This window comes from Arenibacter nanhaiticus, from assembly GCF_900141935.1.
GTDB lineage: Bacteria > Bacteroidota > Bacteroidia > Flavobacteriales > Flavobacteriaceae > Arenibacter > Arenibacter nanhaiticus.
The window spans coordinates 1-115343 of sequence record NZ_FQYX01000006.1; the positions used below are offsets into that span (position 1 = coordinate 1).

Consider the following 115343-nt stretch of genomic DNA (forward strand, 5'->3'; position numbering starts at 1 on the left):
AATTCTGGCCGGATCTATATCACATATAGCGGTAATTAGTACATCGTCCCTTTTTAAAAGGTTGTTTAGGTGGTTGGTTCCTCTAAGTCCAATCCCTAAAACAGCAACTTTTAATTTCTCTGTATTTCTTTTAAACGATTTTCCTAAAGATATGTTCGGAAGAATAGCAATACCAGCTGATGTTATAGCGGTCTTTTTGATAAAATTTCTCCTGTGGTTCATTGGTTCTTTTTTGTGTTAAATAAAGGCCAACAAATATTAATATTATGTAAAAAAATAAGGTGTAAATTATTTACATTTTAGGGGGAGAAAATCGGATATGCCCCGAAAATAGGCGGATTTTACACCTTTTTAATCAAAATGACCGCATTAGGTTATTGATATTATTGAATATATTTGTTACATCTATGTTTAGTTAGGGTTAATAAAATTATATGTTTACAAAAAGGAAGTTAATTAGGGAACCAATGCTAGGGGTAATGTTATGGCTTTGGTTCTTAGGGAGTACCGCTGTGTATTGCCAAAAATCTTCTAATTTTATTAAACTTCCTTTTACACTCGATAATCAAAAAATAAGAGTATATCAGACCGTACAAGATAGCTTGGGCTTTGTATGGTTGGCCCATGGAAATGGATTGTCTAAATATGATGGGCATAGATTTACCTTTATTTCTTCTGATAAAATATTTAAAGAGGATCTAAATCAAAACGAGGTAAAAAAAATTCTAAAGGATAGCTATAGCCGTATTTGGGTCTTGTCTACCAGTGGTGAATTGCGCTATCTGGCCGCTAATGATACCTTTCTCCCAATTGGTGAAGAAGCAAATTCCATCTTAAAAAACCATAAACTAACCATGTTTATGGAAGAAAAGGGCATCTTGTGGTTGGGGACGTCAAATGGTGGGATTTTTACCTATGATGTTTTAACTGGAAAATTGAATGGTATTACTACCATACCTAATGTTACGGAAGGAAGTACAGAATTGACATCGATGGTTGTCCGAAATTCAGAACAATTGATCGTTAGTACTTATATGGGGCCCGTATATATTTATTCCTTGGTAACCGGAGAATTAAAGGAATTTAATGTGCCTTATGAAACGAGAATTCCAGATAATGTGTTTTTGCTTCTAGATAATAAAGATCGACTTTGGCTTGGGTCTTCTTATGTTAATCATGGGTTGCTAATTTACGATTTTGATACAAAAAACTTTGTGCAGGATGCCATTTTTGACAAGGAAAGGAAGAATCTCCTTAAGGACCCATTTACTTTTATGTACAAAGATTCTAAAGGGATTTTTTGGATCGGCACGGATGGTAACGGGCTCTTTAAAATTAATTTGGATACAGATGAGTTTCAAAACTACAAGCACAACGACCTTAATGAATTTTCTCTGAGCAGTAATACTATTTTAGATATATATGAGGATATGAACCATAATTTATGGGTCATCAGCAATTATGGGGATATAAAAATCCTCCCCAATCCAGATGGTCAGTTTAAGTATCATTCCGGATCCTTAAATAACAAAACGGCGCGGGTATTATCAACATATAGGGCACAAAACAATGCCTTATGGATAGGGACAGATGGACAGGGATTAATGAAGTTTTCGGAAGAAAGCAAACTAGAAAAACAATTTTTTGCTTCTTCAAAAAAGCAGAAGGCCTTTTATATACACACTATCAATGAAGATAGGAACAATGATATTTGGGTAGGAACTTATAAGAACGGACTATGGGTGTACGATAAAGAAATCAAAGAGTTTTCCAAGATACCCCTTGTGGGCGGCAAGGGCTTAGAGGCATCCGATGTAAGAACAAGTTTTCGGGATGCTAAGGACAGAATATGGGTGGCTACCGATATAGGGGTTTATGTATTTGCAGACAAAAATCGTTTGTTGGCAAGTTTTCCAAATAATAGTGCTGGGCTGTCCGGGATAATAACCCAAAGCATTGTTCAGGACCATAAAGGGGGCTTATGGTTGGGAAGTGATGGTGGAGGGTTATTTGAGTTTAAAGAAGATTTTTCAGATTTTTCTAAATCTACATTTAAACAGTACCCTTATGTAGACGAAAAAGGTCAAACGAAGAAGAGTTTTAGAATTCAATCCATGGCAGCAGTTTCCAATGGGGATATATGGGTTGTGACTACTTTGGGGAGCCTGTTAAAATTCGATCCGAAGACAGGGGAGTTTAAGTCCATGGAGATTAACGATCCTTCAAAAAAGGTGGTCTTTAGATCGGTGGTGTCGGATTCTCAGGAAAAATTGTGGTTAGGGTCTAGCCATGGGCTGTGGAATTATAACCCCAAAGATTCCTTGCTTAAAATATTTTACGATAAGGACGGATTGCAGGATAACTATTTCATGCCCCGCAGCGCTCATAGGGGAGCGGACGGGTATTTGTATTTTGGAAGTTTAAACGGAGTCAATTATTTTAAACCCAATAACCTGAAAAAGAAAGAATACGTCCCTAACTTACTTTTAGAGGAGATCAAAATTTTAAACCAACCGGCTATTTCCGTGATTCCCGAACAGTTAAAAAACGGGGTCGAAAAAATAACGCACCTTTCTTTAGAACACGATCAATCATCATTTTCTTTTCGGTTTTTGGCGTTGGACAATGTTCTTTTTCCGCATTATAGTTATGCTTATCGGTTAAAAGGATTTAATGAAGATTGGGTTATTTCCGAAAATGAACGATTGGCGAGCTACACCAATATTCCGCCGGGAAATTATGTTTTTGAGGTAAAGGCAGGAACTGATAAAGACTTGTGGAATATTGCTCCCATTGCAATTAATATTCATATTGCTCAGCCATTTTGGAATACACCTTGGGCACATATAATATATGTATTGTTGGCCCTAGCTTTAATTTATAGCATATTCGTATGGCTACAATTAAGGAATAAACTTGCTTCAGAAGAATTGCAAAATCGACATGAAAGGGAATTATATGCTTTAAAAATGAACTTTTTTGCCAAAATGTCACACGAAATACAAACCCCCTTGACCTTAATCCTTATTCCGTTGGAGAATATGATAGATAGAGCCGTAAAAAGCGGGAATGTTGTTTTGGAAAAAAGGCTGCGCTTAATAGAAAATAATGCCCGTAGATTATCCAGAATTGTCTTTGAACTTACTTCTCTTCGAGATAAGGAATTAGAAAAACTGGTTCTTAGGGCTTCCCCTGGCGATATTATTGAGGATTTAAAACTGATTGTGGCTTCCTTTGAAGAGCAGGCCGATTTTAAAGGGATAAGATTTAGGTTTAATTATCCCTCGAACGGACTGACCATTTCGTACGATAAGGAGAAAATAGAGCATGTTTTTTATAACCTCTTGTCGAATGCCTTTAAATTCACACCCAAAGGAGGTACTATATGTTTAGACATATTAGTGGAGGAATGGGACAAAAAAGTAAAAATTTCCATTACCGATTCGGGGCCTGGAATACCTAAAGAAGAGCTTGATAGTATTTTTAAATTGTTTTACCAAACGGGTGCTGGCAAAGAGAAAATAGGAACTGGAATTGGGTTAGCACTAACCAAGGAGTTGGTAGACTTACACAATGGATCCATAGACGTAAAATCGGATCCAGAAAAAGGAAGTTGTTTTATTGTAACTCTTCCTATAATCAGGGATTTAGATACTGTGTCTGAAGAAAATAAGAGTGCCAATAGTTTAGATGAAGGGCTAAAAGAAAATACCTTGGAGGTTCTTCCATCAAAGGATTTGTCAACCAAGGAGCAAAGTAAAACTATATTAATTGTCGAAGACAATTATGAACTGCAAATTTCTTTAAAGGATATTTTTAGGGATTCTTACCAGATCATATTGGCCGATGATGGAAAAGAAGGATATGACTTGGCGTTGCAACATCTTCCGGATTTAATTATTAGCGATGTTATGATGCCAAAAATAGACGGCATTCAGATGAGTGAAATGCTGTTGAAAAATACAAACACTGCCCATATCCCCATTATCTTGTTAACAGCAAAGAAGGAATCGCAAAGTAAAATATTGGGCTTACGCGCTGGGGCCGTAGAATATATTAATAAACCGTTTAATATTAATGAGCTCATCCTAAAAGTTAATAATATTCTTACTAGACGAGATCGGTTGCTTTTTAAGTTTAAAAATGACCTGATCAGTACGCCCACAAAAGGAAACTTGAAATCACAAGACGAAATATTTCTTGATAAAATTGTCGCTCTCATCGAAAATAACATGGGGAATCCCGATTTTAAATTGGAGGATTTGGCAGTTGAATTTAATATGAGTTATTCGGCCATATATCGAAAGTTTCAAGCCTTGACCGGAAAAAAAATAGTCGATTTCGTAAGAACTATGCGCCTTAAAAAAGCAGCGGTCCTAATTGGAGAGTGTAATTACTCCATTTCCGAAGCAGCCTTTATGGTTGGATTTAATGATCCGAAATACTTTTCTAAGTGCTTTAAAAAAGAATTTGGGAAAAGTCCAGGAAAATTAAAAGGTAAAAATAGAACGAACAGTAGTCCCGAGGCCTAGGTATACAACCATTGACCGATAAGATTGGCTGTTGGTTAATTACGTATTTTAAAAGAAGAGAAGTAACAAATTCCATTGGGGGAAATAATCAATTAGTAAAAATGACAAAAACAGTTTTGAATGATCAGCAACGACAAGCATGGGCTTTGTCTATCAATGGATTTAGCTTGCTAAAGCTTTTTCTTATTACAATTTTAGCGTCTTCCTGTAATACGCTGTCAAAACAAGATATTCATGGACAAATGAGTCCGGAGAAATTAGAATTCTCGGCCACAATTAACCCTAGGGGTAACACTTGGGTAGTTAATAATCTAGCCGAAAATCAGACCATGATTACTAAAGAAGGTGTTCAAAACTGGAAAAATATAGATAATGAGTTACGCACTTACTTTAAGACAAATGCCATTGGGAATTTACATCTAGGGCTTCATATAAAAGTACCTGAAGGAATTTCTAAAATAAAGGTGAGCGTAGGTGACCAATCCAAGGAAATAACAGTCTCTAACAGAGGTTTTGAAAATATACCAGTCGGAGTGTTTACCATTGGCAAAACGGGGTATCATTATATCCAATTAGAGGGTATAGAAAAAACCGGTGCCACAGTAGCCGATATAAAGGAGGTCTTGGTAGGAGGTCCAGCGGTTAATGGAGCAATTACCCATGTGAAGGAGGATTTTTATTGGGGTAGGAGAGGACCATCGGTACATTTAAGTTATATCACTCCTGAGGATACCGATATTTTATGGTTTTATAACGAAATTACCGTTCCCGAAAATGAAGATGTAATAGGTTCTTATTATATGGCCAATGGCTTTGGGCAAGGGTATTTTGGAATGCAGGTAAACACTGAGACCGAAAGACGGGTCCTATTCTCGGTTTGGAGTCCATTTGAAACCCAGGATCCAAATGAAATTCCAGATGACCAAAAAATTATACTGTTGGGAAAGGGGAAGGGAGTAACCACTGGCGAATTTGGTAATGAAGGTTCTGGTGGACAGAGCTATAAAGTGTTTGATTGGAAGGCAGGAAACACCTATAAATTTTTATTAAAAGGGGAGCCTTCAGAAAACAATTCGACTGATTTTACGGCGTATTTTTATGATCCTGAGATTAAGGAGTGGAATTTAATAGCTAGCTTTAGAAGGCCTCATACGAGTACCTACCTCACAAGGCCCCATTCTTTTCTAGAGAATTTCGAAACTGAAATGGGGTTTGTTTCTAGACAAGCAGAATATACCAATCAGTGGGTTTTTGATACGAAGGGCAATTGGCATGAACTTACCCAAGCTAAATTTACTGCCGACGCAACGGCCCGAAAGGGATCAAGGGAAGATTATGCCGGCGGTGCATACGGGAATACATTTTATATGAGAAATTGTGGTTTTTTTAGCGATAAGACCGATATGGACACTTTTCATAGAAGGAAGAGTAATGGAGTAGCACCAAATATAGACTTTTCGGCTTTAGAAGTGCCCAATAAGAATACTGTTAAATAATAGAAGTGAACGCCCCTAGTGATGGAGCAGGGTTTGTTAAAACCTTAAAAGGCAAAATTCCTTAGGTAGGGACTGGAGCTTAAATAATTGATGTTTTTACCAAAAATAGTTATGAATAAATTTGTATTATCGGTGTTCTGCACTGTGATTTTTACCCATTTTGGGAATGCTCAAAAGGGCATTAGTGATATCTATAAATATATTGAAGACCCTAAGGTTATATCCGAAAACAAGGAAAGCCCTAGAGCTGGATTTTATTCCTATAAATCAGAAGAAGAAGCTGTAGAAAACAACTATAAGTCTTCTGGGAATTACCTTTCATTAGACGGACAATGGAAGTTTAAATGGGTAAGAAGTCCAGAAGAGCGACCTTTAGACTTCATCCAGCCCAATGTTGATGTAGAGGCATGGGATAATATAAAGGTTCCTGCAAACTGGGAGGTCGAAGGGTTTGGAATCCCTATTTATGTCAACCATCAATATGAGTTTGCCGATTATAAGGCTCCCGTTTCTTCTGAAATGGAGCTGGTAGATCGCATTTATCCAAAGAATCCAGGAAAGGTTCCCCATGATTACAACCCTGTAGGATCTTATAAACGCGACTTTCACCTAGACGCTTTATGGACGGTCGAAAAAGAGGTGTTTTTACATATAGGAGCTATGAAATCTGGTGGGTTTGTTTGGATTAATGGCCACTATGTGGGGTATTCCCAAGGAAGTAAATTGCCTGCCGAATTTAAGATCTCAAAGTATCTTCAGCCCGGGAAAAATACTATTTCCTTACAGATTTATAGATGGACCGATGGTTCTTATCTAGAAGCTCAAGATTTTTGGAGAATAAGTGGAATTGAACGTGGTGTTTATTTATATGCACAGCCAAAAATTAGAATAAAAGACTTTGAAGTAACTTCATTATTAGATGGTAGCTATACCGATGGTGTGCTGAATCTAAGTCTAGAGGTGGAAAACAATAGCGGAAAAACACAAAATACTCAAATTTCTTATGCTGTTTTGGACAGTGAAAAGAAAGTGGTAATTTCTGATCGCAAAGCACTTCGTTTGGAGACCGAAAAAACAAATGTTATTTCATTTTCTAACACCATTAGAAAGGTAAAGGCATGGTCGGCAGAAACGCCGAACCTTTATACTTTAGTGATAACAACCGAAGATAAAAAAGGAAGAATCATTGAGGCTACTTCCAATAACATTGGTTTTAGGACCTCTGAAATTAAAAACGGGCTGCTTTTGGTAAACGGACAACGCATTACTCTAAAAGGAGTAAACGCTCAGGAAACCGATCCGGAAACGGGCCATATTATGAGTGAGGAATTAATTCTGAAAGATATCCAACTTTGGAAAGAAAATAACATCAATGCAGTTCGTTTAAGTCATTACCCGCGGGGCAATAATTTTTATGAATTATGCGATAAATATGGGATTTATGTGGTAGATGAAGCAAATATTGAATCGCACGGTATGTATTATGGTAAGCATTCTTTGGCCAAGAAACCAGAATGGGAACTTGCCCATACCGATAGAATGGTGCGTATGGTAGAGCACCATAAAAACCATCCTTCTATCATTATTTGGTCTATGGGGAACGAAGCCGGAAACGGGACCAATTTCTATGCAGGATATAAGGCTATCAAAGAACACGATGCTTCTAAAAGGCCGGTACAATACGAACGTACCTATAAAGATGAGGATGGTAGTTTATTCGATATGGATGTAAATACCGATATCATCGTGCCACAATACCCTTCTCCGGCTACTTTTGAAGCCATTGGTAGCAGTAAAACAGATCGTCCGTTTATTCCTAGTGAATATGCCCATGCCATGGGAAATAGTACTGGGAACTTTCAGGACTATTGGGATATCATTGAAAAATACGACAACCTGCAAGGGGGCTTTATATGGGATTGGGTAGATCAGTCTATTTGGAAAACTAATGAAAAGGGAGAACGCTATTATGCCTATGGGGGCGACTACGGAGAGAATATGCCGTCGGACAATAGCTTCTTGAATAACGGCATTGTGTTCCCGGACAGAACGCCACAACCTGGCTTGTACGAAGTTAAAAAAGCACATGAGTTTATAAACTTTAAAAGCAAGGGATATACCGCAAAGAACGAATTAAGGGTACTGGTAGAAAATCTTTACGATTTTGTAAACTTGGATATGTTTACTATTACAGCTCAAATAAAAGCCGATGGAAAGGTTTTAAAAACGCAAGATTTTGGCGGAGTTGCTGTAGAACCACATACAGGTAAGATTATCCGGGTTTCCTTAGATGGTGTAGAAATGACACCTAATACGGAGTATTTTGTAATTGTTTCTGCAACTCTAAAGGAAGATTGGTCCTTACTTAACAAAGGATTTGAAGTGGCCCATGAGCAAATTCCTTTGAAACAACCTATTTGGGAAAAGACCAAGTTGGTAAATGAAGGAAAATCCTTATCACTAAAACAAGACAAGCTATATGCTACGGTAAGTAATGGAGATTTTAGTGTAAAATTTGATAAAACTGAGGGGAACATTATTTCGTATGCGTATATGGGTACGGAATTGATCAAGGATGGTAACGGACCAAGACCAAATTTTTGGAGAGCAGTAACAGATAATGACTTCGGAAACGGTATGCCATATAAAAATATTGAATGGAAAAAAGCATCTTTATTTGCCAAGGTATCCTCTTGTGAGGTGCGTCAATCAGCTAGCAATCAGGTAGATTTTGTCGTAATGTATCAACTTCCTGGAGTAGATACCAGATTTACGTCTGTGTATACTGTCCTAGGTACGGGGGTGCTAAAAGTACACAATAGCTTAGAACCATCAACTTATAAAGGCGATATACCAAGAGTAGGTATGAAAATGCAATTGCCAAAAGATTTTAACCAAATGACCTATCTAGGTCGTGGCCCTTGGGAGAATTATCAGGACAGAAAAGCTTCGGCCTTTGTAGATCTGTATACGTCTAATGTGGCCGACCAGTATGTTCCTTATATAAGACCTCAGGAGAATGGATATAAGACAGAAGTTCGATGGGCAGCATTTGAAAATACGGATCGTACTGGTTTAATGGTGGTATCTGCCATTGATAACAAAAAGAACTTAGGCCTGAGCGCATTGCATATGCTTAACGAAGATTTTGATGCAACACCAGGATTAGACTATGGTAAAGGTAATGTAGAAGAAGCCTATAGAATAGACGGGATGCCGGCCGTAAACAGTAGCAAACACACCATAGATATCAAGGAAAGGGATTTGGTGCAATTAAATATAGATATGGAACAGCGTGGTGTTGGTGGTGACGATAGTTGGTATGCCAGACCGCAGCAAGAATATCAAATAAATGGCGATGAGAAGCATACGTATAGTTTTTATTTGATTCCTTTCCAAAAAGGCAATACCGATAGCTTTATAAATAACTTTAAAAAATATTATCCTTTGGAAAAGTAAGATATAGGACTGTTTTTTCTAAGTATTAGTAGTATTTTTGAGCCGCTGTTTGGAGTTTTATAAGTTATTATATAAAACTTCAAACAGTTTTTTTTAAGGCGTAATTCCAATTATTTATTCAAGAAGTAACTAAAAAATGAAAAGTTTAAAAATTTATTTGACGGCAGTTTTAGGGAGCATGGTTTTGCTCTCTGCCAATGCACAGCAAGACATTACAACTGCAGAATTAAAAGAGCATATCGAGTTTTTGACATCAGAAAATAAGGTGGGCCGTTATCCGGGAGGGAAAATAAACAGGAAGATTGTAAAATACATCATCAATGATTTTAAAGAAGCTGGGATACCGCCTTTTTCAAAATCGTATACCCAAAAGTTTAAGGCCCAATTACGCTTTAAAGAGGGGGATGCCCCTAAAGGAAAGGCCAAGACATGGAACGTAATCGGTTTTATAGAAGGTAATGATGATAAATTAAAGCACGAATATGTGGTTCTTGGAGCGCATTATGACCATTTGGGTATGGGTGGAGGCCCTTCTACCAAATCAGATAAAATTGCCATTCATTACGGTGCCGACGACAACGCTAGTGGAACTTCGGCCCTGATGGAAATTGGAGAAAAATTAAAAGCACACCAATCAGAATTAAAAAGGAGTATTATTTTAGTAGCTTTTGGCGCTGAGGAACAGGGATTATTAGGTAGTAAATTCTTCGTTGATAATCCTATTGTACCGATTTCACAGATTAAATTGATGGTGAATATGGATATGATAGGAAGGTTGAATTCTGAGAACCATATTTATATGGGTGGAGCAGGAACATTTCCTGGCGGTGTAGAATTAATGAAAGAGTTAGGGCCTCCGTTAGGACTTACTCCTTTGGTGCATGCAGGATCCGTCGGTGGGTCGGACCATGTTTCGTTTTTCAAAAAAAACATTTCGGTTCTTGGCCTTCATACCGGTGGTCACCCACAATATCATACTCCGGAAGATACTATAGAATTTATCAATTTTGAAGGGCAAAAAAGAGTCAGTGAGTATATATTCCAAGCTATTATGAAAGTAGCAAGTACCGATTATAAAATGGAATTTATTTATCAGGAATAAAGAAAATCCTGAGTACGCTTAGATTATTAATATTTGATATCCCCGAAGTTTTGCTTCGGGGATATTTGGTTTTAAGAAGTATTTTATTGGTAACTTTACCCTTCATAATTTCTGAAAATTAATTTATAGAATGAGGAGTCTTAACATATTTGGTGCGTCGCTGTTGGTTTTGCTAACGGTGCAATGTAAAGAAAATAAAAAAACAGGAGAGAAAAGTGATCCACAAAAATCGACCTTGAATGAATCAATTTCGGCAGAGGTTCTCAGCACCCTTATTTATGAAAAGCCATCAAATATAGAGACGCCTAAAGGAATGGTATGGATTCCTGGAGGCGAATTTATACAGGGAGCGGTTCCACAAGATAAGATGGCCATGTCTCATGAAAAGCCAGCCCATAGAGTTGCTGTTGATGGGTTTTTCATGGATGTTACCGAAGTTACCAATGCCCAGTTTTCTAAATTCGTAAATGAAACCGGGTATATAACAGTGGCAGAAAGGGCCATAGACTGGGAAGAAATGAAATCTCAAGTACCCGAGGGAACTCCAAAGCCACACGATTCTATTTTACAGCCGGGGTCATTGACCTTTAAAAAAACAAAAAACTCGGTCCCTAATCTATTTGATTTTTCCCAATGGTGGAATTGGACCGTCGGTGCTAATTGGAAACAGCCGAATGGTCCGGGAAGTAGTATTCAAGGAAAAGATAACGAACCGGTAGTGCAAGTGGCATACGAAGATGCGTTGGCCTATTGTAAATGGGCCAATAGACGTTTACCAACCGAGGCCGAATGGGAAAGGGCTGCAAGAGGAAAAAAAGAATCCAGTATTTATTTCTGGGGCGATGAGGAGAAGGTTTTGTCCCAAATGGCGAATACTTGGGAAGGCGAATTTCCTGTAAATAATATTAAATCCGACGGATTCGAAGCTCGTGCAAAAGTGGGATCATACCCTCCAAATGAATTTGGGTTGTATGATATGGCCGGAAATGTTTGGGAATGGACCAGTGATTGGTATAATGTAAATTATTATAAAGAGCTTCAAACATCACAGCAACCAATAGTGAATCCTAAAGGAGCAACAACGGCTTATAACCCCAACTCCCCATACGCCAAAGAAAAGGTCATGAAAGGAGGTTCGTTTTTATGCAATGCTTCCTACTGTGCTAGCTATAGAATTTCTGCTAGGATGGCAAGTAGCTTAGATTCTTCTTTGGAACACTTAGGATTTAGGACTGTAGCTACCGTAGAAATGTTGTCTGCCAACTAAGGTAGGCAACAGTCCATAGGTCATTATTAATTTAATGAGAGCCTTTTATCGATTTATAAATGTATTTAATACGTTTATAAAATAATATTTCTATTTTTGAGTATAGCAATTCACAAACTAATATAAATGCAGTTTCTAGAAAACTTTACGCCTCAGCTGATTGTCGATTCTCCTGGGAGAATTAATATTATTGGAGAACATACGGATTACAACCTTGGGTATATATTGCCAACGGCCATTGACAAAACGATTAAATTCAGTTTTCAAAAAAACGGATCGGAAAATACTTGTCAGATATACAGTCTAGGGTACGACACCGGATTTGAAGCTGATTTGGGCAGTATAGCAAAAAGCGAGGTGCAATGGGAAAATTATGTTCTTGGTGTACTGCACCAAATAGCTCTTAGGACCGATAAGTTAAGGGGGTTTGACTGTATAATAGAAAGTAAATTACCAATAGGATCTGGGGTAAGTTCTTCTGCTGCATTGGAATGTGGATTGGCCTATGGTCTGAACGAACTTTTTGATTTGGGCTTGTCTAAAATAGATATAGTAGAACTATCTAGGGCCGCAGAGCATAACTACGTGGGGACCAAATGCGGAATTATGGATCAGTACGCTTCAGTAATGAGCAAGGAAGGCCATGTAATTCTTTTAGATTGTGAATCTTTGGAAGCTACTTATATTCCAATAGAAATAGCGCCTTACAGAATTTTGTTGTTAAACACGAATGTTTCGCATAGTTTGGCAACAGGAGAGTACAATACAAGACGTAGCGAATGCGAATCTGGAGTAGCTATGATCCAAGCACAAAATACTGAAGTAAAGGCCTTAAGACATGTTGATCTCCAAACATTGGCGACCTATAAAGATACCATGGACCCTATCGTGTATAAACGCTGTAGTTATGTGATCGAGGAAAACCAAAGGGTTCTTGACGCAGTGAAGGCCTTAAAAGAAAACGATTTAAAAACCCTGGGGACTTTAATGTACGAAACACATCAGGGCTTAAGTGAACAGTATGAGGTTAGTTGCCCGGAACTAGATTTCTTGGTAGATTTCTCCAAGGGAAGGGATGGAGTCTTAGGAGCAAGAATGATGGGTGGCGGTTTTGGTGGCTGTACCATTAATTTGGTCCACGAAGATGCCATGGAAGCTTTTATTGAGGCCGCATCCAAAGCTTATGCAGAAAAGTTTAATATAGCGTTGACGGCTTTTGAAGCCCAACCAAGAGAAGGAACCTCCATCGTAAAATAAATACTATGTCTAAAGAGTTTAACAACAATCCACATAGAAGACTTAATATATTGACCGGAGAATGGATTCTAGTATCTCCGCATAGAAATAAGAGGCCATGGCAAGGGAAAACAGAAAAACAAGCTGTAACAGATCGCCCGCAATACGATCTGGCCTGTTATTTGTGTCCTACCAATGAAAGAATGGGAGGTGAAAACAATCCCGATTATAAAAAACCGTATTCTTTTGTCAATGACTTTTCGGCTTTGTTGAACGATGTCAAGGATGAAAAATACGAAAATGGACTCTTGTATGCCGAGTCTGAATCTGGCATTTGCAAGGTCGTTTGTTTTTCACCTGACCATTCGGTAACCTTGCCACTAATGTCTATTTCGGCCATTACAGATGTTATTTCTCTTTGGCAAAAGGAATATAAAGAACTGGGGAGTATGAAAGGTATTAACCACGTTCAGATTTTTGAAAACAAAGGAGACGTCATGGGGTGTAGTAATCCGCATCCTCATGGACAGGTATGGGCTCAAAAGAATATACCTTTAGAAGTGGCGAAAAAAATAGACAGACTGAAGGATTATTGGGAGAAAAACCAAAAAAGTATTTTGGAAGATTATGTGCAACAAGAGTTAAAATTGGATGAACGTATTATTCTAGAAAACGAACATTTTGTGGCTCTTGTGCCTTATTGGGCTGTATGGCCTTATGAAACTATGATACTTCCCAAACGAAAAATAGCCCATATTGGCTTGCTTACAGAGAAGGAAAAAGTTTCCTATGCAGAAATCCTAAAAGGCATGACGATTAAATACGATAATTTATTTAAGACTTCTTTTCCCTATTCTGCAGGGATACATCAAGCACCAACAGACGGTGAGGAACACCCCGAATGGCATTTTCATATGTCATTTTACCCGCCATTATTACGTTCGGCTACCGTTAAGAAATTTATGGTAGGATATGAAATGTTTGCGAACCCACAACGTGATATCACAGCTGAACAGGCGGCCGAAACCTTGGCATCCTTACCGAGCATTCACTACAGTAAAACATAGTACTAATAAGATTTCCGAAGTATGTCCTAAACAAAGGCCATGCATCGGAAAATCTTATAATTTCCTAGTGGGGATTGACATGTTAAAAGTGACCTTTGTTCTTCAAAGCGACAAACTATCAATAGAGGAGCATTGAATTCCAATCTAAAACAAACAATAAGTTGTGTCAGGGGCTTCTTTCTTATTGGATTTACTCATCTAACAAGATTTTTAATTTTGTCAAAATAATAACTTCCGCTTTATTTTTATTGGCAAATGCAGCTGCGATTTTATTGGAGGTATCCCAAATTAGTTTTTTAATAGGAATGGTGAATTTTGATTTATGCTCCCTATAAAAATCACTGAACTCCTTAAAATATATAGAACCCTCATGTTCTTCATTCTGTAACCAATCAAAAACAATTTCGATTTGGTATGCGGTGTCAGTACCAAATTGATCTTTAAAATCCTCAAGGGAAACCCAATTTTCACGTACCGCAGCATGTAGTTTTTCAACCTCACTAGACCTAACTTTATTATCGGCCATAGCAACGGCATAGAATAATTTTCCTAGATTTTGGTAGAGCTCATCGCTTATTTTATTGGATTGTTCCATGTCTTATTGTTTAAGATTAGCAGTAAATTAAAACCATTCACCTCAAAAGAACCAAAAGGCAAGGAATACTTATTGCGCTTTAGTTAACAGCTGACTTCTATACCTTAAAAGGACACCTCAGATTCTTTATAGTCCGTTAATGCATGAAGGGTATGTTTAATTCTCATCAATTCTTTTTTAACCTTTTCTAAGGTAAAAGGATGGTTATAGCGTATGGATATAGTTTTATTTTCCACACTGATATCGAGAATTCGTAAATCTAAAATTCTACTTAGATTTCTAACTATAATACGTTTGCATTGCTCCGAATTAAGATCCGGTACTTGAATTAATGTTTTCATTACAGTAAGATTTTGGGTTTAATTCTTAAAAATAACCACTCAATTGTAGATAGTAAATGATATATATCATAACAAAGGGGGCGAAATTTACGTTGCTTTGTAATAACGCATTCATTTATGAAGGATATCATAGTTGTTTTATTCCCAAAGCGATGAAAAAAATAGTATTGGCCATAGATATTGGAGGTACTAATACCAAAATAGGGTTGGTAACCAAGGAAGGTAGGATTCTAGGGGTAAAGGTGTTCGAGACCCGAGCAAAATTGCCCTATAAAAACTTTATGCAAAAGCTCGAAGAAAAAGTGAATATGTTGCTCAATGAGCACAATGCTTTTTTTAGGATAGAGGCGATTGGGGTAGGAGCACCTAATGTTAATATCCTTACCGGAAACATGGAAAACCCACCTAATTTAAATTGGGGAACTTCGGTTCCTTTGACGAAATCAATAGAAGAAATATGGAAATTCCCCACCATAGTGGCTAATGATGCCAATGCCGCCGCGATAGGAGAAATGACCTTTGGAATGGCCCAAGGAATGAAAAACTTCGTGATGTTGACCCTTGGGACCGGATTGGGGAGCGGTATAGTGATCAATGGACAATTATTGACAGGGGAACACGGTCTGGCTGGAGAATTGGGACATACCAAAGTAGATCCCTATGGCCGACAATGTAATTGCGGCTTAAGAGGATGCTTGGAAAATTATGTTTCCGTAACAGGGATTAAGCGGACCGTTTTTGAACTTATTTCTGAAATGACGGAAGACTCCCCTCTAAAAAAATTAAGCTTTGATGACCTAAAAGGAGAAATGATTGCCGAGGCAGCCTTAAATGGAGATCCTATTGCCATAAAAGCTTTTGAACTGACCGGTGAAATTTTGGGAAGTAAATTGGCCGATTCCGTCGCACATCTAGATCCAGAGGCTATTATCTTGGCAGGTGGATTGGGAAACGCCGGAGATATTCTTTTAAATCCGACGGTGGCAAGTATGGAAAAAAACCTGTTTACGGCTTACAAAGGAAAAATAAAAGTCCTTATTTCTAAGGAGCCAAGTGCCAATTCCATTTTGGGGCCAGCAGCACTAGCCATTAATAATCTCACCTACTCTTCATAGAGATCTAATTTGTTTTTTAGGAAAGTAATCTCATCTTGCATTTTTTCGATACGATCTAACAAATGATTGATTACTGCTATCCCCTCTAAATTGATCTCTAAATCCGAATATAACCTAAGAATCTTTTCGGTCCTTGGTAATTGCTGAAGTGGTATGTATCTTGTTTTTTCCCTAGAAACCAACTCTATCAGTCCATAATCATGTAGTTCCAATATAAATTTTGAAGAAATATTATGGCTTATACAGAAATCGGTAATCGCTATATAGTGTTCGTTTCCCATGATTAGGTTTGTTTTTTAAGGGTTGCCAATTCTTTAAACAGCTCTTTCTCCTTTGGGCTTAGGTTTGTTGGAACTATAATATTATAGGTAATATATAAATCCCCGAACTGCCCTTCTTTTTTGTACACAGGAAAGCCTTTGCCCTTAAGTTTTACTTTAGTTCCGTTCTGAGTCTCTGGTTTTACTTTTAGTTTAACTTGACCTTCAAAGGAGTCTACAGTAATATCTCCTCCTAAAACGGCCTTGTAAAGATCTAAATTTACCGTGGTATACAGATTGTTGCCGTCTCTTTTAAACGGCGTATCGTTTATGATAGTGAAACTAATGTAAAGATCCCCATTGGGTCCGCCTTGTTGTCCTGGCCCTCCATGGCCACTTATCTTAATAGTCTGCCCATTTTCTATTCCTGCCGGTATGTTGAGCCGGATTTTTTTATCGTTGATGGTCAAAGTTCGCTTATGGGACGTATAGACATCCCTAATATGCAATTGTAAGGAGGCATTTAGGTCTTGCCCTCTAAATTTTACTCTTCCCCTGCCACCAAAATTTTGGGAACCCCCAAACATAGATTCGAAAAAATCCGAAAAATCCTGTGCACTATAACCTTGTGATGATCCAGAACTCTGCGGACCATAACTGTATTGTCTGGATTTTTTGGCTTTTTCAAACTCTTCGGCATGTTGCCAGTCCTTACCGTATTGGTCGTATTTTTTACGGTTTTCAGGATTGCTCAACACCATATGAGCTTCATTGATTTCTTTAAACTTTTTCTCGGCTTCCTTATTGTTGGGGTTTATATCGGGATGATATTTTCGGGCCAATTTTCTGTAAGCTTTTTTAATATCGCTTTGGCTGGCACCTTTATCTAAATCAAGAACCTTGTAATAGTCTATAAATTCCACCTTGTTGATATTTATAATTCAATAATAGATTGAGTGTATTGTTAAGCTACTATTTCTTCTGCGGTTTAAACAATATTGAAATTCTGTAATGGGTAAATAGGCTTCAGAGGATACGATCTTATGTTGTTTTAAAATTTAAAAGGGTAGGGGCGGTAATTTTGAAGATGTCCTTTTTTGCTAGTTTGAAAGCCTCCGTAATATCATACATCGTTTTTTTTAACTTTAATTGTTTTTTGATTATTTCCAATGCCGTTTCTTTTGGAGCAAAATAGGGGATGCAGGCGAGCTCAAATTTTCGATACTCAATCTTTTGGATGAGCTTGTCACATTTAATTCTTAGGGACTCAAAGCGGATTAAAACTTGCCTGACATCGTCCAAATTTTCATTTTCTGAACTATTGGAAAAATACCGGTCCAATAAAAGTTGTAAAACAATAAGTTCTTCCTTGTGTTGGGTTAAATCGGACATCCAATCATCTAAAGTGGTGTAAATTAAGGATATATTTAAGGGTTGTTTGTTGGTTGCTTGAAATGAATCCATAATGATGTTGTTTATTTTTATAAATTTAAGGAGCCCTTTTTGGTCGCGACATGATTTAAATCATTTCGACTTATAGGAAACAGCTTTTTAACGGCAGAAAATCGATATTTCATCAGCTCCTATTTTAAAGAACACGAAAATGAAACCTTAAGGGCGTTAATATTAAAGCAGCTCGGATAATGAAGACTTTTGAAGAGAACAAGTCGTTTTTTCTACTGCTTACCCAAGCAGTATCTCAAGGAATTGTAATAATAAATAAAGAAGGTATTATTATAGCTGCTAGCGAACGGACCCATGCCATGTTTGGATATTCGGAAGATGAGGTAATAGGAATGCCGATAGAAGGGTTAATAGTTGACCGGGATAAACAATCTTGTAGTATTGCGGTAAAAGCCGTGTTTAATAAAATAGAGAACATCAACATTATTTCTAGTACGTCATTAATAGGACAACGGAAAAATAAAGCGCAACTGCCTTTAGAAATAGTTTTCTTTAGGTTCCAAGATCAAGGACTAAAATACGTTTTAGCCCTGTTTAAGGACATGACGGTTCTAAAAAACAAAGATGTTGAAATACATGAACTGCACAGTCAATTAGAATTAAAAATAAAGGAACGCACAAGGGAGCTTCGCGACACTGTGGCTATTCTTAAAAAAGAAATGAAGCGAAGGGAGAAGGCCGAAGCCCAGTTGGCCTTAACACTTCAGAAGGAAAGGGAATTAAATGAGTTAAAGACAAAATTCCTTTCCTTGGTTTCCCATGAGTTTAAAACCCCATTAGGAGGTATTCTTACCTCTGCGACCTTGGTAGGGAAGTATAAAACAACCTTAGACCAAGAGATTAGGGATAAGCATCTATTTAAAATTATTGGTGCGGTACGGCACCTTAATTCTATTTTAGACGATTTCCTCTCTGTAGAACGACTGGAAAAAGGGAAAGAGGTTTACCGTAAAACAAATTTTTCCCTAAGCAAAATTGTCAATGATGTCATTTATAATGCGAATATGCTTTTAAAGAGTGGGCAACGCATTAATTATCCGGCAAATATAGATGAAGTTATCATTCGGCAGGATGAGAAAATTGTATCTTTAGCATTAACCAACTTGTTGCACAATGCTATTAAATATTCTCCCGAAGATATGGAGATAGATGTACAAGTAGTATTGTGCAAAGAAAAAGTCATTTTTCACATAATTGATAGGGGGATAGGAATTCCTTTAAAGGATCAAAAACATATTTTCGAAAGATATTTTAGAGCAGAGAATGTTTTGTTAACCCAAGGTACTGGTATTGGCCTAAACATCGTAAAAACGCATATAGAAAACTTAGGTGGTAAAATATATTTTAGTAGTGAACCTGAAAAAGGAAGTACCTTTTCCTTAGAGTTCCCCCTCATAGCGCAAATACCTAAAAATTGAAATGAAAGTGGGAAAAGGTACTTTTTAAATCTTTCAAAAAAATCAGTATATGAGCAAAATATTAATTATTGAAGATGATCCGTTATTACGCGAAAACACTGCAGAATTATTAGGGTTGTCTGGTTATGAGGTGCTTACGGCCGAAAATGGTCAAAAGGGGGTGAAGACTGCAAAAGAACTGTTGCCAGATTTGATAATTTGTGATATTATGATGCCGGTATTGGATGGTTATGGGGTTTTAAAGGCACTTTCTAAGGAAGAAACCACCAGATTAATCCCTTTTGTTTTTATGTCGGCAAAAACAGAAAATAAGGATGTCAGAAAAGGGATGGCCTTGGGCGCCGATGATTATTTGACCAAACCTTTTGAGGAAGCAGACCTCCTTGGGGCCATTGAGAGCAGGTTGGCAAAAATAGCTATCTTAAAAGAAAGAAATGCCTTGTCCTTGACAGTAGGGGACGTTTTTCAAATTGCGACGATCGATGATTTAAAATGTCATATTAAAAACAAAGGAAAATCTTATGATTTTAAAATAGGAGAGTACGTATATAAGGAAGGTGATCATGTAAATATGGTGTTTATTATAATAAGGGGTGTCGTTAAAACCCATAGATTAGATGAACAAGGAAAGGAATTGATTACCGGGGTGTATAAGGAGGGCGACTTTTTTGGGTTTGGTTCCTTTGGCAATACACCCTTTTACGCAGAATCAGCAGCCCCCTTAGAGCATACAACCTTGGTGGGATTAAGGAATGAAGAATTTCGGAATATATTACAACAAAACAGTCTTCTTTCTTATGAATTAATGAAGCTTTTGGCGGTAAACCTTTCAGAAACCAAAACGCAACTCTTGGAAATGGCATATGGATCGGTTCGTAAAAAAACGGCCAGGACCATTCTAAAATTTGCCGAAAAACTAGAGACCGATGCGGAAGGGTGTATTCATATCTTACGAACTGATCTGGCAAGTGTGGCTGGAATGGCCACGGAAACATTGATAAGAACCCTCTCGAGCTTTAAAAAAGAAGGTCTAATAGAAATAAAAGATAGAAATATTAAGGTAATCGATATTGAAAAGTTGAAAAAAATTCAATAATTTGGGTGTTTGGGTTTGCTTAAGATAGTATGACAATAATCATTTACTAAGCGCGGATTCTCAAGTATTTTTAGGGAAATAAGTTGTAATCCTTTATGATATGAGGCAAATCTTAATTCCAACCGATTTTTCCAACAACTCTTGGAATGCCATTACTTATGGACTACAATTTTTCAAGAAATCTAGATGTACTTTTTACCTATTGCACATCATTCCCATATTCTCTTTTTCAGAATCCTTAAATGAATCAGCGAATTCGTCGGCCGATCTACAGGAACAATTGTTGATTGAAAAACAGGCAGAACTACAAAAAGTGATTGATAAGATTGAAAAAAAATTCCTGAATCCAAAGCACCGTTTTATAGGTGTTGCAGTATATGATTTTTTTATAGATGCTATCCGGAAACAAGTACTGGATAAACAAATAGATATGATCATCATGGGAACCAAAGGAGCTTCCGGATTAAAAAAAGTAGCTATAGGGAGTAACACCGGAGATGTCATTACGAAAGTAAAATGTCCCTTATTGGCCATACCTGAAAACTCCCAGTATATAAGACCAAAGGAAATAGCGTTCCCTACAGATTTTCAAATGGGGTTCGATTTAAAAGTATTGTATACACTTTTAGAAATAGCCGGTAGATACAAGGCTATTATCAGAGTATTGTACATTTCTAAAAAGAAAGAAAGCCTAAGTTTGGAACAAACTAAAAACAAAGATTTTCTGCATGATTACTTTTCAGATCTGGAACATACTTTTCATTTTGTTACCGGAAATAAAATGGAAACCGCTATACAGAGTTTTACAGAGCGCAATGAGATCGATATGATTGCCATGGTTGCGAAAAATTTAAATTATTTTCAACGTATTTTATTCAAACCGGAAGTAGAAGAAATAAGTTACCATACAAAAATCCCGTTTTTAGTTTTACACGAGTAATTAACACCTTTTGCCTTCATTATAAAAACCATCTTTTTGATGTTATCCTCTGGATTGTATCGTACTAATTAAGGCCGCTTTTTGTACTATTCCAGATTCTCGCCACACCTGTTGTCCATTTTTAAATAAAATCATCGTGGGTACTCCACGCACGTTATATTTACTGGCTAATTCCTGGTTTTTATCTACATCTATTTTAATGATTTTTACGCCATCGCCAAGTTCTTCTTTTACTTGTTTAAGGATGGGAGCCAAAGATTTACACGGTCCGCACCACTCTGCAAAAAAATCTATTAAAACAGGACTGTCCGAGTTTAAAAGTTCATTAAAGCTAGTTTTCATGTTTTGTAAGATTTATTATGGTTACACCTACTTATAGTACGTTTCTAAAAGGAGTATAGCTTATATGGTCCTTTTAATTGTTGGAAATTTTTTGAAACAGCCCAAAAGCATATTTCTTTAAACCTTATAAGTATTCAAATATACCATTTTTTAACCTGATTGATATCATGTTTATTTACATTATGGAAGCTTAAATTTGAACGTATAAGCTAGTAAAAATTAACCATGAGAAAAGTTTTGATTCCAACAGATTTTTCCGACAATGCTTTTAACGCATTAAAATACGCCTGTCAAATTTTTAAATACGAAACCAGTGAATTTTATATTATGCATGCTTATGCGGACGAAGTGTATAATCAGAACATTGACACGGATCGCAGTTTGTTGGAGGTGAAAAAAGAAGAGTGCTTTCAGGAATCTGAGATAAAACTTAAAAATATTCTGGTTGAGATTAAAAAATACTCCCCAAATCCAAATCACACTTATTTTACGCTTTCCAAATTTGGTTCGTTGATAGATGAAACAAACGACTTGGTGAACGAGCACAATATGGATATTGTCGTCATGGGAACCAAAGGAAAAACCAATGACCGGCATCTTACCTTTGGTAGCCATACCCTGCAGGTATTGAAGTACATACAGAGTCCTGTTTTGGCCATTCCCGAAAATTACGAATACAAAGCACCTAAAGAAATACTTTTTCCTACCAATTATTTAGTGCCAAACAAACGTAGGGAGCTTAAATTATTATGTGAGATAACGGCCTCCTTCAGGTCATCGATACATGTATTGTATATAGATCCCATAAAAAAATTGACACTGCGGCAGGAAGACAATTTAGAGTTTATTAAAAACTCTCTAAAAAAGGCAAAAATTATCACGGCCACTAGCCCAGAGAAAGACAAGGCCAAAGCCATTACCAATTTTATATCCGCACATCAGATAGATATGTTGGTGATGGTAAATACAAGACATTCCTACTTAGAAGATATGTTGTACCAATCTACCATAGATAAAATTGGTCTGTATATAAAGATCCCTTTTCTGATTTTTCAAAACCTTGCTCGTTAAAAAAATAAATACGATCCCTTATGAAGCGCATTCTGATACCTACCGATTTTTCTGAAAATAGTTATAAGGCAATAGCGTATGCTTTACAGTTGTTAAAATCTAAAAGCTGCACCTTTCACTTGTTAAATACTTATACCCCTGCAATATATCAGGCCGAGTATTTATTGCACAGTCCGGCGCAAATAGGATTGGGCGATATTTACCAGACAAATTCGGAGACCCAATTGAAGGAGCTAAAAATTAAGCTCACTACCGAATTTAAGAATCCACTGCATGAGTTTGTGACCCATACCGCCTTTAATGTATTAGTGGACGCAATAGATGAATTGGTGAGTAATGAAAGTATAGACCTTGTTGTGATGGGGACACAGGGTGCAACAGGTGCCAAGGAAATATTCCTGGGAAGCAATACCGTACACCTGCTTAAACGCGCTAAATATCCTGTTTTGGCCGTTCCTAACAACTACGAGTTTAGGGTTCCAAAAAAGATTTTATTTCCCACAGATTATGAGATAAATTATAATACAGCCCTCTTAAAAGAGGTGCTCTATTTGGCAGATATTCATAAGGCAAAGATAAAGGTGATGCATATATCACAAAATTACGAGCTCAGTACGGAACAACAAAAAAACAAAAGTAAATTAACCGAACTTCTTTCGGGGGTTGTACATCAATTTCACGACCTGCCAGATCAAGGAATAATTGAAGGTATCAATAGCTTTCAGCAAACTCATGAAACAGATGTTTTGGTCATGGTTAAAAACAAACATAGTTTTTTAGAAAATCTTTTTCTTAAACCCGTCATCAACCAAATAGGGTTTCATACTAACATCCCCTTCTTGGTGTTGCCATATAACTTGCTTCAGGAAGCTAAATGATCTTGGTAGAAACTAAATCCTGTGAATATGAAATGTTTTAGAGGTTGTTGTGATAGGTATTGGTGTTTACTCCAGTACACGATGGTTTCTGCCCATTGTAAAAAGATTATGGCATGGTTTTACAGAGTCATGGAATTTACATTTATCAGAGAAGTTAAAGGATTGAAATATGGATAAAAGAATTTTATTGCCGACAGATTTTTCAAGGAATTCTTTGAATGCCATTATATATGCATTGGAATTTTTTCAGGATCAAAAATGTCATTTTTATATTTTGAACGCCTATTTGGTAAACGGATATTCCATAGACGACTTTAGGGTGCCCGTTCCCGGAAACAAGGCCCATCAAGCAGCCCATACTGCCTCTCAAGAGAACCTTCAAAAGGTTCTGGAAAAACTAAAACTCCACCAAAACGTACGCAATCATACCTTTCATACTATTTCAACGAACAATTCCCTGTGCTATGGTATTAAAAATATAATCACTAAAAAAAATATCGATTTGGTGATCATGGGTACCAAAGGGGCAACAGGGGCAAAAACTGTAATATACGGCACCAATACGGTGGCAATTATGGAAGAGATCACTGAATGTCCGGTAATGTCGGTTCCAGAAGAATTCAAATTTTCTCCGCCCAAGGAAATTGTTTTTACCACTAATTACAAAGCGAATTTTAAACGAAGAGAATTACTCCGCTTAATAGAGATCGCAAAAATACATCACACTCCAATAAGGGCGTTACATATAAGGGAGGGCCTCGAGCTTAGTTCCTTGCAGCAAAATAACAAGGAATTACTCGAAGGTGTTTTAGAGTCTTTAGAGCATAGTTTTCATCATCTTTCGCCAATGAACCTCCATAAGGGAATAGGGGCTTTTATTGAAAGTAGGGGGAGCGATATAGTAGCCTTTCTAAATAAAAAGCATCATTATTTCAAAAGTATTTTTACCAACCCCTTGGTAAAGGAAATAGGTTACCATGCGGTCATTCCGGTCCTAGTGCTGAACGATTATACCTAAGAGTATACAGGGCGCTGTTCTAATATCTAGAACGATAAAGCCGCAGAAATTCCCTTAAATACGAGGCTTTTAATTAAAAAGGAACAGCATTATAACAATTTTAAAACGATCAAAGTGTACCATTAAACTGGTGGTTTCCTATATTAAGTATTCAAAAACGTATTATAATTAATCATAATAAGTACCTTTGCATCCTATATGTTGACGGTCCAAGACTGTCTTAGTTGTCTGCACCGGATAATTAGTCCATATAAATACATATTGAAGAGGCTTACTGTTTACGGACCTAGAGAAAGCAAAAATTTCAGGGCCAGTAGCATAATATGCAGTCCACCTTATGTTTCTTTCAGTAGCAATAAAATTATTGGCCAACGCGAGAGGAAGACTGAATAGTTTTTTTGGCAGCAACCGAAAGAATATAGTAAAGAGGGTTATTTTTTGTTATAGGAACAGTTTTTAGGGTTGATAAAGTCTCTTTCTCGAACTTAAGGTTCTACCCTAATGATGCGGATATTCACCCGTATATTATACTTTTTTTAATTAGTTAGGGCCCTAAAATATTTTATAAATATCTGAAATTTTTGCTTCCATAACAATTATTAGTTTATACAATTTTTAAAATCACTTAATGATAGAGAAAAACACTCATTTACCATTCCCAAAACCTTTTTGCCTTGCATTCCTTGTCTTGTTAATGGTGCTTCCTGTTTTTGCCCAGGAGACACCAGAACTAAAAATTGGCGGAGCCTTGCGGTTCAATTATAATTTATCCTCCTGGAAAGAAGGTCAGAAAAAGCGTGGCGGAGATTTTGGATACGATATGTTTAGAATAAATGCCGAAGCTGCCTATAAAGGGATATTTCTGAATGCCGAATACAGATTGTATTCTGAAGGTTTTGGAGGTGGATTCTTAAAGCAGGGGTGGGTAGGGTATAATTTTAACGAACAAGATAAAATTCATATTGGATTGACCCAGGTTCCTTTTGGAATTCAACAATACAACTCTCACAATTGGTTTTTTAATTTGTCATATTACGTAGGGATGGAAGATGACCATGATATGGGGGTGAAATACTTGCATTCAGGAGAAAAAATTGAATATCAATTGGCCTTTTTTAAAAATGCGGAGGAATTGAGATTTGGAAACAATACCGAAACCTCTCCGAACAGATATTCTTATGACATCACTGGTCGAAACAAAGAAGTAAATCAAATCAACGGAAAAATTGTTTATAAATTTGGAAAGGAAGCTGCCCATAGGTTGGGGGTTTCCCTAGAATATGGGGGTCTTTATAATCTTGACACCGAAGAAATGGGCGATCACGCTGCATTTGCCGCCCATTACGAAATAACCAAAGGGAAATGGAACGGAAAAGCACAATTTATAACAGCCTCTCATAACCCGGAGAATGCGCAGGGGGAATCCCGGGATGTAGTGGCGATGGCTGCCTATGGAGCGCCTTATGAGGTTGCTTCCGATTTTAAAATGTATTCTTTGGGAATCTCCCGAAATGTTCCGGTAACATGGGGACCTGTTTCCAATGTGCAATTTTATAATGATTTTGGTTATATGCAAAAAGAAGCCCTCGGGTTTACTGATTCTTACATGAATGTAACCGGAGTATTGGTCTCTGCTGGAAGTGTGTATATGTATATTGATTATGCTGCGGGATACAATCATTCTTGGTTAGGTGGGAATTTTGTAGACGATTTCTCCAAAGGGAATCCGGATGCCAAATGGGAAGCACGGTTTAACATCAACATTGGCTACTATTTTTAACATTTTCACAAAGTACAGAGGGAGGAAAACTCTTATAGAAATATAATTACATTACAAAACAAAATAATTTATGGCTAAGAAGATTATAAGAAGTGATGAGAGAAAACCAATTTTCGGACTGGAGGTGAATGGCCCTGTGTTCTTTACATCGGCTATTACCATTATCATCATCATAACATTAACCCTGATGTTTAAAGAAAGGGCAGAACAATATTTTACCGCAATCCAGGGTTTTGTCTCTAAGAATGCCGGTTGGTTTTTTATATTGAGTATAAATATTTTTCTAATATTTATGATTTATCTGGCCTTCAGTAAATTTGGACAGTTAAGGATTGGAGGACAAAGTGTGAAACCCGAATTTAAAACTATTTCCTGGTTCGCAATGCTATTTAGTGCGGGGATGGGAATTGGACTGTTGTTTTGGAGTATTTCAGAACCAATTTATCATTTTTTGAGTCCACCAATGGCAGAAGGCGGAACCGCCGAAGCAGCCAAGGAAGCCATGAAATTTACCTTTTTACACTGGGGGTTTCACGCCTGGGCAGTGTATGCATTGGTCGGATTGTCCCTAGCGTATTTCACGTATTCTCGTGGACTCCCCCTTACCATTAGATCGGTCTTTTATCCTTTTTTAGGAGATAAAATTTACGGAAAAATTGGAGATGCCATAGACATTTTTGCAGTGCTCGCCACTCTATTTGGCCTTGCCACTTCTTTAGGAATGGGGGTTCAACAAATTGCGGCCGGATTAAATCACCTCTTTGGAGTGGATAGCGGTGTACAAACTCAAATTATGCTAATTGCGGGAATTACCTTAGTTGCTACCATCTCGGTTGTTTTGGGAGTAGATAAAGGTGTGAGGATATTGAGTGAATGGAATATGAGAATAGCAGTGTTATTTCTTTTGATAGTATTAATATTGGGGCCAACGATCTTTATATTTAAATCCTTTGTACAAAATACAGGGAATTATTTAGCTGGTTTTCTGGAAGTTGCAACCTGGACAGAAAGTTTCACAGGGTCCAATTGGCAAAATACATGGACTCTTTTTTACTGGGGATGGTGGATTGCCTGGTCTCCTTTTGTAGGAATGTTTATTGCCCGTATTTCTAAAGGACGTACTGTGCGTGAGTTTATTTTGGGAGTTTTAATAGTGCCTGCAATTGTAACCTTTTTTTGGATCTCAGCTTTTGGAAGCACAGCGATACATCAGGCACTTCTTGGAGATGATACTATTATAAATGCCGTAAACGATAATGTTGCCACCGCTCTGTTTGTGTTTTTGGAAGATTATCCTTTTGCCTTTATTCTAAATATTATTGCCGTAATTTTAATTGCAGGATTCTTTATTACCTCTTCGGATTCCGGATCTTTGGTGGTAGATAATTTAACCTCAGGAGGTAAAATAGATGCGCCGGTAGGACAAAGGATTTTTTGGGCCATTGCGGAAGGTAGTATTGCTGCGGTTCTTTTGATTGGAGGTGGATTGCAAGCACTGCAAACTGCCACTATAGTAACAGGACTGCCCTTTGCGGTGATATTATTAATTATGTGTTTTTCATTATTTAAGGGATTAAGCGAAGACCTGAAAAAATTGAAAAAGCGGGAATCCCAAAAAGAACTTGAAAATTATGAGGAAATCGTTTCTGCCATCGTAAAAAAACGAAATATTAATCAGCAAAACAATATTAAATAATTCTACTAATGACTGATATAAAAAACATCCTGGTCGCCTTAGACCTCTCAGATATTGATACGACTTTAATTGAGTATGCATCATTCATTGCCGATGCCTTGAAGGTTGAGAAAGTGTACTTTGTTCATAATATCAAAAAATATGAGATTTCAGAATTATTTGATGAACAGTTAAAGGATATTAATCTTGACGAAATAATAGGGGATGAGTTGAATGAAAAGGTAGAAGAAAAATTTACGTCTTCGGCAGAATGGGAAGTCCTTATTTCAGAAGATCCTTATTCCGAATCTCTTATCAATTATATTGTCAATAAATATCAGGTACAGCTTGCTATCATCGGAAATAAAAACAGGTCAAAAGGTACTGGAGTGGTTAGTGGAAAATTACTGCGACTTTTAAAGTGCAATATTCTGTCTGTCCCTAAAAATGCGGAAGCTGTTATTACCAATATTTGGGCAGGAACAGATTTTTCAAGTGCTTCCAGAAAGGTTTTTGGAGTGGCTGAAAGTTTACAGAGAGCCACAGCGGCAAAAGTAAAGGCCGTGCACGTATTCAATGTGCCCGTTCAATTTTCTCCTTACATTCCAAAAGAACATCTCGATCTGAAAATAGAAGATCATTTAAAGGGGAAATATGAGAAATTCATCAAAAAAATCGGATATGAAGGCGACTTAACTTCAGAGATTATTCCAGGAAGAGATAGCGGAGTTGCAGAAAAACTGCGTATCAAAGCTCAAACTTCCAGGGTAGATCTTATTATTGTTGGCGACAAAGGAAGAAACACCTTCTCTTCCTTACTTGTAGGAAGTGTGACCGAGGAGCTTTTTAATCAGGACTTGGATGTTCCTTTATGGATCGTAAAGTAGAACATTAAATCTTGAGAAAAACAATAGGAATCCGTTTTTGATCGGACGGTGGCACTTCCGAAAGGTTGTATGGTCCATATTTTTACGGACCAATAAATCACATTATAGCCGCGAAAAAACTAAATTAGGGGCTTAAGGAATATTTACAAAAAGGTGAATGTTTTTTAAGTTCCTTAATTATAGTAATTTATCTTCTTTTTCTTACCTTTAATTACACGGGTCCTGTCCCCTTACCCAGTTTAGCGATTATTCCTATTACGAATTAAAATATTCTGATATGCAAACTGTAAAACTTCATTTCTTAGGTGCCTCGGGCACTGTAACAGGATCTAAATACTACCTAGAAACATCTGAATGTAATATCATGATCGATTGTGGGATGTTTCAAGGATTAAAGGAATTGCGTGAACTGAATTGGAAGCCGCTGCCTATAGATGCTTCAAACATAGATATAGTGCTGCTAACCCATGGGCATTTTGATCATATCGGGTATTTGCCAAGATTGTTAAAAGAGGGGTATAATGGTAAAATAATAGGAACCGAACCTACCTTGGCCATTACAGAAATTGTATTATTGGATAGTGCTAAGATTCAGGAAGAAGCAGCAGAAAGGGATAACGAGGATGCCTTAAGTGTACATCAACCCGCACTGCCTTTTTATAGCATAGAAGAGGCCGCGGTGACGTGTAAAAAATTTCAGGCTGAAAAAAGGGATATTTGGCATTCCCTATCTACAAATATAAAGTTCAGGTATCGTTATAACGCTCATATATTGGGGGCCACCTTTATTGAAATGGAGGTCTTTGGGAAACAGTTTGTGTTTTCCGGAGATATCGGACGGCCGCTAGATTATTTATTAGATGCTCCAGAGCGCCCCCGTTGGGCAGATTATATATTGTTGGAAAGTACCTATGGCAACAAATTACATCCCAAAGAAAATGTAGAGGAAGCCTTAACAGCACTGGTCAATAAAACTATTCTGGAAAAAGGAACTTTAATAATACCCTCCTTTGCCGTAGAACGCCTTCAATCTTTAATGTATATTTTTTGGAAACTTTACAAAAAAAACAAAATTGCCGATATCCCTATATTTATAGATAGTCCAATGGGAAACAATGTACTGTCGGTTTTCGAGGCTTTTCCGAAATGGCACAAACTAAGCCATGTAGAATACCTTGCCATGAGAGATCATTTTAATATTGTAACTTCCTATCGAGAGACCTGGGAGACCATTGACGATCCTAGGCCAAAAGTGGTAATAGCAGGTAGCGGGATGGTTACCGGAGGAAGGGTGTTAGCCTATCTCCAACAACTTGTAGATCTAACGACAACCACGGTATTATTGGTAGGGTACCAGGCCGAAGGTACAAGAGGAAGACAACTACTAGAAGGTGCCCATGAACTAAAGCTCTTTGGGAAGTACTATCCGGTTAAAGCTAAGATCGAACATTTTGAAAGCCTCTCTGCTCATGCCGATCAGGAAGAATTGCTACATTGGCTAAAGGATATTAAAAATATTCCGGAAATGGTTTTTTTGGTTCATGGAGAACCCTTGGCATTAGATGCGTTTAGGGTGAAAATAAAAGATAGTTTGGGATGGCTGGTCAAGGTGCCAAAACTTTATGAAACGGTTGAAATATTAATTGACGCAAAAACTGATTAATATCATAGCATTGGGGCATTCTGTACGATAGATTTGTGGTCAATTAAGGGATCAAAGATGAAAAAGAGCTTTAATATAACAGATCAGAATAAAAAACTGGAGGTATTATACCGCGACACCCAAAAATGGAAATCAAATCTGAAATTTTTGGAAGATGAGGCGCAGTTTATTACCCAACTATTAAATTCTTATGTGTTTGAGCCCAATACACCCAACCTGTTTGAACGATTGCAGGGCTATGGGAGTCGAATGACAACTGTGTCCCAACAAAAGAATGTTCTAAACGAACAGATAGCGAACCATGAAAAAAGCTTGGGAGGCATGTTGGAATGTAAGGACGAAACCTGTGATTTTACCTATTATAATAAACATGAAGAACTGCAAAAAGAGGTAGACCGTTGTTTAAATGGTTTTAAGGAAGTTAAAGCCGAAATTTTTAATTACGCAGGGGGAATTTTAAAGAACCGAAAAGAAAATTGAGACCTTTTAAGAGGGACGTGGAACCTACATTATACCAGCAACGAGTGTAGCATTACATAATGACGTCCTTGGGCTGATGCTATTGCCCCGTAACACTTCAAGGATAATTCCTTTATAGGAATTCTGAACAATCTCCAAGATTTATGCCTATTATAAAAAGCTATTGCCTTTATTAAAAAAAGGAGGTAACTTTCGAAATTAATTTAAGGAGGAATGCTTTCCCTAAAATAGCATAAATATGGTCCTTTAGATAATAAAAAGATGGTACCTAGACTCCTATATAGATTGGATTATAGAAAAATAGTAAGATTGGATTTTGATGTTCCCTATGCTATTATAATAACTTTTTATAACTTTTGAACTAAGATTTTTATGGAAACACCTACTTTTGCCATATAACATGTATTGAAGATTTTGATTATGACAGAAAAAATAGAACGTTTAAAAACGCTGATTATAGGTTCGGGACCTGCAGGTTATACTGCGGCAATATATGCAGCAAGGGCAGATTTAAAACCTGTTCTATATACCGGAATGGAACCTGGTGGACAATTGACGACAACTACGGAGGTAGATAATTTTCCAGGATACCCAGAAGGAATAGACGGACCAACGATGATGGTGCAATTACAGCAACAGGCAGAAAGATTTGGTACCGAAGTTCGAATTGGAATGGCTACAGCTGTCGAATTTAGTGATGAGGTTGGAGGCATTCATAAAATAACTATCGACGACAGCAAGGTTATAGAAGCAGAAACGGTGATCATTTCAACCGGAGCTACTGCAAAATATTTAGGGATTCCTAGTGAACAAAAACTAAGAGGAGGCGGTGTATCTGCATGTGCCGTATGTGATGGATTCTTTTACAAAGGACAAGACGTAGCTATTGTAGGTGCCGGTGATACCGCAGCCGAAGAAGCTTCTTATTTGGCAAATATTTGTAAGAAAGTAACCATGTTGGTGAGAAAGGATCATATGCGAGCCTCAAAAGCGATGCAGCATAGGGTTGAAAGTCTCGATAATATTGAAATCCGTTACAACACTGAAGTAGACACCGTATTAGGAGATCAAGTGGTAGAAGGCTTAAGAATGGTCAATAATGTTACCGGAGAAAAAGAAGATATTTCTATTACCGGATTATTTATCGCTATTGGACATAAACCCAATACCGATATCTTTAAAGGGCAATTGGAAATGGACGAAACCGGGTATATTGTTACTAAAGGGAAATCGACCAAAACAAGTAAACCTGGTGTTTTTGCTAGTGGAGATGTTCAGGATAAAGAATACAGACAGGCTATTACGGCTGCCGGAACAGGATGTATGGCGGCATTGGATGCTGAACGTTATTTAGCTACTGTAGAGTCTGCAGAAGAAGTTTCTTAAAGCATAAATGATACCATATAAAAAACAAAAACCGCTCCTAAAGTTGAGCGGTTTTTGTTTTTTATAAAGAAGTTATATCTCTTATTTGATTCGAACATAATTCTCAGAGAAGGTTCTGTTTCCTTCCTCATCGACCGTAATTTGACTGTAGTTGTCCTTGTTCAGTACTAGTTCAAACTTAAATTCCCTTAAATCCCCTGCAATTTTCACCATGGTGGCAGACATGTATTCAATATTTTCGGTTAGGGAGTTTTCTGTGGTCGAATAGCTACCATAACCAAACCATTCCGAAGAATCTTTAGGGACATATCGGGTCCACATAACTTTTCCGTTATAATACATTTTGATTTGCCGATAACCATCCGTAGTAGGAATGGTTTTAACAATTTCGTTACCATCGTAATTGTTAAAGCTAACAAGTTCCCAAGTACCTTCTAAGGAGTGTTCGTTTTGTAGTTTTGGAGATGTAAAATTAGTTGCTGAAACTAAAAATAACACCATAAAAACCAATCCAAGTAGTTTTTTCATGGGGTAAGGTTTTAGTGATATATAATATCATGATTACCACAAAAAGTTACAAAATAAATTAGACAAAACCCATAAAAATGAAAAAAATATATTATTAATATTGATTCTTAAGAATAATTTAATTTATCGAGAAAAAAAAGTTTGAAGTAACTGTGAAAGTCTTTCAATATCCTTTTTAGTGTGTTGGGCGTTGATAACAATTCTGCTCTTCATCTCGGCCGACGCATCGGGGTAGTGAAAATTGGTTACCAACACCTTGTTCTTTTCCAGATATTCGGATAGGGAAGGGTTTTTAAAACTAAATGCCGGATGATATGGCATACTGGTAAAATGGACGTTTTTACCTAATTTTAGCTTAAACAATGCAATATTCTTTTGTAGTGCGGTCCTTTTTTTATGGCATATCGCAGTGCTTTTCATTAGGGTAGCCATAGCTGCCGGGGCAGGCGGACTGGCACCTCCAAAAAAAGGGGTGTTTGTAAACTGGTCGATTCTTGTTTTTGTGCCAAAAATGGCACCGGCCTGTATACCTAAACTTTTTCCTAAAGAACAACATACGATAAGTTCCTTTGGTGCTAGGCTCAATAAGTAGCGATACATAGAACCTCCTTGAGTGCCCAAAATTCCAATTCCATGTGAGTCGTCGGCAATGAGGATGACCTTGTCTAAGGGAAGCGATTTTAAGCCTTCAAAAGCGGGGTAATGAGTACCCGAAAATTCTACGGTATCCAATAAAACTAAAGGAATGATATGTGGCTTATGGGCCAAATGTTCCCTTAAGGCAATATCAAGGCTTGCAAAGGTAGTATAGGAGCAGACATTGCTTTTAGACAGAGAAGCATGGGTATTTGGGGCATAAAAGAATTCATACGAGGGCTTGTCAAAATACTGAACCACCATTTGTCCGCTTAAGTAGCCCGAAGAAAGCGTGGTACAGGCCTCGCTCCCCACTAGGTCGCACAGAAAGTTTTCTGCTTGTTCATATACCGAAAATCGGATGTTCGAATTCCTCGAAGCTCCATAATGCGTACCGTATTTTTTTATATTGGCTATATGCAGGTCTTGAAATTCATCATCGCCCTGAAGGCCTAGATAGGAAGTGCCTCCAAAATATAAAAACTCCTGTTGCCCCAGTACAATGGTTCTGCCCGGAAACTCGTCAATATAATATGCCATTATCGCATCTTTATTCCGCTTCCCCCCAGGGTCGGAAATACAATATTTCCGTTTTGTTCTATAATAACCCCGTGGGCTATATCTTCCTTAAGAAGCATGGCACCATCCATATCAACGTAATCTAATTGCGGAATAAGCTGGGCAATGGCAGAGATGCCAACGCTAGATTCCGTCATACAGCCTACCATAACTTTAATGCCCATGGCTTTGGCCTCGGCGATCATGCGTCGGGCAGGAGTGAGTCCACCACATTTGGTCAATTTTATATTGATCCCGTTAAAATGAAGTCCACATTGCGGTACATCGGATTCAACAATACAACTTTCATCGGCTATAACAGGGAGTACACAATGTTGCTGTACTTTTTTCATGCCTTCCCAATCATCGGCCTTTAAAGGTTGCTCAATAAATTCGACCCCTAGCTTTTGTAAGATCGGAGCATTGGCAATTGTTTCTTCAGCAGTCCATGCACAATTGGCATCGACTCGAAAAATAGCATTGGTATGCTTGCGCAATTCTCTTACAATTTCGACATCATCCTTAGTGCCCAATTTTATTTTGTAGATAGGCCAAGGAGTTTCCTTCATTTTCTCGACCATTTTAGGTATAGAGTCTATGCCTATTGTATAATTAGTAATGGGGTAGGTGCTGTTGTCTGTTTGCCAAATGTCATACAAAGGTTTGTTCAATAGTTTTCCGTATAAATCATTGGCCGCAAGGTCTAAGGCACAAATAGCAAAATTGCTTAAGTTTTTAGACACCAAAAAGGCATGAAAAGTTTCGGGAAGGGTAAAATTGAAATTTTCAATTTCGTTTCTGACGGCCTCTATCTCGGCTTTCATATTGTCGAAAGTCATCTTGTAATAAGGATTTGCCGTGGCTTCGCCATAGCCGGTTTCCCCATCGCGAGAAAGGCCAACGATCATGGAGTCTTGAAAATCGTGGGATTCACGAGAAATACTAAAAGTGTGCTTTAAAGGAAGCACATACTTGGTGATACTTATTTTCATATGGATGGTTAAAGGACTAAGATAAACAAACAACAGCGCTTATAAAATGAAAACCCATTGAATTTTCAATGGGTTTTTTATATATTTTACTAGTTCCTTTTAGGCTCGTTAAGATACGGGATTTTAAAAATGGGATACACTGCCCGAACTCGTTTTGCGTTGTGTTAGTTGTGCCTTGCCGGTATAGGAAATATGGCCTCCGCTGCTGGCATCGGCTTCCAAGGAACTAGAAACGTTTATTTGTATGTTGGCACCGCTGCTAGCTTCGGCTTGACATATGTTGGACAGTAGGTTTTTGGCGTCTATAGAAGCGCCGCTGCTAGCTTTGGTATATAGGTTATTTACCTCGCCGCCCAAGGTTATGGAAGCGCCACTGCTAGTGCCTGCCTTTATGTCATCTGCCATTAGCTGCTCTATTTGAAGCCTGGAGCCACTACTGGCACTGAGTTTTACATTTTTGGCGGTAATGGTGTTTTTAGTGCGCATATTGGCGCCACTGGAGGTTTCCAAGGCAGTAATTTTCGGTAACATTACAAATACTTTTTTGGTAGCCTTTCCTATATTTTCCTGGGCGTGGATCCGTAGGGTCCCATTTTTAATGTCTGTACCAATAAGGTCTAACACGTTTTCATCGGCTTCTACTAAAATCTCGAAATCACTCCCTTGGGTGATAAAAACGTTTAATCCTTCTGAAGCCGTGACGGTTGTAAAGTTCTCCTGGACGGGGCGTCGCTCTTCGGTAATAATACCGTTCCCCTTTTTGCCTGCTCCAAAATTAAGATCAAAGCCGCAGGAGGAAATTAAAATAGCGATGATTAGGCTGATTAAAATTCGTGCTAATGTTGTCATGATGGTCGATTTTTGATTGATAAATGTAAACTCTATTTCTAAGAAAAATTAAATATCGATGATGGAATGTAGTATGTTGGGGACGAATAGTATGCCTTGTACCTAGTTCCCTGTCTTTATTTTTACACCGTTCTCGTCAATTTTCATTTTAAAAGAATCACCATTGTCCTTGATGTCAATGTCGATGCCTTCCTTGTTTATTAATATTTTATTGTTTTCCTTTTCATCGAGGTCCTTTTTTAGGGGACAGTTTACACATTCCAGGGATCCATTAGCTCCCATTTGCCACAGGTAATCCTCCATATTTAAAAAATCCATTTCACGATCTGTTTTTGTCCGATAACCCAATTTGTTTTTAGCCGATTTATCTAATCGTATTACGGTTTTCTTTGGAAGGTACAGAGTAACCCTTACGTCCTGTGACCTGATCTTATTTGCGGCGGCAGTAATAAAAAACCTATCCAAGATTAGTTTGTTGCCTTTTAGCTCATAATTATAGGCGATTTTGCTGGCTCTATCTTTGGCATCGTTAAAAGAGTGTCCGCTGGCGTCCTTGGTGATTTTGATATGTGCTTGTCCGTCTTCGGAAATCTTCAGGTTAAATCTTACTTCATCGTTAAACAACACCTTTTCCCCCTTATCGTTGTAAGCGACCCTCATTCCGTCAAAATCGTAATCTTCCTGATATTCATATAGGTCACTGCTTTTCATGGTAATTTGTAGAGTGTCCAAGGCAATATTGTAAGGTAGTATTTCCTTTGTGGTAGTACTTCCGGTATAGGCATGGGCGGTTGCTTGCTGTACACCAAGGACAACCAAAGTTACAATCGATAGGAACCATAGCCCTACTAAGGAGTACTTAGCGAGGCTTCCGATAGATTTAAGATTGTTGATCAAAACTTTCAACCCTAAATAAAGAAGGAAGAAAAACGGAATCCCGATCGCAAAAAAAGATAATAAGGATACCAGCCATATAGGGGTTCCGGTAGAATTTATCATATCGTAAAAGTCAATTCCCGGGATATGAATGACCTCTAGAACCCCCACGGTAAAAAGACCAATAAACAAACCCACTAATCCGGCTGCCCCAAGGATTATAAGAAAAATGCCAAAAACTTTTCCGATGATTTTAAATAGAAAGGTGATAATCTCTGTTAGGGCGTCAAAAAAATTTTTACTGCCTTTTTTAACTTTATTCCCTACTTGTTCATAATCTACATTTTTCACCTTTTCCGCAACATCGTCAAAGCCTTCCTTAACTTTTTTTTCAATAGTACTGATGTTAACGGTTTCACCGGTCATATCCAATTTTTGAGCCGTGGTAACCGCTTCAGGGACAAGGATCCATAATAAGGCATAGATAAATACAAATCCACCCCAACTAAAAATGGTCAATAGAATCCAGATAAGCCGTATCCAAAGGGCATCGATTCCAAAATAATGTCCTAAGCCTGCCGAAACACCCCCAATATACTTGGACTCTATGTCACGGTATAATTTTTTGATCTTAATGGGATTGGAAGTACTTTTGGGAAGATCTTCAAAGATATCTTCGTCTACCATATAATCTTCTGGTTGGCCCATAATATTGATGACTTCATCGACCTCTTTTAAGGTGATTACCTGTCTTTCATTTTCCATTTTCTCATGGAACAACTCTGCAATCCGAGCCTCTATATCAGCAATAATTTCATCGCTACCGCTAGTATTGGCAAAAGACCTTTTTATGGCCTCCAAATACCGCTGCAATTTGCTATAGGCTACTTCATCTATGTGAAAGAATAAATTGGCCAGATTTATATTTATTGTCTTGTTCATTTTTGGCTATTTTTTGTATTTGTAATTAGGTTCGTTGCATTTCTTAATTCGTCCCAGGTAGTGTCTAGTTCCTTTAGGAACATTTTTCCCGTTTCTGTGAGGGTATAGTATTTACGAGGTGGTCCCGAAGTGGATTCCTCCCAGCGATAATTAAGAAGTCCTGCATTTTTTAACCTTGTGAGCAAAGGGTATATAGTACCCTCGACAACAAGCATTTTAGCGTCTTTAAGAGTTTCTAGGACCTCAGAGGTATATTTGTCCTCTCCGTCTAAAATAGAGAGAATGCAATACTCCAAAACCCCTTTTCGCATTTGCGCCTTTGTGTTTTCAATGTTCATAGTGGCATGATTATAATAATTTAACTGTTCGTTTTTTTGAGCCTAACCCATTCAGTGGTGAAGCTCTAATTGATGATGGGCAATGGTTCCAACTTCAGGGAACGCATTAATTGATTTGATGAATAAACACTGGTTTTAAGTGTGATGAGCACTTTTATAAGTTGACTATTTTATAAAATTGATGGTTAAAGGGTATTTGAAATTTTCACCTTCGTTACTCCTGATAGTCGCTAAAATGGTATAAACAATATTTACTATTGACAGCATTATCTGCCCCAAAACAAGTATCGCAACGGGCCATATAAAAGTTGGGACATGAAAATTTTGACTATCCAGATGTATAGAGAAGTCCTCAAAATTCATTGGAGCAATAAAGTTGAAGTTTTCCCAAAGGAGGACTTCTGATAATATGCCGATAAAAAATGGTATCGTTAACATAGCTAAGACCAGGGAATATACCAAAAGACTAATTTGGAAATTTATGGCCTGTTTGCCCTGTTCGGCAACAAACTCATATGTCTTCTTGTTGGCAACCCAAAGTATCAATGGAACAATAATATTTCCAAACGGAAATAAATACTTTGAAAAAGTGGAGGCATGTATGATGGAGGCCAAATTTCTTTCGTGTTTATTTACTGTTGTTACCATGACATAATAGTTTCTTATGCAAATATATGTCTAAAAGAAGGTACTATGCAAAACAAAGTACTGTAAATTAACATAAAATTAACTTTTAGTCCTTCGGTTTTTTTCAATACTTTTAGAAAAAAATATCTGTTAATATGGCGGCAAACGCAAGTAAATTCAACACCTTTACCTTTTTTAAGCTTCCATCGGCATGGTGGTGTGGCGTACGGCTAAGGCATTTAGATGAACAGAAGGCAGTGGTAACGGTACGGCATAGATGGATTAATCAAAATCCGTTTAAATCTATGTTTTGGGCCGTTCAGGGGATGGCTGCAGAACTATCGACCGGAGCCTTGGTAATCAGTAGAATAAAAAGCAGCGGTAAAAATATATCTATGTTAGTAGCCAATAACAAGGCTTCTTTTACTAAAAAAGCTACCGGAAAAATTACATTTAGTTGTGAAGATGGACATCTTGTTCAAGAAATTGTAGAAAAGGCGGCAAAGACCGGTGAAGGGCAGACCTTGTGGATGACATCTGTGGGTAAAAATGAAGAGGGAGTTGTGGTTTCTACCTTTAATTTTGAATGGACCCTTAAAGTGAAGGAGTAAGATGAATTGTTAACTGCACAATACCATTTTGGAGAAAGTTGCTGCTGTGTTTAGGACAAAAGGGGGGGCTTGTAATTTGTAAAAGGGCTATTCCTAAAATGTATGATACGCAAATAAGTAGCATAGTTATTTGGTCTAGGAGCTGCGAATAAAGCCTGTATACCTGCAGAAATAAAAGATAAATAAATAGCTGAAAAATTATAGAAATTGCTTATTGCTTGTAACAAATTGTATTTTAGTTTTACTTATAGAGCGATTTTAGTTTAAAACGGACAGCGAACAGATTATTTCGTTTTACCGATTTTATAGTTTAACAAAATAACTTTAAGAAAATGAACGCACATGAAATAGATTACCGTATATACGGGGAAGAAATGCAATATGTAGAAATAGAACTGGACCCTCAAGAAGCGGTAGTCGCCGAGGCAGGTAGTTTTATGATGATGGATGCGGATATAAGAATGGAGACCATTTTCGGAGATGGATCGAATCAGGATAGTGGGGTCCTTGGAAAATTATTTTCTGCAGGGAAACGATTGCTTACCGGGGAAAGCTTATTTATGACGGCCTTTTTAAATGTTGGACATGGGAAAAAGCAGGTGAGCTTTGCCTCGCCTTATCCGGGGAAAATTATTCCCATAGACCTTGCGGAAAAACAAGGAAAATTTATTTGTCAAAAGGATGCCTTTTTATGTGCCGCGAAAGGAGTTTCCGTAGGTATAGAGTTTTCCCGTAAACTGGGGCGTGGACTTTTTGGGGGAGAAGGGTTTATTATGCAAAAGTTGGAAGGCGACGGAATGGCCTTTGTACATGCTGGAGGTACTATGGCTAAAAAGGTCTTGGGACCAGGCGAAGTATTAAAAGTGGATACGGGCTGTATTATAGGTTTTTCGCAGGAGGTAGACTATGATATCGAATTTGTAGGAGGTATTAAAAACACGGTTTTCGGTGGTGAAGGTTTGTTTTTTGCAACCCTGAGAGGGCCTGGAACAGTCTATATTCAATCCTTGCCATTTAGTAGGTTGGCTGGCAGGATAGTTGCTTCTATTCCAGGAGGAAAAAGCAAGGGTGAAGGAAGTGTATTAGGGGGATTGGGAAATCTTCTAGATGGGGATAACCGCTTTTAATAGAACAACTTATAACTTCTCCTCCCAGAAGGCGAGGGGAAGTTTTACACTAAAAGAACTTAATAGCAAAATGAACTTTAAAAATGTATTCGAATTTCTGGAGCAGTTAAATCAGAACAACTCCAAGGAATGGATGGATCAAAACCGAAAATGGTACCATGAGGTTCGCGATAGTTATATTTCTTGGCTCAATGGTTTGGATCTTAGTTTAGCGGCGATTGACGATGAATACTATCCCACTCCGGGAAAAAGAGGCATTAATAGAATTAACAATAACCTCATGTTCCATCCCAATAAACCCATTTATAAGGATCATTTTGGGGCCGGATTGGATAAGGAACCCAATAAGGGCGATTTTTACATAGAAATAGGACTAAAGCATTGTATGCTGGCAGGTGGCCTCTGGCGGCCAGATCCTAAGACATTAAAAAGTATTCGTGACGGCATAGATTATGATGGAGAAGAATTGATAAAGATCCTGAACAAACCAACTTTTAAGGCGGCCTTTGGTGGCTTGGTAGAAGACGAAAAATTAAAAAAGGCGCCCAAGGGTTTTAGCAATGGTCATCCACATATCGAATTGTTGCGGAATAAAACCTTTGCGGTAATGCACCCACTTGCCAAAAAAGAAGTGCTACAGGATGATTTTAATGATAGAATCATCGAAATATATAAAGAAATGCTCCCTTTTCGCCGCTACTTAAATAGGGCGGTGACGGTGTAATTGCAATGAAAACAGGTGTTTTCAGCACTTAGGTATCCTATAAAACAGCAATGATTTGAAATGGGCATGACCGAAAACTGGTCGCAAATACGAAATCAGCTATGCGTATTGCATCTGTCCGTTAAAAGCCAATAAACGTTTGCAATGAAAAACAACAAGGTAAGAAATATAAAAAAGGAACTCTTGTCCGACAATTGGTATACCTTGGAAAAGGTGACTTTTGAATATGAAAAGGAAGAAGGGGTATGGGAAGCTCAATCCCGTGAAGCCTATGATAGGGGCAATGGAGCCGCTATTCTTCTGTATAATCAAAACAAGGGAACCGTAATATTAACCAAGCAATTTAGGATGCCTACGTATTTAAACGGCAATGATTCTGGAATGATGATAGAGGTTTGTGCTGGCTTGTTAGATGGTGACCATCCGGAAGATTGTATCATAAAGGAGGTAGAAGAGGAAACCGGGTATAAAATAGAGACCGTAAAGAAAGTTTTCGAAGCTTATATGTCTCCTGGTGCTGTCACAGAAATGCTGTATTTTTTTATTGCTGGCTATGAAGATACGATGAGAGTAAGTGATGGTGGCGGAGCAGCGGACGAAACCGAAAATATAGAGGTGATAGAATGCTCCTTTGAAAGTGCATTGGAAATGGTAGCCTCGGGAGAAATTAAAGATGCCAAAACCATTATGTTATTGCAGTACGCAAAATTAAATAGGTTATGTTCCCTTGTTTGATACGACTAAACTTTTATGGGTACGATTTCTAAAATAGCATTTGGGGGAGGTTGTCATTGGTGTACAGAGGCAATATTTATGTCCGTCAATGGGGTAGTAGGAGTAGACCAGGGTTTTATATCTATCGATACCGGGGAAGATTCTTTTTCTGAAGCGGTGATTGTATATTACCAAGCCGATAAAATTGGGCTGCACGTTTTAATCTCCATTCACTTATATACCCATCGCAGTACTTCTGTACACAGTATGAGAAAAAAGTATCGCTCGGCCATTTATACTTTTAATGAAGCTGATAGAAAAAGTGCGGAAACCTCCTTGGAAATATTGCAGCAACAATTTAGTACTCCTCTAATTACACAGGTATATCCGTTTAAGGCTTTTAGGTTTTCCGATGAAATGTTTCACAATTATTATTATACCGATCCTAACAAACCTTTTTGCACTAGCTATATAGTACCAAAACTAAAGGTGCTTTTCAGAGAATTTGGCCTTTACGCAAACAAGGAAAGGATAGGTGGTTAATAGTTATCCCGGAGCCATTCAAAAATTTCTTGCATTTGCTCTTTTACTTCTTTGCTACTCTTTTTAAAATGATTGTTCATAAAGCTAAATATGAGGGTTTTTCCAGAATTAGTGAGCAGATAGCCGCTCAGGCAATAATTATTCCCCAAGGAACCCGACTTAGCGTATATATAGGGGCTGTTTTTTCCGGGATAAGAATCTTTTAGGGTTCCAGAAATACCGCCTATGGGAAAATATCCCAATAACCGTTCTTGTGGGATTTCTTGATACATTTTGTTTAAAACAAAGACTATAGACTCTGGGCTAAACAAATTATATCTAGAAAGTCCGGAACCGTCTACCCAGCGTGGCGATTGTGGCATTTCTTTTAGGTAGGTGTCCAAGACATGGTTTCGTGCTTTAGCACTGCTTAAAGTGTCCGAAAGGGTAGAGGAAGCCAAGATTAACAACTGTTCGGCTATAAAATTATCACTTTCGTACATCATTCTTGTATAGAGCGAATCTGAAGGTATGCTGTATATGGTCCTTTTTTCTGAAGCCGGCATTTTTGGTACAAGGCTCAGTTTTTTATGTAGTGCTTTTTCCAATAAATTTTGTATGACCAGGCTGTCTACCAAAAAAGGAATCTCTAGGGTGTCCTTTCGGTTAGGTGCTACATAAAAAAGGTTTTCGGTTAGCGCTCTTCGCGTAGCCTGCTTTTGCGATATGATTTTCGGGCTAAAAAAACTGGGGCTCGCTACTATTGTGTCTGTTTGGTAAACAGACAGGGTATTTCCATAAAGGGGAAGACCACTTCTTTCGGGGCTATAGTTTCTGTCATAGTCATCCCAAGCCCATCCGGGTCCAAATTTGGTTTCCTGGAAATTGTTTAAATGTAGGGCGATATTTGGATAACCAGCGGCAAATTTCAGGGCCGTACTGTCGTTATAATAATGGTGTAACAAGGTAGGGTCGCCTGTGCCTTCCATGTAAAGGGTATCGCCCAGAACAACATATTTTAAGGCAGGAATGTTGTTTGGCAGGGTTTTAAGTGAGGCAAAGAGCGTGAAAATCTTGGTGTTACTGGCAGGGGTGAAATATTTTTGACTGTTATGTTGGTATAGGGTGTCCTTTTTTTGTGGATCGTAGATAAACACTCCTTGGAAGTAATTATTGTTGCCTTCGGAAGCCAAGGCTTGGTCTATCGTAAGGTGTAGTTTTTTATGTGGTAGTGATTTACATCCATATAATGAATGAAGAAGCAGTATAAGGGCTGACAGTAATTGAAGGTATTTTCTTGTAGGTGAAATAAGGGCCATAAATCGGGGTTTGGTCGAAAAAAAAAACATTTTATCTATTAATTAACAATAGTATTGTAATATAATATATCTTTTATTAGTTATATTAGTCAAACCAATCAAAAAAATGAATTTGAGATATGGCAAGAGCTATGTTAGAGTACACCAAGACTGTACTCCAAAAGGTTAGTTTTGATACCAAACTGTTTTGTAAAGAATTAGAAAAAGCAATCACACGACTATTGCCTTTTGAATTAGAAGAATTAAAAGTCTGGTTACAGAGATTTATATTTGATAAGCCAGAATTGCGACCAAGTTTACTTTGTTTAAAAACATAAATAAAAAACCACTTTTTTAAAGTGGTTTTTTATTTATTCGGACTTTCTCTAATCGGAAGTCCAAAAAAGCTAGGAGTGGCATTTGTATACTCAATACGATTGTTGTTATTAATATCGATGGATTGGTATGCCCATTTTCTTTATTTATTAAGGGGACTTACAATATTTACATCCTGAAAGGTGATAGCTCCTCTTATTACACCGGCGATGATATCGTAAAGAGCCTCGGTGATCTGTATTTTAAGTTCACTTTTATGATAAATGAGACTTACTTCTCTAGCAGGGGAAGGGGCTTTAAAAAATTTGAGGTTTTTCCTTTTTTTATCGTCCAGCTCCAATGTGTTTAAGTAGGGTAAAAGCGTCATTCCCAAGCCTTCGTTGGCAAGGTTGATCAGTGTTTCAAAACTTCCGCTTTGGAGTTGAAACTGTTCTTTTAAATTACTTTTGGAGGCATTACATAAGTTGATGACTCCGTCTCTAAAACAGTGTCCATCCCTTAACAGAAGCACATCGTTAATGTCCAGGTCACCAGGGGACAGTTCGGTAACTTTTTCCAATCGGTGCAGCTGAGGGACATAGCCAACAAAGGGTTCGTAATACAAAGGCCTTTCCTTGATAAACTCAATTTCTAACGGAGTGGCGGCGATGGCCGCATCTAAATGTCCATCCTGTAAATTACGGATAAGGTTTTCGGTACTCTGTTCCTTAATAATTAAATTTACTTTCGGATATTTTTTTATAAAAGTCTTTAAGAACATTGGCAATAAAGTGGGCATTATCGTAGGGATAATACCTAATATAAATTCCCCACCTATAAATCCTTTTTCCTGGTCTACAATATCCTTAATTCGGTTGGCCTCATTCACAATGTTTTTGGCCTGATTTACTATTTTCTGACCTACCTCTGTAATCGTTATAGGTTTTTTTCCTCTGTCGAAAATGATAATATCCAATTCCTCTTCAAGCTTTTGCACCTGCATGCTTAAAGTAGGCTGGGTTACAAAACTTTTTTCTGCGGCCAAAGTGAAATTTTGATATTCGGCAACGGCCAATACATATTGTAATTGTGTTATGGTCATTCAGTATAATTTAAAACAATAAAAATATGAAAACTATCAGTAAAAACTATGCTGATTTGGGTTTACTCCGATATTTTAGGCCGATTCTATTTAGAAGCCCTAGTTCTGTAGGGGTATGAATAGATTTTTAGCGGTTTCTTTTTGTTGGTATAAGAAAATACTATTTCAAGATCAGTTCCATAGATGACGATTGGGAATAAGTCTAATTTCTTTTAAGTAATTTGCAGGTAACTTAAAAAAATAACAATATGAAATTAAATAGTATAGGACTCAGTGCTAGCAAGTCGAAATTAATAAGCGATGATTTAAATACGTTATTGGCAAATTTTCAACGCTATTATCAGAATCTTCGGGGAATTCATTGGAATATAAGAGGAAAAAGGTTTTTTGATCTACATGTTAAATTTGAGGAACTGTATACAGATGCCAATTTAAAAGTAGATGAGATCGCCGAGCGTATCCTTACTTTGGGTGGGGTTCCTTATCACACTTTTGAAGATTATATTAGCAATGCAAAGGTTCGGGCAGGAAAAAATATTTCTAAGGACGAGGAGGCTATTCGGCTAATAGTCGACTCTCTACAAGAACTTTTGATCATTGAAAGAGCCATATTAGAGACCTCGGCAGAAGCTTCCGATGAGGGGACCAATGCTATGATGAGCGATTTTATTACCGAACAGGAAAAAACCGTATGGATGATGAAAGCTTGGTTGGCAGAAGAAATCTAAGCTGCCCCAAATGGCGAAAACAATACGGATAAGCAAGTTGCATTAGAGTGCGCTTCCAAAGGAAAACGACCAATGCAGACCAATACAATTGATGGTCTACATAGATAGCTGCGAATAACCTAAGGGTGGTATTCTCGTTTTTTATTTTTCCAATGGGCAGATGGGGCAATGGTTATATTTTACCAATATCCCGCGTTAGGGACCGCGGCGGCATCCCCGCAGCAACGCAAGGGATATAGCCAAGGGCCCGCCCGACTTAGGAGGGAACGCCCAAATTAATAGAGCAACCCTAGTACAAAAGAAATTATAATTGAAAGGATTTCATTTTCGACAGATAGTGGCTTTTACTCTTTAAAATGTGGCTAATTTTAAACATACTTCCCCGACCAGACGTCAAAAGACTAGTAGTTAGGGAAAAAATATAAATAATGCGACCATAGGAATAGGTGTAAACGCCTACTTCTATTGTTGCATTTTTAAGTAGTAATCTGCAGAATGTTTTCCCGATCCGTAAAATAGAAAGAAAACACATACCAAAAAGGTGATACTGGCCAACAATAGGTTGTTAACATTCATTTCTCCGAAGAAATTCACCAATATGGCTCCTACTAAGATTGGCAATTGCGCTAATACAGTTAGACGGGTAAGCAAACCGATGACCAGTAAAAAGCCGCCTATAAAATGTGCAGGTGCTACATAGTGCATTATCCAAATACCCATAGGCATGTTTTGGAATGGTCTGAATATTTCGGCCATTTCTACGGGATTGGACATAAATTGGATTCCTTTTATAAAGAGAAATACACCCAGAGCTACTCGTAACAGGTCCAATGGATAATAAGTATGCGCATTGGCCCATTTGTTTAAAGACTTAATTGTATCCATGATGTACTAATTTAAGTGGGTTATACTCTAATGTACTTATTTTTAGTAAAATATGAAAGTTAAAAGAGCTCTAATAATGAGCGGATGCACTATTTTAGAAGCGTTTTTAGCAGGGTTTCGGGCGTCATTAGCCTTGGTATTGCTCTATTGATACGAAGGCCATAAATGGGTTTGTTAGCGTCATTTCCCCATGGGTACCATAAAAACAGTCGAGGTGGTACTTTTGAGTACGGCCCCACATAAGCATAGTACTCCATTGCTTTATTGCCTTGATGCTGCCAAAACTTTTCCGCCAAGACCGCTAAGTGCCTCTTTGTAAATCCACAATTCTTCAGATTCACCGTTGGTCGTATCTTCAATCTCTTTTAAAAAGTTCTTAAAACTTCCAGAACCATATACTTCTTCATAATGTAAGGGAAAGGAATCCCTGTTTCCCATCCAAGCAGATTTTTCAAAGAAATCTACCCATGCAAAATCCATTCCTTCCATATTGGCCATGTCATTTATGTAGATGCCGTAGGGGTGATCGGGCATTTTTTCCAAATATACCTTTTGTACTTTTTTTACGGCTTCCATGAATTCCATATGTTTAAACCGCTTTACATCGACCACAAATATCAAAAGGTTTTTTATAGTGAAATCCTTGCTAAAGTTCGATAATTCAGGATGAAACCTCCAATAATGCTGCTCGGTTTCTGGGAGCATATATGGAAGTACATTGGTATTCCAGTCCATGTCATGTCCTTCTTGTGCTGGCCTGGTATCCATGGCGCTCCAAGGTAATGGGCCCATCACCCAAACATACTTGCCGGCGTTTTTTCCGTTGGCAATCCAATATACCCTAGCCCCATAGATACCTTGGGCATGGTACTTTTTGTTGTGTGCTGCCATCCCGCTTTCAAATTCCTGTATTTTTTCTGGATTTGCGGTGAGCATGGCATTTTCAATGACGTTGTACTCCTTGGGAGCCTGTGATATTACCATGAAGGGAATGAGTAATACGAGATACATTATTGTTTTCATAGGATCTATTATTTAAAGGTTCATATTCTAGTGTGTCTTGAAGGGGGAATTGTTACGCTCGGTTTCTCGCCCAACATCACCGTAACTTTGAACGGCTTTTCTGTGCCAATCACTATGTTGGGAAGTCATTTTATATGGTCTATATTCTATTATAACAAAGGTTGTTTCGATATTCTTAACAAATCCGATTAAATGCAGTTTTTTAGGGACTAAACTGAATAGATTAGTTTTTTACAGTTGCTTTTTTGCCCGGTTTTTGATTTTCCAATTTCTCGATGGCTGCCAGATATTTGGATAAATCATAATATCCCTGCTCTAATACAATTTTACCGTTTACAAATTGAAGGGTAAGATGTATCGGAATGACGAGTTCTTCGCCGGTAGCTGCCATGGTACCTTCCCAGGTTCCCCAGAAATTTACCCATTTTTGGCCTTTATCGTCTATTATCATTTCACAAAACATAGCTTCATCCGAAAAACCGTACTTGGACAAAGGCTGCAAATTATTTTGTAGCCCTTGTTGAATTTCTAAAGGGGTAGAGGGGGCTATGGTATTGTGGCGTACTATGGCCGTATCTGCATAATGACTCAACCATGATTCCCAGTTTCCTTCATTGTAATCCTTTACCAGTTCCTGAACTTTATTAACCTCTGGAGAGCTATTCGTATATCGAGTTATTTCTTTAGGTTGGCAACTTGTAAAAAAAAAGACGATTAAGCCGTATAAAATAATGATTTTCATTAGGTTACTTGTTTTAATGGTTATTCCCTATGTCTCTCTGATCGGAGTACTATTGGTGGCTCAAAAAGTAACTTCCAATGCTTGCGCCAATTTCTGGTCTTTAGGCTTTAGTTCGTCAGAATAGTTCTTAATTCTAACCATGTCATGGTCGTTTGTTTTTTCTGGTATTGGCTACCGACTGCCCTTCCTAAAAAAGGTATTGCTTATATTGTTATCGGTAAAAGGGATCCTGGTTTTGATGTTTGAGCCTTGGTCTAGTTTGGCGCGTATTTCAAATCAGGTCTAATTTCTCCCTGTTTTTGTTTGTATTTTAATAAGCTGCTCAACAAGTCGCTCATAACGGATTGTCCCACATCTCCCAGTAATTCATCGTTTTCTAAACTTCGGCTGGCATAATGCAGGGCATCCTTTGCCGCTATAGCCACTAAATAATGTTCGCCGTCGGCCCCAAAACCACTGCGATATACCCTATAGTGTACAGGCGATCCTTTTCTGGTAAACAGGTCTTTAACAGCTATCATATGTTCTTTAACAACAGCCCGGTTGCCAGGTGATACGTACAGCCAATGCATGGTCCGGAAATTTTCCCCTTCTGGGGTTAGGGTAATTCCATTGGGCATGTAGGTGAGCTCCTTGTCTAAGTGAATGACATAGTCGAGTTCGGTATCATAGCATTTGTCCATTCTCTTAAAAATCTCGCTTACCGTCTCTTTGCCAGCTTTTTCCGATAGCTCGATAAAAACTTGGTGATTGATGTCTGCCATACTTTTAATGGGAGACACAAAACTATAACTGGCGTCATAAGTATTTAGGGCAATCCATCCCGTAATCTGTATCTCATGTGTTTTTAATAGGTTTAGAAGCTCTTTGACCGTTTTTTCATATTCGGATACCATCGATGGCTTTACTAGGTCTTCGTGTACCCAATATGCTTGTGAGACCTCCTCTTCTTGTCCCTGTACGGATCCAAAAGGCAGGAATAACAGTAATGCTCCGATGAATTTTATCAGTTGTCTTCCCATAGTACGCTGTATTGGTAGTTGTTTAATTTGTCTGCGAAATTGTTTTTTTTATAAAGAGGACATTTTCTAAGGATATCCTATTAGAGGTAAGGGATTCTAAGAGCCTTACCTAGGTCTGAAAATAAGGTGCTGCCAAGGAAAATGAGTCCGTTCCGAAGCACTATCATTCTTATCCGGTATGAGGGCCGTAAATTTTCCTCTCCCGTACTTTTATCCCATTAGCAAGGGTAGCCCATGGGGTTTACGATCTTTTACAAATAAGAAATTGAAATACCCATATTTATTATAGCAATAGCCTTTATAGGATTGAAAAAGCGAATTAAGAATTTGGAGTATTCTAAGTAATACATTTTATTTATTATAACTAACCGGTTAAGGACGAAGGCATAGCTTTTTTGTCCAAAGCAAGGATTTTATTTACCAAGTGGAATTTGGAAATAATATTCGTATATTTATTATCCCCGGATTTTTTAATTATATATGATTAAGAAATGGGAAAACTCGTCTGTATAATCCTTTTAAGTTATTTGATCTTTTCGGTAATTTCCTATAGTTGTATTACAGACTTAAAGGATCATAAAGTATATACGGATCAATTTGCAACATTTCAAGATATTGGAACATCCTATAAGGGGAATTATAACGATGGGCACCTTTGTCCTTCTTTATCGGACCAAAGGGATTCTAAAAAAGAAATTTTCACCACAACCATTAGCAGTGGAGTAGTACAGGTACCATCAGCAATAGGACTATTTGAAAAAGAAGAAAGTTGTTCCTTGCAAGACAATCATGTTCGGAAACAATTTGCTGGCCTGGTCCTAACCCCAAGGCTATTGGGCTTGTTATTATTTTTATTGCTGATCGGTTTTGTGATAATAATACAAAATAGAAGGAAAAATCATTTCCTGCTTTTACAGATCCAAAAAAAAGAATTGATAATTCAAGAGATCCACCACAGGGTTAAGAATAATTTTGAAGTAGTATGCAGTCTGCTTGCCCTGCAAGCTGCCCATGTCAAGGATCAGAAGCTAAAAGACAGTCTTCACCACTTTCAGACCCGCATTCAGAGTATGAATATGATCCATCAGAATTTGTGTCAGGGATACCATGGCGAAGCCATTGAAATGTCTGGTTATTTTAAAAGTTTGGGGGCCTATATGCTCCACACCTACGGGGCAGCGGATAAGGTTCTAATAAAATATGAATTGGAAAAGACGACCCTGCCTATAGACTTGGCAATGTCCTTGGGATTACTAGTGAATGAATTGCTCACGAATTGCCTAAAACATGCCTTTCCAAACGGCTTAAGGGGCACTATAAACATTGGGCTTAAAAAGACACCCCTTCATTTAGAGCTATGGGTCAGCGATGATGGGGTGGGCATGGGCGATTTGCCGGGGATAACAGACTGCGGTTTTGGCACGCAATTGATACATCTTTTGGCAAAACAATTGGATGGGAAAATGAGACTGAAAAAAAGCGTAGGTACCTCGGTGACTTTTGAATTTCAACAACCAAAGGCAGTCTTATGATACACGAAAAAACCCGAATTTTGGTTGTAGAGGACGATATGATCGTCGCAGCGAATATTTCCCTGCAATTAACAGCCTTGGGATATGAAGTTACTGGCATAGAATCGAGGGGAGAAGAAGCCGTGATGCATGCAGGTCTAAATACCCCCGACATTATTATTATGGATATACTGCTAAAAGGCACCTTAAACGGTATAGAAGCGGCAAAGAAGATCCAACAAACCCAGGATATAGCTATAGTGTACCTGACCGCCAATACGGATGAAGCTACTTTTTCAAAGTCAAAAAGCACCCGTCCCTATGCCTTTCTTCCCAAACCCTTTAATTCCCTTAATTTAGAAAGAACCATCGCCTTAGTGGCCGAACAGTTAAAGGACCATATGGGGTATAGATTGCAGAAACTCGAAAATTTTAAAGTACTTAAAGATCGGATTTTTGTTAGGCACAATGGTAAAATGATAAAACTGCTGCTCGATGAAATACTCTATATTGAAGCCGATAGGAATTATAGCAATATTGTGACCCAAACGGGAAAATATCTCATCAGTACAACCCTCAAGACGGTAGAAAGGGAACTAAAAGCCTCCAGTTTTATTCGGGTGCACCGCTCCTATATTGTCAATATCTCCAAGTTAGATGTGGTAGCAGATCATCATTTGGAAATCAAACGAAAAGTAATTCCCATCAGCAAAGGCCTTAAAGATCACCTTCTAAAACATTTACACACCATTTAAGGTTGCTAGAAACCGATTAACAGATGCTGCTTAAGAGTGCTTAGACCAATCAATTAGCTCCTTAACGTTTAAAGACTTCCGTAGTATCACCCCTTCCTATTATAACAATATCCGCAATATCCAAGAACAGTCCGGTCTCAACAATACCAGGAAGTTGTTTTAGGGTATTTTCCAATTGGGCGACATTGCTTATATGGGTGATGTCCAGATCTAGAATATAATTGCCTTCATCGGTAATAAAAGGGCTGTTGTCTTTTTCCCTAAGAATAGGGTGTAAGTTCATTATCCGCAGTTTTTTAATCAAAATCGGCGTAGCAAAAGGAATGGTTTCAATGGGGAGTTTAAACTTTCCCAGTCGAGAGACTTGTTTATGGCAATCGGCAATAATAATATTTAGTTTAGAATTAAAGGCTAAAATCTTTTCCCTTAAAAGAGCGCCACCGCCACCTTTTATAAGTTGTAAATAGGGATCAAATTCATCTGTGCCGTCTATATTGATGTCTATAGCCGAAATATTGGCGAAATCGGTAAGGGGAATACCATTGGCCAACGCTAATTTCTTAGTGCTTTCAGACGAGGGTATGCCTACGATGTTTAATCCCTTGGCTACCTCTTCTGCCAAGGCGGTAATCATATGGGCAGCCGTAGAGCCCGTTCCCAGGCCTATAGTCATCCCATCTTCAATATATTTTATAGCAGCCTTGGCGGCCAATTCCTTTTCTTTTTCTGTGCTCATTTTTATGACGGTTATAGTAGGTGCCCAGGGGGCTTTCGCATTATTTTTTGGTGTTGTTTTTCATCATTTCAGCTATTTCCCTAGCCCCTGAATGCTCTTGGTGCTGTAGCTCGTCTATAATGTTGGCATGGTCTTGCGATCGGGTTTGAGAAAGCTTATAGGTGGCCTGTATATCGGTAATGGCAATTTGGAAACCTACAATTCCTTGAATCTGATTCATGGTCTCAGCAGACATATGGTGTAGGGAAATAGGGTTTTTGGCCACTTTTTCGTGCTTGTCTACCAGTTGGTGCAAGGAGGCCAGCACCTCGGCTTCACTCAATATTTTTACAGCCCCATACACGTGAACCGCAACATAATTCCAGGTAGGGACTTCCTCTTGCTGGTACCAAGAAGAAGAAATATAACTGTGGGGACCATTAAAAATAGCCAACACCTCTTCTTGTTCCTTAAAATATTTCCACTGTGGATTGGCCTTGGAGAGATGGCCTACCAAAATATCCTTTCCGTCCTGGTCTTCACTTAACTCTAAAGGAATATGGGTCGCCCAAGGGCGGCCCTCTAGTTGGTTTACCAAAATGCCAAAGCTATTTTGTTTTAAAAATTCCTTTACTTCTGCTAGGTTCGTATTCTTATAATGGGATGGGATATACATGATACATTACGGATTTGCAATGGTGATAAATACAGGATAATGATCGGAAATGTGTTTGTTGTTGTCCAGTTTGTCATCGATATGTACATAAGACAATACCTGTAGGTTTTGAACAAATATATAATCGATCCTTTGATCTGCTATTTTATTTAAATCGAAGCCGTTGAAGGTGCCAACCGGTCCGTAGAATGGTTTTTCTGAAAATTCTTGGGCATCGGTCAGATGTTTTTTTAAATATTGTATCGGAGCCTCTTCTGGACTTAAGTTTAAATCGCCCATAAGGACAACCGGTAAATTTGCCGTGTTGATTTCGGTGATTTTTTTATGGATAAGCTGTGCAGAATTAGCTCTTGCTAGAGTTCCCCTATGGTCAAAATGCGTGTTAAAAACCCAAAATTGTTTTTTGGCAACTACATCTTCCAACAAGGCATAAGTACAAATACGCTCCATAGAAGCATCCCATCCCACAGATACCTTTTCGGGGGTGTCCGATAGCCAAAAAGTTTCGGATTGTACAACCTTAAACTTATCTTTCCTGTAAAAAATAGCAGTGTATTCTCCCTTGGTTTTACCATCGTCCCTTCCTACGCCAACATAGTCATAATTGCGAAGTACACTGTCTAAATAATCAACCTGGCGATGCAGCCCCTCTTGTATCCCCAGAATATCGGTTTCGTAATGCTGTACCAACTTCACCAAACTAGTCTTTCGATCGTTCCAATTGTTTAAGGCATCGCCCTCATTATCGTATTTAATATTATAAGAAATGATATTGGTCGTTTGGGAAAAAACCGATGAAGGGAGCAAGAAAAGAACAAGTACAATAGTACAAGAGGCAAGTATGTTTTTCATAACCAAGACTGTAAAGTTTAGGAATCCTAAGTTCAATTTTAAAAGGTTAAATATCCTGAATTTTTTAAATACGTGCTAATTATTGGCGTTTTATATAAGACTAAAATTTAAAATGCCATGCGATGGTGTTTGTAATCATGCCCTTTATTTATTGAGCCTTAGGGGTTCGATTGTACGGAATAACATGATCAGAAAATTATCCATTCAAAATTCCGCTTGTTTTAAAACGGGTCCGAATGCGTTGGGAAGTAGCCATTATAAGAGGTAGCCTTCCAATACCCATAGCCCTTAGTGCTGTAATTTGGGCGTTCCCTCCTTCGTCGGTCGGGCACTTCGCTATATCCCTTGCGTTGCTGCGGGGATGCCGCTGCGGTCCCTAACGCATTATGATATGGCTTGGTTTATAGGTAGTAATAGAGCAATGGTTAAGGGAGAGTGTCGTGAAGGATTAGGAAAGAATGTGTTATGGATTAGAAATAAAAAACCCAAGACAGGAAGATACATAAGGTATGCTCTTGTCTTGGGTTCTAATTCAATATACGAAAAGGGAACTAGTCTCTTTTAGGTCTGCCGTTATCACTTCGTCGGCTGTTGGTTCTACTTCCGCCACCTCTGTGCTTGGCATTAACCGGACGTTTTTTGTTTCTGTTGTGATGCGATTTTGTTTTCTCTAAAGGAATTTCGCTAGCCGTATCGTCAACAAAAGGATGATCGGAAATTACCGGTACTTGTTGATTGATTAACTTCTGTATATCTTTAAGGAAAGGCCTTTCTTCTGCATCGCAAAAGGATATGGCAACCCCACTGGCGCTAGCTCTTCCTGTTCTACCGATTCGGTGTACATAGGTCTCCGGGACATTGGGTAAATCGTAGTTGACCACTAGGGCCAATTCCTCTACGTCAATCCCCCTTGCCGCGATATCCGTAGCAATTAATACTTTTAACTCGCCGTCCTTAAAGTCGCCCAAAGCCCTTTGCCTTGCGGTTTGGGATTTGTTACCATGGATGGCATCGGCCTTAATGTCGGCTTTTGCCAATTGTTTTACAATTTTATTGGCTCCGTGCTTGGTACGTGAAAAAACCAAGGCAGAATCGTTTGGGTTCTTTTCCAAAAGGTGAATAAGCAATTCGGGTTTGTTCTTTTTAGTGACAAAATAAACAGCTTGTTCTACCTTTTCGGCCGTAGCCTGTTGTGGTTTAATGGTAACCCTATCGAAATCGCCAAGAATCTTTTGGGAAAGTTCTACGATCGCAGGAGGCATAGTAGCCGAAAAGAAAAGGGACTGCCTGTCCGCTGGTAATTTGGCGATTATTTTTTTAATATCGTGGATAAAGCCCATGTCCAACATTTGGTCGGCCTCATCTAACACGGCATATTTTATATCGCGCAAGGAAATAAATCCCTGGTTCATTAAATCTAATAATCTTCCCGGGGTAGCAATAATCACATCGGCTCCTTTTCTTAAAGCGTCTGTTTGTCTGGCTTGTTTGATACCACCAAAAATGACCGTATTTCTAATATCCGTAAAGCGGGAGTAAGAGGTGAAGTTTTCACCGATCTGTATGGCCAGTTCCCTTGTTGGGGTAACCACTAACGCTCTAACCTTTCTATGGCCGCCATTCTCCTGGCGGTCTTGGATCAATTGTTGAATTATAGGAATAGAAAAGGCAGCCGTTTTACCGGTGCCTGTTTGTGCACAACCCAATAAATCCCTGCCTTTCAGTAAAATAGGGATAGATTGTTCTTGGATTGGAGTTGGATTTGTATATCCTTCCAGCGTAAGAGCCTTTAGGATTGGGGCAGTAATGCCTAAGTCTGTGAATGTCATGTATTATGAAAAATATGTGGCAAAGGTAGGCCAATAGTTTGGATAAATCTATTTAATGGTATTATAGTCCCACTATCGCAGCCTCTGCACACCTTTCTCCGTCCATGGCAGCCGATACTATTCCGCCGGCATAACCACCGCCTTCACCACATGGAAAAAGACCTTGGATCTCCGGATGCTCCAAATTTTCATTCCGCGGAATGTTTACCGGGGATGAGGTTCTAGATTCTACTCCGACAATATTGGCCTCCTCGGTATAATACCCCTTCATTTTTTCTCCAAAAGCCATAAAACCACCACGTAGTCGACTACCGATAAGTTTTGGTAAAAGGGAATGTAAGGGCGCCGATTTTAATCCAGGCTGATAGGAGGTCGGATTTAAACTTGGGGAAAGCTTTCCTTCGACAAAATCTGTTAATCGCTGGGCAGGGGCCACTTGGCTGCGTCCACCAGAGGTAAAAGCAAGACGCTCTAGGTCCTTTTGGTATTCTAAACCTTTTAAAGGGCCAAAACGTTCGTATTTCGGTATATCTACATCCACATTAATTTCTACGACGATTCCCGAGTTAGCATATAGATTGTTTCGTTTGGAAGGAGACATACCATTGACCACAACTTCGCCAGGTGCCGTTGCGGCCGGAACTATGAATCCGCCCGGACACATACAAAATGAATAAACACCTCTGTTTTTTACTTGCTCCACAAGGCTGTAAGAGGCTGCCGGTAACAGCTCATTTCGCGATCCGGAACAATGGTATTGGATGCTGTCGATGATGTGTTGTGGGTGTTCTACCCTAACTCCCATAGCAAATGATTTGGCTTGTATGGCAATATTCTTTTTGTGTAATAGCTCGTAAATGTCCCTGGCAGAATGACCAGTGGCCAAAATTAGACGCGATACTGACATTTCCTTGCCGTTTTGCAGAACAATACCCTGTATGGCATTGTTTTTAAGGATGATATCGACCATCTTGGATTCAAAATGGATTTCTCCCCCAAATCGTATGATGGTCTCCCGAATGTTTTCTACCAATTTTGGTAACTTGTTTGTTCCAATATGGGGGTGGGCATCGACCAATATTTCGTGGGTGGCACCGTGATATACTAAGTTTTCGAAAATTCTGCGTACGTCTCCTCGTTTAAGACTTCGGGTGTATAACTTCCCGTCCGAATAGGTTCCGGCACCGCCTTCCCCAAAACAGTAGTTAGAATCTTCGTTGACAATATGTTTTTGATTAATGGCCCTTAAATCGCGACGGCGATCCTGTACGTTTTTACCTCGTTCTAAAACTATGGGTTTGAAACCTAATTCTATACAACGCAAGGCCGCATACATTCCAGCAGGTCCAAAACCAATAATATGGATTTCCTTGGCTTTGGAAACATCCTTATATTCAAAAGTGTAATCGCTTTTCTCAGGAGCGGCCTCCCTTATATAAACCGATACTTTGTAATTAAAGTAAATGGTGGCCTTTCGAGCGTCTATAGATTTCTTTAAGACCTTTACCGTCGTAATGTCCGCTATATCGACGCCCAAATATTTTGAAGCTTTCTTTGTTAGGATTCCCTCTATTGGCTCTTCCCTTAAAGTGGTTCTTAGTTGAATGTTTCTTACCATGGGGACAAAATTACTTCAATTAATACAATTATTTAGCCTAGGCCTTATACCTTTTAAAGGATATATACACTTTTCTTACAAATAATTGAAAATCACCGAATATTAATGATGAGACCATTTTAAATTGGTGATAATGAGGGTGTGTTAGGTTATATTTCTTGTCAAGTAGGAATAACCAAGAAATAATACCCTTCATTTATTATAAAATAAAACCATAATTTTTGTAAATAAATTCTCTAAGTATATTTTTATTACTATATTTAAGATTCATAAGAGAGGTTAAAAATTAGTTTGTTATTTGTTGGTTTGTTAGTTTGAATGTAAACGAACTATTTTTAATTTGAAGAAAAGGACGTAGGGGTACGTCCTTTTCAATTTATGATCAGGTGTAAAATATTGGAAAAAAATCCAATCCTTAATGAACACCTATCTAAGTATGGAACACTAAAATGTTCTCTTTCCTTGTCCTTGTCCTTGTCCTTGTTATCCTCCTTGCCAACTCGTCCCTGATTATTGACAATTCGGTTATTCTTTTTTCAAAAAGTTCATTGTTTGTTTCAGATTTGTGCTGTTCATAAACCAAGAAATCTGTTATGCTAAAAATAATACTTATCGTCATTGCAATGATCGTAGAACAACTTTCGGCAGGGCAATTAAAAAATACTTCCGGAACCGATATCGACGCAAAATCGGAATGTTCCTTTTTAAATATTACAACCTTAGAAGAGGAATGGACTTTAGATTGTCTTTCTTTTGGGGATCGGGGAGCGAATTCTTGCTATGACCATACTCCTCTAACTATTTTAGTTTTTGCTAACTTTAAGCCAGAAAGCCATGTTGCCCTTAAGGACGAGCAAAATAAAAAGTATTGAAGGAAAAAGATAATTAGTGTTTTTTAAATATGACTAATTTATTTAAAATATTAAAAATCAGTATATATATTACTATACTTCTTATTCTGGTACCAAGGATCATATATTGGCACCATGAGATAGTGTGGAAGGAACAGTTAGCCTACGGCATTAATAGTTTTTTATATTCCTTAGTGATTACCTCGGTAAATATATATTATTACAGCTGTGTTTCTAAGAAATACAGTTGGGAGCACCATCCACAAAAGAGATTGTGGATTGGAGCCTTGGGGGCTATTGGTCTTACTCTTATAGCTTTTGCTTTTGTAAGGTTTGCAGTGTCACTAGGGTATTATGGACAAACCATTAGTGGTTTTATAAAAAATGAGGAGCCGTTTCCGTATCTAATAGCCTTGTCAATAGCTGTTGTGGTCTCACTATTTTTACATGCGTTCCATTTTTATAGGGCGCTACAAGAGAACAAGGTTAAGGAGCAGAAAATTATCGCAGGCACAGCATCGGCACAGTTCGATGCCCTTAAGAACCAATTAGATCCTCATTTTTTATTTAATAGTCTAAATGTACTTACAAGTTTAATAGAAGAAAATCCAAATAAGGCTCAGAAATTTACAACCTCTCTTTCTAAGGTATATCGCTATGTATTAGAGCAAAAGAATAAGGATTTGGTTACCGTAGATGAAGAATTGGCCTTTGCTAAAACCTTTGTTAACTTGATGAAAATGCGTTTTGAGGAGAGTATTGTTTTTGAGGTTTTGGAGAACAGTCCTAATCCCGAAGCCAGGATAGTACCCTTGTCCTTGCAGCTTTTGTTAGAAAATGCAGTAAAACACAACGTGGTTACGGCCAAAAAGCCGCTGTACATAAAGGTATATGAAGAAAAAGGGATGCTTTGTGTGAGCAATAATTTGCAAGAGAAACAGGTCGTTAAAAAAAGTAGTGGAGTGGGGCTTAGAAACATAATGCAACGATATCAAATTTTATCGGACAGGAAGGTCGTTATTCGAAAAACAGAGACCGACTTTAGTGTAAGGCTTCCCATGCTGACAAAACAATTGACGATCATAAAATCACAGGAAGATTTTATCGAAGACAAGCGTTACCAAAAGGCCAAGGCGCGGGTAGAGGCCTTAAAGGGGTTCTATGGCAATGTATTAGCGTATTGTATTGTGATTCCTTTAATGGCATTCCTTAATTATAGTACTACAAGTTTTCCATGGGTGATTTTTCCAGCCCTCGGATGGGGGGGTGGAGTACTAATGCACGGAATGGAGGTATATGGGTATAATCCTGTTTTAGGGAAACGATGGGAAGAACGAAAAATGAAGGAATATATGGAAAATAAGAATTTTTAGTCATGAGTTTTTACTAGAAGGGCTAGTAAAAGATGTTGTCCAGGGTAAAACAGTCCTTCTAGGAGTTTTATACGGCAGCTAATTTTATTGTCTGTGGAAGGAGCCAACAAGAACTGAAAAAGGAAAAGTAAAGTGGGGATAGGGCGAAAGACAATAGCTAGCAACAATCCAACCCGTATACTTGACAGTTCGGTATTTTTTTTTTAGAAATTGATCCAGGTCTTTGGAAATTAGCAGCGTAGTCAAAAAAAATAATTAAAATGGAAAATATAGAGAAAGAAAATAAATACTTCAGGGCTAAGGCCAGAGTAGAAGAGATCAGGAAGTTTTATTCCAATCTGAGTATGTATGTAGTTTTTATTTCATTTTTGGCATTTATTAATTACTGGACCAACGAGTGGAGCTATCCATGGTTCCTATGGGCTGCCTTTGGATGGGGTATTGGAGTGGTATTCCATGCCATTAAGGTATATCGCGGCAATTTATTCTTCGGTAAAAATTGGGAAGAACGAAAGATAAAAGAGTTTATGCAAGGCGATGATAAAACCCATAAATGGGAATAAAATACTATGTGGTTATAAAAAAGGAACCGTATGGAAACCGACAGTGAAAAACGAAAAAGAGCAGAAAAACGGATAGAAGAACTAAAGGGGTTTTACATACATTTAATTGTCTATATCTTGGTAAACTCCTTTGTGTCCGGAAATAAAATAATAAGAAATTTAAATAATGGTGAAACATTTGGGGAGGCATTATGGGACTTTGGGACTTTTGCCCTATGGGGGTTTTGGGGAATTGGGATCTTTTTTCACGGGGTAAAAACCTTTCATTTAAATCCATTTTTTAGCAAGGATTGGGAAGAAAGGCAGATAAAAAAATATATGGATGAGGAACAAAAGGATTTTGATAAATACCGCTGATGGAAGGGAATAAATATAGCTTGGAGCAATTGGAAAAAGCCAAAGGGATATGGCTAATATAAGAGGGTTTTATAGCCACCTTTGGGTATGTCTTCTTATTACATTAGGCCTAGTAGGTATAGGATTGTATGTGGGACAATATCAAGAAGGATGGATGCAAGGGGATGAAAACTTTCAAACATGGATTCAATGGAATGTATGGTTAACCCCGATTGGTTGGGGTATAGGTGTTTTGATACACGCTATGGAGGTCTTTGGGAAAAAGCCCCAATTTATAAAACGATGGGAAGCCCGTCAAGTTCATAATTATCTGGACCAAGAAGCCTTCGAAAACAAAAAGACACCTTCGTTCTTTGCTGAAAGTACTACAGGAGATTAGTGTTTAATAAAATTTAAGAGCTAAAAAGCTGTTTTAATTTAACTTAGCGCCAAATAAATGAACGTTATAATTATTGAAGACGAAAAGCCAGCTGCACGAAGACTGGGCCGTTTGTTGCAAAATTTAAACCTAAGGGTTTCTACGATGTTGCATTCGGTAGAAGAGGCTATTCTTTGGTTCGATAAAAACGAACATCCCGATTTAATATTCCTGGATATTCAGCTTTCAGACGGACTCTCTTTTGAGATTTTCGACGCCATCGATATTCAAAGCTCCATCATATTCACCACCGCTTACGACGAGTACGCCCTTCAGGCATTTAAGCTCAATAGTATCGATTACTTGTTAAAACCAATAGACGAAGAAGAACTGGAGGCTGCGGTAAAGAAGTTTCTTTTTCTTTATCCCAAAAGACAATCTTTGACCATAGATTTTGAGGATATTAAAAAAATGTTGGTCAATCCACTGGAACGAGAATATAAGAAGCGTTTTACCGTAAATGTTGGGCAGCATATGAAAATTGTCAATGCCGATGAGATAGAATGTTTTTACAGTGAAAATAAAGGAACCTATATGGCTACCATGGAAGGTAGGAATTATTTGATGGACCTTAGTCTTGAAAATCTAGAAAACGAGCTGCAGCCAGAAATGTTTTTTAGGGTAAGCCGAAAATTCTATATCAATATCAAATTCATAAAAGACATCATAGCCTACACTAATTCTAGGTTGAAAATTAAGCTCAACAACTATAACGATCAGGAAATAATTGTGAGCAGGGAGCGAGTAAAGGATTTTAAACTATGGCTGGGCTAGAGAACTCAGTTTTAATCCACTCGGTTTTCATCAAAGGCCGATGGAAGTAATTTGGGAATCAATTTTATAAAAACAGGAAGTAATACAGCCCCGCCAGGGAGAATGAAAATAGCTACTAGGGAAGGAATGATTTTAAAAATATACAAAAGCTGGTTTTGTACTTTTTTACGCTCCACCGGCGTAAATTCCTATACCGTCGATTTTGACAATAAGGCTACCAGTTCTTTGCTTTCCGATAGTTCCTTAAGCAATCGTCTGCTGTTTCTTAAAATAAGTTTATTGTTAATTCTAGACATGCTGTCATAAAACTGCACCGCCGTATTATGGTCTTTGAAATGAGGTGTTTTATGGATATTTATCTCAAAAAATAAGCTTACCTCGTATAGCGATTTTGCCATGGTTGAAGGGGCAAATCCTAAATCCTTTCCGATCCCAAAAATAAATTCAGATTCCTATAATCCCACAAATGATCTTCCCATACCGTAAGGCATGCCACATCTAAAAAATATTGGTTTTCATAAACCGAGAACCTTTGTGGTAACTGATGGCGATAAGAACCGTCAAAATTTTATTGTTGCTATCAATAAAGGTGAGAGAGGCCGCAAAAAGTTGTGCGAGCTTTTCATCGGTCCTGTTCTTAGCCTTTGAATTTAAGGCGTAATAGGTGATATTGATGGTAATATGCCCTAAACCTTTCGCTATTTCCTTGATTGAAGGCGTTCTTTCCAAATACCTTTTAAATGCGAGTACATCTATAAATAGTAAAGTGTTGGTAATGTTGCTGTTAAAGGTTTTGCTAATAAGGTTGGCTTTTTAATAGATCCTAGAATCTAATAGTTTTCTAGTTGGTCAGAGGTTTTCTTTCCCGTTCATGTCTTATTTAAGAAGGAAATTTTGTTGATTTAGAAATCCTTATAGAACTTAAAAATACTGGGAAATCATGGTCTTGGGGCTTAAACCTGTATGTGTGGTAGAGGGCTGTTGGGAGATTTATTTTAGCTTTTTCATCTTAAGACAGTGGGTGTTCACTTTCAATAAAGGCAGGTGCCTTTAGATTAATGCCGTACACAAAACCGGCGTCCCTTAATTGGGTGTATAAATCCTCAAAGTAAGTAAAATACGCTCCATGGTCCTTTATTGGAAAGCAAAACTTAGCGATCCAACCAAAGGCAGAAGGTTTCAGAGGTATAATATTTAGAAAATTTGGATAAAATATATTTTTCCAATCATAAAATACAACAAACCCCTTTCCCTATAAATTATGGATGGGGAAAGGGGTGCTTAAAGGGTGGTTACCACAACGGTTGATGGTAATTTTTATACCATTTACGGTTCAAATACTTTACTGTTTTTCAATATTGGCCTTCCAAGTGGCACCACTAATATCGATTAACTTTAATTCATAAGAACCACTCGCTAAGTTCCTGAATTTTTCGTCTTCGATCGTTAGCGTTGCTTTTGCTCCCAAAGGAATGATCATACTATGAGCGCCTGGTTTTACCATAGCAACATAGTTGTTAGCGATATTTTCTTTAGGAAAAGCAGATAGATCTTTACCATTTAATTCCATAATTTTTTTTCCCTCCTCGGTGGTAAGCTCTATTCCGATCAAAAACGAACCGTATACATCGGCACCCTCTACTCTATAAACTTGAAAGGAAAGTTGGTTTTGAACTATATTAGAATCGGCAATTTCAATTTTTGGTTTAACAGATTTATTATGTAGGTTACCCCAAACGCCACCGTGGAAAACCTGGTTGGTGAACAGGGTCATAAATAATATCAGCAAAGCTCCGGTTAGTACAACTTTGGGAATCACCTTCGTTTTTAAAGGTAATATTCCCGATCCTATCCAACTAAACCAAGACTTCTGGGTAATTTTATGGTTTCGTTGTAGAAGAAAATAATCTAGCGAATACTTGTCGCTTCCACTAAGGAAAAGGGTAAAGCCTGCTGCTATTCCCAGAACGCCAATCTGCCATTCGTCTAAACAAGTCGTTCCTATCCAACCCGAGCCTAATAAGATTCCCATGGCCAAACCAAATACGCCAATACTCATCAGTCTTGTAAAGAGTCCAAAAATTAATAATAAGCCTACGATACCTTCCACAATGGTAAATATCACCATGGCCCACCACAAGGCGTCCGGGTTGGTTACCAGATATTCTATAATGGGTTTGATTCCTAGGGCATTGGGTAGGAAATGATTGAATTTTTCGCCAATATAACCGGAAACTTCGGGGTCTAGTTTATTTTCTAGGGCTACTCTTCTCCAAAAAGCTGAAAAATAAGTCCACCCTACTACTAACCTAAGGGCAAGTGAAAAAAGTCCCGCCATATTGTAGGACTGGGATAAATTTTGTTGTTGCATAAATGTTGATATTTTATATAAAAGATGATTTTGTTTTGCTTAAAAAGTGGCAAAATCAAATCATATATTTTAATCTTTTATATAAAATATAGAGCGGGACACCTTCTTTCTTATGGAAATGGGGCGGCCCCAAGCATGCATTGATGATATTGCGATCGGGGAAATGAAAGACCCAAGGAGAACTAGGGTTTAGACGAGGTTGTGGAAGCGCTTTTTTGGAGGATGCCGCCTTTATTTTTCTAGATAAGACGTATTCGGAGTCATCATATGTGTTCTCCTTGAAGCAGCTTTTACTTTTGTTAATGGTTTTTGTAGGTGTAGCACCAAACTCATCCTGAACAAAGTTTCTAACAAAGCAGGGCGCCAATATTAAAAGTAGCCCAATAGTCAATGCGCCTACCAATAGCTGTTTACTTATGATATGTTGTAAAATTGGACGCATTAATGTATTTGCATAAGTGTACTAATGATCATAGCCAAATGGCCACCTTCACAAACCTACTTAATCTTTCCAAACTCGTTACAGTTCATAACAAATCATTAACGATTTTTATAGTCATATCAAAAGGGTGTCCTTTTTATATCAGGGACAAGAAATACCCTAAAACAGCCCCTCCAAGTACAATAAAACCACTGTTCATTTTTTTAAAAACAAATACGGTAAGCATGCTGGCCACTGCAATAAAAATCATTCGCCAATCGGTAAGGGTTTCTTTTCCCATGCTAATACAGACGGCAACGATTACCGCTACTGCGGCAACATTGACGGCATCTAAAAAGGCGGCCATTATTTTAGAATCCCTCATTTTGGGAATCAGAGGGTTGAGGATCAAAACAAATAAAAATGAGGGTAGAAAAATGCCCACTGTAGCTGCAATAGCTCCTAAGGGGCCGTTCATTTGCCAACCTATAAAAGTAGCCGTAGTTAAAATAGGACCGGGAGTAAATTGACCAACGGCGATTGCATCGATCAATTCTTGACTGCTAAGCAGGCCTTTTGCAACCAGTTCTGCATCTAAAAATGCAAATAAGACATAGCCACTACCGTAAAGAATGGCACCGATTTTTAAAAAGGTCAGGAAAATTTTAAGACTCCCTATCTTAAGGGCCGAACTCCATTGAAAAAGTAATAATGGTGCGATAGATGAAAAGGTAGATTTTCTTTGGCCAATTAGATAAATTAGTACACCCATAAATCCACATCCAAACAAGGCGATAATTTCATTGACCCCCATAACACATAGGATGGCAGTAATTAAACCTAAAATAGCCAAGGTGGTGTTTTTGATGGCCTTTTGTCCAAGCCGGTATGCAGCCATGAGGATGATGGCGATAACTGCAGGTTTGATACCGTATATAAATGGAGTTACCGCTGGCAGTTGGCCATACTCTTTATACAACCATGCGAAAATACCAGTGATGAACATAGCAGGTGCAATAAAACAAATACCGGCCACAATAAGTCCTTTCCATCCGGCCCTTTCATGACCGCAATGCATGGTCATTTCGGTAGAATTGGGACCGGGAATTATATTGGTGGCCCCTATGAGGTCTAAAAAGTGTTCCCGGCTCATCCATTTTCTTTTATGGACAACCTCGTCCTCCATCATAGCAATATGTGCGGCCGGACCTCCGAATGAAATACTGCCCAATTTGAAAAATAGCCATGCTATTTCTTTTAGTTTCTTGCTTTGTGACATTTTAAATTCGCTGCAATTAGTTATTTAGCCTTGCTTTTAAGGATGCAAATAACGGATTTTGTGTATTACTTGTATAGATATTACGCAAAGAATTGTGAACAAAAGGCAGAAGGGGAATTTTATTATTTCGTTGGCCAATCTATGGCAACTTTAGGAATAACCAGAGAATTGGTTTCAATAATATAAAGGCTGCCCACATTGGTTGTAGACAGCCTTTTTAAATTACCTGACAGGCCCGGGATAATAATTTTGACGCTAGCAATGTTCATCGACGCCCCCGTATTATTAGGATTCCAATATTTCCAATTGTTTAATTACCTGTTCCTCGGTTACTGGGTAGGGCTTGCCATTTCTTATGGTCTGATACACATATTCGAATAAATTAAGATAGGTAGATTTGTCCGAAGGGATTGTTTCCCGCGTTCTTGTACCTTCTTCGTCAATGGTGGTCAAGATCCCATATTTACTAGGGTCTTCCATACCAAATAAAGGATCGCCAGGTCTCATGCCTTCTGACAACTGTATTTCCTGAATATTGGTGCGGTGTTTTAAATAAGAGCCTTTGGTTCCGTTGAGAATAAATGCAGGTTGCTCATCTACCACCAACATACTCATCGTTAAAAAAACTTGTACGTCGTTAGGGTACAAGAGGTGAATATGGGCATAATCGTCTACTTGTGTATTGGGCCTAAATTGTCCCAAGGTTTTCGTCCAACTGATCGGGTTGCCAAAAAGAGAGAGTACGGCATCTAACAAATGCGGCCCTAGATCGTTGAGCAAACCGCTGCCAGGCACCGGTGTTTCTTTATGTGCTTTTGGACTAATATGGTGGCGATAGCGGTCATAACGCATATGTACCTCTACCAAGCGTCCTAATTTTCCGGAATCCAATACCTTTTGTATGGATAAAAAATCACTGTCGAACCTACGGTTCTGATAAGGAAATATATGTACGTTATGGCGTTTTGCTGCTGCATACAGTTTTTTTGCCTGATCGGAAGTTACCGTAATGGGTTTTTCGACCAAAACATGCTTGCCTGCTTGTAGCGCCTTTAACGCAAATTCAAAGTGGGAGGCATTGGGGGTGTTTACAACCACCAGCTCTATATTGGGATCGGCAATGAGGGCATCTACAGCGTCGTAACTTTTTATCTCAGGGTAGCTGTGGTGGGCCTTTTTTTCGGACCTTTCTACCACGGCTTCAAGGGAAAATCCTTGGTGTTCCTTTAAAAAAGGAGCATGGAAGACTTTACCCGACATGCCAAAAGACAATAAGCCGGTACGTATTGTTTTCTTAGTGTTATCCATAATGGTATAGGGGTGTTTTTTAGTGCTCTAGGGGGCTTCGCAATAGCAGATGCCCTTATAAAGGCCTTAGGACTATGTTGTTGTAATTATATTTAGGGCTAAAAACGATGTAGCGGTTTAGAGAAAAGGGAGCTTGCAAGAATAACTTTTAACCGTGTATGGTTTCCGATTTCCCGTAGTTTTTAATGACTTCTCCTTCAAATTGTATTAATTCTTCCCATCGCTTATTAACATCGATACCCGCTCCATATTTTCTGGCAAAGCCTATAAAGGTGGTATAATGTCCGGCTTCACTGATCATCAGATCGCGATAAAAAGTAGCTAGTTCTGGGTCTTTTATCTTGGTAGATAATAGCTTAAAACGTTCACAGCTACGGGCTTCTATCATGGCCGAGAACAACAATCTATCTACTAAGGATTGCTGACGGCTACCACCTTTGATCATAAACTTATACAGTTCATTTACGTAACTGTCCTTGCGTTCGCGTCCTAGGGTATACCCACGTTTTTTTATGATTTCATGAACCATTTCAAAATGTTGTAACTCTTCTTGGGCCAAGGTCAATAGATCTGTTACCAGTTCTGTGTGCTCAGAGTTTAAAGTAATTATAGAAATGGCATTGGTAGCTGCTTTTTGTTCGCACCAAGCATGATCGGTCAGTATTTCTTCAATATTAGATTCCACAATATTAACCCATCGTGGATCTGTTTCTAATTTTAACCCTAGCATAGCAATGTTTTTAGGTAAAGGTAACTAATCTTCTTAAAAAAAGGGGAGGGGATCTTGTCCTTTATGGGAGTATTACAAACTTGCTAATTTCCGAACCAATTTTTAAAAGAGTACTTACCTCGTCTTCTTTAAAATCATATGGTACCGGCTTTGCTATTCCCAAAGTACCAAATAAACGGCCTTCTAAAAGCATGGGTATCGCTATGGAGCCTTCTACCTTTGTGTCTTTTGCCGAAGGGCGGGCCACACCCGAATTATCGGTTTGAAGGTTACACATTTCTACGGGTTTTAAGCGTTCAGCAGCAATACCGGCCATACCTTTTCCAATAGGAATTAGGGATAATTTGGGAATTAAAAACTCCGGAATGCCTTTATGTGCTTGTAACTTCAATAAGGAAGTGCTTGGGTCCAAAAAGTGAATGGTTCCAGTAGTACAATCAAAATAAGAAATAATATCGGATAGAGTTTGTTGCCAATCGATCGTAGGCTGATTTAACCCTTTATATATAGCATCTAATAATAAATCATTTTTTTCACTCGTCATGGTAGTTCTATTTTTTAACTATCCAAATGTAACAATTTGCTTCAACAAAAATATACCTTAAAGATGTTAATACTACCCCTAAATATGCTCGAAGCCCAATTAGTGGCGTCGATACATTAGAATAAAGAAGGCCGTCTAACATTAATTAGACGGCCTTTTTTTATGTTGTAAAAGTAGTTGTGATTATTCTATAATCCCAGTACAGCTAACCCTTCCGCCAGCATCCCCTGTAGGTTGGGTTACAAAATCATCAACTCCTTGGTGAACGATAACTGCTTTTCCAAGGATGTTTTTTGTATCGTCATCACAGCCAATACACCATTCATCTGTTGAGAATTCTACAGTACCATTTCCATCGGCATCGGCGGTAAAATTACCAATATCACCTCTGTGATATCCTTCTTCTGCTCCCCATTTTCCATGATTGGCAAAAGTAGGGTTCCAGTGACCTCCGGTCGATTTACCATCTGCCGAAGAACAATCTGCCTTTTCATGTAAGTGAATAGCATGTTCCCCTGGCGTCAATCCTGTTAATGTTGCCTTCATGGTAACCGTACCGTCTTCCTCGGTAAAGCTAACATCTCCGGTAACATTACTATCGCTTTTAGGCTCCATGGAAAACTTAATGGTTTTAACCTCAATCTTTTCGGTTATTTCCTTTGCCGTAGCTTCAATTTCCTCCATAGCCTCTTTGGATTCTTTTTTCACCTCCTTACAGCTAAAGGAAGCTATTAAAATAATCCCTAAAGACAATACCTTTATTTTTTTCATCAGTTCTTAAATTTTAAATTAATAGTTAAAGTTACGTATAATTTAAAACGATATCAAAACTAAGTGGAATTGATTTTAGCTTCATAAACAGTGGGGGCTTTCCTAAACTATGCGTTTTGTAATGATAGTAGCTTCATTGTGAAGGGTTTTGTGGACGGGACATTTGTCGGCTATTTCGAGCAAAGGGCCGATTTGTTTTTTGTCTAGTTCCCCATGAATTTTGATCTAGCGTGTAAAAGTGCCTATTTTGGAATTCTCAGTTTCACAATTAGCACAATCTTCTGCATGTAATTTTTTTCTTTTGACGTACATTTGAAGGGGCATCGCGGTACAGGCCGATAATCCGGCAGAAACCAATTCATAGGGAGAGGGGCCATAATTGTTTCCCAAAAAATCGATAGGTTCTTAGCTGTTTGATGTGGTAGGCTTACAATTTGGCCTTATGAATCGCTTATCTATTTCTTACATAGATTAATTTAGACCTTCCTTTTGAGCCTTCCCTTTGGTCGATCTCGAAATTTTTGATAGATTTTATAAGTGGGGTTAGTTTTTGATATCCGTAATTCCTAGAATCAAAGTTGGGCTGTTTTTTCTGTAAAAGACTACCAACGTCTCCTAAAAAGGCCCAACCATCATCATCGGCCAAAGCAGATATGGTAGAGGCAATAAGTTTAATCTGTTTGGAGGTGATCTTATCTACACTGGTTTTCTTTCTAGATCTGCTGTCCGAGGACTCTAATGAACTTTCCTCCGATTGATCCTTTAAAATTTCGATATATATAAATTTGTCACAAGCGACAATAAAAGGGCTTGGTGTTTTCTTTTCCCCAATCCCAATCACATGCATTCCGGCTTCACGTAATCTGGTCGCCAAACGCGTAAAATCACTGTCACTAGAAACAATACAAAAACCGTTCACCTTATTGGAGTAAAGAATATCCATGGCATCGATGATCATGGCCGAATCGGTGGCGTTTTTACCGGTGGTGTAAGCGTACTGTTGTATGGGAGTGATGGCATTTTCTAACAAAAGGTTTTTCCATTTCGAGAGTTTAGGATTGGTCCAATCACCGTAAATTCTTTTGATGGTAGGGTTTCCATATTTGGCAATCTCTTCCATCATCTCCTTTACATAGGCCGATGGAATATTATCACCATCAATTAATACTGCAAGGTTTATTTCCATGTTCATTTTATTGTTGTTGCTACTAAGCTAATAATTTATCGGGGATTGGCCATTTAAAAACACCTATTCCTCCATTTTTAAGGTGGTAGAATAGGTGTTCAAAGCAATTTTTTTTAAGGCTATGCTATGTCATATACCTATTGGCTGTTTTTAGAATAGATATAAAAGTTTCTGTCAACCTTAAAATCTTTTATCTCAGAATCGAAGGATTCGGTTTTCCAATGAGCAGAAGGAAAGATCCATTGTTGTGTTTCTCCTACCGATACCTTTAGCGGCATATCAAATCCGTCCACGATATCGGTATATCGGTAGTGGAGCAAATTGCCTTCTATCGTATATTCTAATAAAGGTATTTTGGTGGTTCGCAGGTATTGTTCAAAAAACTCGCTAAGATCTATGCCGCTATGAAGACTCAAATAGTCTTCTATTTGTTGTGTCGTAACGGTCTCATGGTAAAACTCTTGGTTGAGTCCTCGTAAGATGGATCGCCATTTTTCGTCGTCCTCCAAAAGCTGTCGCAGGGTATGGAGCACATTGGCCCCTTTGAAATAGATATCGCCACCTGTTTGGTTAACATTGTAAGGCGCTATCATGGGAGTACTATTTTCTATATTTTTTCTAGTACCGATAACATAAGCGGCAGCTGCCTCTTTTCCGTAGAAATAGTCTAAAAATAAATTCTCGGAATAGGAGGTAAAGCTTTCGTGGATCCACATATCAGCGGTATCCTTATTGGTGATATTGTTCGCAAACCATTCGTGCCCAGATTCGTGAATGATGATAAAATCAAATTTTAACCCCCAGCCGGTTCCCGATAGATCTCTTCCCAAATAGCCATTTTTATATTCATTGCCATAGGTGACCGAGCTTTGGTGCTCCATGCCTAAATAGGGGACCTCTACCAGCTTAAAGCCATCTTCATAGAAGGGGTAGGGACCAAACCAATGCTCAAAGGCTTCCATCATTCTGGTGGCATCTTTAAATTGTCGTTTTGCCTTTTCCAAGTTTTCGGGAAGTACGTAGTAGTCCATACTCAATGCTCCCTTTTCTCCCATATATGTTTCCCCAAAATGAACATAGTTGGCAATGTTTGCATTAACGCCGTAATTATTGATGGGGTTGCTCACAAACCAGTGATAGGTGTTGGTTTTTCTTCTTTCGTCTACTTTTCGCAGTCTGCCATTAGAAACATCCATCAATCCCTTAGGAACGGTAATACTTATAGCCATGCTATCGACCTCGTCGTACATATGGTCCTTACTGGGCCACCATACACTAGCACCCAAACCTTGACAAGAGGTGGCTACAAACGGCTTGCCGTTGCTGTCCTTTTTCCAAGAAAAACCTCCGTCCCATGGTGCTTTTACCGCCTCCCTGGGAACCCCGGAATAACTAACGACCAACTCATTAAAATCTCCTTTAAGCTGTTTTTTCTTTAAGGTGACAAAATGAGCGTTTACTTTTGAGGTAAAAGAGAGTGATTTACCGTCTTGCGTTATTTTTTTAATTTTTAAAGGGGGTTGTAAGTCTATTTGAAGGAGTTGGTTTTCCTCCAAGACCTTATAACGAATGGTATTAGAGCCAGAAATGCTTTTTTTCCTTGGATCGACCTTCACTTTTAAATGATAGTAGTTGAGGTCCCACCATTCTCGTTCCGGAGTAATACTCCCACGAAGAGTGTCTTGTTCAGTAAATTGGGGTGTTTGGGCGTAGGCGTTAAGGGTGATGCCCAAAAATAAAATAAATAAAATTCTCATAGTTTGTTAATAGGTAATATTGAATTAGTAGTGTTACTGCTATGGTTCAGTGAATTAAGAGTTGTGGTAATAGGTTTTTTATTCTGTTTAGTTATTTAATATGCACAGATTTTTTGCTTTTTTACGGTCATACTTCGGCTGCGCTCCGTACAAGCATGTAATTCGCATAGCTGATTTCGTCTTTGCGACCAATATTCGGTCATGCTCATTTCATAATATCATTAGGGAAAACGACGACGCTTTCAGAGCCGTTTTCTCCGACTGCTGCTATCCCAAACAGATAATTATCGATCACAATACCTTGGAGGGTAAAATCGGTTACATTTTCTACATACCTGCTGTGGTCCCAGGTAGGGGAGGTGGTATCTCTCCAATAAATTTTATATCCTTTGGCTCCGGCTACTTTGCTCCATTTTAATTTTGTAGCGGGCGCTACCATGCCACCGATCCATACTTTCTCGGGAGCTGGGGGAGCCCAAGCGAGGGATGCTAAATTAATGGCATTGACGGCTGTTAACTTTTTTGCATACATAAAATTTACATGTTCTAGGACATCCCCGTAGGAAATTTCGTTTTCTACCCTAATATCTTGGTGCTGTTGCGTATAATTTTCATGGGCCTCCATGATCCTGATGCCGGCATAGCCAGCGTCATTAAAGGGCCTGTGGTGGCCACCACGGCCAAAACGGTCTAGCCTGTAGATCAACATCGGATTCATTTCGGGCATATATACCCTTACATTTTTGTGAACATAACGCGCCAGTTGCCTCGAAATACCATCGACCTCACCTCCGTAAAAACGGCGCATATTTCTTTGTCTCTCTGTTTCTGTAGGAGGTACGGGCTCCGAAAAAATTCTAAAATCTGTATTGCTGATGATACCATCGACACCTTTAATATTTCCGATCATATCATTGTTAAAAACACCAATGATGTCCCAGTTTTTTTCCTTAGCCATATTTACCAAGCCTTGTCCGCCAAAAAGTCCTTGTTCTTCACCCGAAAGCCCTAGATAAACAATACTGCTTTCGAAGGTGTATTTAGACAGTACCCTGGCTGCTTCCAAGGTGCCTGCCATACCACTGGCATTGTCATTGGCCCCTGGGGCATCGGAAGTAAAATCATTGGGATCACTTACTCTAGAGTCTATATCCCCGCTCATAATAATATAGCGGTTTGGGTATTTCGTTCCTCTTTGGATGGCCACAACATTTACTACCCACACATCTTTGGTAATACGCTCGTTTTCACCTTTTTTCACCAAATCTTTTTGGTAAGCAACCTCTAGGCAACCTGTACATCCTTCCGATATTTTTTGAAACTCGGCCTTTATCCATCGTCGGGCTGCCCCAATACCTCTGGTAGCAGACAAGGTATCGCTTAAGGTATGGCGAGTCCCAAAATTAGCCAATGTCGTAACGTCCTTTTCAATGCGTTCTGCCGAAACATTAGCAATTATATCATAAATGCGTGGGTCGGTCTGTGCACTAAGCGCCGTAGAAAATAATAGTAGCAACCAAGTAAGGCGCATATTCGTGTGTTTTAAATATTGGGGTAATTTACATTTATCCATACGTATTGAATCTTAATAAAGTGTTAAGAAGTTTTCTGCATTAAATTCCAAATCCCTATGATAGGCCCTATTCCTAAGAGTAAAAAGATATAGATAGGATCAATTTTCGGGGATAAAAAAGAAAGAAGTTGAATGCTTATGATACTAATGCTAAATCCTATACAATTCACAACAGTAAGGGCAGTACCTTTTAAATGTATGGGTGCCGATTGGGCAACCATGCTTGAAAACTGTGGAGAATCCGAAATGACGGCCATTCCCCAAATACAAAGGAGCAATAAAAACAGGGGAGGGGACAACAGGTAAAATAATGGCGATAAGAGGCAAAGTACCCCTGAAAGTGACAGAGAAAAAATTGCTACTTTTTTACTGCCGATCTTTAAAGAAAAATATCCTCCCAAAGCGCAGGAAATACTGCCTATAGCAATGATGGTAAAAGTCCAAATGGCGATTGGTATTTGGTAGGTATTGAAAGTGTTGTAGGTTTGAATAGCTAGGGGGATAAAGGCCCAAAAAGCGTAGAGTTCCCACATATGGCCAAAATAGCCAAAGGCCGCTTTTCTAAAGGATGGAATTTTAAAAAGTTTGGTACTCGCTTGTATTTCAAAAGCTGTACTCTTTTTTCTAAACGGACCCTTGGGAATAAATAAGTACATAGAGCATCCACCCATTACGGCCAGTATCGAGGTGGTGCTCACTACAAAAGTGTAATTACGACCCCAATCCATGCCTTTAATAGCATGGGGAAAGGCCGTCCCTAATACCAAGGCCCCTACTAAAAAACCTAAGGCCCTTCCCAAGCCATGCCGATAATAGTCTGATGCGATTTTCATTCCGACAGGGTATATCCCGGCCAAAAAGAAGCCCGCACCAAATCTAGCGGAAAGTAAGGTCGTTTGGGTAAGGTTGTTCGATAGTAAGGCCAAGTTGCACAGCGCTGCTAAAATTGCAGAAAGTAAAAACACCTTGGAAGGGGCATACCTATCGGCAATCATTAGGGTAGCAAATAGTAAGGTGCCTACAATAAATCCAAATTGTACGGCCGATAATATTATTCCGGTGAATTGATTGTCCAAACCAATGACTTTCATCAAATCTTCTACTACTACATTCCCGGCAAACCATATGGAGGTACAGGCAAATTGGGAAAAAATAATGACCGGAAGTATATGGGGTTTAATTTTCAAGTCTATTTTATAAATCGGAGTAACAGTTCCCGTACTCTTTTGGTGTTTTCTACATAGTATTTGGCTTGGGTTTTTTGCATACCTACCTTAACGGTAATGGCATCGTCTGGTAATTCTTCGAACATATATTCATCGGTCCAATCATCGCCAATAGCGAATATAAAATCGTAGTCGTTCTCGGCGAGCATTTTTACGGCCGCCCTACCTTTGTTCACACCACTGCTTTTAATTTCTAACACCTTATTCCCAGAAAGTACGGTTAAATTATCGTTGGCAATGAGGCTAGTTAATACCGTTGTTAATTCGGCGGCCCTCTTCTTGCCAAAGTCTGGATCTGTATTTCTGTAGTGCCAGGCCAAAGAAAAGTTTTTCTCCTCAATGAACGACCCTGGGGTTCTATCGACAAAAGATTCCAATATAGGTTTTATTTTGGGCATCCAGTCGTTTTTTATCTGCTCTAATAAGGTGAAGTCTTCACCCTCCTTGGATAGCCATACTCCATGTTCGGCGATCATATTGTATTTTTTATGAAGAAACCACCGGTTAAATGTTCCGGTGTCCCTACCACTAATTAAATATACATCTGTATTTTCTTGGGCATTGATCTGGTCCAAGAGATCATATAATTTTTCATCTGGACCTGCTTTTTGCGGATCCATATGAAAGCCAGAAAGGGTGCCGTCATAATCAAGGAACAATAGTTTTCTTTTGGAAGCGTGGTATTGTTCAATAACCGAGTCCAAGGTTTTATTGGATAGTAATTTGGAAATATATTGGTGGGTCGTTTCTCTTTGCTCTAAAAGCGATTTCATAAAATCATTGGCCCATTTCTCTACATTATATCGTTCCAGACGTTTCTGCAAAATGGTATTTCTTGCCATCTGCTCTTCTTTAGGCATATTGATAGCTTGAATTAAAGCATCTGCAATTTGATCAAAATTGTTTGGGTTAATGAGAAGGGATTCATTCATTTCATTGGCCGATCCTGCCATTTCGCTTAAAATTAAAACACCGGTTTTATCGGTTCGCGTAGCAATGTACTCCTTGGCCACCAAATTCATTCCGTCGCGAATGGGCGTTAGCAGGGCAATATCACTAGAAGTATAGAGGTCTATTAAATTTTCAAAAGGCATAGATCGGTAGAAATACCAAATGGGGGTCCAACTAACGGTAGAAAATTCTCCGTTGATCCTTCCTACCAATTCGTCAATTTCCTTTTTTAATAATTGGTATTGGGGCACATTAGATCTAGAAGGAACGGCAAGGATAATCAGACGTACTTTTTCCTTGTACTCAGGGAATTTATTCAGAAAATATTCAAAGGCCTTCAACCGTTTCGCTATCCCCTTGGAATAATCCAATCGATCTATGGATAGGATCAGTTTGGCATCTGGGGTCGATTCTTTGTGGACATTGAGTCGGCGTTGTAATTCCGATTGATTTTCCGTGGTGTTTTTCTGATGAACCTTGGCGGCATTACTAAATTTTTTATAGTCGATTCCCATGGGGAAAGAATCGACTTTGATAACCCTATCGTCGACATTTATTTCATTGAAGCTTACCTCCAAACCTAACAGCCTTCTTACCGAACTCAAAAAATGCCGTTCGTAATCATAGGTGTGAAAACCGATGAGGTCTGCACCTAATAGGCCGCGCAAAATTTCTTTACGCCAAGGCAATGTCCTAAATATTTCATAAGAAGGAAAGGGGACATGTAAAAAGAATCCAATAGCCGCATTGGGGCGCTTGGCCTTGACCATTTCTGGGACCAACATTAATTGGTAATCATGGACCCAGATGACATCATCGTCCTTTGAGTTTTTTAAAATGGCATCGGCAAACTTTTGGTTTACTGCCTTAAAGGTTTCCCAACTGGCCGATTCAAATTCCGAATACTCCAAAAAATAATGGAATAAGGGCCAAATGGTCCGGTTGCTAAAACCAAAGTAAAAGCCTTCTATCTCCTCTTCGGTGAGGCTTACCTTAGAACAACCATGCTCCCTTAGGGCCTTGTCTATTTTAGGTTCCAATTCCTTGGGAATATTCTCTTTTGTTAAACCGCTCCATCCTATCCAAAGGCTATCGCTTCCAGAATGTACAGATTTCATTCCCGTAGCCAGTCCGCCCACACTAGGGGTGGCTGTGATATGGCCATTTTCGATTTGCAATTGCACAGGGAGTCTATTTGAAATTATGATAGTTTTAGCCATAATTTGGTAGGTTTTGGTTTATATAGTTCCATATTTTCCTTAAATTTCGACAAAACGATTAGTAAAAACAACTTTAATGGTTGTAAATAAATACGTATTTGGCATATGGATAATTTGGACTACGGAATAATTGGAAATTGTAGAAGTGCTGCCCTAATTTCCAAGAATGGCTCATTGGAATGGTGTTGTTTGCCCGAATTTGATTCGTCTTCGGTATTTGCAAAAATATTGGACGAGGAAAAAGGGGGGAGTTTTGAGATTTTAGTAGATGATTCCTATACGATCGATCAAAAGTATAAAGAGAATACCTGTATCCTAGTCACTAGATTTTCCGATGGCGAGAATACTTTTGAGGTGCACGACTTTATGCCCCGTTATTACAATGAAGGCGGAGGGTACTATACCCCGCCAGAAATAGTGAGGTGTTTTAAACATATTTCAGGAAACCCAAAATTTAGAGTAGTTTACAACCCTAAGTTGGTTTATGCCTTAGGGGAAACGGAAAGCTATATTAAACCCGATTTTATAGCTAGTCTTACCCATGCCAAAAAATTTGATACCGTATTCCTGTACACTTCTTTTGATAAGGAAAAGGTACTTAAGGGCGAAGAAATAGCTCTAAAGGAAGCAGGGTATTTTCTCTTGAGCTATAACGAGAAGATAATAAAACCCGATACCAAGAAAATAAATCTACTTTTACAACGTACCAAGGTCTATTGGTTAAATTGGACCGATAAGGTTCCTACCTATAAAAAATTCAATGACCAGATAATTCGTAGTGCGCTTACCCTTAAGCTGCTAAGTTATGACAAGTCTGGTGCTGTATTGGCCGCTGCTACGACCTCCCTCCCAGAAACCATTGGAGAGGTTCGAAACTGGGACTACCGATTCTGTTGGATAAGGGACGCCTCTATGGTGATCAAGGTAGTTTCGGAACTGGGACATAAAAACGTGGCCAAAAGATACCTGCAGTTTATTATTGATCTTATTCCCAATAAGGACGAAAAACTGCAGATCATGTATGGTATCAATAAGGAAAAAATACTGACCGAAGAGACGCTCGATCACTTAAGCGGCTACAAAGGTTCTAAACCCGTACGTATCGGTAATGCTGCCTATGCACAGCGGCAAAATGATATCTATGGAATATTGATGGATGTTATTTATACACAGTTGGATAAGTTCAATACCGATATAGAGAACAAAGAAGAATTATGGACCATTACCAAAGGTATTGTTTGGATCGTAGATAATCACTGGGAAGAGCCCGACAAGGGTATATGGGAATTCCGAACCGAAGACAGACACTTTACATTTTCTAAAATATTGTGCTGGGTAGCCCTGGACAGAGCCATTAAAGTGGCAAAAATATTTGGAAAAACACATAAGATCGATAAATGGGGATCCCTAGAAAAGAGGATCAGGGAAGATATTTATGCCAATGCCTGGAGTGAGGAAAAGCAGTCCTTTACCCAGTCCTACGGTTCCCAGGATTTAGATGCGTCCGTGCTCCTGATGGAGTCCTATGGATTTATAGAGGCCAAGAATCCAAAATTTGTAAGTACTGTAAAAGCAATCGAGAAAGAGTTGAGCAATGAAGGCTTGCTCTATCGCTATAAAAACAAGGACGACTTCGGATTACCCTCGTCTTCCTTTACTATTTGTACCTTCTGGTTCATCAATAGCCTATTTAAAATAGGAGAAGAGGAAAAAGCGATGGCGCAATTTGAGAAGCTATTGTCCTATGGCAATCATTTAGGACTCTTTAGTGAAGATATCGACTTTAAAACAAAACGCTTGTTAGGGAATTTTCCACAGGCCTATTCCCATTTAGCACTGATAGAATGTGCCATTAACTTTTCTAAAAAAGACAGCGAGACCAAGCTTAAGGAATCTTTTGATAATAAGGAATAGCAATGTCTTAAACCCCTCTTTCGGGAGGGGTTTTTATGAATTTTCAGCAGTGGGTAGGTTTGCTGTGGCCAGGGCTTCTGCTTTGTCCAAGAGTATTTCTAAATGTGCTGGGGTAGTATAAGGGTTCATGATGGTGGTACGCAGATAATGAATGCCCCTTAATTTTGTTTGTACAATATAGAATTCTCCCTCTTCCAAAATAGCGAGTCTAATTTTCTCATTAATACTATTCAGACTAGTGGTATCCAATTTAGTACTGACGTATCTAAAACAAACAATATTGCTCATTGGGTCAACCGCCAGTTCAAAAGAGCTATGGTTCCTAATGATTTCTGCAAACCCTTGCCCTAAATCGTAAAGGGAAGTCACAAAATCATCAAAAATAGTTTCGCCATAGGTCTTTAAGAGTGTATACCAGTGCAGGCTCATCATAGATTTGGTACATTCAAAAGTACGCTTCGCTAAGTTATACCAATCTTCTTCGGTAGACTGTTCTAGTAAGTAATCGGCTTTTTGACTAAAGGTAGCATGGGAATGTGCTCTGTTTTTAAACAACAAAGCAGTGGTTATGGTTGGCATCATCATCATTTTATGACCATCAATAACCACAGAATCTGCTTCGGAAATCCCCTTTAGTTTATTCTTGTATTTTGCTGAAAAAATAGCCGCTCCTCCGTGGGCACCATCGACGTGAAACCAAAGCTTGTTCTTTTTGCTAAAATTTGCAATGGCCTTCAAATCATCGTACATTCCCGTTGCTGTGGAGGGCGCACTTCCTACAATAGCAAATACTTCAATACCTTCCTTTTTTACTTGGGCAAGTGAAGTCTCCAATGCTGTAATATCCATGGTGAAATTTGATGTAGTCGGAATTTTAATGATTCCCTTTTCTCCCAAGCCCATAATTTTGGCAGCCCTATCGATACAATAATGAGCCTGTTCACTAACCATAATAGCCAATTTTTGGCTATGGCCTTCGTTCCATATGTCGTTGGGTAGCATCGCTTTTCTGGCGGCTAATAGAGCGGTTAAATTGGCTAAAGTGCCGCCAGAGGTAAGAATACCACCGGCCTTTGGTTCATAGCCAAGTTTTTCGCAAAGTAAATCGGTTATGATAAGTTCCATGGCGGTGGCTGCCTTTCCCATTTCATAAACCGCCATACCATTATTTAACAAGGACCCTATCAGTCCGGTTAAGGCAGTAATAGGGGCAGGTGGACTCACCTGATGTCCTATGTATTTTGGATGGTGTACATGAATAGAACGAGACATGATTGTTTTGAAAAGCGCGTTTTCATCCCCGTTTTTTAAAAAATCAGTCCAATAGTGATGTTCATCCTTAGGTAAAACCCAATCTAGAACTTTTTCCGATTTCCCCAAGGTGGTTTGTTCCAAATGGTCGGCCAAAGAATCGATGAGTTCATGCCCTCTTTTTCTAAAATCTTCAGAAGAATATGCGGATCCAAGTAGTGTGTTTTTCATGTTTGGTTGGGTATTGTTTTTTAAGGATTATATGTAATTCGCATAGCTGAATTCGTATTTGCGACCAGTTTTTTATCGTACTTGTTTCAAATAGCTAAGGTAATTCATCGGCTTGTTGGTTGCAATAATGTTTTATAGGTTCGCTTTTGATACCCAATTTTATGAGCTTACGATCAAAAAGATGATGGGGGTTAGGGAACTTGTAATTATATTTCCTTATAAATTAAACAATTCGAAGCGGTTTCGTTAAATTTATGTCTTATAATTCAAATATCGTATAAAATGAAATTAAAGAATGTTTTTGGTTGTTTCCTAATACTCGCTGCTTTAGGGGCTTGTAAGGAAAAAGCAGTAGCGCCAGAGCCCGTTGTAGAGAAAGAAATGGGGTTTGAATATATGGTAGATCAATTCGCCGATATAAAGGTTTTAAGGTACCAAATTCCAGGATTTGATGAATTGACATTGAAAGAGAAAAAGATGGTTTATTATTTAACCCAAGCGGGTTTGGCTGGGCGAGATATGATATGGGACCAGAATTACCGTCATAACTTGGAAATTAGAGCAGCTTTAGAAAATATATATACCCAGTATTCCGGGGATAAAACTACCGAAGATTGGAAAGCGTTTGAGGAATATTTGAAAAGAGTTTGGTTTTCGAACGGTATTCATCACCACTATTCTAACGATAAGATAAAACCTGAGTTTTCATCAGATTTTTTAAACTTTTTGTTGGCCGAGACCGATACAGAACTGAAAGGTGAGGCCTTTGAGGTAATTTTTAATGATAAGGACAATAAAAAGGTCAACAAGAAAAAGGGCGTTGATAATATAGCTTCCTCGGTAGTGAATTTTTATGATCCTACAATTACAGATGCTGAGGTGGAAGCCTTTTATAAAAAAGCTTATAAAGGACCAAAAAATGCCCCTGTAGAAGCTGGATTGAATTCTAAATTAGTCCGTGAAAATGGTAAAATTGTAGAAAAGGTTTGGAAATCTGGCGGACTGTATGGAAGTGCCATTGATGAAGTTATCAAATGGTTGGAAAAGGCCAAGGAAGTAGCAGAAAATGAAGAACAAGGAAAAGCTTTGGGACTTTTAATCGAATATTATAAAACTGGAAGTTTAGATACCTGGGACGAATATTGTATTGCTTGGGTAACCTCGACCTCTGGAAATATAGATTGGATCAATGGTTTTATAGAAGTTTACAACGACCCAAAGGGCTATCGCGGATCTTATGAGTCTATTGTTCAGATCAAAGACTTTGAAATGTCTAGACAAATGGCCGTTTTGTCCGAAAATGCTCAGTGGTTCGAAGACAACACTCCTTTAATGGAGGAGCACAAAAAAGCCAAGGTGGTTGGAGTGTCTTATAAAACGGTGAATGTGGCCGGAGAATCTGGAGATGCTTCACCGAGCACCCCAATAGGGATTAACCTACCTAACAACAACTGGATCAGACAGCAGCACGGTAGCAAATCGGTTTCCTTAGGAAATATTATCAATGCTTATAACCATGCTGGTGGTAGCGGATTATTAAATGAATTTGCCAATGATGCCGAAGAAATCGAATTAGAGGAGCAGTATGGCGAAATAGCCGATAAACTACACACAGCCTTGCACGAAGTAATCGGCCATGCTTCCGGACAAATTAACGAAGGAATAGGTCAGCCAAAAGAAACCCTTAAGAATTACGCTTCCACCATGGAAGAGGGTAGGGCAGATTTAATTGGGCTGTATTACCTGATGGATCCTAAATTACAAGAGCTCGGTTTGGTAGATGACTGGAGAAAAGTTGGAAAAGCTGCTTATGACGGGTATATTAGAAATGGATTAATGACACAGTTAGTGCGTATTAATCTAGGAGATGATATTGAAGAAGACCATATGGTCAATAGACAATGGGTTTCTGCATGGGCTTTTGAAAAAGGTCAGGCAGATAAGGTGATTGAGAAAATCACTCGCGATGGCAAGACCTATTACAATATCAATGATTATGATAAACTACGTGAAATTTTTGGACAGTTGTTGCGTGAAACCCAGCGTATAAAGTCTGAAGGCGATTTTAAAGCTGCACAAGATTTGGTAGAAGGCTACGGTGTAAAAGTAGATCAAACCATACATGCCGAGGTGTTGGAACGAAACGCACAATTTAGTTCGGCTCCATATAGCGGTTTTGTAAATCCAGTATTGGTGGCAGAAACCGATGAGGCAGGAGAAATAACCGATGTAAAGGTTACCCAGCCAAAGAGCTTTGAAGGTCAAATGTTGGAGTATGCTAAACAGTATAATTTTTTAGGGCAAGGAACATTGGAACTTGTTCAATAACTGAGCATTCTTATACCATCCGAACTAGGAATTGATTTCTGGTTGTAAATAATAAAACCGCTCCCAAAAGGAGCGGTTTTTCATTACTGCTTTATTACAAAGCGCTACCTGAATTAGTCAAAGGTATATCCGTTATCTGCAGCTACTTTATCGGCAATTTGTGTACGTAAGGCTACTACATTAGGTTGATTGGTATATTTTGTAAAACGTTTGAGCCCCATAAGCATCATTCGCTGCTCATCGCCTTCGGCAAAGGAAACAATGGCTTCCTTACCTTTTTGGATTACGATGTCAACAGCTGTGTACAAATATAATTTTGACATAGCTATTTGGGTTGCCTGATGGTCTTCCCCAAACCGTTTTGCATTTTTCTCTGTTCGTAAGATGGCAGATTCGGCCATGTAAATTTCAATTAATATATCGGAGGCAGATAACATTAACTGTTGGTGATTTTCCAATTCCGGCCCAAATTTTTGGACAGCACTACCAGCTACCATCAGGAATACTTTCTTGAGTCTTGCCAAAATATCTTTTTCTTCAGAAAACAACTCCGAATAGTCGGGAACATCAAAAGAGGGGATACCCATTAATTCATCGGCAACTTTCATAGCTGGCCCCAGAAGGTCTACATGGCCTTTCATAGCTTTTTTAACCAGCATTCCAACGGCCAACATACGGTTTATCTCGTTGGTGCCTTCATAAATCCTAGCAATACGGGCATCTCTCCAAGCCGACTCCATAGGCGTATCAGCGGAGAATCCCATCCCGCCAAAAATTTGAATCCCTTCATCGGTGGTGCTTTGAACATCTTCGGAAACGGCCACCTTAAGGATAGAACACTCAATAGCGTATTCTTCCACTCCTTTTAATTCTGCTTCCTGATGCGAATTACCTTCGGCTTCCCGTATAGCAATCCTATCTTCAATATTTTTTGCGGCCCTATAGCTAGCCGATTCGTCTGCATAACAATTGGTAGCCATATTGGCAATTTTGGCCTTAATAGCACCAAAATTTATTATCGGTGTTTTAAACTGAACACGTTCATTGGCATATTTGGTAGCTTCTGTTATTACCCTTCTTTGTGCTTCCAAACAAGCAGCCGCTAATTTTATACGGCCGACATTTAATGCATTCATGGCTATTTTAAATCCGTTGCCACGGGTAGAAAGCATATTTTCTACAGGCACCTTGGTGTCATTAAAAAATACCTGTCGAGTCGATGAAGAATGTATGCCCAGTTTCTTTTCTTCCTCCCCCATACTGATCCCATTACTAGGGTCGTTTTCTACAATAAAACCGGTGATGTTTTTATCGTCTTCTATACGGGCAAATACAATAAACACATTACAGAATCCAGCATTGGAAATCCACATTTTCTGACCTGTAATATTGTAGTATTTACCATCCTCGGTTAAGACCGCCTTTGTTTTTCCGGAATTGGCATCGGAGCCTGCTCCTGGTTCGGTAAGACAATAGGCCCCAAACCATTCGCCAGAGGCTAATCTGGGCACATATTTATTCTTTTGATCCTCTGTGCCATAAAGGGTAATAGGCATGGTTCCTATACCCGTATGAGCGCCAAAGGCCGTACTAAAAGAACCACTGGCCCCAGAAATGTAGTCGCATACTAACATGGTAGAAACAAATCCCATTCCCATACCACCGTAAGATTCGGGAACAGCGACGCTTAACAAACCTAGTTCCCCTGCTTTGCGCATGGTTTCCTCGGTAAAGGCATAATCCTTTTTTTCAAAACGTTCCCAATGTGCCCAAAGTTCTCGATCTACAAACTCTTTGGTGCTTTCGCGCATCATTTTTTGCTCTTCCGATAAATCTTCAAGCGTAAAAATATCTTCACATTTGGTCTCTTTTACAAGGAACTGTCCGCCCCTTAGTATGTCTTTGTTTGTTGTTTCTGTGCTCATAATGTTTTTTAATTAAGAAAAAATAAAATGGAGTAGCATATAATTAGGGGGCTTATTCTGATGGTCCTAGGATATTTCGATGCCATTTTACAAATTTAAAGTTCAGTTTGTTTTGGGTAAGAAAGGAATCAAGACCTTATCGTATCGGCGGTGCTGCTTCAGCATATTACTGCCCCTAAGGTTTTTCTTCCTTGTCTTATCGTATGGTTATTATTGTAGGAATTCAAATATTCCGGCGGCACCTTGTCCTGTTCCGACGCACATAGTGACCATTCCGTATTTACCTTTCATGTTTCTCTTTCGCATTTCATCGAATAATTGAACCGAAAGTTTTGCTCCTGTACATCCTAATGGATGTCCTAAAGCAATAGCTCCTCCATTGACATTGACGATATCGGGATTAAGTTTTAATTCTCTGATCACTGCCAAGGATTGGGAAGCAAAAGCCTCGTTTAACTCTATTAATTCAATATCCTCTTGTTTTAAGCCCGCCAATCTCAAGGCTTTTGGAACAGCTTTTACAGGACCTATTCCCATAATGCGTGGTTCTACCCCGGCGGCGGCATAGTTCACCAATCTTGCAATTGGCTCTAGGTTTAATTCCTTTACCATAGCCTCGCTCATGACCATCACAAAGGCTGCACCATCGCTCATTTGAGATGAGTTTCCTGCGGTTACACTGCCCCCGGCGGCAAATACTGGGCGTAAGCCTGCCAAAGCCTCCTTATTGGTGCCTTTTCTTGGCCCCTCATCTTTGGTTACCGTATATTTTCTTGTGGCTTTTTTACCGTTTTCATCGATGTAAACTTGTTCTACATCTATGGGGACAATTTGGTCCTGAAAGCGGTTTTCGGCCTGGGCCTTTAAAGCTTTCATATGGGAGTTATAAGCAAACTCATCCTGGTCTTCACGGGATACTTTAAACTGATTGGCAACGGCTTCGGCAGTGTTGCCCATTCCCCAATAGTAATCTTCATGGCCAGACTTTACCAAGTCGTAATTAAGTTCGGTTTTATATCCTGTCATTGGCACCGCACTCATGCTTTCTGCACCTCCAGCAATAATACAATCGGCCATGCCGGACTGTATTTTTGCAGTGGCAATGGCAATGGTTTCTACACCCGAGGAGCAAAATCTATTGACGGTAACCCCAGGGACATCAACAATATCGAGCCCCATTAAGGAGATCAACCGTGCCATATTTAAGCCCTGGGAGCCTTCGGGCATAGCATTACCAACAATAACATCGTCTATACGGGTCTTGTCTAGTTGCGGTAATTCCTTCATCATATATTCGATGGTTTCCGCGGCCAATTCATCGGTTCTTTTAAAACGGAATACCCCTTTGGGAGCCTTTCCTACTGCTGTTCTATATGCTTTTACTATATATGCTGTTTTCATGTTGTATTATTATTGAGTATTAAGGGGTTAGTCTTTAAAAATGAGTCTTTTGAATGCAATGCATAAGTCAATTCTTGGTGGTACTATATCTTTTTTAAACTTCACCTTTATGTCTTGTTTTCAAAGTACTCATTACTTGGTACTAACGAGGGGGTACTTTCGTAGTTTAGTTACGGAGTGGTTTTCCTGTTTTTAACATATGCTGGATGCGCTCCAAGGTTTTTCTTTCCGTACATAGAGAAAGGAAGGCCTCTCGTTCCAAGTCCAATAAATATTGTTCGCTGACCAGTGAAGGTTCGGACAAATCTCCACCTGCCATCACATAGGCCAATTTATTGGCTATTTTATGGTCGTGGGCACTAATGTAGTTACTGTCTTGCATAGCATCGGTTCCTACCATGAACATTCCCAAGGCTTGTTTTCCCAATACTTTTATATCTGTTCTCTTAATCGGTTGAGTGTATCCAGATTCCGCCATAATTTTAGCATAGGCTTTGGCTGTTGCTATTTGTCGGTCCTTATTGACTACCACAATATCTTTTCCTTTTTGTAATATCCCTAGGTCAAAGGCTTCATAGGCCGATGTCGATACCTTAGCCATTCCTATGGTCAGGAAATACTCCTGAAGGACATTCAGCTCTACGTCGTTCTTTTTAAAGGTGTCCTGGGCACGAAGGGCCATTTCTTTAGACCCTCCTCCGCCGGGAATTACTCCAACACCAAATTCTACCAGGCCGATATAAGTTTCTGCAGCGGCAACAACCATGTCGGCATGTAGGGATAGTTCACAGCCCCCACCTAGTGTCATTCCATGCGGTGCGGCAATGGTTGGGATTGCGGAATAGCGCATCCTCATCATAGTATCCTGGAACATTTTAATGGCCATGTTTAGCTCATCGTATTCTTGTTCTACGGCCATCATAAATATCATACCAATATTAGCGCCCACAGAGAAATTTGGAGCCTGATTACCAACGACCAAGCCTTGGAAATCTTTTTCGGCTATATCAATCGCCTTGTTCAGTCCGGCTAATACATCGCCACCAATGGTGTTCATTTTTGATTGGAATTCTACATTTAAAATGCCATCGCCTAGGTCTTCTATCACTACACCGCTATTTTTAAAAACCTCCTTGGTTTTGCGAATGTTGTCTAAAATGATAAACGCATCTTGGCCAGGGATTTTTTGGGCCGATTTCTTTTCAATATCGTAACAATAGCTAGCGCCTTCTTTTACGGAGTAGAAAGTGTTGGCCCCCGAAGCTGCCATTTCTCCTACCCATGGCGCAGGAGTCAATCCTTCTGCCTCGATCAAATCCAATCCGGCTTGTACACCTATGGCATCCCAGATTTGAAAAGGACCGTGTTCCCATCCAAAACCAGCTTTCATAGCATCATCAATCTTGTAAATTTCATCGGTAATTTCTGGAATCCTGTGCGAAACATAGGCAAATAAAGCAGCAAAACTCTTTCGGTAAAATTCCCCGGCCTTGTCTTTTCCAGCAACCAATACTTTAAAACGGTCTACAACCTTATCGATGGTTTTGGTCAGTTCTAAGGTGGCAAAACTTGCTCTTTTATTGTCTCGGTATTCTAGGGTATTTAGATCTAGGGTTTGTATCTGGCTAGAACCATCCTTGTTTTTTATCTTTTTGTAAAAACCTTGGCCAGTTTTACTTCCCAGCCATTTGTTTTCTATCATGGAGTTGATGAAACCTGGCAGTTTAAACAATTCGTGGCGTTCGTCCTTGGTACAATTCTCATAAATGCCATTGGCAACATGTACCAGTGTGTCTAATCCAACTACATCTACAGTGCGAAAAGTAGCCGATTTAGGGCGTCCTATGACCGGTCCGGTAAGTTTGTCCACTTCTTCTACGGTAAGTTTCATATCATTGACCATATGAAACAGGCTTTGAATGCTAAAAATACCGATCCTATTACCTATAAAAGCAGGGGTGTCTTTGGCAATTACCGAAGTTTTACCCAAGAATTGTTCTCCGTAACCGTTCAGGAATTTTAATACTTCCGGCGATGTTTTTGGACCAGGAATTATCTCAAATAGTTTTAAATAACGTGCTGGATTAAAAAAGTGGGTTCCACAGAAATGTTTTTGGAAATCATCACTGCGGCCTTCGCTCATAAACTTAATCGGAATTCCGGAGGTATTGGACGTAATTAAAGTGCCTGGTTTTCGGTATTTTTCCAAGTTCTCGAACACCATTTTTTTGATATCCAATCGCTCTACTACTACCTCAATGATCCAATCTACTTGCCCTACCTTAGCAATATCGTCCTCCAAATTCCCTGTGGTGATTCGTTCGGAAAATTTTTGGTGGTAAATAGGAGAGGGTTTAGATTTAAGTGCCGTAACCAAAGAATCGTTTACAAGCCTATTGCGGACAAGGGTGTCTTGTAATGTAAGTCCCTTTGCTTTTTCGGCATCAGTGAGTTCCCTTGGTACGATATCTAATAGTAATACTTCTACGCCAATATTGGCAAAGTGACATGCAATACCACTGCCCATAATTCCAGAGCCTATGACCGCTACTTTTTTAATGTGTTTGTTCATCAATAAAATCGAATTAATTAGTTTTTAATCTTTTTTATAAATTTTCTTTTCAGCAATTAATCTGTTGATAGCCTCTGTAACCTCAAAAAAAGCGTTCAATTTTTCAACCGATACTTCTTTTCTTACTACCTCGTTAAACCGTAATACTACATCCTTTGAAATTTTTCTTTTTTCTAATCCCAATGGAGTTAGGTGTATAAGCACACCTCTTCCGTCACACGGATTAGGTTTTCGTTCTATAAAACCTTTTTCTTCCATACTTTTTAAAATTCGGGAAAGGCTAGTGGCCTCCATACCCATTTTGGGGCCTAAAGAGGTAGAGGGGGTGCCTGTCTTGGCATCAATACTTAAGAGGGTAAAACCTATGGCCATAGAAGTATCAAAGTTTTTAGCTTCTTCATTGTACATTTTTGTGACCGTTTGCCATGTTGTTCTCAAGGCATAGTCTATGGTAAATTCTTTCATGTAATCAGTAACGCTTGTCTCAAAGATAGAAAATTATATTATGCATGCATAATAAATGTGTTAAATTATCGTAAGGTAAAGCACAAAAAAAAACAGCTTTCAAATTTTGAAAGCTGTTTTTAAGTGTTTTGTTTACTGTTCTTTAAGTTGAATGTTCGTAAATATCGTTATAAAGGTCGATGTATTTTTGTTTTATTATTTTGCGTTTGAGTTTTAGAGTAGGGGTAAGGTGGCCTTCTTCGATGCTCCAGGTATTAGGTGTTAATCTAAACTGTTTCACTTTTTCCCATTTTGCAAAATTTTCATTGGCCTCATCCACTTCTTCCTGGAAACGTGCAATAACTTTTTCATTGGTGACAAGACTGTGGTTGTCCTTAACCTCTATTTGGTGTATTTTGGCCCAATTTCTCACAAATTCAAAATCGGGCTGAATGAAAGCAGCCGGCATTTTTTCGCCTTCGCCAATGACCATTATTTGTTCTATGAACCTAGATTGTTTAAAACGGTTTTCTAAAAGCTGTGGGGCTACGTACTTACCGCCCGAAGTTTTAAACATTTCTTTCTTTCTATCGGTAATCTTCAAAAAGCCATCGCCGTCTATCTCCCCAATATCTCCTGTATGGAAGTACTGATTGTTTAAGGCTTCGGCCGTTTTTTCTTCGTCCTTGTAATACCCCATCATCACCTGGGGGCCTTTCACGCAAATTTCGCCGTCATCGGCAATTTTTACTTCGGTATTGTCCAATAGTTTTCCAACGGTACCAATTTTAAATCCACCATCGCGCATATCGTTTACCGAGATGACCGGGGAGGTTTCTGTGAGTCCATAGCCTTCCATGACTCCTAATTCTGCGGCATTGAATATCCTAGCAAGCCTTGGTTGTAGTGCTGCACTTCCCGAGGCTATAAGGCTTAAGTTGCCTCCTAGGCCAGCTTTCCATTTGCTAAAAATAAGCTTTCGGGCAAGGGCTAGTTTTTGTTCGTACCACCAGCCGTTTTGTCCATAAGGTTCATAATCTAACCCGACTTCCACGGCCCAGAAGAAAAGATTCTTTTTTATACCCTTGAGCGCTGCTCCCTTGGCAATGATCTTATCGTAAACTTTTTCTAACAATCGCGGTACTGCCGTCATAACATGGGGCTCTACCTCTTTGAGGTTGTCGCTTATTTTATCCATAGATTCGGCAAAATAAATAGAAACACCTCTTAACTGGTACAAATACATGATCATGCGTTCATAGATATGGCATACCGGTAAAAAACTCAAGGCTTTGGTCTCTCCATCCACAATAGGAAATCTTTTAGAACTTTCAATAGCATTACTAACGATATTGTGATGAGATAACATTACTCCCTTTGGTCGTCCAGTGGTGCCAGAGGTGTAGATTAGCGTTGCTAAATCAGTGGACTTAACGGCGGCCATATGTTTTTCTACCACGTCCTGATTTGTTGTGTTTGTCCCTAAGCTTAGGACTTCTTTCCAGTTTTTACAGGACTCCAGCTCATCAAAAGAGTATACCTCCTTTAAGAAAGGTAATTTATCCCTAATGGCTTTTAGTTTATTATATACTTCCTCACAGGAAACAAAACAGTAGGACGCCTCAGAATGATTTAGAACATATTCATAATCCTCGGATGATATGGTTGGGTAAATGGGGACATTTTGGGCTCCTAATTGCAGGATGCCTATATCCATGATATTCCATTCCGTTCGGTTGGTCATAGAAATCACTGCAATTTTATCGTTGGGCTTAACCCCTAGACGCAGTAAGGCACGGCTAACCGTGTTTGCCTTGTCTACATATTCCTGGGTTGAAGTAGCGATCCATTCCCCATTGTATTTGGTTATAAGGGATTTTTTTAAGTTGAATTTCTCTAATTGGTAGTAAGGAAAATCAAAAAGGCGAGTGATTTTTTGCATATTTTATGAGCTATACGTCATCGCAAATTAAGAAAAGGGAACGGTATTTTAAAATGACATTCGCAATTATTGTCTATTTTTTTTGAAGATTTAATATTATTGGTTTAAAAACAAAGGGAAGGCCTAGTGGAGAACTCTTGTTAAGTAGTTTAAAAAGAGGTTTTTGCGATGGCCATTGCTGTGATTTTTCCCCTTGGTAACCGGCCCGATTTTTTTAAGTCCTTGGGGATGATAGTTTTCGTGCTATTAGTGAGGGAAACCTATTAAGATTATATTTTTATAAAGCCAGGGAGAGCCCCTTGTGCAATGCGACTTATGATGTACTTTTGGCGTTGTTTATATAGTATCTAATGTTATTTGGCTAAGAATTGGTGCTATAAAAAATAAAAGAATTAAGTTCAACGATTAAATTTTAAACTAAAAAAGAAATGAAAAGACTGTTTGCAATTTTCGCAATTCTTTGCACTATGTATTCTTGTGCCGAAGCTGAAAAAACAAAAATTCCGGTATACGCATGGTCTGGAGGTCCTGGAGAGGCTACTGATCAAGAGTTAAAAATAAAATTTGATGATTTTAAAAGCAAGGGGATAGATGGGATCATGTACAATGGAGGCCATGACCCGGAGACTTATAAAAGAGTAGGGAAGCTTGTAAAAGAAGCTGGAATGGAATTTCATACTTGGATACCTACAATGGTACAGGGCGAAAATCCTAAATTGTCACAAGATCTATATGCAGTGAATAGAATTGGCGAATCTTCTTTTGAAAATCCACCTTACGTTCCGTATTATAAATTTTTGTGTCCTAGTAAAGAAGGTTCTTATAACTTTTTAGCAGAATTATATGGAGGTATTGCCGAGTTGGAAGAGGTTGATGGTATTCATTTAGATTATATTCGTTTCCCTGACGTGATTTTAGCTGAAGGCCTATGGGACAAATATGGTTTGGTGATGAACGAAGAATATCCGGTAGCCGATTTTTGTTATTGTGATGATTGTACGTCCGATTTTAAAGAAAAAACTGGAATTGATATCAAAGAAGTAGAAGATCCTTCTCAAATTCAGGAATGGAAGCAGTTTAGATACGATTTGATTACGAATATGGTGAATCGTATAGCGAAGGTTGTTCACGAGAAAGGAAAGCGCTTAAATGCCGCAGTTTTTCCTGGTCCAAGCATAGCAAAGAAATTGGTGAGACAGGAATGGAACAAATGGGATCTTGATGCCGTTTACCCTATGAACTACAACGATTTTTACTTAAAAGATGCGTCATGGGTAGGAGAGGTTGTTAAGGAAGAGGTTGCTGCTGTCAACGGTACTAAACCTATCTATAGTGGACTTTTTATTTGTCCAAACCCAGAGAGAAAGACAGAGGAGAACGATCCTGAGAACCACGGACTATTGCCTTCAGAAATGGAAACTGCTATTAGAGGTTCTATGGAGAACGGTGCTGCCGGGATTTGTCTTTTTACACCAGAAAGAATGACAGATGCCCATTGGGTGGAGTTTGAAAAGGCTATTTATGCCGATTATTCTAAAAAATAAAAGAGTATGCCCTTGAGCACGTACGAATTACGGGCTAAGGTATTGCTGTAGATAAAACGGAAAGCCGTTGTTCTGATGAAAATCTGGACAACGGCTTTTTTTGTAAAGGAGGTTTGTATAGGGGAACTTAAAAAAATAATTGAGGGGCTTATAGCATAAAAAAACATCTACCTTGAATGGCGTCCCTTGCATTTAAAACACCACTTATATGATAGCTTTTAGGGAGTGTTTTTTCTTTTTCTCTTCCCTAATAGGCACATTGTTTTATTTGTGTATTATGATGCGTTAGGGACCGCGGCGGCATCCCCGCAGCAAAGCAAGGGATATAGCCAAGGGCCCGCCCGACGCAGGAGGGAACGCCCAAATATTTAGGATCCTTAAGACTGTAGGGTAACAGTAAGTGCTTGGTCAAAACAATGGCCCCTTACGACTTTTTATAGGTGTAATTTTAAACCTTCGTGTGAGGCTTTAAAGCCTAGCTTTTCATAAAACCGGATGGCCTCTGGACGCTGTTTGTCCGAGGTTAACTGTATTAAATGAACGCCTTTTTCCGTGGCTCTTACCTTAATCCAAGCAAACATTTGTTGTCCTATTCCTTGCCCGGTATAGTCTTCGCGAACCCAAACATTTTCTACCAGACATCGAATGCCGCCCTGAAAAGTGAGGTAGGGGATAAAGCTTAGTTGGAAAGTACCTATAACTTCCTTGTCTGCGTTCTCCAAAACGGTAAGCTCTTGGTTGCTATCGGCGACAATACGCTCAAAAGCGTCGTAATAAACCTTGGGCAAGGGAGATTGATAATCTTCGCGTAGGCGTCCTAATTTGTCTTTGGAAATCATTTTAATGATGGCCGGAAGATCTTCTTTTGTGGCGAGACGAAATTTCATGAGTTTTAACTTATAAGGTGGTTTTTGGGTAGCATTGGCTGTAAACAATAACGAGTATTTAAGCAGCAAGGCCTAAATACTCGTATCGTTTATAGAAGAAAATTAAAAGTTACAAATTAATTGTACTACTTATTTTCCGTTTTTGTCAATCCATTTTCTAGCGTTCAAGAAAGCTTCTAACCAAGGTGTTGTTTGGTCATTTCTGTCTGCTGGGTAATGTGCCCAGTTCCACTGGAAAATAGAACGCTCAATATGCGGCATGGTTACTAAATGTCTTCCGGTCTTATCGCAAAGCATGGCAGTGTTAAAATCACTACCGTTAGGATTTGCAGGATATCCTTCATAGCTATAGTTAGCCACAATTTGGTAGTTATCCTTGGATAAAGGTAGTTTAAACTTACCTTCTCCATGAGAAATCCATACCCCAAGGTTGGCTCCTTCCAAGGAAGAAAGCATTACCGAGTTGTTTTTTTGGATAGTTACAGAGGTAAATCCGCTTTCGTGTTTTTTAGAATCGTTATACGTCATTTTTCCATGTTCGGAATGATCAGGGTTGATCAGTTCCAATTCCATAAATAACTGACAACCGTTACAAATACCTATTGAAAGGGTATCGGGTCTGGCAAAGAAATTCATTAAAGCGGTATTGGCTTTTTCATTGTATTTAAAAGCTCCTGCCCATCCTTTGGCACTTCCCAAAACATCAGAATTGGAGAAGCCTCCAACGGCTCCAATAAACTGGATATCTTCTAAAGTTTCCCTTCCCGAAATTAAATCGGTCATATGGACATCCTTAACGTCAAATCCGGCAAGGAACATAGCATTGGCCATTTCGCGTTCAGAATTACTTCCTTTCTCTCTTAAGATAGCTGCCTTAGGTCTGTTTCCTGGTGCAGGTTGTGACGGTAACTTCCCGTCAAAGTTAGCAGGGAAGCTATAATTTAAAGCCTGGTTCTTATAATTGTCAAAACGATCCTTTGCCAAGTTGTTAGCAGTTTGCTTCTGATCTAACAAATAAGAGGTCTTAAACCAAGTATCTCTTAAAGAGCTTACGTTCAATCCCATTTCAACCCCGTCATTCTTAATGCTAAGCGTAGCCTCTTCGGATACGGAACCGATTTTATGGAAATCAACGCCAGCTGCAATCAAGGTATTTTCTATACTAGCATCTTTCGCTTGGAAAACGATACCGGCATTTTCAGAGAATAACAATTTAATAGTGTCTGCTTCCCCTAAAGAAGTCAAATCTAAGTTTGCTCCCAAATTATTGTCGGCAAAACAAAGTTCTAAAAGAGTAGTAATCAATCCTCCAGAAGCAACGTCGTGACCGGCTAAAATTTGTCCCTCTACAATCAATGACTGTATAGTGTTAAAGGTGTTCTTAAAATTAGCAGCATCATTAATAGTAGGAGCCTGGTTGCCGATAGTGTTACGTATCTGGGCAAAAGAAGAGCCTCCTAGTTTATAAGTGTCTTTGGAAAGGTTGATATAATAAATATCACCTCCATTTTTTTGCAATACTGGTTCTACTACTTTGGTGATGTCGTTACAGTTTGCTGCCGCCGAAATAATAACGGTTCCTGGAGCAATAACTTCCTCATTTTTGTAGCGTTGTTTCATAGAAAGGGAATCTTTCCCTGTAGGGACATTGATTCCCAAAGCGATCGCGAAATCGGATACTGCGGTTACAGCCTCGTATAATCTAGCGTCTTCTCCTTCGTTTTTACAAGGCCACATCCAGTTTGCAGATAAGGAAACCGATTGTAAACCGTCTTTTAAAGGTGCCCAAACGATATTGGTCAACGCTTCGGCAATACTATTTTTACTTCCTGCTGCCGGATCAATCAATCCAGAAATAGGAGAATGTCCAATAGAAGTAGCGATTCCTTCTTTTCCTTTATAATCTAAGGCCATAACCCCACAGTTGTTTAAAGGCAACTGTAATGGTCCAGCACATTGTTGTTTAGCAACCTTACCACCTACACAACGGTCTACCTTGTTGGTAAGCCAGTCTTTGGAGGCTACGGCTTCTAATTGAAGTACACTCTCTAAATACTCGTGAAAGTTTTCCAAGGAATACGAAGGCGCTGCATAGCTTCTGTCTACGGTAGCGTCGTTCATAATGGTTTTTGGAGAGCTTCCGAACATATCCGACAAATCTAAATCCATAGGTTTTTCACCTGTAGTAGGAGATTCGAAGGTAAAACGTTTGTCGCCTGTTACATCTCCAACTTCGTACATAGGAGAACGTTCCCTATCTGCAATACGGTGTAACATAGCTACATCGTCCTTGCCGATCACCAAGCCCATACGTTCTTGGGATTCGTTTCCTATGGTTTCTTTGGCCGATAGGGTAGGGTCGCCAATTGGCAATTTGTCTAAATCTATTTTTCCTCCTGTTTCCTCTACCAATTCAGATAGGCAGTTTAAGTGGCCTCCTGCACCGTGGTCATGGATAGAAACAATAGGATTGTGTTCGCTTTCTACCAAGCCTCTAATGGCGTTGGCAGCTCTTTTTTGCATCTCTGGGTTAGAACGCTGTATGGCATTTAATTCTATAGTAGAGCCAAATGCACCGGTGTCGGCACTGGAAACTGCAGCACCACCCATACCAATACGGTAATTGTCACCCCCTAAGATGACGATTTTATCACCTGTTTTAGGACTGTCTTTTAGTGCTTGCTCTGCTTTTCCGTATCCTATACCACCAGCTTGCATGATAACTTTATCGAACCCTAATTTTCGGGCACTTTCTTCATGTTCAAAGGTCAGTACCGAACCAGCGATTAAAGGCTGTCCAAATTTGTTTCCGAAATCGGATGCTCCGTTGGACGCTTTAATTAAGATATCCATTGGAGTTTGGTATAACCACTCTCTTTCATTCATGGCATTTTCCCAAGGCCTGTTTTCTTCCAATCTAGAATAAGAGGTCATGTATACTGCCGTTCCTGCCAATGGCAAAGAACCTTTTCCTCCTGCCAAGCGGTCACGGATTTCTCCACCTGCACCGGTAGCAGCACCGTTAAAAGGTTCTACCGTGGTAGGGAAGTTATGGGTTTCTGCTTTTAATGAAATAACAGAATCAAAATCGTTTTCTTGGTAAAAATCTGGTTTATCAGAAGTCTTAGGGGCAAATTGTACCACCTTTGGTCCCTTGATAAAAGCAACATTATCTTTGTAGGCCGATACGATATCGCCAGGATTTTCTTGAGACGTTTTCTTGATCAATTTAAATAGGGAAGATGGTTTTTCTTCGCCATCGATCACAAAGGTTCCATTAAATATTTTATGCCTACAGTGCTCCGAGTTTACTTGGCTAAAACCAAAAACTTCCGAGTCCGTAAGTTTTCGTCCTATCTTTTTGGACATTTCTTCCAGGTAATCTACTTCTTCATCGCTAAGTGCCAAGCCTTGTTGATCGTTGTACAAGGCTATGTCCTCTATGTCTAAAATAGGTTCTGGCTGTACATTTACCGTAAATACATCTTGCGTAAGGCTATTGAATTTCTGAAGAAGCATAGGGTCAAAATCATTAGACTCCTTATCGCTTGGTAAAAATTCTTCTATTCTAATAATCCCCGAAATCCCCATGTTCTGGGTGATTTCTGTAGCATTGGTACTCCATGGAGTGATCATTGCTGCCCTTGGACCAACAAAAAAGGCGTCTAGTGACGCCGCATTTATCTTAGGTTGGTTGCCAAACAACCACGTAAGTTTAGTAGTATCTTCCTGTGAAAGGTCTTTATTTGTCTGTACCGCATATATCTTGGTACTTAGGTCTCCAAAGAAATGAATCATCTTATTTTGTAAGTTGTATGTTTAAGAAAGGCACAAATTTACGGTTTTAAACTGTAATTTTTTACTAGAATGATGAACAGTTTTAGGGGCTGGTTGTTAATTTTTTCATAGCAACTGCTTTTTTAAGCTTTTTTCAGGGCTAAAGGGCTGGTATATAAGGTGGTGTGGTGGGGTTGGTTTTATGTTTAACGATAGATAGTTATAAGAAAGTAAACATTGTTTTACGGTCCATAAGGCTAATGGGCAAGGGGAGCCCTTGTGAATTTTTTATTGCAGGGAAATCTGTAAAGTACGATGGGTATATAGAAGTTTTCTTTGACGGAAAAAGAAACAAATAAGGAATCAAGACCCGAGAGAATATCTACGGTTGCAAGATGCATTGGTTCTTAAGATAAAATGCGGCAAGGGGCTTTTTATAGGTGTACTCCCTCAGTGTAAGATTCGCACCGGACAGAATCTTATTTGGGTTCTATATGAATTAAAACATTGCCTAGATTGGGGATATCTTTTAATAAGGTGTCTTTTAGTTTATGAGAAATATCGTGTCCTTCGGTGACCGATATATCTCCGTTGACCATGGCATGTAGGTCTACATGGTATTTGGTGCCGGCCTTTCTTACAAAACATTTTTCCGTGCCCAAAACGCCGTCAACGCTCATAGAAACGATTCTTATTTCTTCAATTAAATCGTCGTACAGGTGCTCGTCCATAATTTCCCCTAGGGCAGGACGAAAGATTAAATAACTATTGTAAATGATAAAACCGGCGGCAAAAAGAGCGGCCCAATCATCGGCGGTTTCGTATCCTTCTCCGAAAATCAAAGCAATAGAAATTCCGATAAAAGCCATCACAGAAGTAATCGCATCACTCCTATGGTGCCAAGCATCTGCCTTTAGGGAGGAGCTATTGGTCTCTATACTTTTTTTTAATACGAGTCGAAAAGAAATTTCCTTCCAAAAAATGATTCCGCCCAGTATTATTAGGGTCCATGGCTTGGGAAGATTATGCGGGGTTCTTATGTTGTCAATGCTCTCGTGGGCAATAAAAATGGCAGATAAAATTAAAAAGCCCACCACCAAAAAAGTAATCAAAGGTTCAATTCTACCATGGCCGTAAGGATGGTTCTCATCGGCCGGTCTTTTGGCGTATTTTAGTCCAAAAAGCACCAGGAAAGACGAGAATATATCAGTGGTAGACTCTATGGCGTCGGCAATTAGGGCATAGGAATTACCAAAAAAACCAGCCAGTCCTTTTATGATAGCCAATAGTCCACTACTAAGGATGCTGTAGTAAATTGTTTTTATGGCCGTTTTTTCGTTCTTCATTATTTCTGGAAGGTTTTTTCCGTGGACAAAGATAAGGGTTCAAATCTATTAGCCGCCCGATGTTGCCATTAAGTGGCTTCTTTTAAAAATCTCTCTAATTCCTAGGGTGATTATTTGGGCGTTCCCTCCTTCGTCGGGCGGGCCCTTGGCTATATCCCTTGCCTTGCTGCGGGGATGCCGCCGCGGTCCCTAACGCAAAAAAACATTTAAGGAATCATACGTTTATGATGGTAAATTGAAAAGGAATTACGGAAATAAACACATCTTTGTATGTAGAGTCAAGGATTGTATGGTGGGTAATTGGATCATTTTGACCTATAAACAATTAGGAGAAATTAATAATAAATAATGGAACAATTATGTTTTATCTTAGTGATGGAATATTAACAAAAGCATTTTAAACTATGGCAAAGGAATATGTAGACATAAATACCTTAAAATATTTGTTATATCAGGTCCATGCTTTAGACGACCTATTTGGGTTTGAACGTTATGAAGGGCATGACAGGCCTTCAATGGATATGTTTTTGGACGCTATCAAGGATTTTGCCGATCGCGACCTGTTTCCCTTTTTTAAGGAAATGGATGATGATCCCGCAGGTTTCGACAATGGTGAGGTTCGGGTGCATGAGCAGGTAGCTGTTATGATGAAAAAAGGAGGGGAAATGGGTGTTATTTGTGGTCCTCTAGATTATGACCAGGGCGGGTTACAAATACCGTTCATGGTACATACTGCAGCCACCTACATATTAGATGCAGCTAATAACCATTTGCCTGGTTATGCCACCTTAACCTTAGGGGCGGCAGAGCTTATAGTCCATTTTGCCAACCAAAATCTAAAAGATACCTATGTACCCAATATGCTTTTAGGGGCATGGGGCGGGACGATGTGTCTTACCGAGCCCCAGGCAGGTAGCTCCTTGTCCGATATAACTACTAAGGCTACCCTTACCGATGAGGGATATTATAAAATATCGGGGCAGAAAATATTTATCTCTGGTGGCGATTACCAATATGTAGAGAATATTGTGCATTTGGTACTGGCACGAATCGATGGGGCGCCAGAGGGCACTAAGGGGATCTCTTTGTTTGTCGTTCCAAAGAACCGCGTTGAAACCGATGGTAGTCTTGTCGGGAATGACGTAAAGACCCTGTCCGATTTTGAAAAGATGGGACAACGAGGGTTCGCTACTACCCACTTGGGATTTGGAGATTCCGACGATTGTCAGGGCTGGTTGGTAGGTGAGGCCAACCAAGGCTTGAAATATATGTTCTTAATGATGAACGATGCTAGGATAGGAGTGGGTAGGGGAGCCGCAGCCATAGCTATGGCGGCTTACCAAGCATCCTTGCAATATGCAAAGGAACGTGCCCAAGGACGAAAAATATCCGAAACAGGGAAAAAAGACCCGGGGGAAGACCAGTGTTTAATCATTGAACATCCCGATGTAAGACGGATGCTTTTTCTGCAGAAAGCCATCGCGGAAGGATCGTTGAGCCTTATTTTATTGGCAGCTAAATACCACGATCTGCAACGCTCTGTTTCGGATCATTCCGAAAAAGAAAAGTATCAGTTATTGTTAGAAATTATTACTCCCATGGTAAAGACATATCCGGCAGAGGCTGGAGCATTGGCAGTGAGCAATGGACTTCAGGTCTTAGGAGGGTACGGATTTTGTTCAGACTTTATCTTGCAACAATATTATAGGGATATCAGGATTTTTAGCATATACGAAGGAACAACCGGAATACAGTCACAGGATTTATTAGGACGAAAAGTTTTGATGAATAATGGCAAGGCCCTACAATTGCTCATAGAGGAAATTGGTACTACCATTGCCGTTGCTTCCGATTATAAAGACTTGCAGGAATGGGCCGCTACTTTAAAGGGCAAGTTAACTATGATACATGAGGTGTTAGTGTATTTAAAGACATTCGCTAACAAAGAAAATTATGAAAGGTATTTGTCCGATGCTAACCTGTTTATGGAATTTTTGAGTTATGTGGTCATAGGATGGAATTGGTTGGAAATGGCTTATGTTGCAAAACAGGCCCTCGACAATAAAGATGCTGCCTATTCGGAGGCCTTTTACGAAAGTAAAATCCACACCATGAAATTTTATTTTAAATACGAGTTGACAAAAACCAATGCCTTGGCCGAAACCTTAATGCACAAGGAGGTGTTGACCCAGAAAATGGAAAAGGAGTTTTTGGTATAAGGAAGAGTGGGGCCCGTATCTGACTCTATTGGTTGAAACCGAAAAAATGCTATGTTTTAGGTAGGGTGATTTAAGATTGAGTTGTTATATATATGAAAACGCGTTCGAGGGTGAGTTTCTTAGGATATAGATCACTAGTAGAACATAAATATAATAATGAGATGAAAAGACTACATTTTTTATTGACCACTGCCTTTGTTGTGATGTCCTTTGGTTTAACAGCGCAAGAAACGGAAGCTGGTTCCGAAGAAAAACTTTCTTATTACGAAAAGAGAGCTAGGGAGGATGCGCAGTTTGAGCAATCCCAAAAATTGGAAAACGAAAAAGAAGAAGAGGAGTTTTGGGAAGATCAAAAGGAATATGAAAAAAAACTAAAGAAGCGCGATAGAAAAGCTTACAAAGCTTATATGAAAGGAAAAAGGGATGCTTATGCCGAGCATGAACAACATTGTGATTCTCATTGTCATCACAGTTCAAGGTATCATTACCACGCCTCTTTTTACTATCATGGGCACGATCATTATGAGTACAGAAGATCGCCTAGGAGGACTTCGGTCCGTACGAATGTGGGGATCGGTTTGCCAAGTATTAGGGTCGGACTTTAATTAAAATAAGATCTTTTTTTGGGATTCGACCTTTACAAATATTTTATAGGTGAAATTTGAAGTAAGAATAAGACAAGATGAAAGCGGCCAAATAACAAGTATTCCTACATGCTATTTGGCCGCTTATTTTTTATGATACTAAAAGTATAGTGCTCTTAGGCAGAAGGCGCCTTTTCTAATAGGGCCATATAAAATCCGTCAAAACCACTTTTTGAAGCATAAATATTCTTCTGGGCCGTTAGTTTAAAATCTTGTCCCGCTTCCGAGCTTAAGAATTTATTCACTTGTTTGATGTTTTCCTGTGGTAATATTGAACAGGTAGCATAGACCATTTTTCCGCCAGGTTTTACGATCTTACTATAATCTTGTAGAATTTGCTGTTGGGTAACCATGATTTTTTCTAAGAACTCAGGCTGTAGTTTCCATTTGGCATCCGGATTTCTTCGTAAAACTCCTAAGCCAGTACAAGGCGCATCAATTAAAACGCGATCGGCACTACCGTGTAGTTTTTTAATAACCTTGGTAGAGTCTATAGTTCTGGTTTCCACGTTGTGGGCACCATTTCTTTTTGCTCTTCGTTTTAGTTCTTTCAGTTTATTGTCATAGATATCCATGGCGATCAACTGTCCTTTGTTTTGCATCTGAGCCGCTAAATGAAGAGTTTTTCCTCCAGCACCGGCACAGGTGTCTACGACTCTTTGTCCTGGTTGCACGTCCAAGAACGGGGCAACGAGCTGTGAAGAGGCGTCTTGTACTTCGAACCAACCATTTTGGAAGGCATCGGTAACAAAAACATTGGCACGCTCCTTTAATTGCAAAGCATCTGGATAGCCTCGGATGACCTCGGTTTCTATACCTGCTTCCAATAAGGCAGCCTTTACATTTTCTTTGGTCGATTTAAGGGTGTTGACCCTTAAAATCACATCGGCTTGTTGGTTTAGCGCATGGATCTCTTTGGTCCATAAATCTTCCCCTAAGGCTTTAGCTCCTAGTTCGTCCATCCAATCAGGAATGGATTCATTGAACTTTCTTATTTTGGAAAGTTCGTCAAATCTTCCTTTTATTCTTCTTTCTGGGGTAGGTTCTATCTGTTTCCAATCAGGTAGTTTTATCCCTTTAAGGACCGCCCATACGGCAAATAGTCTAAACAGGTTTGGCCTAGTGTAAGGCGCCTTTACTTCAGCTATTTCTGTATATAGCCTTTTCCAACGCACCATATCATAAGTGGTCTCGGCAATGAAACCTCTGTCTCGTGCCCCCCAACGTTTGTCGTACTTTAATACTTTTTCTACTACTTTATCAGCGTATTCTCCCTCGTTAAATATATAATGTAACGCATCAACAACGGCAAACACTAGATTTCTATGTAATCGCATTTCTAAAAAAAATTAAGATTGCAAAGGTATTGTATTAGAACCTAATCCTCTTATTTTTGGTGAAAATTATAGCTATGCGTACGTATTTTATGTTTTTGGTGCTTTTGGTGACGGTTTCGTGTGCCAAAAAAAATGAAATAAAGACTTTTGATTCTGTTGAAATAGAGACTGTTTTTTCTGATTCCTTGAGTTTTAGGGCGATAGAGATTATGGGGGGCAACGGTTTGGCTTTTGCCGCCAATAAAGGAGCTTATGGCTTGGTGGATCTAAAAAGCAATCAAGTAATGGTCAATACGCAGCTATACGATACCGTTGCGCCCGAATTTAGAGCAGTAGCGGCAACATCTACAGACTTTTTTATGCTATCGGTTGGTAATCCAGCCTTATTATACAAAACCGGGGATACTGGAATTATGGAGCTGGTGTATAAAGAAGAGGATGAAAAGGTTTTTTACGACGCCATGACATTTTGGAACGATCTGGAAGGAATAGCTGTAGGTGATAGTATGGACGGTTGCCTATCTATTATAATTACCAGGAATGGTGGAAAAACTTGGAGTAAATTGCCTTGTTCGTCCTTGCCAGCATCCACTGCGGACGAAGGGGCTTTTGCGGCTAGTAATACCAATATTAAAACGGTAGGGGATAAAGCTTGGATCGGTACCACTGGTGGGCAGATTTATTTTTCGCAAAATAAAGGAAAAACATGGAGTGTCTTCGAGACTCCTATAGCAAGTGCAGAAACCACACAAGGAATCTATAGTCTCGATTTTTATGATGATAATCTTGGGGTGGCCTTCGGAGGCGATTATACAAAACCAACGATCAATACGGCTAATAAAGCCATTACAAGAGACGGAGGCAAAACATGGCAACTATTGGCCGATGCCAAAGAGCCTAATTATAAGAGTTGTGTGCAATTTGTTCCAAATGCAGGAGGGAATGCTCTAGTGGCCGTTGGTTTTACCGGTGTTTCTTATTCGGCCGATGCCGGGGAGTCTTGGAAACAACTTTCGGATGACTCTTTTTATACCATAAGATTTTTAAATGATTCCATTGCTTATGCAGCAGGGAAAAACAGGATTTCAAAATTGAAGTTTAAATAAAAAACGAAGCGCAATAGCGGATTGGTACTCGTTATATAGTTGGGTGCCTAGCCATAGGTCCATTAGAAAAACACAGCTAAGGTTTTTTACAATCTGCCAAACATGGATTGTTTAGCAGATCGTAAATGGATTCGTTTAACCAGCACTCATTGTCAGTGATTATTCTCTAATAGACATATTGGACAATTGTGATGTTATTATGCGTTAGGGACCGCGGCGGCATCCCCGAAGCAAGGCAGGGGATTTAGCCAAGGGCCCGCCCGACGAAGAAGGGAACGCCCAAAATATATTAAAATTATTTTTTCTGATTTGCCCTTCTTTGACGGTATTGTTTTATCAATTGTCGTTTAAAATCTTCTTCGGAACGCAACAGTAAAATAGTCTTTTTAGGAGAAATAGTTTTTGAGACCTTTTCGATATACGCTTGAGAAGATTTGTGCTTTTCATCCTCTAATTTAACCATTTTATCTAAGAGGGCATTAGCTTCTTTGTTCGATAATTGGTCTAGGTTTTTTATTTTATCCTTTATTTCGGAGTGTTCTTTTTTGTGAAAGGCCTCCTTTTTTGATTCATAACTATTGTAAATGGGCCAAAATTCCTGAGCTTCCTTACTGTTTAGTTCTAAGCGTTCGGTGATAAAGGCTATTTTAAGGGATTTGATTTTGTCCCAATCATGTTTTATTTGGGAAAAACCAAGCGAGCTTGTCAACAGTAGAAGCAGTACTGTGAATGTTATTATTTGTTTACTCATCATTTGTTAAATTAAGTTCATTAAGATCTTTAACATTAGTGTTTAAATACTCTAATATGCTTTCCTCTGCGAGGGAATTTTCTAATACGTCGTTGTAATCAAGTTCTCCAAGGGATAAAATTTCTGCCAAATCATAAGTAGAAAAGCTTAATTCTTGATTTTCAAAATATTGATCAATATCAGAATTGGCCAGGTCGGTGTAGGATATGGTTTTTGTGGTATTCCAGGTCAATCCAAAAAACAATAGAAGTATAGCTGCGATGGATGTTGCCGTATAATAATATTTTTTAAAGGATTTTATAGGAATTACCTTGCTGTCCTGCTTTTCCAATTTCTGGGTGATTTCGGAATGTAGGTTGTGAAAGTAATTCTCAGGAACCTTAAAGCCTTCTTCTTGAGAAACCGTGGACGGGTCCTGGGCAATATTGTCCATGATTCGTCCGGAAAGCTTCTCAAAATAGCCTGCAGGGGTTTTAAAGCCGCTATGTTTATCTAAGTGTCGCATTTCAACGTTTTTACCTATATACCATTTTTGGATTACTGTTCTTTTAAAAAGGCTTCTATTTTTTTGGTTGCCAAATGATACGATGCTTTTAAAGCACCCACGGAAGTTTCCAGTATTTCTGATATTTCTTGATATTTCAGTTCCTGAAAATATTTCATATTAAAAATTAACTTTTGTTTTTCTGGTAGACATGCGATCGCCTGTTGAAGTTTAAGTTGAATTTCGTCGCCTTCAAAATATACATCGCTCCTTAATTCTTCTGAAATCTTATTGTATAACTGGTCTTCGTTGAGCTTTAATTTGTTGGCTTTGTTTTTTAGAAAAGACAAGGCTTCATTGGTGGCAATCCGATACATCCACGAATACAATTTACTATCGCCCTTAAAACTGTCAATATTTCGAAAGACCTTTATGAAGGTGTTTTGCAATACATCATCCGCATCGTCATGATCTAGTACAATTCTTCTAATATGCCAATACAAACGTTCTTTGTAAGCGTCTACAAGCACCGCAAAGGCTTTGGCCTGAAGGTCTTTTTGTTTTAACCGTCTTACTAAAATTTCCTCCGCAATCAACGTTTGTTTCTTTTTGTTACTACTATGACCCTAAATTTTGAAAAAGGTTTAATAGCCTAAAGGTATTTATTAAATAATTGAGTATTAGTTAATTTGAATAAAAAGTAGAAGAAGTCGTGACTTTTGAGGTAAGGATTGCTTTTTCGAGGAGGGAAAGTGAATCAATAATGGCTTAAAAAATATAGGCGGGAAATGCTAAATGAATAAGGAATGGCGAAGATCGCTACTATTAACAATCGTATTGGCTATCACTTAATCATGAACGAGCACTTCCTGCCTACATTAATTACGGTTCAAAAGATTGCATGGTGACTAGTTTTTTGTAGACACCGTTAGTGGCAAGGAGTTCTTGGTGCGAGCCTTGCTCTACAATTTCTCCCCTTTGAAGAACCACAATGGAATTTGCATTTTGAATGGTCGAAAGTCGATGGGCAATTACAATAGAGGTTCTGTTTTGCATCATTTTTTCCAAAGCATCCTGAACTAGGCGTTCGCTTTCCGTATCCAGGGCAGAGGTGGCTTCGTCCAAAATCATGATAGGTGGATTTTTCAATACGGCCCTTGCAATGGACAGGCGTTGTTTTTGCCCTCCGCTTAGTTTATTGCCACTATCGCCAATATTGGTGTTGTAGCCATCTGGGAGTTCAGAAATAAATTCATGGGCATTGGCTATTTTGGCCGCCGCTATGACTTCTTCTTCGGTGGCATTTTCTTTTCCCAGGGCAATGTTGTTTTTAACCGTGTCATTAAACAAAATGGAATCTTGAGTTACTAGCCCCATTAAACCGCGTAACGATTTTTTAGAGAAGTCCTTAATAGGGATGCCGTCAATTTTAATTTCCCCTTCGTTAACATCGTAAAATCGGGTAACCAAATTGGCAATGGTACTTTTTCCGCTACCAGACTGTCCTACAAGGGCTACGGTGTGTCCTTTGGGAACCTGTAGGTTGAAATTCTTGAGAACATACTCGTCCTGGTATTTAAAAGAAACATTTTCAATTGTAATACCTTCTGTAAAAGCATCCTTCGTTATGGCGGTAGGTTTTTCTACGATTGGATTTTCGGTTTCCAGGATCTCTAATACCCTTTCCGCCGCGGCATTCCCTTTTTTAACGCCAAAAGAAGCCTTGCTTATGGCTTTGGCAGGAGTAAGGATATTATAGGCCAACCCCATATAAGCAATAAAAGAGGCTGCATCCAGGGTTTTTTCTACCAATACCATTTTTCCGCCAAACCAAAGGAGGACCCCAATAACCAAAATACCTAAAAACTCCCCTGTAGGAGAGGCCAAATTCTGTCTGTTGAGTAATTTGTTGGAAAATTGGAAAAACCGTAAAGTAGAATTACTAAAGGCTTTATAGAACCTGGATTCGGAATTAAAGGCTTTGATAACTCTTAGACCGCCCAAGGTTTCTTCGACTATGGATAATAATTCTCCTTGTTCCTTTTGAACTTTGTCCGATTTCTTTTTTAAGGACTTTCCGATCCTAGAAATAATCATTCCGGCAACAGGAATAAAGATAAAAACAAAAAGGGTTAGTTTAGTGCTGATCCCAAACATAATAAGGATGGTGAACACGATCGTTAACGGCTCTCTTACGATAAGTTCTAGAATAGAGAGAAACGAATGCTGTATTTCCAATACATCTGAAGTGATCCTGGCAATGACATCGCCTTTTCTTTTTTCCGAATAAAAGGAAATAGGAAGATTGACAATCTTCTTGTACATGCTATTTCTGATATCCTTAAGTACCCCGTTCCTTAAAAAAGTAATGAAGTACATGGCCAAATAATTGAAAAGGTTTTTTAATAAAAAGAGCACTAAAACCAAGCCTATTACCAAGATCAGGCCTTTCATTTGATCATCCCCGGAATAGGCTGTTACCCTATAGCTTATATATTCTTGCAGGTAATCTTTTAAGTGTCCTAAATCTGTATATACCGGTTCTTTCAGGACTTTTTTCTCAGGAGTAAAAAGCACATCGAGCATAGGGATAAGTGCAGCAAAGGACAACGCACTGAATAAGGCGTAAAGAATGTTGAAAAATATATTTAAATAACCGTATTTACGGTAAGGTTTCGCAAAGCGAAGGATTTTTTTAAAGTACTCCATTAAGCTATCTTCAATTCTTTTAGTATTCTATCGATTTTTGCGTTTAGCTCCGCATCAACCTTTTTAAAGTCTTCTGATTTTTCTAAGCTGCCGTTTATACTGAAATAGAATTTTATTTTAGGCTCTGTTCCACTAGGTCTAGCAGCCATTTTAGTCCCGTCCTCTGTAATGTATATCAACACATTGGAAGTAGGTATATCTATATCGGAAACGACTCCAGTGATTAAATTTTTGGAAGTAGCGGTATTGTAGTCTTCAATGATGACCACTTTAGATCCGTCCAAGGCGCTTACAGGGTTGTTTTTAAAGTCTACCATCATCTGGCTTATTTCTTCGGCGCCTGACATTCCTTTTTTAGTTAAAGAAATTAGTTTTTCCTTATAAAAACCATAGGCAACATAGCAATCTATAAGGTCTTTATAGAAAGAACTGCCGTTTGCCTTTGCATTGGCTCCAATTTCACAGGCTAAAAGGGTAGAAGTAACAGCGTCTTTATCGCGAACGAAATCGCCTACCATAAAACCAAAACTCTCTTCTCCACCACCAACAAAATGTTGTTCAGGGAAGTCCTTGATCATTTTAGCAATCCATTTAAAGCCAGTCAGGGCTGTTTTGCATTCTACGCCATATCCTTTTGCCAAAGCATCCATCATTGGGGTAGATACGATAGTAGAAGCGATAAATTCGTTGCCAGTGAACCCTTTGGCCTTGCGTTGGTCCAATAAAAATTTGGTCATCATGATCATGGACTGATTTCCATTTAAGATTTCCATTTTTCCTTCTAAGTTTCTAACGGCTACTCCTAAACGGTCACTATCAGGATCTGTGCCTATGACCATATCCGCACCAATTTCCTCGGCTTTTCTGATCGCGATTGAAAGCGCTTCCGGCTCCTCGGGATTAGGCGATTTTACGGTAGGAAAGTTTCCGTCTGGTTTGGCTTGCTCCTCTATAACGGTCACGTTTTTGTAGCCTGCTCTTTTTAGAACCTCCGGGATGGCCGTAATGGAAGTACCGTGAAGAGAAGTAAATACTATTTTAAAATCGTCCTTGCCCTTGGCATTAAAGCTGCCGTTTTTTACAGATGCGTTAATAAAGGCCTCATCAACTTCTTTGTCAATAAGTTCTATAAGATCGTTATTGGCGTCAAATTTTATATCCTCGTAAGAAAGGCTGTTGATCTCGGCTACAATAGCGCCATCTTCTGGGGGTACTATTTGTCCACCGTCCGTCCAATAGACCTTATATCCATTATATTCTGGCGGGTTATGGGATGCGGTCAATACAATACCGGCGTGACAGTTTAAGTGTTTTACGGCAAACGATAGTTCTGGAGTGGTGCGCAATTCAGAAAATAGATACACCTTAATTCCGTTAGCGGCAAAGACTTCGGCAACGGTCTTGGCCAAGGTGTCACTATTGTGTCTACAGTCGTAGGCAATGACTACCTTTACTTCATCGTTAGTATATACCTTGTTTAGGTAGTTGCTAAGCCCTTGAGTACTTTTTCCTAGTGTGTATTTGTTAATTCTATTGGTGCCGGCTCCCATGATTCCGCGCATGCCTCCTGTTCCAAATTCTAGGTTTTTATAAAACCTGTCTTTTAGTTCTTCGGTATTGTTTTGCAGGAGTTCATTAATTTCGGCTTTTGTATTAACGTCAAAAAAATCTGTTAACCAGCTTTTTGCGTTGGTAAGAATCGTATCCATATGTGTAGAGAATTTTATAGGTTTTATACTTTATAAAGTATTTTGGTTTAGGTTCATTTCTTCTGAAATAGAGTACCGAGTTTCGTCCTTTCGTGACCTGACCATAATTTCGCCTAAAAATCCGGCTAAGAAAAGTTGGGAGCCAATGATCATGGAGACTAGGGATATAAAAAACTGTGGTCTTTCTGTAAGTAGTCTGCCATAGGGGTTGATAAAAAGTTTGTCGATGCCCAAATACAAAGCAAATCCAAATCCAATGGTAAACATGACAACGCCCAAGGCGCCAAAAAGGTGCATTGGTCTTTTTCCGAATTTAGAAACGAACCAAATGGTAATAAGGTCCAAAAACCCGTTGATAAAGCGTTCCATGCCAAATTTGGTGTTGCCATATTTTCGGGCCTGGTGCTGTACTATCTTTTCATCTATTTTAGAGAAACCGGCACTTTTCGCCAAAACAGGAATATATCGATGCATTTCTCCCGACACCTCAATCGTTTTTACGACTTCCTTCTTATAAGCTTTTAGGCCACAGTTAAAATCGTGCAGTTGTACGCCAGAGGTTTTTCTTGCAGCCCAATTGAATAGTTTAGAAGGGAGGTTTTTGGAAAGAACGGCATCGTATCGTTTCTTCTTCCAACCAGAAATTAAGTCGAAACCATCCTTGTAGATCAGTTGGTACAATTCAGGGATTTCTTCTGGGTTGTCTTGTAAATCGGCATCCATGGTAATCACGACCTCTCCTTGGGCTGCTTTAAAGCCGGCATGAAGGGCCTGGGATTTTCCGAAGTTTTTTAAAAAACGAATCCCCTTAACATTGGGGTTCTCCTTTCCCAAAGCGACAATTATCTCCCATGAGCGATCGGTACTGCCGTCGTCAATAAATAGTATTTCATATGAAAAATGATTGGATTGCATGACTTGTACAATCCAATGGTGAAGTTCTTTTAAAGACTCTTCTTCGTTTAGTAAGGGAATTATTATAGATAGGTTCATTCGGTACTTATGGAAAATCTTTTCAAAAGTACAAATTACTGAATAGTTTCTTGTTTTTTTAGAATTAATGCAGGAATTAATGATAAAAGAAATCCTAGGACCACACTAAAGATCAATCCAAAAATAATTTGCATGGAAGGGGTAGAGAATTTTTTACCCATTTCTAATTGAGCATCTATTTGATCTGGTGTCATTTTGGTAGTCTCTAAGAGGAGGCCTTTTTGATATTCCGCCGCCTTGGCCATCATTTCAGGATCTATGATTCCGGCCATGATCTGATTAAAAATAATACCGATAACTCCCCCGACCAAACATACGCCAACACCTATTTTTAAGCCTTCACCAAAGGACATAAAATCGTGGTTGGCTCTTTTGTATTGTATCATGCCTAACAATATACATGAGATAGAAAGCACAACGCTTATTCCAAGAACCATAAAGCCTCCTTGGTAATGCATGTCCATAGAATATAGCATGAGCGCAAATACCACGCTTAGAGCACCGAGGACTAATCCGTAGTGTAAAGCAAATTTTCCGGTTTTGGGTTTGATGTCTTCTGTCTGTGTCATTTTCCTTGCGATTTTATAGTTTTAAAATTAGTTGAAATAAGGCCTAATTCGTTACATTTGGGGCGAAGATATTTTTATTTTTCTTTTTTAGACATTTTAAATTGTTCTTTTGAGAAAAATAATTAAATTTGCACCACGAAATTAAGAAGGAACTAACGTTTTTACAATGAAAAAAGATATACATCCAGAAAATTATAGATTGGTAGCTTTTAAAGATATGTCCAATGAAGAGGTATTTATAACAAAGAGTGCTGCTGAAACAAAAGAAAATTTAGATGTTGATGGAGTAGAATATCCATTGATTAAATTAGAAATATCAAGAACTTCTCACCCGTTCTATACTGGGAAGGCAAAATTATTGGATACAGCTGGTCGTATCGATAAGTTTAAAAACAAATACGAAAAATTTAAGAAATAATATCTTTTTCATAAAAAAAGAGTTAAAAAGTCACGCAATTGCGTGACTTTTTTGTTTTAAATTTATAGTATGAATTATATTCTTTTCGATGGAGCCGTAAGGGAAGCCTTATTGCCCTTTACATATACTAGGCCTGTTGCCGATATTAGAGTCGGTATTTTGACCATTCGCGAGAAATGGGAAAAATACCTAGGCAATACTATTACCACTATAACGGAAGAGTATCTGTCCGAAAAATATCCCATGGTAGAGATGGAGCAAAATGTTCTTATCAATGCTTCATTTTTGCCTAATGAAGAATTGGTGTCTCTAGTGAGTGAACTGCAAGAAAACGAGGCTGTTTTTTTGAACGAGGAGGTGGTTGCTTTTTTCGCCTTGGAAAATCAGGAAGAAGTAGACTTTTCGTCCTACACGGCTATTGAGTATAATGGGCCGGTGTTGCGTATAGAAAATACCTGGGATATTTTTTCAAAGAACGGAGAGGCCTTGCAAGCCGATTTTGATTTGCTGACTGCGGATAGGGTTAGTCAGCCTATATCTAGGACCAATACAGTTTTTAATCCCGAAAATATATTTTTGGAAGAAGGTGCCAGTGTAGAGTGCAGCGTTTTAAATGCTCAGGAAGGACCAATCTATATAGGTAAAGATGCCCTAGTGATGGAGGGGAACCTGATAAGAGGTGGATTTGCCCTCGGAGAGAAGGGGGTGGTGAAGATGGGTTCGAAAATTTACGGCCCCACCACGGTTGGCCCTAAAGGAAAGGTATGTGGCGAAATTAGTAACTCTGTTATCTTTGGGAATTCTAGTAAAGGCCATGATGGGTATCTGGGAAATTCGGTCTTGGGAGAATGGTGCAATATTGGAGCCGATGCCAACAACTCTAATCTTAAGAATAATTATTCCCAAGTAAAATTGTGGAATTATGAAACCGAGAGTATGGTGTCAACCGGACTCCAGTTTTGTGGGCTTATGATGGGCGATCACAGTATGGCCGGAATAAATACCATGTTTAATACCGGGACGGTAATAGGTGTTAATGCTAACGTATATGGAACCGGATTTCCGCCACATTTTATTCCAAGTTTTAGTTGGGGAGATGCGTCGGGTTTTACGACCTATCAATTAGAAAAGGCTTTTGTGACCGCTAAAATAATGATGGCAAGAAGGGAAGTAGAATTTGATGAAGTAGAGGAGCGTATTCTAAGGCATGTTTTTGAGGAAACTACAGAATGGCGGAAATACAATAGGAATTAAGAACTACAACCAAATCGGTCTAGACTGCATAAAGGAATGATTGTTGTTTTTTAATACAATTTCATGCTCTTTTTACTGCTTTATTAGAATGTAAATAATTGGTATATTTGCACTCTTAAAAAAGAGCCTTTCCTAGGTTGGCAATCTAAGTAAGGTATAAACACTATAAAGGTCCTGTTTCAGGAGCCTAGAATAATCAAACGCCCTTGGGTGTTGATATTCGTGACAAGTATATTTAACATGGATAAAAAGAAAGTAGCATTTTACACTCTTGGCTGTAAGCTGAATTTTTCAGAAACATCTACCATAGCAAGAGATTTTGTAGAAGAGGGTTTTGAGCGTGTCGAGTTTTCGGAAAATGCAGATATGTATGTGATCAATACTTGTTCTGTTACAGAAAATGCTGATAAACGATTCAAATCTATTGTTAAACAGGCCCAGAAAATAAATCCCAATGCTTTTGTTGCGGCAATAGGGTGCTATGCTCAGTTAAAGCCAGAAGAGTTGGCGGCTGTAGATGGCGTAGATTTGGTGCTGGGAGCCACTGAAAAATTTAAGATCACCGATTATATCAACGACCTGACTAAAAACGATTACGGCGAAGTGCATTCCTGTGAAATTCAGGAAGCCGATTTTTACGTAGGTAGTTATGCCATAGGCGATAGGACCAGGGCTTTTCTAAAAGTTCAGGACGGTTGCGATTATAAGTGTACCTACTGTACCATTCCTTTGGCAAGGGGAATCTCTAGAAGTGATACCTTGCAAAACGTTTTAAATAATGCCGCCGAAATCTCCCAGAAAGGGATTAAGGAAATTGTGCTTACGGGGGTTAATATTGGCGATTATGGAAAAGGGGAGTTCGGTAATAAAAAACACGAACATACATTTCTAGATCTTGTAAAAGCTTTGGATAAGGTAGATGGGATCCATAGGTTGAGAATTTCTTCTATTGAGCCAAATTTATTGAAAAATGAAACCATAGATTTTGTTGCGCAAAGTAATTCCTTTGTGCCACACTTTCACATACCCCTTCAAAGCGGTAGTGATATTGTCTTAAAAGCTATGCGCAGACGTTATTTGACGGAGCTGTATATCGATAGGGTGAAGAAAATTAAAGAGGTAATGCCGCATGCTTGTATAGGAGTCGATGTTATTGTTGGTTTTCCTGGAGAAACCGACGAATTGTTTTTAGAAACGTATCATTTTTTAAATGAATTGGACATTTCTTATTTACACGTCTTTACTTATTCTGAAAGAGATAATACCGTGGCAGCGGACATGGAAGGGGTAGTGCCTCAGAAAGTAAGAAATAAAAGAAGTAAAATGCTTCGCGGCCTATCGGTTAAGAAAAGAAGGGCCTTTTATGAAAGTCAATTAGGGTCTAGAAGAACTGTATTGTACGAAGGCGAGAATAAAGAAGGTTATATTCACGGGTTCACGGAAAATTACGTAAAAGTTAAGGCGCCGTGGGATCCAGGGTTGGTAAATACATTGCAGGAAATAGAACTTACAGAGATTGCCGAGGACGGTTTGGTCCGATTTAAGGTGGTGGAAAAGGCAGTCGTAAATTAAATAGTACAATAGCCCGACAACAAAACAAAAGTCGTGCAGAACATATATAAGAGGTTGTCTAAATTCTGAAGGCAGTCTCTTTTTTTATTTGGTAAGGTGGTCGATGTTTCGTTTTTATTAAGGGTCGACAAAAATAATAGTCTTCAGGAGATTATATTCTGATCCCAACAGGAAGCATTTCCTTGTATTGTCTGTTTTTTCTAAGGAATCCTGCTATTTCCGGACTGGTAGGTACTATTCGCAAGTTTTCTTCTTGGAGGTGGTTTAAAACACATTTAATAAAATCTTCCTTAAATCCTATTTCAGTGATTTCTTCAGGAATAACCAATTTTGTTAAAAAAACTTTGCGTTCTTGGGAAGAGTATTCAATTTTTGCGAGGTGTCCGTTAATTTCGAACTCGAATTGTCTTAAGAATTCATTATTCTTGATTTCTATATGATTCATATTCTTTGATTTTAAATATTGATTAAATTTGGACTAAAGGTTCTCGGGGTTTAATCCAATAAATCATTTTAAAAAAGTAGGTCAAAAATTGCCAGACTGAAAACCAAGGGCAAAGGTAATGAATAAAAAGGATAATTCCTATTTAAAGACGAGGCTAAATACTTATGGATCAGTATAAAATACATGTTTATTTCATGCCGGGAATGGCGGCCAAT

At 38.8% G+C, this 115343-nt stretch carries 103 protein-coding genes (1 of these 103 running past the window's edge); 45 read left to right on the forward strand and 58 right to left on the reverse strand.

The window, feature by feature from the left end; genetic code table 11:
- Window positions 1-222, reverse strand: a 222-nt coding sequence (locus BUA16_RS05245; RefSeq protein WP_143150464.1) for a twin-arginine translocation signal domain-containing protein, incomplete at its 3' end; no start/stop codon positions are given.
- A gap of 212 nt (window positions 223-434) precedes the next feature.
- Between BUA16_RS05245 and BUA16_RS05250 the strand changes: the two genes are divergently transcribed.
- The 7 genes from BUA16_RS05250 (at window position 435) to BUA16_RS05280 (ending at window position 14159) form a co-directional block, all read left to right on the forward strand.
- Window positions 435-4532, forward strand: coding sequence for a hybrid sensor histidine kinase/response regulator transcription factor (locus BUA16_RS05250; protein ID WP_072763602.1), 4098 nt, complete (start codon window positions 435-437; stop codon window positions 4530-4532).
- Between the two features lie 101 nt (window positions 4533-4633).
- Window positions 4634-6028 (forward strand): DUF3472 domain-containing protein, encoded by a 1395-nt coding sequence (locus tag BUA16_RS05255; protein ID WP_084668439.1) that lies wholly within the window; start codon window positions 4634-4636, stop codon window positions 6026-6028.
- Window positions 6029-6139: 111 nt separating this feature from the next.
- On the forward strand, window positions 6140-9487 hold the full coding sequence (locus BUA16_RS05260; RefSeq protein ID WP_072763798.1) for a glycoside hydrolase family 2 TIM barrel-domain containing protein: 3348 nt from the start codon (window positions 6140-6142) through the stop codon (window positions 9485-9487).
- Between the two features lie 136 nt (window positions 9488-9623).
- On the forward strand, window positions 9624-10589 hold the full coding sequence (locus tag BUA16_RS05265; protein WP_084668440.1) for a M28 family metallopeptidase: 966 nt from the start codon (window positions 9624-9626) through the stop codon (window positions 10587-10589).
- A gap of 130 nt (window positions 10590-10719) precedes the next feature.
- A complete protein-coding gene (locus BUA16_RS05270; protein WP_072763603.1) occupies window positions 10720-11856 on the forward strand; it encodes a formylglycine-generating enzyme family protein in 1137 nt (378 codons plus the stop codon).
- A 126-nt stretch (window positions 11857-11982) separates the two neighbouring features.
- Window positions 11983-13113 carry a galactokinase gene (gene galK / locus BUA16_RS05275; protein WP_072763604.1) on the forward strand — a complete coding sequence of 377 codons (1131 nt, stop codon included), beginning with the start codon at window positions 11983-11985 and terminating at the stop codon, window positions 13111-13113.
- A 5-nt stretch (window positions 13114-13118) separates the two neighbouring features.
- Window positions 13119-14159, forward strand: a complete 1041-nt coding sequence (locus BUA16_RS05280) for a UDP-glucose--hexose-1-phosphate uridylyltransferase (protein ID WP_072763605.1) — start codon at window positions 13119-13121, stop codon at window positions 14157-14159.
- Window positions 14160-14349: 190 nt separating this feature from the next.
- Here BUA16_RS05280 and BUA16_RS05285 read toward each other — a convergent pair whose 3' ends face one another.
- Complete coding sequence (locus tag BUA16_RS05285; RefSeq protein WP_072763606.1) at window positions 14350-14754, reverse strand: hypothetical protein; 405 nt, start codon at window positions 14752-14754, stop codon at window positions 14350-14352.
- A 104-nt stretch (window positions 14755-14858) separates the two neighbouring features.
- On the reverse strand, window positions 14859-15095 hold the full coding sequence (locus tag BUA16_RS05290; protein WP_072763607.1) for a hypothetical protein: 237 nt from the start codon (window positions 15093-15095) through the stop codon (window positions 14859-14861).
- Between the two features lie 152 nt (window positions 15096-15247).
- On the opposite strand from BUA16_RS05290, the gene BUA16_RS05295 reads away from it, so the two are divergent.
- A complete protein-coding gene (locus tag BUA16_RS05295) occupies window positions 15248-16210 on the forward strand; it encodes an ROK family protein (RefSeq protein WP_072763608.1) in 963 nt (320 codons plus the stop codon).
- Here BUA16_RS05295 and BUA16_RS05300 read toward each other — a convergent pair.
- The 3 genes from BUA16_RS05300 to BUA16_RS05310 form a co-directional block, all read right to left on the reverse strand.
- Complete coding sequence (locus tag BUA16_RS05300; protein ID WP_072763609.1) at window positions 16198-16491, reverse strand: chaperone modulator CbpM; 294 nt, start codon at window positions 16489-16491, stop codon at window positions 16198-16200. The two genes, BUA16_RS05295 and BUA16_RS05300, sit on opposite strands and share 13 nt — an antisense overlap.
- 2 nt (window positions 16492-16493) lie before the next feature.
- Entirely contained in the window at window positions 16494-17393 is a 900-nt protein-coding gene (locus BUA16_RS05305; protein ID WP_072763610.1) for a DnaJ C-terminal domain-containing protein, read from the reverse strand.
- Window positions 17394-17511: 118 nt separating this feature from the next.
- Window positions 17512-17934, reverse strand: a complete 423-nt coding sequence (locus tag BUA16_RS05310; RefSeq protein ID WP_072763611.1) for a hypothetical protein — start codon at window positions 17932-17934, stop codon at window positions 17512-17514.
- Window positions 17935-18113: 179 nt separating this feature from the next.
- Here BUA16_RS05310 and BUA16_RS05315 point away from each other — a divergent pair, with 179 nt between their 5' ends.
- The 3 genes from BUA16_RS05315 to BUA16_RS05325 all read left to right on the forward strand — a co-directional run bounded on the left by BUA16_RS05315 (window position 18114) and on the right by BUA16_RS05325 (window position 21388).
- On the forward strand, window positions 18114-19352 hold the full coding sequence (locus BUA16_RS05315) for a PAS domain-containing sensor histidine kinase (protein WP_072763612.1): 1239 nt from the start codon (window positions 18114-18116) through the stop codon (window positions 19350-19352).
- Between the two features lie 49 nt (window positions 19353-19401).
- Window positions 19402-20448 (forward strand): response regulator, encoded by a 1047-nt coding sequence (locus tag BUA16_RS05320; protein ID WP_072763613.1) that lies wholly within the window; start codon window positions 19402-19404, stop codon window positions 20446-20448.
- A 100-nt stretch (window positions 20449-20548) separates the two neighbouring features.
- Window positions 20549-21388: a universal stress protein gene (locus BUA16_RS05325; RefSeq protein ID WP_072763614.1), complete on the forward strand. Its 840-nt coding sequence runs from the start codon at window positions 20549-20551 to the stop codon at window positions 21386-21388.
- 42 nt (window positions 21389-21430) lie between these two features.
- Here BUA16_RS05325 and trxA read toward each other — a convergent pair whose 3' ends face one another.
- Window positions 21431-21730 carry a thioredoxin gene (gene trxA / locus BUA16_RS05330; RefSeq protein ID WP_072763615.1) on the reverse strand — a complete coding sequence of 100 codons (300 nt, stop codon included), beginning with the start codon at window positions 21728-21730 and terminating at the stop codon, window positions 21431-21433.
- A gap of 225 nt (window positions 21731-21955) precedes the next feature.
- Between trxA and BUA16_RS05335 the strand changes: the two genes are divergently transcribed.
- From BUA16_RS05335 to trxB, 9 genes are all read left to right on the forward strand, one after another.
- The gene (locus BUA16_RS05335) at window positions 21956-22801 is read left to right on the forward strand and encodes a universal stress protein (protein ID WP_072763616.1); all 846 of its coding nucleotides are present in this window, start codon (window positions 21956-21958) and stop codon (window positions 22799-22801) included.
- Window positions 22802-22821: 20 nt separating this feature from the next.
- Entirely contained in the window at window positions 22822-23679 is an 858-nt protein-coding gene (locus tag BUA16_RS05340) for a universal stress protein (RefSeq protein WP_072763617.1), read from the forward strand.
- Between the two features lie 169 nt (window positions 23680-23848).
- Window positions 23849-24697 (forward strand): universal stress protein, encoded by an 849-nt coding sequence (locus BUA16_RS05345; protein ID WP_072763618.1) that lies wholly within the window; start codon window positions 23849-23851, stop codon window positions 24695-24697.
- A gap of 628 nt (window positions 24698-25325) precedes the next feature.
- Window positions 25326-26477 carry a hypothetical protein gene (locus BUA16_RS05350; RefSeq protein WP_072763619.1) on the forward strand — a complete coding sequence of 384 codons (1152 nt, stop codon included), beginning with the start codon at window positions 25326-25328 and terminating at the stop codon, window positions 26475-26477.
- Between the two features lie 70 nt (window positions 26478-26547).
- Window positions 26548-28173: a BCCT family transporter gene (locus BUA16_RS05355; RefSeq protein WP_072763620.1), complete on the forward strand. Its 1626-nt coding sequence runs from the start codon at window positions 26548-26550 to the stop codon at window positions 28171-28173.
- Window positions 28174-28181: 8 nt separating this feature from the next.
- Complete coding sequence (locus BUA16_RS05360; RefSeq protein ID WP_072763621.1) at window positions 28182-29039, forward strand: universal stress protein; 858 nt, start codon at window positions 28182-28184, stop codon at window positions 29037-29039.
- Window positions 29040-29316: 277 nt separating this feature from the next.
- Window positions 29317-30702, forward strand: a complete 1386-nt coding sequence (locus BUA16_RS05365; RefSeq protein WP_072763622.1) for an MBL fold metallo-hydrolase RNA specificity domain-containing protein — start codon at window positions 29317-29319, stop codon at window positions 30700-30702.
- A 57-nt stretch (window positions 30703-30759) separates the two neighbouring features.
- Complete coding sequence (locus BUA16_RS05370) at window positions 30760-31182, forward strand: hypothetical protein (RefSeq protein WP_072763623.1); 423 nt, start codon at window positions 30760-30762, stop codon at window positions 31180-31182.
- 420 nt (window positions 31183-31602) lie between these two features.
- Window positions 31603-32568, forward strand: coding sequence for a thioredoxin-disulfide reductase (gene trxB, locus BUA16_RS05375; RefSeq protein WP_072763624.1), 966 nt, complete (start codon window positions 31603-31605; stop codon window positions 32566-32568).
- Window positions 32569-32649: 81 nt separating this feature from the next.
- Here the strand turns inward: trxB and BUA16_RS05380 are convergent, their stop codons facing one another.
- The 7 genes from BUA16_RS05380 to BUA16_RS05410 form a co-directional block, all read right to left on the reverse strand.
- Window positions 32650-33096: a hypothetical protein gene (locus tag BUA16_RS05380; protein ID WP_072763625.1), complete on the reverse strand. Its 447-nt coding sequence runs from the start codon at window positions 33094-33096 to the stop codon at window positions 32650-32652.
- 123 nt (window positions 33097-33219) lie between these two features.
- Complete coding sequence (locus tag BUA16_RS05385) at window positions 33220-34272, reverse strand: PLP-dependent aminotransferase family protein (protein WP_072763626.1); 1053 nt, start codon at window positions 34270-34272, stop codon at window positions 33220-33222.
- Window positions 34272-35282: a dipeptide epimerase gene (locus BUA16_RS05390; RefSeq protein WP_072763627.1), complete on the reverse strand. Its 1011-nt coding sequence runs from the start codon at window positions 35280-35282 to the stop codon at window positions 34272-34274. Before BUA16_RS05390 ends, BUA16_RS05385 begins: the two co-directional genes overlap by 1 nt.
- 123 nt (window positions 35283-35405) lie before the next feature.
- Window positions 35406-36131 carry a head GIN domain-containing protein gene (locus BUA16_RS05395; RefSeq protein WP_072763628.1) on the reverse strand — a complete coding sequence of 242 codons (726 nt, stop codon included), beginning with the start codon at window positions 36129-36131 and terminating at the stop codon, window positions 35406-35408.
- 102 nt (window positions 36132-36233) lie between these two features.
- Entirely contained in the window at window positions 36234-37949 is a 1716-nt protein-coding gene (locus tag BUA16_RS05400; protein WP_072763629.1) for a PspC domain-containing protein, read from the reverse strand.
- Window positions 37946-38287, reverse strand: coding sequence for a PadR family transcriptional regulator (locus BUA16_RS05405; protein WP_072763630.1), 342 nt, complete (start codon window positions 38285-38287; stop codon window positions 37946-37948). Before BUA16_RS05405 ends, BUA16_RS05400 begins: the two co-directional genes overlap by 4 nt.
- A gap of 165 nt (window positions 38288-38452) precedes the next feature.
- Window positions 38453-38935: a DUF4870 domain-containing protein gene (locus BUA16_RS05410; protein WP_072763631.1), complete on the reverse strand. Its 483-nt coding sequence runs from the start codon at window positions 38933-38935 to the stop codon at window positions 38453-38455.
- A 134-nt stretch (window positions 38936-39069) separates the two neighbouring features.
- On the opposite strand from BUA16_RS05410, the gene BUA16_RS05415 reads away from it, so the two are divergent.
- The 5 genes from BUA16_RS05415 (at window position 39070) to BUA16_RS05435 (ending at window position 42633) form a co-directional block, all read left to right on the forward strand.
- A complete protein-coding gene (locus BUA16_RS05415; RefSeq protein ID WP_072763632.1) occupies window positions 39070-39525 on the forward strand; it encodes a DUF4442 domain-containing protein in 456 nt (151 codons plus the stop codon).
- 332 nt (window positions 39526-39857) lie between these two features.
- Window positions 39858-40652 carry a TIGR00266 family protein gene (locus BUA16_RS05420; RefSeq protein ID WP_072763633.1) on the forward strand — a complete coding sequence of 265 codons (795 nt, stop codon included), beginning with the start codon at window positions 39858-39860 and terminating at the stop codon, window positions 40650-40652.
- A 70-nt stretch (window positions 40653-40722) separates the two neighbouring features.
- Complete coding sequence (locus BUA16_RS05425; RefSeq protein WP_072763801.1) at window positions 40723-41376, forward strand: DUF2461 domain-containing protein; 654 nt, start codon at window positions 40723-40725, stop codon at window positions 41374-41376.
- A gap of 144 nt (window positions 41377-41520) precedes the next feature.
- Window positions 41521-42111 (forward strand): GDP-mannose pyrophosphatase NudK, encoded by a 591-nt coding sequence (nudK, locus tag BUA16_RS05430; RefSeq protein ID WP_072763634.1) that lies wholly within the window; start codon window positions 41521-41523, stop codon window positions 42109-42111.
- 15 nt (window positions 42112-42126) lie between these two features.
- Window positions 42127-42633 (forward strand): peptide-methionine (S)-S-oxide reductase, encoded by a 507-nt coding sequence (locus tag BUA16_RS05435; protein WP_072763635.1) that lies wholly within the window; start codon window positions 42127-42129, stop codon window positions 42631-42633.
- Here BUA16_RS05435 and BUA16_RS05440 read toward each other — a convergent pair.
- Complete coding sequence (locus BUA16_RS05440) at window positions 42630-43931, reverse strand: D-alanyl-D-alanine carboxypeptidase/D-alanyl-D-alanine-endopeptidase (protein ID WP_072763803.1); 1302 nt, start codon at window positions 43929-43931, stop codon at window positions 42630-42632. The genes BUA16_RS05435 and BUA16_RS05440 overlap by 4 nt on opposite strands.
- 119 nt (window positions 43932-44050) lie before the next feature.
- Here BUA16_RS05440 and BUA16_RS05445 point away from each other — a divergent pair, with 119 nt between their 5' ends.
- A complete protein-coding gene (locus tag BUA16_RS05445; protein WP_072763636.1) occupies window positions 44051-44248 on the forward strand; it encodes a hypothetical protein in 198 nt (65 codons plus the stop codon).
- Window positions 44249-44388: 140 nt separating this feature from the next.
- Here the strand turns inward: BUA16_RS05445 and BUA16_RS05450 are convergent, their stop codons facing one another.
- Complete coding sequence (locus tag BUA16_RS05450) at window positions 44389-45327, reverse strand: LysR substrate-binding domain-containing protein (RefSeq protein WP_072763637.1); 939 nt, start codon at window positions 45325-45327, stop codon at window positions 44389-44391.
- Between the two features lie 248 nt (window positions 45328-45575).
- On the opposite strand from BUA16_RS05450, the gene BUA16_RS05455 reads away from it, so the two are divergent.
- A complete protein-coding gene (locus BUA16_RS05455; protein ID WP_072763638.1) occupies window positions 45576-46055 on the forward strand; it encodes a Dps family protein in 480 nt (159 codons plus the stop codon).
- Between the two features lie 462 nt (window positions 46056-46517).
- On the opposite strand, the gene BUA16_RS05460 is transcribed toward BUA16_RS05455, so the two are convergent.
- The 4 genes from BUA16_RS05460 to BUA16_RS05475 all read right to left on the reverse strand — a co-directional run bounded on the left by BUA16_RS05460 (window position 46518) and on the right by BUA16_RS05475 (window position 49727).
- Window positions 46518-46940, reverse strand: coding sequence for a DoxX family protein (locus tag BUA16_RS05460; RefSeq protein WP_072763639.1), 423 nt, complete (start codon window positions 46938-46940; stop codon window positions 46518-46520).
- Between the two features lie 261 nt (window positions 46941-47201).
- On the reverse strand, window positions 47202-47963 hold the full coding sequence (locus tag BUA16_RS05465) for a hypothetical protein (protein WP_072763640.1): 762 nt from the start codon (window positions 47961-47963) through the stop codon (window positions 47202-47204).
- Window positions 47964-48186: 223 nt separating this feature from the next.
- Window positions 48187-48705 (reverse strand): nuclear transport factor 2 family protein, encoded by a 519-nt coding sequence (locus BUA16_RS05470; protein ID WP_072763641.1) that lies wholly within the window; start codon window positions 48703-48705, stop codon window positions 48187-48189.
- A gap of 254 nt (window positions 48706-48959) precedes the next feature.
- On the reverse strand, window positions 48960-49727 hold the full coding sequence (locus BUA16_RS05475) for a hypothetical protein (protein ID WP_072763642.1): 768 nt from the start codon (window positions 49725-49727) through the stop codon (window positions 48960-48962).
- A gap of 491 nt (window positions 49728-50218) precedes the next feature.
- On the opposite strand from BUA16_RS05475, the gene BUA16_RS05480 reads away from it, so the two are divergent.
- Together BUA16_RS05480 and BUA16_RS05485 are read left to right on the forward strand one after the other, a co-directional pair.
- Window positions 50219-51259: a sensor histidine kinase gene (locus tag BUA16_RS05480; protein WP_072763643.1), complete on the forward strand. Its 1041-nt coding sequence runs from the start codon at window positions 50219-50221 to the stop codon at window positions 51257-51259.
- Window positions 51256-51993: a LytR/AlgR family response regulator transcription factor gene (locus tag BUA16_RS05485; RefSeq protein ID WP_072763644.1), complete on the forward strand. Its 738-nt coding sequence runs from the start codon at window positions 51256-51258 to the stop codon at window positions 51991-51993. The genes BUA16_RS05480 and BUA16_RS05485 overlap by 4 nt, the downstream gene beginning before the upstream one ends.
- 61 nt (window positions 51994-52054) lie before the next feature.
- Here the strand turns inward: BUA16_RS05485 and rpiA are convergent, their stop codons facing one another.
- The 5 genes from rpiA to BUA16_RS05510 all read right to left on the reverse strand — a co-directional run bounded on the left by rpiA (window position 52055) and on the right by BUA16_RS05510 (window position 57683).
- Window positions 52055-52729, reverse strand: a complete 675-nt coding sequence (rpiA, locus tag BUA16_RS05490; RefSeq protein WP_072763645.1) for a ribose-5-phosphate isomerase RpiA — start codon at window positions 52727-52729, stop codon at window positions 52055-52057.
- A gap of 40 nt (window positions 52730-52769) precedes the next feature.
- A complete protein-coding gene (locus tag BUA16_RS05495; RefSeq protein ID WP_072763646.1) occupies window positions 52770-53384 on the reverse strand; it encodes an FMN-binding negative transcriptional regulator in 615 nt (204 codons plus the stop codon).
- A gap of 6 nt (window positions 53385-53390) precedes the next feature.
- Window positions 53391-54236 (reverse strand): endonuclease/exonuclease/phosphatase family protein, encoded by an 846-nt coding sequence (locus tag BUA16_RS05500; RefSeq protein ID WP_072763647.1) that lies wholly within the window; start codon window positions 54234-54236, stop codon window positions 53391-53393.
- A gap of 551 nt (window positions 54237-54787) precedes the next feature.
- Entirely contained in the window at window positions 54788-56065 is a 1278-nt protein-coding gene (locus BUA16_RS05505) for a DEAD/DEAH box helicase (protein WP_072763648.1), read from the reverse strand.
- Between the two features lie 61 nt (window positions 56066-56126).
- The gene (locus BUA16_RS05510; RefSeq protein ID WP_072763649.1) at window positions 56127-57683 is read right to left on the reverse strand and encodes an NAD(P)/FAD-dependent oxidoreductase; all 1557 of its coding nucleotides are present in this window, start codon (window positions 57681-57683) and stop codon (window positions 56127-56129) included.
- A gap of 593 nt (window positions 57684-58276) precedes the next feature.
- Between BUA16_RS05510 and BUA16_RS05515 the strand changes: the two genes are divergently transcribed.
- From BUA16_RS05515 to BUA16_RS05540, 6 genes are all read left to right on the forward strand, one after another.
- Window positions 58277-58555, forward strand: a complete 279-nt coding sequence (locus BUA16_RS05515; protein ID WP_072763650.1) for a hypothetical protein — start codon at window positions 58277-58279, stop codon at window positions 58553-58555.
- Between the two features lie 29 nt (window positions 58556-58584).
- On the forward strand, window positions 58585-59907 hold the full coding sequence (locus BUA16_RS05520) for a 2TM domain-containing protein (RefSeq protein WP_072763651.1): 1323 nt from the start codon (window positions 58585-58587) through the stop codon (window positions 59905-59907).
- A gap of 260 nt (window positions 59908-60167) precedes the next feature.
- Window positions 60168-60470 carry a 2TM domain-containing protein gene (locus tag BUA16_RS05525; protein WP_072763652.1) on the forward strand — a complete coding sequence of 101 codons (303 nt, stop codon included), beginning with the start codon at window positions 60168-60170 and terminating at the stop codon, window positions 60468-60470.
- A 30-nt stretch (window positions 60471-60500) separates the two neighbouring features.
- Window positions 60501-60827, forward strand: coding sequence for a 2TM domain-containing protein (locus BUA16_RS05530; protein WP_072763653.1), 327 nt, complete (start codon window positions 60501-60503; stop codon window positions 60825-60827).
- 49 nt (window positions 60828-60876) lie between these two features.
- The gene (locus BUA16_RS05535; protein WP_072763654.1) at window positions 60877-61206 is read left to right on the forward strand and encodes a 2TM domain-containing protein; all 330 of its coding nucleotides are present in this window, start codon (window positions 60877-60879) and stop codon (window positions 61204-61206) included.
- A 57-nt stretch (window positions 61207-61263) separates the two neighbouring features.
- On the forward strand, window positions 61264-62019 hold the full coding sequence (locus BUA16_RS05540) for a LytR/AlgR family response regulator transcription factor (protein WP_072763655.1): 756 nt from the start codon (window positions 61264-61266) through the stop codon (window positions 62017-62019).
- Between the two features lie 11 nt (window positions 62020-62030).
- Here BUA16_RS05540 and BUA16_RS18925 read toward each other — a convergent pair whose 3' ends face one another.
- The 15 genes from BUA16_RS18925 to BUA16_RS05610 form a co-directional block, all read right to left on the reverse strand.
- Complete coding sequence (locus BUA16_RS18925; protein ID WP_245795522.1) at window positions 62031-62195, reverse strand: LETM1 domain-containing protein; 165 nt, start codon at window positions 62193-62195, stop codon at window positions 62031-62033.
- Window positions 62196-62207: 12 nt separating this feature from the next.
- Window positions 62208-62417 (reverse strand): hypothetical protein, encoded by a 210-nt coding sequence (locus BUA16_RS18930; RefSeq protein WP_245795523.1) that lies wholly within the window; start codon window positions 62415-62417, stop codon window positions 62208-62210.
- A 100-nt stretch (window positions 62418-62517) separates the two neighbouring features.
- Complete coding sequence (locus BUA16_RS18935) at window positions 62518-62748, reverse strand: hypothetical protein (RefSeq protein ID WP_245795524.1); 231 nt, start codon at window positions 62746-62748, stop codon at window positions 62518-62520.
- 613 nt (window positions 62749-63361) lie between these two features.
- Window positions 63362-64390, reverse strand: a complete 1029-nt coding sequence (locus tag BUA16_RS05550) for a TQO small subunit DoxD (RefSeq protein WP_072763657.1) — start codon at window positions 64388-64390, stop codon at window positions 63362-63364.
- A gap of 578 nt (window positions 64391-64968) precedes the next feature.
- Complete coding sequence (chrA, locus tag BUA16_RS05560) at window positions 64969-66090, reverse strand: chromate efflux transporter (RefSeq protein WP_072763660.1); 1122 nt, start codon at window positions 66088-66090, stop codon at window positions 64969-64971.
- A gap of 285 nt (window positions 66091-66375) precedes the next feature.
- Window positions 66376-67398, reverse strand: a complete 1023-nt coding sequence (locus BUA16_RS05565) for a Gfo/Idh/MocA family protein (protein ID WP_072763661.1) — start codon at window positions 67396-67398, stop codon at window positions 66376-66378.
- A gap of 148 nt (window positions 67399-67546) precedes the next feature.
- Window positions 67547-68128, reverse strand: coding sequence for a MiaE family protein (miaE, locus tag BUA16_RS05570; RefSeq protein ID WP_072763663.1), 582 nt, complete (start codon window positions 68126-68128; stop codon window positions 67547-67549).
- A 61-nt stretch (window positions 68129-68189) separates the two neighbouring features.
- The gene (locus BUA16_RS05575) at window positions 68190-68672 is read right to left on the reverse strand and encodes a GAF domain-containing protein (protein ID WP_072763665.1); all 483 of its coding nucleotides are present in this window, start codon (window positions 68670-68672) and stop codon (window positions 68190-68192) included.
- Between the two features lie 183 nt (window positions 68673-68855).
- A complete protein-coding gene (locus BUA16_RS05580) occupies window positions 68856-69443 on the reverse strand; it encodes a superoxide dismutase family protein (RefSeq protein ID WP_072763667.1) in 588 nt (195 codons plus the stop codon).
- A gap of 225 nt (window positions 69444-69668) precedes the next feature.
- Window positions 69669-69833 carry an OsmC family protein gene (locus tag BUA16_RS19135; RefSeq protein ID WP_317045385.1) on the reverse strand — a complete coding sequence of 55 codons (165 nt, stop codon included), beginning with the start codon at window positions 69831-69833 and terminating at the stop codon, window positions 69669-69671.
- Window positions 69834-69894: 61 nt separating this feature from the next.
- The gene (locus tag BUA16_RS05590) at window positions 69895-70629 is read right to left on the reverse strand and encodes an NYN domain-containing protein (protein WP_072763804.1); all 735 of its coding nucleotides are present in this window, start codon (window positions 70627-70629) and stop codon (window positions 69895-69897) included.
- A 137-nt stretch (window positions 70630-70766) separates the two neighbouring features.
- Window positions 70767-72386 (reverse strand): M1 family metallopeptidase, encoded by a 1620-nt coding sequence (locus BUA16_RS05595; RefSeq protein WP_072763668.1) that lies wholly within the window; start codon window positions 72384-72386, stop codon window positions 70767-70769.
- Window positions 72387-72591: 205 nt separating this feature from the next.
- Window positions 72592-73917 (reverse strand): M28 family peptidase, encoded by a 1326-nt coding sequence (locus BUA16_RS05600; protein ID WP_072763806.1) that lies wholly within the window; start codon window positions 73915-73917, stop codon window positions 72592-72594.
- Window positions 73918-73982: 65 nt separating this feature from the next.
- Window positions 73983-75146, reverse strand: coding sequence for an MFS transporter (locus tag BUA16_RS05605; protein WP_072763669.1), 1164 nt, complete (start codon window positions 75144-75146; stop codon window positions 73983-73985).
- 2 nt (window positions 75147-75148) lie between these two features.
- A complete protein-coding gene (locus tag BUA16_RS05610) occupies window positions 75149-77356 on the reverse strand; it encodes a bifunctional alpha,alpha-trehalose-phosphate synthase (UDP-forming)/trehalose-phosphatase (RefSeq protein WP_072763670.1) in 2208 nt (735 codons plus the stop codon).
- A gap of 105 nt (window positions 77357-77461) precedes the next feature.
- Between BUA16_RS05610 and BUA16_RS05615 the strand changes: the two genes are divergently transcribed.
- Window positions 77462-79270: a glycoside hydrolase family 15 protein gene (locus tag BUA16_RS05615; protein WP_072763672.1), complete on the forward strand. Its 1809-nt coding sequence runs from the start codon at window positions 77462-77464 to the stop codon at window positions 79268-79270.
- A gap of 33 nt (window positions 79271-79303) precedes the next feature.
- On the opposite strand, the gene BUA16_RS05620 is transcribed toward BUA16_RS05615, so the two are convergent.
- Window positions 79304-80752 carry a pyridoxal phosphate-dependent decarboxylase family protein gene (locus BUA16_RS05620; protein ID WP_072763673.1) on the reverse strand — a complete coding sequence of 483 codons (1449 nt, stop codon included), beginning with the start codon at window positions 80750-80752 and terminating at the stop codon, window positions 79304-79306.
- A 282-nt stretch (window positions 80753-81034) separates the two neighbouring features.
- Here BUA16_RS05620 and BUA16_RS05625 point away from each other — a divergent pair, with 282 nt between their 5' ends.
- Window positions 81035-83080, forward strand: a complete 2046-nt coding sequence (locus BUA16_RS05625) for a dipeptidyl-peptidase 3 family protein (RefSeq protein ID WP_072763675.1) — start codon at window positions 81035-81037, stop codon at window positions 83078-83080.
- Between the two features lie 113 nt (window positions 83081-83193).
- Here the strand turns inward: BUA16_RS05625 and BUA16_RS05630 are convergent, their stop codons facing one another.
- The 5 genes from BUA16_RS05630 to BUA16_RS05650 form a co-directional block, all read right to left on the reverse strand.
- The gene (locus tag BUA16_RS05630; RefSeq protein WP_072763676.1) at window positions 83194-85005 is read right to left on the reverse strand and encodes an acyl-CoA dehydrogenase family protein; all 1812 of its coding nucleotides are present in this window, start codon (window positions 85003-85005) and stop codon (window positions 83194-83196) included.
- Window positions 85006-85215: 210 nt separating this feature from the next.
- Window positions 85216-86406 carry an acetyl-CoA C-acyltransferase gene (locus tag BUA16_RS05635; RefSeq protein ID WP_072763678.1) on the reverse strand — a complete coding sequence of 397 codons (1191 nt, stop codon included), beginning with the start codon at window positions 86404-86406 and terminating at the stop codon, window positions 85216-85218.
- A 166-nt stretch (window positions 86407-86572) separates the two neighbouring features.
- Complete coding sequence (locus BUA16_RS05640) at window positions 86573-88978, reverse strand: 3-hydroxyacyl-CoA dehydrogenase/enoyl-CoA hydratase family protein (RefSeq protein WP_072763680.1); 2406 nt, start codon at window positions 88976-88978, stop codon at window positions 86573-86575.
- A gap of 24 nt (window positions 88979-89002) precedes the next feature.
- Window positions 89003-89443, reverse strand: a complete 441-nt coding sequence (locus BUA16_RS05645) for a MarR family winged helix-turn-helix transcriptional regulator (RefSeq protein ID WP_072763681.1) — start codon at window positions 89441-89443, stop codon at window positions 89003-89005.
- A gap of 142 nt (window positions 89444-89585) precedes the next feature.
- Entirely contained in the window at window positions 89586-91364 is a 1779-nt protein-coding gene (locus BUA16_RS05650; protein ID WP_072763683.1) for an AMP-dependent synthetase/ligase, read from the reverse strand.
- A 428-nt stretch (window positions 91365-91792) separates the two neighbouring features.
- On the opposite strand from BUA16_RS05650, the gene BUA16_RS05655 reads away from it, so the two are divergent.
- Window positions 91793-92908: a glycoside hydrolase family protein gene (locus tag BUA16_RS05655; protein WP_072763685.1), complete on the forward strand. Its 1116-nt coding sequence runs from the start codon at window positions 91793-91795 to the stop codon at window positions 92906-92908.
- A 434-nt stretch (window positions 92909-93342) separates the two neighbouring features.
- On the opposite strand, the gene BUA16_RS05665 is transcribed toward BUA16_RS05655, so the two are convergent.
- The 3 genes from BUA16_RS05665 to BUA16_RS05675 all read right to left on the reverse strand — a co-directional run bounded on the left by BUA16_RS05665 (window position 93343) and on the right by BUA16_RS05675 (window position 98918).
- On the reverse strand, window positions 93343-93795 hold the full coding sequence (locus BUA16_RS05665) for a GNAT family N-acetyltransferase (protein WP_072763808.1): 453 nt from the start codon (window positions 93793-93795) through the stop codon (window positions 93343-93345).
- Window positions 93796-93924: 129 nt separating this feature from the next.
- Window positions 93925-97593, reverse strand: coding sequence for a phosphoribosylformylglycinamidine synthase (purL, locus tag BUA16_RS05670; RefSeq protein WP_072763687.1), 3669 nt, complete (start codon window positions 97591-97593; stop codon window positions 93925-93927).
- A 458-nt stretch (window positions 97594-98051) separates the two neighbouring features.
- Window positions 98052-98918, reverse strand: a complete 867-nt coding sequence (locus BUA16_RS05675; RefSeq protein ID WP_072763689.1) for a cation diffusion facilitator family transporter — start codon at window positions 98916-98918, stop codon at window positions 98052-98054.
- A gap of 404 nt (window positions 98919-99322) precedes the next feature.
- Here BUA16_RS05675 and BUA16_RS05680 point away from each other — a divergent pair, with 404 nt between their 5' ends.
- Window positions 99323-101137, forward strand: coding sequence for an acyl-CoA dehydrogenase family protein (locus tag BUA16_RS05680; protein ID WP_072763690.1), 1815 nt, complete (start codon window positions 99323-99325; stop codon window positions 101135-101137).
- Between the two features lie 161 nt (window positions 101138-101298).
- Window positions 101299-101742, forward strand: a complete 444-nt coding sequence (locus BUA16_RS05685; protein WP_072763810.1) for a hypothetical protein — start codon at window positions 101299-101301, stop codon at window positions 101740-101742.
- A gap of 155 nt (window positions 101743-101897) precedes the next feature.
- On the opposite strand, the gene BUA16_RS05690 is transcribed toward BUA16_RS05685, so the two are convergent.
- Entirely contained in the window at window positions 101898-103118 is a 1221-nt protein-coding gene (locus tag BUA16_RS05690) for an RsmB/NOP family class I SAM-dependent RNA methyltransferase (protein WP_072763692.1), read from the reverse strand.
- A 74-nt stretch (window positions 103119-103192) separates the two neighbouring features.
- Here BUA16_RS05690 and BUA16_RS05695 point away from each other — a divergent pair, with 74 nt between their 5' ends.
- The gene (locus BUA16_RS05695) at window positions 103193-104224 is read left to right on the forward strand and encodes a WD40/YVTN/BNR-like repeat-containing protein (RefSeq protein ID WP_072763694.1); all 1032 of its coding nucleotides are present in this window, start codon (window positions 103193-103195) and stop codon (window positions 104222-104224) included.
- A gap of 295 nt (window positions 104225-104519) precedes the next feature.
- On the opposite strand, the gene BUA16_RS05700 is transcribed toward BUA16_RS05695, so the two are convergent.
- The 7 genes from BUA16_RS05700 to BUA16_RS05730 all read right to left on the reverse strand — a co-directional run bounded on the left by BUA16_RS05700 (window position 104520) and on the right by BUA16_RS05730 (window position 111439).
- Window positions 104520-104978 (reverse strand): hypothetical protein, encoded by a 459-nt coding sequence (locus BUA16_RS05700; protein ID WP_072763695.1) that lies wholly within the window; start codon window positions 104976-104978, stop codon window positions 104520-104522.
- Window positions 104968-105480: a hypothetical protein gene (locus BUA16_RS05705; RefSeq protein ID WP_072763697.1), complete on the reverse strand. Its 513-nt coding sequence runs from the start codon at window positions 105478-105480 to the stop codon at window positions 104968-104970. Before BUA16_RS05705 ends, BUA16_RS05700 begins: the two co-directional genes overlap by 11 nt.
- A gap of 32 nt (window positions 105481-105512) precedes the next feature.
- Window positions 105513-106055 carry an RNA polymerase sigma factor gene (locus BUA16_RS05710; RefSeq protein ID WP_072763698.1) on the reverse strand — a complete coding sequence of 181 codons (543 nt, stop codon included), beginning with the start codon at window positions 106053-106055 and terminating at the stop codon, window positions 105513-105515.
- Window positions 106056-106341: 286 nt separating this feature from the next.
- Window positions 106342-108168, reverse strand: coding sequence for an ABC transporter ATP-binding protein (locus BUA16_RS05715; RefSeq protein ID WP_072763699.1), 1827 nt, complete (start codon window positions 108166-108168; stop codon window positions 106342-106344).
- A complete protein-coding gene (locus BUA16_RS05720) occupies window positions 108168-109877 on the reverse strand; it encodes a phospho-sugar mutase (protein ID WP_072763701.1) in 1710 nt (569 codons plus the stop codon). Before BUA16_RS05720 ends, BUA16_RS05715 begins: the two co-directional genes overlap by 1 nt.
- A 30-nt stretch (window positions 109878-109907) precedes the next feature.
- Window positions 109908-110870 carry a glycosyltransferase family 2 protein gene (locus tag BUA16_RS05725; RefSeq protein ID WP_072763703.1) on the reverse strand — a complete coding sequence of 321 codons (963 nt, stop codon included), beginning with the start codon at window positions 110868-110870 and terminating at the stop codon, window positions 109908-109910.
- A 35-nt stretch (window positions 110871-110905) separates the two neighbouring features.
- Complete coding sequence (locus BUA16_RS05730) at window positions 110906-111439, reverse strand: DUF4199 domain-containing protein (protein WP_072763705.1); 534 nt, start codon at window positions 111437-111439, stop codon at window positions 110906-110908.
- 166 nt (window positions 111440-111605) lie between these two features.
- Here BUA16_RS05730 and BUA16_RS05735 point away from each other — a divergent pair, with 166 nt between their 5' ends.
- The 3 genes from BUA16_RS05735 to mtaB all read left to right on the forward strand — a co-directional run bounded on the left by BUA16_RS05735 (window position 111606) and on the right by mtaB (window position 114683).
- Complete coding sequence (locus tag BUA16_RS05735) at window positions 111606-111857, forward strand: type B 50S ribosomal protein L31 (RefSeq protein WP_072763706.1); 252 nt, start codon at window positions 111606-111608, stop codon at window positions 111855-111857.
- 69 nt (window positions 111858-111926) lie between these two features.
- A complete protein-coding gene (locus BUA16_RS05740; RefSeq protein WP_072763707.1) occupies window positions 111927-113111 on the forward strand; it encodes a GlmU family protein in 1185 nt (394 codons plus the stop codon).
- A gap of 240 nt (window positions 113112-113351) precedes the next feature.
- Complete coding sequence (gene mtaB / locus BUA16_RS05745; RefSeq protein ID WP_072763708.1) at window positions 113352-114683, forward strand: tRNA (N(6)-L-threonylcarbamoyladenosine(37)-C(2))-methylthiotransferase MtaB; 1332 nt, start codon at window positions 113352-113354, stop codon at window positions 114681-114683.
- A 151-nt stretch (window positions 114684-114834) separates the two neighbouring features.
- Here mtaB and BUA16_RS05750 read toward each other — a convergent pair whose 3' ends face one another.
- Entirely contained in the window at window positions 114835-115128 is a 294-nt protein-coding gene (locus BUA16_RS05750) for an N-acetyltransferase (protein ID WP_072763710.1), read from the reverse strand.
- 164 nt (window positions 115129-115292) lie between these two features.
- Between BUA16_RS05750 and BUA16_RS05755 the strand changes: the two genes are divergently transcribed.
- Window positions 115293-115343, forward strand: the beginning of a protein-coding gene (locus tag BUA16_RS05755) for an alpha/beta hydrolase (protein WP_072763711.1). Its footprint extends 612 nt past the window's final position; 51 of the gene's 663 nt are visible here — the first part of the coding sequence; the start codon lies at window positions 115293-115295; the stop codon falls past the right edge of the window.

Coding starts and splice junctions, on each gene's coding strand:
- BUA16_RS05250 (WP_072763602.1), top strand. CDS start 435: ATGTTTACAAAAAGGAAGTTAATTAGGGAACCAATGCTAGGGGTAATG.
- BUA16_RS05255 (WP_084668439.1), top strand. CDS start 4,634: ATGACAAAAACAGTTTTGAATGATCAGCAACGACAAGCATGGGCTTTG.
- BUA16_RS05260 (WP_072763798.1), top strand. CDS start 6,140: ATGAATAAATTTGTATTATCGGTGTTCTGCACTGTGATTTTTACCCAT.
- BUA16_RS05265 (WP_084668440.1), top strand. CDS start 9,624: ATGAAAAGTTTAAAAATTTATTTGACGGCAGTTTTAGGGAGCATGGTT.
- BUA16_RS05270 (WP_072763603.1), top strand. CDS start 10,720: ATGAGGAGTCTTAACATATTTGGTGCGTCGCTGTTGGTTTTGCTAACG.
- galK (WP_072763604.1), top strand. CDS start 11,983: ATGCAGTTTCTAGAAAACTTTACGCCTCAGCTGATTGTCGATTCTCCT.
- BUA16_RS05280 (WP_072763605.1), top strand. CDS start 13,119: ATGTCTAAAGAGTTTAACAACAATCCACATAGAAGACTTAATATATTG.
- BUA16_RS05285 (WP_072763606.1), bottom strand. CDS start 14,754: ATGGAACAATCCAATAAAATAAGCGATGAGCTCTACCAAAATCTAGGA.
- BUA16_RS05290 (WP_072763607.1), bottom strand. CDS start 15,095: ATGAAAACATTAATTCAAGTACCGGATCTTAATTCGGAGCAATGCAAA.
- BUA16_RS05295 (WP_072763608.1), top strand. CDS start 15,248: ATGAAAAAAATAGTATTGGCCATAGATATTGGAGGTACTAATACCAAA.
- BUA16_RS05300 (WP_072763609.1), bottom strand. CDS start 16,491: ATGGGAAACGAACACTATATAGCGATTACCGATTTCTGTATAAGCCAT.
- BUA16_RS05310 (WP_072763611.1), bottom strand. CDS start 17,934: ATGGATTCATTTCAAGCAACCAACAAACAACCCTTAAATATATCCTTA.
- BUA16_RS05315 (WP_072763612.1), top strand. CDS start 18,114: ATGAAGACTTTTGAAGAGAACAAGTCGTTTTTTCTACTGCTTACCCAA.
- BUA16_RS05320 (WP_072763613.1), top strand. CDS start 19,402: ATGAGCAAAATATTAATTATTGAAGATGATCCGTTATTACGCGAAAAC.
- BUA16_RS05325 (WP_072763614.1), top strand. CDS start 20,549: ATGAGGCAAATCTTAATTCCAACCGATTTTTCCAACAACTCTTGGAAT.
- trxA (WP_072763615.1), bottom strand. CDS start 21,730: ATGAAAACTAGCTTTAATGAACTTTTAAACTCGGACAGTCCTGTTTTA.
- BUA16_RS05335 (WP_072763616.1), top strand. CDS start 21,956: ATGAGAAAAGTTTTGATTCCAACAGATTTTTCCGACAATGCTTTTAAC.
- BUA16_RS05340 (WP_072763617.1), top strand. CDS start 22,822: ATGAAGCGCATTCTGATACCTACCGATTTTTCTGAAAATAGTTATAAG.
- BUA16_RS05345 (WP_072763618.1), top strand. CDS start 23,849: ATGGATAAAAGAATTTTATTGCCGACAGATTTTTCAAGGAATTCTTTG.
- BUA16_RS05350 (WP_072763619.1), top strand. CDS start 25,326: ATGATAGAGAAAAACACTCATTTACCATTCCCAAAACCTTTTTGCCTT.
- BUA16_RS05355 (WP_072763620.1), top strand. CDS start 26,548: ATGGCTAAGAAGATTATAAGAAGTGATGAGAGAAAACCAATTTTCGGA.
- BUA16_RS05360 (WP_072763621.1), top strand. CDS start 28,182: ATGACTGATATAAAAAACATCCTGGTCGCCTTAGACCTCTCAGATATT.
- BUA16_RS05365 (WP_072763622.1), top strand. CDS start 29,317: ATGCAAACTGTAAAACTTCATTTCTTAGGTGCCTCGGGCACTGTAACA.
- BUA16_RS05370 (WP_072763623.1), top strand. CDS start 30,760: ATGAAAAAGAGCTTTAATATAACAGATCAGAATAAAAAACTGGAGGTA.
- trxB (WP_072763624.1), top strand. CDS start 31,603: ATGACAGAAAAAATAGAACGTTTAAAAACGCTGATTATAGGTTCGGGA.
- BUA16_RS05380 (WP_072763625.1), bottom strand. CDS start 33,096: ATGAAAAAACTACTTGGATTGGTTTTTATGGTGTTATTTTTAGTTTCA.
- BUA16_RS05385 (WP_072763626.1), bottom strand. CDS start 34,272: ATGGCATATTATATTGACGAGTTTCCGGGCAGAACCATTGTACTGGGG.
- BUA16_RS05390 (WP_072763627.1), bottom strand. CDS start 35,282: ATGAAAATAAGTATCACCAAGTATGTGCTTCCTTTAAAGCACACTTTT.
- BUA16_RS05395 (WP_072763628.1), bottom strand. CDS start 36,131: ATGACAACATTAGCACGAATTTTAATCAGCCTAATCATCGCTATTTTA.
- BUA16_RS05400 (WP_072763629.1), bottom strand. CDS start 37,949: ATGAACAAGACAATAAATATAAATCTGGCCAATTTATTCTTTCACATA.
- BUA16_RS05405 (WP_072763630.1), bottom strand. CDS start 38,287: ATGAACATTGAAAACACAAAGGCGCAAATGCGAAAAGGGGTTTTGGAG.
- BUA16_RS05410 (WP_072763631.1), bottom strand. CDS start 38,935: ATGGTAACAACAGTAAATAAACACGAAAGAAATTTGGCCTCCATCATA.
- BUA16_RS05415 (WP_072763632.1), top strand. CDS start 39,070: ATGGCGGCAAACGCAAGTAAATTCAACACCTTTACCTTTTTTAAGCTT.
- BUA16_RS05420 (WP_072763633.1), top strand. CDS start 39,858: ATGAACGCACATGAAATAGATTACCGTATATACGGGGAAGAAATGCAA.
- BUA16_RS05425 (WP_072763801.1), top strand. CDS start 40,723: ATGAACTTTAAAAATGTATTCGAATTTCTGGAGCAGTTAAATCAGAAC.
- nudK (WP_072763634.1), top strand. CDS start 41,521: ATGAAAAACAACAAGGTAAGAAATATAAAAAAGGAACTCTTGTCCGAC.
- BUA16_RS05435 (WP_072763635.1), top strand. CDS start 42,127: ATGGGTACGATTTCTAAAATAGCATTTGGGGGAGGTTGTCATTGGTGT.
- BUA16_RS05440 (WP_072763803.1), bottom strand. CDS start 43,931: ATGGCCCTTATTTCACCTACAAGAAAATACCTTCAATTACTGTCAGCC.
- BUA16_RS05445 (WP_072763636.1), top strand. CDS start 44,051: ATGGCAAGAGCTATGTTAGAGTACACCAAGACTGTACTCCAAAAGGTT.
- BUA16_RS05450 (WP_072763637.1), bottom strand. CDS start 45,327: ATGACCATAACACAATTACAATATGTATTGGCCGTTGCCGAATATCAA.
- BUA16_RS05455 (WP_072763638.1), top strand. CDS start 45,576: ATGAAATTAAATAGTATAGGACTCAGTGCTAGCAAGTCGAAATTAATA.
- BUA16_RS05460 (WP_072763639.1), bottom strand. CDS start 46,940: ATGGATACAATTAAGTCTTTAAACAAATGGGCCAATGCGCATACTTAT.
- BUA16_RS05465 (WP_072763640.1), bottom strand. CDS start 47,963: ATGAAAACAATAATGTATCTCGTATTACTCATTCCCTTCATGGTAATA.
- BUA16_RS05470 (WP_072763641.1), bottom strand. CDS start 48,705: ATGAAAATCATTATTTTATACGGCTTAATCGTCTTTTTTTTTACAAGT.
- BUA16_RS05475 (WP_072763642.1), bottom strand. CDS start 49,727: ATGGGAAGACAACTGATAAAATTCATCGGAGCATTACTGTTATTCCTG.
- BUA16_RS05480 (WP_072763643.1), top strand. CDS start 50,219: ATGGGAAAACTCGTCTGTATAATCCTTTTAAGTTATTTGATCTTTTCG.
- BUA16_RS05485 (WP_072763644.1), top strand. CDS start 51,256: ATGATACACGAAAAAACCCGAATTTTGGTTGTAGAGGACGATATGATC.
- rpiA (WP_072763645.1), bottom strand. CDS start 52,729: ATGAGCACAGAAAAAGAAAAGGAATTGGCCGCCAAGGCTGCTATAAAA.
- BUA16_RS05495 (WP_072763646.1), bottom strand. CDS start 53,384: ATGTATATCCCATCCCATTATAAGAATACGAACCTAGCAGAAGTAAAG.
- BUA16_RS05500 (WP_072763647.1), bottom strand. CDS start 54,236: ATGAAAAACATACTTGCCTCTTGTACTATTGTACTTGTTCTTTTCTTG.
- BUA16_RS05505 (WP_072763648.1), bottom strand. CDS start 56,065: ATGACATTCACAGACTTAGGCATTACTGCCCCAATCCTAAAGGCTCTT.
- BUA16_RS05510 (WP_072763649.1), bottom strand. CDS start 57,683: ATGGTAAGAAACATTCAACTAAGAACCACTTTAAGGGAAGAGCCAATA.
- BUA16_RS05515 (WP_072763650.1), top strand. CDS start 58,277: ATGCTAAAAATAATACTTATCGTCATTGCAATGATCGTAGAACAACTT.
- BUA16_RS05520 (WP_072763651.1), top strand. CDS start 58,585: ATGACTAATTTATTTAAAATATTAAAAATCAGTATATATATTACTATA.
- BUA16_RS05525 (WP_072763652.1), top strand. CDS start 60,168: ATGGAAAATATAGAGAAAGAAAATAAATACTTCAGGGCTAAGGCCAGA.
- BUA16_RS05530 (WP_072763653.1), top strand. CDS start 60,501: ATGGAAACCGACAGTGAAAAACGAAAAAGAGCAGAAAAACGGATAGAA.
- BUA16_RS05535 (WP_072763654.1), top strand. CDS start 60,877: ATGGCTAATATAAGAGGGTTTTATAGCCACCTTTGGGTATGTCTTCTT.
- BUA16_RS05540 (WP_072763655.1), top strand. CDS start 61,264: ATGAACGTTATAATTATTGAAGACGAAAAGCCAGCTGCACGAAGACTG.
- BUA16_RS18930 (WP_245795523.1), bottom strand. CDS start 62,417: ATGGCAAAATCGCTATACGAGGTAAGCTTATTTTTTGAGATAAATATC.
- BUA16_RS05550 (WP_072763657.1), bottom strand. CDS start 64,390: ATGCAACAACAAAATTTATCCCAGTCCTACAATATGGCGGGACTTTTT.
- chrA (WP_072763660.1), bottom strand. CDS start 66,090: ATGTCACAAAGCAAGAAACTAAAAGAAATAGCATGGCTATTTTTCAAA.
- BUA16_RS05565 (WP_072763661.1), bottom strand. CDS start 67,398: ATGGATAACACTAAGAAAACAATACGTACCGGCTTATTGTCTTTTGGC.
- miaE (WP_072763663.1), bottom strand. CDS start 68,128: ATGCTAGGGTTAAAATTAGAAACAGATCCACGATGGGTTAATATTGTG.
- BUA16_RS05575 (WP_072763665.1), bottom strand. CDS start 68,672: ATGACGAGTGAAAAAAATGATTTATTATTAGATGCTATATATAAAGGG.
- BUA16_RS05580 (WP_072763667.1), bottom strand. CDS start 69,443: ATGAAAAAAATAAAGGTATTGTCTTTAGGGATTATTTTAATAGCTTCC.
- BUA16_RS05590 (WP_072763804.1), bottom strand. CDS start 70,629: ATGGAAATAAACCTTGCAGTATTAATTGATGGTGATAATATTCCATCG.
- BUA16_RS05595 (WP_072763668.1), bottom strand. CDS start 72,386: ATGAGAATTTTATTTATTTTATTTTTGGGCATCACCCTTAACGCCTAC.
- BUA16_RS05600 (WP_072763806.1), bottom strand. CDS start 73,917: ATGCGCCTTACTTGGTTGCTACTATTATTTTCTACGGCGCTTAGTGCA.
- BUA16_RS05610 (WP_072763670.1), bottom strand. CDS start 77,356: ATGGCTAAAACTATCATAATTTCAAATAGACTCCCTGTGCAATTGCAA.
- BUA16_RS05615 (WP_072763672.1), top strand. CDS start 77,462: ATGGATAATTTGGACTACGGAATAATTGGAAATTGTAGAAGTGCTGCC.
- BUA16_RS05620 (WP_072763673.1), bottom strand. CDS start 80,752: ATGAAAAACACACTACTTGGATCCGCATATTCTTCTGAAGATTTTAGA.
- BUA16_RS05625 (WP_072763675.1), top strand. CDS start 81,035: ATGAAATTAAAGAATGTTTTTGGTTGTTTCCTAATACTCGCTGCTTTA.
- BUA16_RS05630 (WP_072763676.1), bottom strand. CDS start 85,005: ATGAGCACAGAAACAACAAACAAAGACATACTAAGGGGCGGACAGTTC.
- BUA16_RS05635 (WP_072763678.1), bottom strand. CDS start 86,406: ATGAAAACAGCATATATAGTAAAAGCATATAGAACAGCAGTAGGAAAG.
- BUA16_RS05640 (WP_072763680.1), bottom strand. CDS start 88,978: ATGAACAAACACATTAAAAAAGTAGCGGTCATAGGCTCTGGAATTATG.
- BUA16_RS05645 (WP_072763681.1), bottom strand. CDS start 89,443: ATGAAAGAATTTACCATAGACTATGCCTTGAGAACAACATGGCAAACG.
- BUA16_RS05650 (WP_072763683.1), bottom strand. CDS start 91,364: ATGCAAAAAATCACTCGCCTTTTTGATTTTCCTTACTACCAATTAGAG.
- BUA16_RS05655 (WP_072763685.1), top strand. CDS start 91,793: ATGAAAAGACTGTTTGCAATTTTCGCAATTCTTTGCACTATGTATTCT.
- BUA16_RS05665 (WP_072763808.1), bottom strand. CDS start 93,795: ATGAAATTTCGTCTCGCCACAAAAGAAGATCTTCCGGCCATCATTAAA.
- purL (WP_072763687.1), bottom strand. CDS start 97,593: ATGATTCATTTCTTTGGAGACCTAAGTACCAAGATATATGCGGTACAG.
- BUA16_RS05675 (WP_072763689.1), bottom strand. CDS start 98,918: ATGAAGAACGAAAAAACGGCCATAAAAACAATTTACTACAGCATCCTT.
- BUA16_RS05680 (WP_072763690.1), top strand. CDS start 99,323: ATGGCAAAGGAATATGTAGACATAAATACCTTAAAATATTTGTTATAT.
- BUA16_RS05685 (WP_072763810.1), top strand. CDS start 101,299: ATGAAAAGACTACATTTTTTATTGACCACTGCCTTTGTTGTGATGTCC.
- BUA16_RS05690 (WP_072763692.1), bottom strand. CDS start 103,118: ATGCGATTACATAGAAATCTAGTGTTTGCCGTTGTTGATGCGTTACAT.
- BUA16_RS05695 (WP_072763694.1), top strand. CDS start 103,193: ATGCGTACGTATTTTATGTTTTTGGTGCTTTTGGTGACGGTTTCGTGT.
- BUA16_RS05700 (WP_072763695.1), bottom strand. CDS start 104,978: ATGATGAGTAAACAAATAATAACATTCACAGTACTGCTTCTACTGTTG.
- BUA16_RS05705 (WP_072763697.1), bottom strand. CDS start 105,480: ATGCGACACTTAGATAAACATAGCGGCTTTAAAACCCCTGCAGGCTAT.
- BUA16_RS05715 (WP_072763699.1), bottom strand. CDS start 108,168: ATGGAGTACTTTAAAAAAATCCTTCGCTTTGCGAAACCTTACCGTAAA.
- BUA16_RS05720 (WP_072763701.1), bottom strand. CDS start 109,877: ATGGATACGATTCTTACCAACGCAAAAAGCTGGTTAACAGATTTTTTT.
- BUA16_RS05725 (WP_072763703.1), bottom strand. CDS start 110,870: ATGAACCTATCTATAATAATTCCCTTACTAAACGAAGAAGAGTCTTTA.
- BUA16_RS05730 (WP_072763705.1), bottom strand. CDS start 111,439: ATGACACAGACAGAAGACATCAAACCCAAAACCGGAAAATTTGCTTTA.
- BUA16_RS05735 (WP_072763706.1), top strand. CDS start 111,606: ATGAAAAAAGATATACATCCAGAAAATTATAGATTGGTAGCTTTTAAA.
- BUA16_RS05740 (WP_072763707.1), top strand. CDS start 111,927: ATGAATTATATTCTTTTCGATGGAGCCGTAAGGGAAGCCTTATTGCCC.
- mtaB (WP_072763708.1), top strand. CDS start 113,352: ATGGATAAAAAGAAAGTAGCATTTTACACTCTTGGCTGTAAGCTGAAT.
- BUA16_RS05750 (WP_072763710.1), bottom strand. CDS start 115,128: ATGAATCATATAGAAATCAAGAATAATGAATTCTTAAGACAATTCGAG.